This is a genomic window from Kribbella sindirgiensis, assembly GCF_004331435.1.
GTDB lineage: Bacteria > Actinomycetota > Actinomycetes > Propionibacteriales > Kribbellaceae > Kribbella > Kribbella sindirgiensis.
This window is the reverse complement of sequence record NZ_SJKA01000006.1, coordinates 173,014-283,072: the sequence shown is the minus strand read 5'-3', so window position 1 is coordinate 283,072 and position 110,059 is coordinate 173,014. Positions and strand designations below refer to the sequence as shown.

The 110,059-nt window shown below is 68.4% G+C and carries 121 protein-coding genes, 3 tRNA genes and 1 pseudogene (2 of these 125 running past the window's edge); 57 read left to right on the top strand and 68 right to left on the bottom strand.

Translation table 11 applies throughout. The features are described 5' to 3' along the window. Both E0H50_RS19205 and E0H50_RS19200 read left to right on the top strand, forming a co-directional pair. Positions 1-80: the 3' portion of an ABC transporter ATP-binding protein gene (locus E0H50_RS19205; RefSeq protein WP_131290250.1), read on the top strand. 1,798 nt of this gene lie to the left of the window's left edge; 80 of the gene's 1,878 nt are visible here — the last part of the coding sequence; the start codon falls outside the window, past its left edge; it ends in the stop codon at positions 78-80. A 76-nt stretch (positions 81-156) separates the two neighbouring features. Beyond that, a complete protein-coding gene (locus tag E0H50_RS19200; RefSeq protein WP_131290247.1) occupies positions 157-1,308 on the top strand; it encodes an AAA family ATPase in 1,152 nt (383 codons plus the stop codon). Here E0H50_RS19200 and E0H50_RS19195 read toward each other — a convergent pair. The 13 genes from E0H50_RS19195 to E0H50_RS19135 form a co-directional block, all read right to left on the bottom strand. After that, positions 1,305-2,141 carry a hypothetical protein gene (locus E0H50_RS19195; protein WP_202868215.1) on the bottom strand — a complete coding sequence of 279 codons (837 nt, stop codon included), beginning with the start codon at positions 2,139-2,141 and terminating at the stop codon, positions 1,305-1,307. The two genes, E0H50_RS19200 and E0H50_RS19195, sit on opposite strands and share 4 nt — an antisense overlap. Further along, positions 2,141-2,863: a CDP-alcohol phosphatidyltransferase family protein gene (locus E0H50_RS19190; protein ID WP_131290244.1), complete on the bottom strand. Its 723-nt coding sequence runs from the start codon at positions 2,861-2,863 to the stop codon at positions 2,141-2,143. Before E0H50_RS19190 ends, E0H50_RS19195 begins: the two co-directional genes overlap by 1 nt. 150 nt (positions 2,864-3,013) lie before the next feature. After that, positions 3,014-3,457, bottom strand: coding sequence for a nitroreductase family deazaflavin-dependent oxidoreductase (locus E0H50_RS19185; RefSeq protein WP_131290241.1), 444 nt, complete (start codon positions 3,455-3,457; stop codon positions 3,014-3,016). 47 nt (positions 3,458-3,504) lie between these two features. After that, positions 3,505-3,933 carry an SRPBCC domain-containing protein gene (locus E0H50_RS19180; RefSeq protein ID WP_131290237.1) on the bottom strand — a complete coding sequence of 143 codons (429 nt, stop codon included), beginning with the start codon at positions 3,931-3,933 and terminating at the stop codon, positions 3,505-3,507. Between the two features lie 17 nt (positions 3,934-3,950). Then, complete coding sequence (locus tag E0H50_RS19175; protein ID WP_238151070.1) at positions 3,951-4,412, bottom strand: hypothetical protein; 462 nt, start codon at positions 4,410-4,412, stop codon at positions 3,951-3,953. A gap of 11 nt (positions 4,413-4,423) precedes the next feature. After that, entirely contained in the window at positions 4,424-5,155 is a 732-nt protein-coding gene (locus E0H50_RS19170; protein WP_131290234.1) for a class F sortase, read from the bottom strand. 29 nt (positions 5,156-5,184) lie between these two features. Beyond that, positions 5,185-6,171, bottom strand: a complete 987-nt coding sequence (locus E0H50_RS19165; protein WP_131290231.1) for a hypothetical protein — start codon at positions 6,169-6,171, stop codon at positions 5,185-5,187. 188 nt (positions 6,172-6,359) lie between these two features. Beyond that, positions 6,360-7,382 carry a hypothetical protein gene (locus E0H50_RS19160; RefSeq protein ID WP_131290228.1) on the bottom strand — a complete coding sequence of 341 codons (1,023 nt, stop codon included), beginning with the start codon at positions 7,380-7,382 and terminating at the stop codon, positions 6,360-6,362. Positions 7,383-7,499: 117 nt separating this feature from the next. Next, positions 7,500-8,594 carry a PP2C family protein-serine/threonine phosphatase gene (locus E0H50_RS19155; RefSeq protein ID WP_131290225.1) on the bottom strand — a complete coding sequence of 365 codons (1,095 nt, stop codon included), beginning with the start codon at positions 8,592-8,594 and terminating at the stop codon, positions 7,500-7,502. 63 nt (positions 8,595-8,657) lie between these two features. Continuing rightward, on the bottom strand, positions 8,658-9,485 hold the full coding sequence (locus tag E0H50_RS19150) for an Fpg/Nei family DNA glycosylase (RefSeq protein ID WP_131290222.1): 828 nt from the start codon (positions 9,483-9,485) through the stop codon (positions 8,658-8,660). Positions 9,486-9,640: 155 nt separating this feature from the next. Next, positions 9,641-10,108 carry a ribose-5-phosphate isomerase gene (locus E0H50_RS19145; RefSeq protein WP_131290219.1) on the bottom strand — a complete coding sequence of 156 codons (468 nt, stop codon included), beginning with the start codon at positions 10,106-10,108 and terminating at the stop codon, positions 9,641-9,643. Between the two features lie 10 nt (positions 10,109-10,118). Then, on the bottom strand, positions 10,119-10,886 hold the full coding sequence (locus E0H50_RS19140; RefSeq protein ID WP_131290216.1) for a serine hydrolase family protein: 768 nt from the start codon (positions 10,884-10,886) through the stop codon (positions 10,119-10,121). Between the two features lie 81 nt (positions 10,887-10,967). Next, complete coding sequence (locus E0H50_RS19135) at positions 10,968-11,564, bottom strand: mycothiol-dependent nitroreductase Rv2466c family protein (protein ID WP_131290213.1); 597 nt, start codon at positions 11,562-11,564, stop codon at positions 10,968-10,970. A gap of 111 nt (positions 11,565-11,675) precedes the next feature. Between E0H50_RS19135 and pepN the strand changes: the two genes are divergently transcribed. Further along, positions 11,676-14,249 (top strand): aminopeptidase N, encoded by a 2,574-nt coding sequence (pepN, locus tag E0H50_RS19130; protein WP_131290209.1) that lies wholly within the window; start codon positions 11,676-11,678, stop codon positions 14,247-14,249. An 86-nt stretch (positions 14,250-14,335) separates the two neighbouring features. Next, the gene (locus tag E0H50_RS19125) at positions 14,336-14,866 is read left to right on the top strand and encodes a hypothetical protein (protein ID WP_238151069.1); all 531 of its coding nucleotides are present in this window, start codon (positions 14,336-14,338) and stop codon (positions 14,864-14,866) included. Here E0H50_RS19125 and E0H50_RS19120 read toward each other — a convergent pair. After that, entirely contained in the window at positions 14,863-15,996 is a 1,134-nt protein-coding gene (locus E0H50_RS19120; protein WP_131290206.1) for a serine hydrolase domain-containing protein, read from the bottom strand. The two genes, E0H50_RS19125 and E0H50_RS19120, sit on opposite strands and share 4 nt — an antisense overlap. A 246-nt stretch (positions 15,997-16,242) precedes the next feature. Between E0H50_RS19120 and E0H50_RS19115 the strand changes: the two genes are divergently transcribed. Continuing rightward, a complete protein-coding gene (locus E0H50_RS19115; RefSeq protein WP_131290203.1) occupies positions 16,243-16,932 on the top strand; it encodes a hypothetical protein in 690 nt (229 codons plus the stop codon). Here E0H50_RS19115 and E0H50_RS19110 read toward each other — a convergent pair. The 7 genes from E0H50_RS19110 to E0H50_RS19080 form a co-directional block, all read right to left on the bottom strand. Then, positions 16,914-17,495, bottom strand: a complete 582-nt coding sequence (locus tag E0H50_RS19110) for a GNAT family N-acetyltransferase (protein ID WP_131290200.1) — start codon at positions 17,493-17,495, stop codon at positions 16,914-16,916. The genes E0H50_RS19115 and E0H50_RS19110 overlap by 19 nt on opposite strands. 1 nt (position 17,496) lies before the next feature. Beyond that, on the bottom strand, positions 17,497-17,898 hold the full coding sequence (locus E0H50_RS19105; protein WP_238151068.1) for a DUF5130 family protein: 402 nt from the start codon (positions 17,896-17,898) through the stop codon (positions 17,497-17,499). Then, positions 17,885-18,181 carry an aa3-type cytochrome oxidase subunit CtaJ gene (gene ctaJ, locus E0H50_RS19100; RefSeq protein WP_131290194.1) on the bottom strand — a complete coding sequence of 99 codons (297 nt, stop codon included), beginning with the start codon at positions 18,179-18,181 and terminating at the stop codon, positions 17,885-17,887. Before ctaJ ends, E0H50_RS19105 begins: the two co-directional genes overlap by 14 nt. 67 nt (positions 18,182-18,248) lie before the next feature. Continuing rightward, a complete protein-coding gene (locus E0H50_RS19095; RefSeq protein WP_131290192.1) occupies positions 18,249-18,752 on the bottom strand; it encodes a hypothetical protein in 504 nt (167 codons plus the stop codon). A gap of 81 nt (positions 18,753-18,833) precedes the next feature. After that, the gene (locus tag E0H50_RS19090) at positions 18,834-19,433 is read right to left on the bottom strand and encodes a lytic polysaccharide monooxygenase auxiliary activity family 9 protein (protein ID WP_131290189.1); all 600 of its coding nucleotides are present in this window, start codon (positions 19,431-19,433) and stop codon (positions 18,834-18,836) included. Between the two features lie 117 nt (positions 19,434-19,550). Continuing rightward, a complete protein-coding gene (malQ, locus tag E0H50_RS19085; protein WP_131290187.1) occupies positions 19,551-21,668 on the bottom strand; it encodes a 4-alpha-glucanotransferase in 2,118 nt (705 codons plus the stop codon). Positions 21,669-21,721: 53 nt separating this feature from the next. Then, positions 21,722-22,735, bottom strand: coding sequence for a DUF2157 domain-containing protein (locus E0H50_RS19080; RefSeq protein WP_131290184.1), 1,014 nt, complete (start codon positions 22,733-22,735; stop codon positions 21,722-21,724). A gap of 101 nt (positions 22,736-22,836) precedes the next feature. Between E0H50_RS19080 and E0H50_RS19075 the strand changes: the two genes are divergently transcribed. Beyond that, positions 22,837-23,568 (top strand): mechanosensitive ion channel family protein, encoded by a 732-nt coding sequence (locus tag E0H50_RS19075; protein WP_238151067.1) that lies wholly within the window; start codon positions 22,837-22,839, stop codon positions 23,566-23,568. Positions 23,569-23,640: 72 nt separating this feature from the next. Here E0H50_RS19075 and E0H50_RS19070 read toward each other — a convergent pair whose 3' ends face one another. Continuing rightward, positions 23,641-23,895 carry a hypothetical protein gene (locus E0H50_RS19070; protein ID WP_131290178.1) on the bottom strand — a complete coding sequence of 85 codons (255 nt, stop codon included), beginning with the start codon at positions 23,893-23,895 and terminating at the stop codon, positions 23,641-23,643. Further along, complete coding sequence (locus E0H50_RS19065) at positions 23,892-24,164, bottom strand: hypothetical protein (RefSeq protein ID WP_131290175.1); 273 nt, start codon at positions 24,162-24,164, stop codon at positions 23,892-23,894. Before E0H50_RS19065 ends, E0H50_RS19070 begins: the two co-directional genes overlap by 4 nt. Positions 24,165-24,396: 232 nt before the next feature. On the opposite strand from E0H50_RS19065, the gene E0H50_RS19060 reads away from it, so the two are divergent. After that, positions 24,397-24,765 carry a LapA family protein gene (locus tag E0H50_RS19060; RefSeq protein ID WP_202868214.1) on the top strand — a complete coding sequence of 123 codons (369 nt, stop codon included), beginning with the start codon at positions 24,397-24,399 and terminating at the stop codon, positions 24,763-24,765. A 54-nt stretch (positions 24,766-24,819) separates the two neighbouring features. On the opposite strand, the gene E0H50_RS19055 is transcribed toward E0H50_RS19060, so the two are convergent. From E0H50_RS19055 to E0H50_RS19040, 4 genes are read right to left on the bottom strand one after another with little or no spacing between them, the layout of a single operon-like run. Beyond that, on the bottom strand, positions 24,820-25,251 hold the full coding sequence (locus tag E0H50_RS19055; RefSeq protein ID WP_130381255.1) for an OsmC family peroxiredoxin: 432 nt from the start codon (positions 25,249-25,251) through the stop codon (positions 24,820-24,822). Positions 25,252-25,274: 23 nt separating this feature from the next. After that, entirely contained in the window at positions 25,275-25,694 is a 420-nt protein-coding gene (locus E0H50_RS19050; protein WP_131290172.1) for a globin, read from the bottom strand. A gap of 15 nt (positions 25,695-25,709) precedes the next feature. Next, positions 25,710-26,126 (bottom strand): acyl-CoA thioesterase, encoded by a 417-nt coding sequence (locus tag E0H50_RS19045; RefSeq protein WP_238151066.1) that lies wholly within the window; start codon positions 26,124-26,126, stop codon positions 25,710-25,712. Then, positions 26,126-26,551, bottom strand: coding sequence for an acyl-CoA thioesterase (locus E0H50_RS19040; protein WP_238151065.1), 426 nt, complete (start codon positions 26,549-26,551; stop codon positions 26,126-26,128). The genes E0H50_RS19045 and E0H50_RS19040 overlap by 1 nt, the downstream gene beginning before the upstream one ends. Positions 26,552-26,641: 90 nt before the next feature. Here E0H50_RS19040 and E0H50_RS19035 point away from each other — a divergent pair, with 90 nt between their 5' ends. Together E0H50_RS19035 and E0H50_RS19030 are read left to right on the top strand one after the other, a co-directional pair. After that, the gene (locus E0H50_RS19035) at positions 26,642-27,397 is read left to right on the top strand and encodes an SDR family oxidoreductase (protein WP_131290166.1); all 756 of its coding nucleotides are present in this window, start codon (positions 26,642-26,644) and stop codon (positions 27,395-27,397) included. Positions 27,398-27,433: 36 nt separating this feature from the next. Further along, positions 27,434-27,889 (top strand): MaoC family dehydratase, encoded by a 456-nt coding sequence (locus tag E0H50_RS19030; protein WP_131290163.1) that lies wholly within the window; start codon positions 27,434-27,436, stop codon positions 27,887-27,889. Here the strand turns inward: E0H50_RS19030 and E0H50_RS19025 are convergent. Together E0H50_RS19025 and E0H50_RS19020 are read right to left on the bottom strand one after the other, a co-directional pair. Continuing rightward, on the bottom strand, positions 27,886-28,770 hold the full coding sequence (locus E0H50_RS19025; protein ID WP_131290161.1) for a GNAT family N-acetyltransferase: 885 nt from the start codon (positions 28,768-28,770) through the stop codon (positions 27,886-27,888). The genes E0H50_RS19030 and E0H50_RS19025 overlap by 4 nt on opposite strands. Positions 28,771-28,860: 90 nt before the next feature. Further along, a complete protein-coding gene (locus tag E0H50_RS19020) occupies positions 28,861-29,766 on the bottom strand; it encodes a GNAT family N-acetyltransferase (protein WP_131290158.1) in 906 nt (301 codons plus the stop codon). 202 nt (positions 29,767-29,968) lie between these two features. Here E0H50_RS19020 and E0H50_RS19015 point away from each other — a divergent pair, with 202 nt between their 5' ends. After that, positions 29,969-30,499, top strand: coding sequence for a hypothetical protein (locus E0H50_RS19015; protein ID WP_131290155.1), 531 nt, complete (start codon positions 29,969-29,971; stop codon positions 30,497-30,499). Here E0H50_RS19015 and E0H50_RS19010 read toward each other — a convergent pair. Next, complete coding sequence (locus E0H50_RS19010; protein ID WP_131290152.1) at positions 30,490-31,461, bottom strand: helix-turn-helix transcriptional regulator; 972 nt, start codon at positions 31,459-31,461, stop codon at positions 30,490-30,492. The two genes, E0H50_RS19015 and E0H50_RS19010, sit on opposite strands and share 10 nt — an antisense overlap. Here E0H50_RS19010 and E0H50_RS19005 point away from each other — a divergent pair. Further along, a pseudogene (locus tag E0H50_RS19005) lies at positions 31,414-32,061 on the top strand (TIGR03086 family metal-binding protein); the annotation flags it as partial. The gene E0H50_RS19010 and the pseudogene E0H50_RS19005 sit on opposite strands and share 48 nt — an antisense overlap. An 11-nt stretch (positions 32,062-32,072) precedes the next feature. Here the strand turns inward: E0H50_RS19005 and E0H50_RS19000 are convergent. Genes E0H50_RS19000 through E0H50_RS18990 form a run of 3 tightly spaced genes read right to left on the bottom strand, consistent with a single transcriptional unit; the run spans position 32,073 to position 35,209 of the window. Further along, positions 32,073-32,831, bottom strand: coding sequence for an SDR family oxidoreductase (locus E0H50_RS19000; RefSeq protein WP_131290149.1), 759 nt, complete (start codon positions 32,829-32,831; stop codon positions 32,073-32,075). Further along, positions 32,831-34,051 carry an acetyl-CoA C-acetyltransferase gene (locus tag E0H50_RS18995; protein ID WP_131290146.1) on the bottom strand — a complete coding sequence of 407 codons (1,221 nt, stop codon included), beginning with the start codon at positions 34,049-34,051 and terminating at the stop codon, positions 32,831-32,833. The genes E0H50_RS19000 and E0H50_RS18995 overlap by 1 nt, the downstream gene beginning before the upstream one ends. A gap of 12 nt (positions 34,052-34,063) precedes the next feature. Next, positions 34,064-35,209: an acyl-CoA dehydrogenase family protein gene (locus tag E0H50_RS18990; protein WP_131290143.1), complete on the bottom strand. Its 1,146-nt coding sequence runs from the start codon at positions 35,207-35,209 to the stop codon at positions 34,064-34,066. A 97-nt stretch (positions 35,210-35,306) separates the two neighbouring features. Here E0H50_RS18990 and E0H50_RS18985 point away from each other — a divergent pair, with 97 nt between their 5' ends. Beyond that, a complete protein-coding gene (locus E0H50_RS18985; protein WP_202868213.1) occupies positions 35,307-35,906 on the top strand; it encodes a TetR/AcrR family transcriptional regulator in 600 nt (199 codons plus the stop codon). Here E0H50_RS18985 and E0H50_RS18980 read toward each other — a convergent pair. Beyond that, entirely contained in the window at positions 35,899-36,525 is a 627-nt protein-coding gene (locus E0H50_RS18980) for a Crp/Fnr family transcriptional regulator (protein WP_131290137.1), read from the bottom strand. The genes E0H50_RS18985 and E0H50_RS18980 overlap by 8 nt on opposite strands. Positions 36,526-36,588: 63 nt before the next feature. Between E0H50_RS18980 and E0H50_RS18975 the strand changes: the two genes are divergently transcribed. Together E0H50_RS18975 and E0H50_RS18970 are read left to right on the top strand one after the other, a co-directional pair. Next, positions 36,589-37,314, top strand: coding sequence for a sulfite exporter TauE/SafE family protein (locus tag E0H50_RS18975; protein ID WP_165547208.1), 726 nt, complete (start codon positions 36,589-36,591; stop codon positions 37,312-37,314). 11 nt (positions 37,315-37,325) lie between these two features. Continuing rightward, the gene (locus E0H50_RS18970; RefSeq protein ID WP_131290131.1) at positions 37,326-38,900 is read left to right on the top strand and encodes an alpha-amylase family glycosyl hydrolase; all 1,575 of its coding nucleotides are present in this window, start codon (positions 37,326-37,328) and stop codon (positions 38,898-38,900) included. 27 nt (positions 38,901-38,927) lie between these two features. On the opposite strand, the gene E0H50_RS18965 is transcribed toward E0H50_RS18970, so the two are convergent. Next, positions 38,928-39,497 (bottom strand): YceI family protein, encoded by a 570-nt coding sequence (locus E0H50_RS18965; protein ID WP_131290129.1) that lies wholly within the window; start codon positions 39,495-39,497, stop codon positions 38,928-38,930. Between the two features lie 150 nt (positions 39,498-39,647). On the opposite strand from E0H50_RS18965, the gene E0H50_RS18960 reads away from it, so the two are divergent. Further along, the gene (locus E0H50_RS18960) at positions 39,648-40,106 is read left to right on the top strand and encodes a MarR family winged helix-turn-helix transcriptional regulator (protein WP_131290984.1); all 459 of its coding nucleotides are present in this window, start codon (positions 39,648-39,650) and stop codon (positions 40,104-40,106) included. A 10-nt stretch (positions 40,107-40,116) separates the two neighbouring features. Here E0H50_RS18960 and E0H50_RS18955 read toward each other — a convergent pair whose 3' ends face one another. Further along, entirely contained in the window at positions 40,117-41,481 is a 1,365-nt protein-coding gene (locus tag E0H50_RS18955; RefSeq protein ID WP_131290126.1) for an FAD-dependent oxidoreductase, read from the bottom strand. Between the two features lie 83 nt (positions 41,482-41,564). On the opposite strand from E0H50_RS18955, the gene E0H50_RS18950 reads away from it, so the two are divergent. From E0H50_RS18950 to E0H50_RS18940, 3 genes are read left to right on the top strand one after another with little or no spacing between them, the layout of a single operon-like run. Further along, a complete protein-coding gene (locus E0H50_RS18950) occupies positions 41,565-42,005 on the top strand; it encodes a MarR family winged helix-turn-helix transcriptional regulator (protein ID WP_131290124.1) in 441 nt (146 codons plus the stop codon). 41 nt (positions 42,006-42,046) lie between these two features. Next, a complete protein-coding gene (locus E0H50_RS18945; protein ID WP_131290121.1) occupies positions 42,047-42,919 on the top strand; it encodes an aminoglycoside phosphotransferase family protein in 873 nt (290 codons plus the stop codon). 30 nt (positions 42,920-42,949) lie between these two features. Then, positions 42,950-43,705: a hypothetical protein gene (locus E0H50_RS18940; RefSeq protein ID WP_131290118.1), complete on the top strand. Its 756-nt coding sequence runs from the start codon at positions 42,950-42,952 to the stop codon at positions 43,703-43,705. 1 nt (position 43,706) lies between these two features. Here the strand turns inward: E0H50_RS18940 and E0H50_RS18935 are convergent, their stop codons facing one another. The 4 genes from E0H50_RS18935 to ettA all read right to left on the bottom strand — a co-directional run bounded on the left by E0H50_RS18935 (position 43,707) and on the right by ettA (position 46,960). After that, positions 43,707-44,327, bottom strand: a complete 621-nt coding sequence (locus E0H50_RS18935; protein ID WP_131290114.1) for a dihydrofolate reductase family protein — start codon at positions 44,325-44,327, stop codon at positions 43,707-43,709. After that, positions 44,324-44,803: an SRPBCC domain-containing protein gene (locus E0H50_RS18930; protein WP_238151064.1), complete on the bottom strand. Its 480-nt coding sequence runs from the start codon at positions 44,801-44,803 to the stop codon at positions 44,324-44,326. The genes E0H50_RS18935 and E0H50_RS18930 overlap by 4 nt, the downstream gene beginning before the upstream one ends. Beyond that, positions 44,800-45,153, bottom strand: coding sequence for an ArsR/SmtB family transcription factor (locus E0H50_RS18925; protein WP_131290111.1), 354 nt, complete (start codon positions 45,151-45,153; stop codon positions 44,800-44,802). Before E0H50_RS18925 ends, E0H50_RS18930 begins: the two co-directional genes overlap by 4 nt. Before the next feature lie 124 nt (positions 45,154-45,277). Further along, positions 45,278-46,960 carry an energy-dependent translational throttle protein EttA gene (ettA, locus tag E0H50_RS18920; protein ID WP_131290108.1) on the bottom strand — a complete coding sequence of 561 codons (1,683 nt, stop codon included), beginning with the start codon at positions 46,958-46,960 and terminating at the stop codon, positions 45,278-45,280. Between the two features lie 147 nt (positions 46,961-47,107). Between ettA and E0H50_RS18915 the strand changes: the two genes are divergently transcribed. Both E0H50_RS18915 and E0H50_RS18910 read left to right on the top strand, forming a co-directional pair. Continuing rightward, positions 47,108-47,617 carry a single-stranded DNA-binding protein gene (locus tag E0H50_RS18915; RefSeq protein WP_165547206.1) on the top strand — a complete coding sequence of 170 codons (510 nt, stop codon included), beginning with the start codon at positions 47,108-47,110 and terminating at the stop codon, positions 47,615-47,617. A gap of 81 nt (positions 47,618-47,698) precedes the next feature. Continuing rightward, positions 47,699-48,316, top strand: coding sequence for an SRPBCC family protein (locus tag E0H50_RS18910; protein WP_165547205.1), 618 nt, complete (start codon positions 47,699-47,701; stop codon positions 48,314-48,316). Between the two features lie 59 nt (positions 48,317-48,375). Here E0H50_RS18910 and E0H50_RS18905 read toward each other — a convergent pair whose 3' ends face one another. After that, positions 48,376-50,055 carry a GTPase gene (locus E0H50_RS18905; protein ID WP_238151063.1) on the bottom strand — a complete coding sequence of 560 codons (1,680 nt, stop codon included), beginning with the start codon at positions 50,053-50,055 and terminating at the stop codon, positions 48,376-48,378. Continuing rightward, positions 50,052-52,160 (bottom strand): GTPase family protein, encoded by a 2,109-nt coding sequence (locus E0H50_RS43865; protein ID WP_238151062.1) that lies wholly within the window; start codon positions 52,158-52,160, stop codon positions 50,052-50,054. Before E0H50_RS43865 ends, E0H50_RS18905 begins: the two co-directional genes overlap by 4 nt. 228 nt (positions 52,161-52,388) lie before the next feature. Here E0H50_RS43865 and E0H50_RS43860 point away from each other — a divergent pair, with 228 nt between their 5' ends. Continuing rightward, positions 52,389-52,868 (top strand): hypothetical protein, encoded by a 480-nt coding sequence (locus E0H50_RS43860; protein ID WP_131290102.1) that lies wholly within the window; start codon positions 52,389-52,391, stop codon positions 52,866-52,868. Between the two features lie 567 nt (positions 52,869-53,435). On the opposite strand, the gene E0H50_RS18885 is transcribed toward E0H50_RS43860, so the two are convergent. Then, positions 53,436-54,926, bottom strand: coding sequence for a PrsW family intramembrane metalloprotease (locus E0H50_RS18885; RefSeq protein ID WP_131290097.1), 1,491 nt, complete (start codon positions 54,924-54,926; stop codon positions 53,436-53,438). A gap of 160 nt (positions 54,927-55,086) precedes the next feature. Between E0H50_RS18885 and E0H50_RS18880 the strand changes: the two genes are divergently transcribed. Both E0H50_RS18880 and E0H50_RS18875 read left to right on the top strand, forming a co-directional pair. After that, positions 55,087-55,163, top strand: a tRNA-Arg gene (locus tag E0H50_RS18880). 312 nt (positions 55,164-55,475) lie between these two features. Further along, the gene (locus E0H50_RS18875; protein WP_131290094.1) at positions 55,476-56,216 is read left to right on the top strand and encodes a uroporphyrinogen-III synthase; all 741 of its coding nucleotides are present in this window, start codon (positions 55,476-55,478) and stop codon (positions 56,214-56,216) included. A gap of 398 nt (positions 56,217-56,614) precedes the next feature. On the opposite strand, the gene E0H50_RS43455 is transcribed toward E0H50_RS18875, so the two are convergent. Further along, positions 56,615-56,938, bottom strand: a complete 324-nt coding sequence (locus tag E0H50_RS43455; protein ID WP_202868212.1) for a rhomboid family intramembrane serine protease — start codon at positions 56,936-56,938, stop codon at positions 56,615-56,617. Positions 56,939-57,147: 209 nt separating this feature from the next. Here E0H50_RS43455 and E0H50_RS18865 point away from each other — a divergent pair, with 209 nt between their 5' ends. From E0H50_RS18865 to E0H50_RS18845, 5 genes are all read left to right on the top strand, one after another. Beyond that, positions 57,148-57,780: an AAA family ATPase gene (locus tag E0H50_RS18865; protein ID WP_131290091.1), complete on the top strand. Its 633-nt coding sequence runs from the start codon at positions 57,148-57,150 to the stop codon at positions 57,778-57,780. A gap of 71 nt (positions 57,781-57,851) precedes the next feature. Continuing rightward, positions 57,852-58,688: a S1 family peptidase gene (locus E0H50_RS18860; RefSeq protein ID WP_131290088.1), complete on the top strand. Its 837-nt coding sequence runs from the start codon at positions 57,852-57,854 to the stop codon at positions 58,686-58,688. A 113-nt stretch (positions 58,689-58,801) separates the two neighbouring features. Further along, positions 58,802-59,935, top strand: coding sequence for a DNA polymerase III subunit beta (gene dnaN / locus E0H50_RS18855; RefSeq protein WP_131290086.1), 1,134 nt, complete (start codon positions 58,802-58,804; stop codon positions 59,933-59,935). 98 nt (positions 59,936-60,033) lie between these two features. Further along, positions 60,034-60,729, top strand: coding sequence for a YdcF family protein (locus E0H50_RS18850; protein WP_238151061.1), 696 nt, complete (start codon positions 60,034-60,036; stop codon positions 60,727-60,729). Between the two features lie 82 nt (positions 60,730-60,811). Next, the gene (locus E0H50_RS18845) at positions 60,812-61,876 is read left to right on the top strand and encodes an acyltransferase family protein (protein ID WP_131290080.1); all 1,065 of its coding nucleotides are present in this window, start codon (positions 60,812-60,814) and stop codon (positions 61,874-61,876) included. Here E0H50_RS18845 and E0H50_RS18840 read toward each other — a convergent pair. Next, positions 61,858-62,625, bottom strand: coding sequence for an alpha/beta fold hydrolase (locus tag E0H50_RS18840; protein ID WP_131290076.1), 768 nt, complete (start codon positions 62,623-62,625; stop codon positions 61,858-61,860). The genes E0H50_RS18845 and E0H50_RS18840 overlap by 19 nt on opposite strands. Before the next feature lie 171 nt (positions 62,626-62,796). On the opposite strand from E0H50_RS18840, the gene E0H50_RS18835 reads away from it, so the two are divergent. The 4 genes from E0H50_RS18835 to E0H50_RS18820 all read left to right on the top strand — a co-directional run bounded on the left by E0H50_RS18835 (position 62,797) and on the right by E0H50_RS18820 (position 65,968). Next, a complete protein-coding gene (locus E0H50_RS18835; protein ID WP_131290073.1) occupies positions 62,797-63,768 on the top strand; it encodes a LysR family transcriptional regulator in 972 nt (323 codons plus the stop codon). Positions 63,769-63,822: 54 nt separating this feature from the next. Then, positions 63,823-64,857, top strand: a complete 1,035-nt coding sequence (locus E0H50_RS18830; protein ID WP_238151060.1) for an NAD-dependent formate dehydrogenase — start codon at positions 63,823-63,825, stop codon at positions 64,855-64,857. An 84-nt stretch (positions 64,858-64,941) separates the two neighbouring features. Then, positions 64,942-65,121, top strand: coding sequence for a hypothetical protein (locus E0H50_RS18825; protein ID WP_131290071.1), 180 nt, complete (start codon positions 64,942-64,944; stop codon positions 65,119-65,121). 100 nt (positions 65,122-65,221) lie between these two features. Beyond that, entirely contained in the window at positions 65,222-65,968 is a 747-nt protein-coding gene (locus E0H50_RS18820; protein ID WP_131290068.1) for a GntR family transcriptional regulator, read from the top strand. Between the two features lie 184 nt (positions 65,969-66,152). Here E0H50_RS18820 and E0H50_RS18815 read toward each other — a convergent pair whose 3' ends face one another. Continuing rightward, positions 66,153-66,797 carry a TetR/AcrR family transcriptional regulator gene (locus E0H50_RS18815; RefSeq protein ID WP_131290065.1) on the bottom strand — a complete coding sequence of 215 codons (645 nt, stop codon included), beginning with the start codon at positions 66,795-66,797 and terminating at the stop codon, positions 66,153-66,155. 105 nt (positions 66,798-66,902) lie between these two features. Between E0H50_RS18815 and E0H50_RS18810 the strand changes: the two genes are divergently transcribed. Further along, positions 66,903-67,682 carry a glucose 1-dehydrogenase gene (locus E0H50_RS18810; protein ID WP_131290063.1) on the top strand — a complete coding sequence of 260 codons (780 nt, stop codon included), beginning with the start codon at positions 66,903-66,905 and terminating at the stop codon, positions 67,680-67,682. Then, a complete protein-coding gene (locus E0H50_RS18805) occupies positions 67,679-68,149 on the top strand; it encodes a nitroreductase/quinone reductase family protein (protein ID WP_131290060.1) in 471 nt (156 codons plus the stop codon). The genes E0H50_RS18810 and E0H50_RS18805 overlap by 4 nt, the downstream gene beginning before the upstream one ends. Before the next feature lie 64 nt (positions 68,150-68,213). Here the strand turns inward: E0H50_RS18805 and E0H50_RS18800 are convergent, their stop codons facing one another. The 5 genes from E0H50_RS18800 to E0H50_RS18780 all read right to left on the bottom strand — a co-directional run bounded on the left by E0H50_RS18800 (position 68,214) and on the right by E0H50_RS18780 (position 75,477). After that, positions 68,214-68,732, bottom strand: a complete 519-nt coding sequence (locus E0H50_RS18800) for a hypothetical protein (protein ID WP_131290057.1) — start codon at positions 68,730-68,732, stop codon at positions 68,214-68,216. Between the two features lies 1 nt (position 68,733). Then, a complete protein-coding gene (locus tag E0H50_RS18795) occupies positions 68,734-70,233 on the bottom strand; it encodes an Nramp family divalent metal transporter (RefSeq protein WP_131290054.1) in 1,500 nt (499 codons plus the stop codon). 74 nt (positions 70,234-70,307) lie between these two features. Next, positions 70,308-72,455 carry an acetate--CoA ligase family protein gene (locus E0H50_RS18790; protein ID WP_131290051.1) on the bottom strand — a complete coding sequence of 716 codons (2,148 nt, stop codon included), beginning with the start codon at positions 72,453-72,455 and terminating at the stop codon, positions 70,308-70,310. A 73-nt stretch (positions 72,456-72,528) separates the two neighbouring features. After that, positions 72,529-73,755 carry a formyl-CoA transferase gene (gene frc / locus E0H50_RS18785; protein ID WP_131290049.1) on the bottom strand — a complete coding sequence of 409 codons (1,227 nt, stop codon included), beginning with the start codon at positions 73,753-73,755 and terminating at the stop codon, positions 72,529-72,531. Between the two features lie 12 nt (positions 73,756-73,767). Beyond that, positions 73,768-75,477, bottom strand: a complete 1,710-nt coding sequence (locus E0H50_RS18780; protein ID WP_131290046.1) for a thiamine pyrophosphate-binding protein — start codon at positions 75,475-75,477, stop codon at positions 73,768-73,770. Between the two features lie 123 nt (positions 75,478-75,600). Between E0H50_RS18780 and E0H50_RS18775 the strand changes: the two genes are divergently transcribed. Further along, positions 75,601-75,858, top strand: coding sequence for a hypothetical protein (locus tag E0H50_RS18775; RefSeq protein ID WP_131290042.1), 258 nt, complete (start codon positions 75,601-75,603; stop codon positions 75,856-75,858). On the opposite strand, the gene E0H50_RS18770 is transcribed toward E0H50_RS18775, so the two are convergent. Together E0H50_RS18770 and E0H50_RS18765 are read right to left on the bottom strand one after the other, a co-directional pair. Continuing rightward, the gene (locus E0H50_RS18770; protein ID WP_131290039.1) at positions 75,810-76,376 is read right to left on the bottom strand and encodes a hypothetical protein; all 567 of its coding nucleotides are present in this window, start codon (positions 76,374-76,376) and stop codon (positions 75,810-75,812) included. The two genes, E0H50_RS18775 and E0H50_RS18770, sit on opposite strands and share 49 nt — an antisense overlap. Next, positions 76,373-77,713, bottom strand: coding sequence for an MFS transporter (locus E0H50_RS18765; RefSeq protein ID WP_131290036.1), 1,341 nt, complete (start codon positions 77,711-77,713; stop codon positions 76,373-76,375). The genes E0H50_RS18770 and E0H50_RS18765 overlap by 4 nt, the downstream gene beginning before the upstream one ends. 133 nt (positions 77,714-77,846) lie before the next feature. Between E0H50_RS18765 and sucC the strand changes: the two genes are divergently transcribed. After that, on the top strand, positions 77,847-78,992 hold the full coding sequence (sucC, locus tag E0H50_RS18760) for an ADP-forming succinate--CoA ligase subunit beta (protein WP_131290033.1): 1,146 nt from the start codon (positions 77,847-77,849) through the stop codon (positions 78,990-78,992). A gap of 14 nt (positions 78,993-79,006) precedes the next feature. After that, on the top strand, positions 79,007-79,906 hold the full coding sequence (gene sucD / locus E0H50_RS18755; protein ID WP_131290030.1) for a succinate--CoA ligase subunit alpha: 900 nt from the start codon (positions 79,007-79,009) through the stop codon (positions 79,904-79,906). Between the two features lie 59 nt (positions 79,907-79,965). Here the strand turns inward: sucD and E0H50_RS18750 are convergent, their stop codons facing one another. After that, positions 79,966-81,012: a LacI family DNA-binding transcriptional regulator gene (locus E0H50_RS18750; RefSeq protein WP_131290027.1), complete on the bottom strand. Its 1,047-nt coding sequence runs from the start codon at positions 81,010-81,012 to the stop codon at positions 79,966-79,968. 132 nt (positions 81,013-81,144) lie between these two features. Between E0H50_RS18750 and E0H50_RS18745 the strand changes: the two genes are divergently transcribed. From E0H50_RS18745 to E0H50_RS18735, 3 genes are read left to right on the top strand one after another with little or no spacing between them, the layout of a single operon-like run. Next, the gene (locus E0H50_RS18745) at positions 81,145-82,077 is read left to right on the top strand and encodes a carbohydrate ABC transporter permease (protein WP_238151059.1); all 933 of its coding nucleotides are present in this window, start codon (positions 81,145-81,147) and stop codon (positions 82,075-82,077) included. Further along, positions 82,074-82,937 (top strand): carbohydrate ABC transporter permease, encoded by an 864-nt coding sequence (locus E0H50_RS18740; protein ID WP_131290024.1) that lies wholly within the window; start codon positions 82,074-82,076, stop codon positions 82,935-82,937. Before E0H50_RS18745 ends, E0H50_RS18740 begins: the two co-directional genes overlap by 4 nt. Before the next feature lie 11 nt (positions 82,938-82,948). After that, the gene (locus E0H50_RS18735) at positions 82,949-84,301 is read left to right on the top strand and encodes an ABC transporter substrate-binding protein (RefSeq protein WP_131290021.1); all 1,353 of its coding nucleotides are present in this window, start codon (positions 82,949-82,951) and stop codon (positions 84,299-84,301) included. Between the two features lie 57 nt (positions 84,302-84,358). On the opposite strand, the gene E0H50_RS18730 is transcribed toward E0H50_RS18735, so the two are convergent. Continuing rightward, on the bottom strand, positions 84,359-85,330 hold the full coding sequence (locus tag E0H50_RS18730) for a 2-dehydropantoate 2-reductase (RefSeq protein ID WP_131290018.1): 972 nt from the start codon (positions 85,328-85,330) through the stop codon (positions 84,359-84,361). A gap of 208 nt (positions 85,331-85,538) precedes the next feature. Between E0H50_RS18730 and E0H50_RS44220 the strand changes: the two genes are divergently transcribed. The 4 genes from E0H50_RS44220 to E0H50_RS18715 all read left to right on the top strand — a co-directional run bounded on the left by E0H50_RS44220 (position 85,539) and on the right by E0H50_RS18715 (position 86,773). Then, positions 85,539-85,667 carry a dihydrofolate reductase family protein gene (locus E0H50_RS44220; protein WP_272948511.1) on the top strand — a complete coding sequence of 43 codons (129 nt, stop codon included), beginning with the start codon at positions 85,539-85,541 and terminating at the stop codon, positions 85,665-85,667. Positions 85,668-85,679: 12 nt separating this feature from the next. Next, positions 85,680-85,865, top strand: coding sequence for a zeta toxin family protein (locus tag E0H50_RS18725; protein WP_131290015.1), 186 nt, complete (start codon positions 85,680-85,682; stop codon positions 85,863-85,865). A 48-nt stretch (positions 85,866-85,913) separates the two neighbouring features. After that, positions 85,914-86,474, top strand: coding sequence for a hypothetical protein (locus tag E0H50_RS18720; RefSeq protein ID WP_131290012.1), 561 nt, complete (start codon positions 85,914-85,916; stop codon positions 86,472-86,474). A 95-nt stretch (positions 86,475-86,569) separates the two neighbouring features. Further along, on the top strand, positions 86,570-86,773 hold the full coding sequence (locus tag E0H50_RS18715) for a cold-shock protein (protein WP_130381366.1): 204 nt from the start codon (positions 86,570-86,572) through the stop codon (positions 86,771-86,773). Between the two features lie 22 nt (positions 86,774-86,795). On the opposite strand, the gene E0H50_RS18710 is transcribed toward E0H50_RS18715, so the two are convergent. After that, a complete protein-coding gene (locus tag E0H50_RS18710; RefSeq protein WP_238151058.1) occupies positions 86,796-87,275 on the bottom strand; it encodes a GNAT family N-acetyltransferase in 480 nt (159 codons plus the stop codon). Positions 87,276-87,352: 77 nt separating this feature from the next. Here E0H50_RS18710 and E0H50_RS18705 point away from each other — a divergent pair, with 77 nt between their 5' ends. The 5 genes from E0H50_RS18705 to E0H50_RS18685 all read left to right on the top strand — a co-directional run bounded on the left by E0H50_RS18705 (position 87,353) and on the right by E0H50_RS18685 (position 92,253). Further along, positions 87,353-88,258: a class I SAM-dependent methyltransferase gene (locus E0H50_RS18705; protein ID WP_131290009.1), complete on the top strand. Its 906-nt coding sequence runs from the start codon at positions 87,353-87,355 to the stop codon at positions 88,256-88,258. Between the two features lie 63 nt (positions 88,259-88,321). Beyond that, positions 88,322-88,942 (top strand): oligoribonuclease, encoded by a 621-nt coding sequence (gene orn, locus E0H50_RS18700; protein ID WP_131290006.1) that lies wholly within the window; start codon positions 88,322-88,324, stop codon positions 88,940-88,942. A gap of 79 nt (positions 88,943-89,021) precedes the next feature. Then, a tRNA-His gene (locus E0H50_RS18695) sits at positions 89,022-89,097 on the top strand. Positions 89,098-89,350: 253 nt separating this feature from the next. After that, complete coding sequence (locus E0H50_RS18690) at positions 89,351-90,865, top strand: long-chain-fatty-acid--CoA ligase (RefSeq protein ID WP_131290003.1); 1,515 nt, start codon at positions 89,351-89,353, stop codon at positions 90,863-90,865. A gap of 2 nt (positions 90,866-90,867) precedes the next feature. Continuing rightward, positions 90,868-92,253, top strand: a complete 1,386-nt coding sequence (locus E0H50_RS18685; RefSeq protein WP_131290000.1) for a WS/DGAT/MGAT family O-acyltransferase — start codon at positions 90,868-90,870, stop codon at positions 92,251-92,253. Here E0H50_RS18685 and E0H50_RS18680 read toward each other — a convergent pair. After that, positions 92,219-93,037, bottom strand: coding sequence for an esterase/lipase family protein (locus E0H50_RS18680; protein ID WP_131289997.1), 819 nt, complete (start codon positions 93,035-93,037; stop codon positions 92,219-92,221). The genes E0H50_RS18685 and E0H50_RS18680 overlap by 35 nt on opposite strands. Positions 93,038-93,073: 36 nt before the next feature. After that, positions 93,074-94,060, bottom strand: coding sequence for an alpha/beta fold hydrolase (locus E0H50_RS18675; protein ID WP_131289994.1), 987 nt, complete (start codon positions 94,058-94,060; stop codon positions 93,074-93,076). 300 nt (positions 94,061-94,360) lie between these two features. Here E0H50_RS18675 and E0H50_RS18670 point away from each other — a divergent pair, with 300 nt between their 5' ends. Together E0H50_RS18670 and E0H50_RS43015 are read left to right on the top strand one after the other, a co-directional pair. After that, positions 94,361-94,849 carry a SigE family RNA polymerase sigma factor gene (locus E0H50_RS18670; RefSeq protein WP_131289991.1) on the top strand — a complete coding sequence of 163 codons (489 nt, stop codon included), beginning with the start codon at positions 94,361-94,363 and terminating at the stop codon, positions 94,847-94,849. Between the two features lie 14 nt (positions 94,850-94,863). Beyond that, on the top strand, positions 94,864-95,631 hold the full coding sequence (locus tag E0H50_RS43015; protein ID WP_165547202.1) for a hypothetical protein: 768 nt from the start codon (positions 94,864-94,866) through the stop codon (positions 95,629-95,631). 37 nt (positions 95,632-95,668) lie between these two features. Here the strand turns inward: E0H50_RS43015 and E0H50_RS18660 are convergent, their stop codons facing one another. The 3 genes from E0H50_RS18660 to E0H50_RS18650 form a co-directional block, all read right to left on the bottom strand. Beyond that, positions 95,669-96,280 carry a MarC family protein gene (locus E0H50_RS18660; protein WP_238151057.1) on the bottom strand — a complete coding sequence of 204 codons (612 nt, stop codon included), beginning with the start codon at positions 96,278-96,280 and terminating at the stop codon, positions 95,669-95,671. 112 nt (positions 96,281-96,392) lie between these two features. Beyond that, positions 96,393-97,013, bottom strand: a complete 621-nt coding sequence (locus tag E0H50_RS18655; protein ID WP_131289985.1) for a response regulator — start codon at positions 97,011-97,013, stop codon at positions 96,393-96,395. Then, on the bottom strand, positions 97,010-98,182 hold the full coding sequence (locus tag E0H50_RS18650) for a sensor histidine kinase (protein WP_238151056.1): 1,173 nt from the start codon (positions 98,180-98,182) through the stop codon (positions 97,010-97,012). Before E0H50_RS18650 ends, E0H50_RS18655 begins: the two co-directional genes overlap by 4 nt. A 143-nt stretch (positions 98,183-98,325) precedes the next feature. Between E0H50_RS18650 and E0H50_RS18645 the strand changes: the two genes are divergently transcribed. Both E0H50_RS18645 and E0H50_RS18640 read left to right on the top strand, forming a co-directional pair. Next, positions 98,326-99,279 (top strand): SMP-30/gluconolactonase/LRE family protein, encoded by a 954-nt coding sequence (locus E0H50_RS18645; RefSeq protein WP_131289978.1) that lies wholly within the window; start codon positions 98,326-98,328, stop codon positions 99,277-99,279. A 110-nt stretch (positions 99,280-99,389) separates the two neighbouring features. After that, positions 99,390-100,493, top strand: coding sequence for an ankyrin repeat domain-containing protein (locus E0H50_RS18640; RefSeq protein WP_238151055.1), 1,104 nt, complete (start codon positions 99,390-99,392; stop codon positions 100,491-100,493). Here the strand turns inward: E0H50_RS18640 and E0H50_RS18635 are convergent. Further along, positions 100,490-102,211: an aminotransferase class V-fold PLP-dependent enzyme gene (locus E0H50_RS18635; protein ID WP_131289976.1), complete on the bottom strand. Its 1,722-nt coding sequence runs from the start codon at positions 102,209-102,211 to the stop codon at positions 100,490-100,492. The genes E0H50_RS18640 and E0H50_RS18635 overlap by 4 nt on opposite strands. A 92-nt stretch (positions 102,212-102,303) precedes the next feature. Between E0H50_RS18635 and tenA the strand changes: the two genes are divergently transcribed. The 4 genes from tenA (at position 102,304) to E0H50_RS18615 (ending at position 105,679) form a co-directional block, all read left to right on the top strand. Continuing rightward, a complete protein-coding gene (tenA, locus tag E0H50_RS18630; protein WP_131289973.1) occupies positions 102,304-102,966 on the top strand; it encodes a thiaminase II in 663 nt (220 codons plus the stop codon). Then, positions 102,963-104,510, top strand: coding sequence for a phytoene desaturase family protein (locus E0H50_RS18625; RefSeq protein ID WP_131289970.1), 1,548 nt, complete (start codon positions 102,963-102,965; stop codon positions 104,508-104,510). Before tenA ends, E0H50_RS18625 begins: the two co-directional genes overlap by 4 nt. Before the next feature lie 60 nt (positions 104,511-104,570). Continuing rightward, a tRNA-Lys gene (locus E0H50_RS18620) sits at positions 104,571-104,643 on the top strand. Between the two features lie 265 nt (positions 104,644-104,908). Next, positions 104,909-105,679, top strand: a complete 771-nt coding sequence (locus E0H50_RS18615) for a tyrosine-type recombinase/integrase (protein ID WP_131289967.1) — start codon at positions 104,909-104,911, stop codon at positions 105,677-105,679. Here the strand turns inward: E0H50_RS18615 and E0H50_RS18610 are convergent. From E0H50_RS18610 to E0H50_RS18585, 6 genes are all read right to left on the bottom strand, one after another. Further along, positions 105,573-106,019 (bottom strand): SIS domain-containing protein, encoded by a 447-nt coding sequence (locus tag E0H50_RS18610; RefSeq protein ID WP_238151054.1) that lies wholly within the window; start codon positions 106,017-106,019, stop codon positions 105,573-105,575. The genes E0H50_RS18615 and E0H50_RS18610 overlap by 107 nt on opposite strands. A 153-nt stretch (positions 106,020-106,172) precedes the next feature. Then, positions 106,173-106,967, bottom strand: coding sequence for an SDR family NAD(P)-dependent oxidoreductase (locus E0H50_RS18605; RefSeq protein WP_165547201.1), 795 nt, complete (start codon positions 106,965-106,967; stop codon positions 106,173-106,175). Further along, complete coding sequence (locus E0H50_RS18600) at positions 106,964-107,683, bottom strand: N-acetylmannosamine-6-phosphate 2-epimerase (protein ID WP_131289962.1); 720 nt, start codon at positions 107,681-107,683, stop codon at positions 106,964-106,966. The genes E0H50_RS18605 and E0H50_RS18600 overlap by 4 nt, the downstream gene beginning before the upstream one ends. Further along, positions 107,680-108,573, bottom strand: a complete 894-nt coding sequence (locus E0H50_RS18595; RefSeq protein ID WP_131289959.1) for an ROK family protein — start codon at positions 108,571-108,573, stop codon at positions 107,680-107,682. The genes E0H50_RS18600 and E0H50_RS18595 overlap by 4 nt, the downstream gene beginning before the upstream one ends. A 28-nt stretch (positions 108,574-108,601) precedes the next feature. Continuing rightward, a complete protein-coding gene (locus tag E0H50_RS18590; RefSeq protein WP_131289956.1) occupies positions 108,602-109,426 on the bottom strand; it encodes a carbohydrate ABC transporter permease in 825 nt (274 codons plus the stop codon). Further along, positions 109,423-110,059, bottom strand: partial view of a carbohydrate ABC transporter permease gene (locus E0H50_RS18585; protein WP_165547200.1) — the 3' portion only. 215 nt of this gene lie beyond the right edge of the window; only the last 637 of its 852 coding nucleotides appear in the window; its start codon lies off the right edge, out of view — the gene reads right to left on this strand; it ends in the stop codon at positions 109,423-109,425. The genes E0H50_RS18590 and E0H50_RS18585 overlap by 4 nt, the downstream gene beginning before the upstream one ends.

The following is a 110,059-nucleotide window of genomic DNA, read 5'->3' as shown; positions in this document are numbered from 1 at the left end:
GCGCCCCCGACCAACTCATCACCGTGGACGACGGCCACTACGCCGGCCTCCACCAGGCCTGGGAAGAATCCCTGGCCTGACAACCTGACAACCAGCGGGCGCGTGGGTTCTTCCACGCGCCCGCTGTCTGTCCGCGGGCGTCTGTAGCTTGGGCGTATGTTGACGGCGCTGGCGGTGGAGAACTACCGGTCGTTGCGGCGGGTTGTCATGCCGCTGGGCAGGTTGAACGTGGTGACCGGGGCGAACGGGACGGGCAAGTCGAGCCTGTACCGGGCGCTCCGGTTGCTTGCCGACGCGTCGCGAAACGGTGCTGTCGCCGCGCTGGCGCGGGAGGGTGGGCTGCAGTCGACGTTGTGGGCGGGGCCGGAGCATGTGCGGAAGGACCGGCCTACGCAAGGCACGCGGCGGACCGGGCCGGTCACGTTGCGGATGGGGTTCGCGGGTGACGACTACGGCTACCTGATGGATCTCGGGCTGCCGATCCCGAACGGTTCCGCGTTCGATCTCGATCCGGAGATCAAGCGGGAAGCCCTGTGGGCCGGGCCGTTCCTCCGGCCGGCGGCCTTGCTGGTCGAGCGCATCAACCACGAGGTCCGGATCCGTACGGCGAAGGGCGAGTGGCAGCGCGGCGGGCATCCGCTCCAGTCGTTCGACAGCATGTTGAGCGAGTTCGCCGACCCGGAGCGCGCACCCGAGCTGTTGCTGGTGCGGGAACGCCTGCGCGGATGGCGGTTCTACGACCACTTCCGGACCGACGCGACAGCGCCCGCCCGAAGTATCCAGGTCGGCACGAGGACCGCCGTACTCTCCGGGGACGGCGCGGATCTGGCCGCGGCCCTGCAGACGGTTCGGGAGCTAGGTCCTCGCGGGGCGCTGGACGAGGCGATCGAGCTCGCGTTCCCCGGCAGTCGCGTCCAGATCACCAACACCGCCGGGCGTTTCGAGATCGCCTTTCACCAGCACGGGTTGCTGCGCCCGCTCTCCGGCGCCGAGCTGTCCGACGGCACCCTGAGGTACCTGCTGTGGGTCGCCGCGCTGCTCACCCCGAGACCACCCGAACTCCTCGTCCTCAACGAACCCGAGACCAGCCTGCACCCAGATCTCCTACCGGCGCTGGCCAACCTGGTGGTCACCGCTGCGAAGGAGACCCAGGTCATCGTCGTCACCCACTCCCGCCCGTTCATCGCCTCGATGGAGGCCCTCTCCCCCGACCTCCAGACGATCGAACTCGTCAAGGAGCAGGGCGCGACCACCATCACCGGCCAAGGCCCACTGGACGAACCGCCGTGGAAGTGGCCGTCCCGCTAGGGCTTGACCGACTCGAAGCGGACGAGGATGACCGAGCCTGCCGCGGACAGCAGGAAGCCGGCGATGGCGGCCGGCCACCAGCCGGCGCGTACGGCGTCGTCGAGGACGAAGACGCCCGCGGCGGCCGGCGTGATGGTCTGCAACGCGATCATCGGTGTGGTGGCCAGCGTCACCGAGCCGCGCTGCAGCGCCAATGAGTAGAGGATGAACGCCAGCGCCCCGCTGATCGGCAGCGTGTACAGCGTGGGGCTCCGGATGAGTTCGCTCATCGACCCGTCCTGCAGCAGCCGGGCCGAGATCGCAACCCCGGCGTACCCGAGACCGGCGAGCAAGCCGAGCAGGGCGGTGGAGACGCCGTGCTGCGAACGACTGGCGACGGCGCCCAGTACGGCGATGGCGACCAGCCCCACGATGATGCCGATCGTGAGCCCCTGATGCTGTGCGTTCTCGCCCGCATCGCCCGCCGCGACCGCGAGCAGACCGAGCCCGACGCAGACGCCGATCACCGCGGACCACTCGAGCGCACTCAGCTTGTCCGACATCAACCGGGTGGCGAGCAGGGCCGTCACGACCAGACTGACCGCGATCCCCGCCTGCGCCAGGTACAACGGCAGCAGCCGGAGGGCGACGAAATGCAGTCCGAAGCCCGCCAGGTTCAGCGCCAGCGCCCCGAGGAACGCGGGCTGCTTGAGCAGCGCGACCACGAACCCGCCGAGCCGCCGCGGATCCAGCTCCGACTCGGTCGGCACCTTCCGCGAACCGACCGCCTGCAGGATCGCCCCGACACCGAACAGCACCGCGGCGCCGAGCGCCGCGCCGAGACCGAGAACCACTACGAAACGGCCTTACGACGCCAGGTGAGGTAGAGGCTGAGGCCGCCGTAGTACACCAGGTAGGCCAGCGAGATCGCGACCACGATCGCGTTCGGGTTCGGCATCTGCGCGAGGAGTACGGCGTACGACGCCAGCCAGATCGCGGTCGTCAGCAGGTTCAGGGAACGGAACGCCTTGGTCCGCGACGGGTAGACGTACTTCACCGGAATGAAGACGAGCACCGAGAACGCGACCAGGAGGACGCCGGTGGTGACCGGGCTGAGGCCGAGGATCACGACGTAGAACGCGACCACGTTCCAGTAGCTCGGGAAGCCGAGGAAGAAGTGGTCCTCGGTCTTCGCGTCGACCCGGCAGAACTGGTAGCTGGAAGCAAGCAGCGGCAGTGCGCCGAGGACCGCGCCCCAGGTCCCGGACGGGAGATAACCGCCGGTCCACAGCAGCACGATCGGCGCGAACGCGTACGTCAGGTAGTCGACGATGTTGTCCAGCATCGCGCCGTCGAACCACGGGATGGTCTCCTTCACCCGCAGCCGGCGTGCGAGCATCCCGTCGGTGCCGTCGATCACCAGGGCCGCCAGCCCGAGCCAGAGCGCCCGGACGGCGTCGCCGTCGATGGCGGCGATCACGATCAGCAGCGCGAGCACCGTTCCGCTCGCGGTATAGGCATGCAGTGCAAGTCCGGCCAGACGCAGCCGCGTCGACCCGACGAACGGTTCCCGCACCGCGTCGTGTGTGGTCAGGACAACTCCCAGAACTCAGGCGACGCAGCGCGTCGGGCCGGGTCGAGGTAGACCCAGCCGTCGCCAGCGTCTCACAAGCCTGGTCCCGCCCCGGTGACCGACCGTCATCCGGGGCGAGATCTTTGCAGGGACTTAGTTGACCGGGTCGAGCAGGAAGAGCGGGATCTTCCGGGTGGTCTTGGTCTGGTACTCGGCGTACGGCGGGTAGGCGGCTACCGCCCGCGGCCACCACTCGTCGTACTCCGCGCCCTCGATCTCGCGGGCCACGTACTCCTTGGTGGTCTCGCCGTCCTGCAGGGTGAGCTTCGGGTCGGCCTTGAGGTTGTAGTACCAGACCGGGTTCTTGGGCGCGCCGCCGAGCGAGGCGACCGCGGCGTACACGCCGTCGTGCTCGACCCGCATCAGCGGGACCTTCCGGATCTTGCCGGACTTGGCGCCGCGCATGGTCAGCAGCACCACCCTCATCCCCATGATGTCGACCGCGTCGGTCGTCCCTGCCGCGGTGACCTTCTCGACCTGGTCCCGCACCCAGCCGGCGGTGCTCGGCGCGTACTCGTCGTCAACGTTCGATGTCATGTCACCAATCATAATGGTGACACATCAACATCGATACCCCCGGCGTGTCAGAGCGTCGGAGCGAGATCGGTCAGCGCTGTGAGGGCGTTGCCCCAGGCCTGGGCCGACTGGTCGGGATCCTGCTCGGTGTCCAGGCGGTCGAAGCCGGATTCGACGACCAGCAGGCGGGTCCCCTCGCCTTCCGGAGTCAGGGTGAACTCGACCAGGTTCGCGTTGCCCGGCGCCGGTTCCACTCCGGGATCGACGGCGTACCGGAAGGCGAACCGCCGGCCGGGCTCGACCTTCTCCACAAACCCGAAGAACTCACCGTGCTCGTCCCACCGCATCACCAGCCGCCCACCCGGCCGCAGGTCGATCTCCGCGCCGCCGAACGCGTACCACCGGGAGAAGACCTCGGGCTGCGTCACCGCGGCCCACACGGTCTCCGGCCGAGCCTCGACGTACACCTCACGCTCAACGCTGTCCACGCTGTCCATGCCGACCATCCTCCCCCTCACACGGCGCAGGACCGCAGTTGCGTCGCGGTCGCGATCGTCGCCTCGATCCACCGGCGGCGCAGGAAGTGCGCCTTCAGCAGCCGGTGGACGCCGTCCAGCACGACCAGCCGGCCGCGGTACGCGACCAGGTTGATCGGGAAGTCGAGATCCGCGTCCATCACCCGCTGGTAGTGCGCGCGGAAGTTCATCGGCGTCTCCGCGACCTGATGCGGTGTGACCTTGAACCGCTCGCCCTCGAGCTGCCACAGCGGCAGGTCGAACATCCAGACCAGGTCCGCGATCTCGACCGGCTCGACCTTCAGATCGAGCTCCCACAGCTTCCCGAGTTGCCAGCGGTACGGCGGGAACACCTCCCGCAACGTCTCCGGCATCAGCGCGACCAGTTCCTCGAACGAGACCTCCGGCGCCGCCCGATCCGCAGCCGCGCCGAACGCGTCGCCCAGCCCATCGATCGTCACGACGGAGCAGGCTACGCCATCGGCAGGGCGACGACGACGACGTTGCTGAGGTAGATCTCGCCGTTCCAGTCCTCGCACGTCACCAGCACGAGCCGCCCGCGAACACTCTGGTCGAACAACTGGGCGGCACGCTTCGCCAGCGTGGCCTTCCGGTACGTCGTCACAGTGGCGACCCGGTACTGGACCTGACCGCGGGATGTCGACACCCGCACCGTCGATCCGGGAACGAGCTTGTCGAGATTGTCGAACGCGCCGCCGCCGTTGTGCACCGTATGGCCGGTGATGACCGCGGACCCGCGTTTGCTGCCCGGTTGCGCGCCGGCGGACCACCAGCCGACCTTCGAAGCATCGGACGGCGGGGTCAACGCGGCACGGACGGCATCGATCGCCAGGACGGGAGCGGTCACGCCCAGCTGCGGGATGCTGATACCCGTCGGCTTGCCGGCGCGCGCAGGCGCCGTACGGCTCGTCGACGACTTGGGGCTAGTCGACTTGGGGCTGGTCGACGGCTTGGGAACTGCTGCACCCCCGGGCTTGCCCAGGGCTGCCGTGGGTGTTGGAACCGCGGAGGCGGCCGGCAGGGTCGACGTGGGCGGACCGGCCGAGGACGGTGCCGCTCCTGCCCGCTCGTCGCCGCCGAACTGCAGGTACGCACCGGTCCCGAGGACGCCGACACCCACGAGCGCGACCACCCCACTCCACCGAAGTGGAGCAGGGCGGCCGCGTCGACGGGCAGAACTCATGTCACGACCTTACGAGACGCTCTGCTTCCTTACGAGATGCTGTGCTTCCCGCGGCGACGGAGCGCGGCGACCCCGGCACCGGCGAGCATCGCGCCGCCGGCCGCGAGCAACAGACCACCTGCGAGACCGAACGGGCTGTTGCTACCGGCAACCGAGTTGGCGTCCGGACCGCCGAAGCCGGCGTCGACCTCGGTCGGCACACCGACCGTCGGAGTGTCACTCGGTACGTCGGAGGCCGGCGTCGACTCGGTGGCCGGCGGAGGCGTCTCCGACGGGCTGGTCGACGTACCCGGCGAGGACGGCGTCTCCGACGGGCTCGCCGGGGGCGTGTCGGTCGTCGTCGGCGGCGTGTCCGTGGTGGTCGGCGGGGTGTCGGTGGTCGTCGGCGGCGTGTCCGTGGTGGTCGGCGGCGTCGTCGGCGGTGTGGTGGGCGGGGTGTGCGTCGTCGTCGGCTGCGTGGTCGGCGGGCTCGTCGGCGGCGTGGTCGGCGGCGTCGAGTCGCAGCCCTTCACCCAGAACACCTTGTGCTTCTTGTCGGCGCCGATCGAGCCGGGCGCGTTCACGGTGAGCTTCACGTGATAGCCCTGCTGCGGGTGCGGCTCCCCGGTGAACTTCAGGGTGTAGACCTCCCTGGCGTCCAGGTCGGTGCCGCCGCCGGCCGCGTCCTCGCCGATGAACGGGTTGAGGTTGCCGGAGACAACCTGCAGGCCGGCATCCGCCGTCGGCGCCTGGTCTTCGAAGGTCACCTTGGCCTTGTACGAGTCGTCCTTGTCGTAGTTGTAGAACTCGACGGTGAACGTGCAGCCCTGGTGCGGGTTGTTGTCGGGCGGACCGCTCTGGATGTCGGCGCCTTCGATCTTCACGGTGCCGTTGTTGCCGGGCGGGTTGTGGCCGCCGGTCTGGTCGGCGTTGGCCGAAGGCGCGACGAGCAGTGCCGTTGCGCCGAGAAGCAAGGAAAGTGCTCCGGCGCCGGCAAAGATGCCGGCGGCCCGGGAGCGAACGCCCGTCTGGGTCATGTCCGTCCTCGAACGAGTGCAGGGATAAACCTAGAGAAGTATTTCGGTTTCGTTACAGCAGTCAAGTTCGTTCGGTAACGATTGGGCGTGTGTCCTGCACAGTTGTCCACAGGCCCTCGTGGCGGGGCCTGTGGACAACATGCACGGTGGATCGTTGACCGTCCGCGTGCGGTTCGGTCGTTGCCGGGTCAGCCGGCGTGGCGGCCGCGGCGGCGGAGCGAGGCCATCGCGCCACCCGCGAGGAGCATGCCTCCGAGCGTCATCAGAATCCCGCCCGTCTGAGTGGTTCGGCCGTCGGTGGTTGCCGCGACCGCACTGGTCGGCGGACCGGGCAGACCGGCATCCACAGCAGTCGGTACGCCGGTACTCGTCGACGTCGTGGTCTGCGTCGGCACCGCCGTCGTCGAGCTCGCCACCGGCGTACTCGGCCGCCGCGTCGTCACCGGCACGCTGCTGGGCACCGTGCTGGACGGAGTGCCAGGCGGCACCGTGGTCGGCGGCGTACTCGCCGGCGTCGTAGGTGGCGTGGTCGGCGGTGTGGTCGGAGGCGTCGTTGGCGGCGTCGTCGGAGGTGTGGTCGGCGGCGTCGTCGGAGGTGTGGTCGGCGGCGTCGTGGGCGGCGTCGTCGGTGGCGTGGTCGTCGGTGGCGTGGTCGGCGGCGTCGTCGGGGGTGTGGTCGGGGGTGTGGTCGGGGGTGGGGCGTCGCAGCCCTTGACCCAGAAGACCTTGTGTTTGGTGTCGTTGCCGATCGAGCCGTCGGCGTGGATGGTGACCTTCACGTGGTAGCCCTGGACCGGATGCGGCTGCCCGGTGAACTTCAGCGTGTACACGACCCGCGCGTCCAGGTCGTTGCCACCACCCGCGGCATCCCCGCCGATGAACGGCGACAGATCCCCGGACACCACCTGCAACCCACCGTCGGTCGTCGGCGCCTGGTCCTGGAAGATCACCCGCGCGCTGTACGGCCCCTGCTCGTAGTTGTAGAACTCGACGGTGAACGAACACCCCTGATGCGGGTTGTTCTCCGGCGGCTTGTCGCCGACCTCGACCCCGTCGATCTTGATCGTCCCGTTGTTCCCCGGCGGCGCGGCGACCGCCGTGGGCACCGCCCCCGGCCGCACGAACATCGCGGCGGCACCGATCAGAACCGTGAGCGCTCCAGCCGCGGCCGCAATTCCGGCCGCCTGTGCGCGAACCCCCTTGACATGCATCCCCAGTCCCCTGTCTCGCCGGTGGTCATAGCCCGGGCTGACATCTCAGCGCCAGTATGGCCCTCTCGTTGCCCAAGTCAACGAATCGGCCACTTGACAACGAGAGACTTGGTTGCCTCAGGCATGCGCCAGGCGGTGGATGATGACGATCGCGGAGTCGTCACCCGACCCGCCGGCCGAGGCGACCAACGCGTCGGCCGCCCCGAGGAACGCCTGCCCCACCAACCGTTCCGCGAAGCCCGCGAGCCGGTCCGTGCCGCGGCCGATGTCCTGCCGCGGCGTCTCGACCATCCCGTCGCTGTACAGGAACAACGCGTCCCCGAGCTTCAGCAGCCCGTGGTTCACCTCGAACTCCGGCGCCTCCATCAGCCCGAGCAGCGGCCCGTCGGTGTCCCGCGTCTGCCACCGCCCCGACCACGCGTCGAACTGGATCGCCGGCGGATGCCCGGCCGTCCGGACGTCGAAGTCGCCGGTCCGCAGGTCCAGCACGACGTGCACCACGGTCGCGAAGTCGTCATCCCAGTCCTGGCGCCGCAGGTACCGGTTCGCCGACGGCAGGAACTCCTCCACCGGTACGACGCCGAGCAGACCGCCGAACGCACCGGACAGCAGCAGGGCGCGCGTGCCCGCGTCGATGCCCTTGCCGGAGACATCGACCAGCGCGACCTCGAGCAGGTCGTCGTGCATCGTCGACACCACGAAGTCGCCGGAGAACGTCGACCCGCCGGCGGACTGGATGGCGACCTCGACCCGCCAGCCGGTGGGCAACTGCGGAATCAGCCCCTGCGCGGTGAGCGTGTCCCGCAACTCCATCAGCATCGACTCGCTCCGGGTGCCGGCGACCCCCAGCCGGCTGCGCACCTTGGCGCTGGTGATCATGATCCAGCCGACGACCAGGAGCACCAGGACGAAGCCGATCCGGGGCAGCGTCATGCCCCGCGAGAGCACGACGTACGCACCGAACGCCGTCGTGATCCCGGTCAGTGCCACCAGTTCGCCGAACTGCAGCAGAACGCCGCCGACCACCAGCGGAACGATCAGGAAGGACGCCGGCACCAAGGTCATCCAGATGTCGCTCGCGACCGAGATCACCAGCTGCACCAGCACCAGCGCGACGAACGCCGCCCGGTGCGAACGCCGGGCACGACGACCCAGCGCCTCGACCCGGCGGCCGATGCGTCGTACCAGCGCAAGACCGCCGCTCTTCCTCATGGTGTGAAGAAGATAACGGTACCGATCGGTCCGCGCATCAATTCGCAACACAACTGATGGCTTTCAGCTCTTGCGAGTGAGCCCTGTTCGTTGGCATCTGGGACACCAGAACAAGTTACGACCCGCCAGGATCTTCGTCCGGATCACCGACTGACAGACGTAGCACCGTTGCCCTTGGCGCCGGTACACGTACACCTCACCACCATGGTCGTCCCGGCGCGGGTCACGACCCATCGCCTCCGGCGTGTGGTCGTCGGCGACGGTGTCGATCCGGCCGGTCTCCACGCCGTACTTCATCAGCGCGAGCAGGTCGTCCCACATGCCCTGCCACTCGCGCTTCTTCACCACGTTGCCCGGTGTCATCGGGTTCAGCTTGGCCCGGAACAGCACCTCGGCGCGGTACACGTTGCCGACGCCGCTGAGCACGTCCTGGTTCATCAGCAGCTGACCGATCGGCAGCTTGCTACGGTGGATGCGGTTCCATGCCAGGTCCGGATCCGCGTCATCGCGCAGCGGGTCCGGACCGAGCCGGCCGAGCAGCCGGTCACGCTCCTCATCGGTGATCACCTCGCACACGGTCGCGCCGCGCAGGTCGGCGTACGACGTGGCGTTCTGCAGCCGGAGCCGGACCTGGCCGACGGGCTCGGGCACCGGTGCGGGCGAGATGTCCATCTTGCCGATCAGCCCGAGATGGATGTGCAGCCACCCCGCCCCCTCGAAGTCGGCGAGGAAGTGCTTGCCGTGGGCCTCGGTCTGACGCAACAGATGCCCGTCGAGCAACGCAGCCCCCTCGGCAAACCGCCCCTGCGGACTGGAAGCCCGCACCGAACGCCCCCCGAACGCGTCCCAGACATCGTTCGCCAACCGATGCAGCGTATGACCTTCAGGCATAATTCCTCTGTGGGGACGACAGGTGGTTCCAAGGCACCCACGCCGGCCGTGGTCGGTACGGCGCGGAGTATGCGGGCTCGTGACGTGTCGCGGCCCCGTCGGCCCGTTGTGCGCCGGCCGGTGCTGCCGGAGACCGACGCGGACAAGCGGGACGATCAGGGCAGTGGCGGGAGCTCGCCGGTCGACTCGTAGGCGGACAGCATCTCGATCCGGCGGGTGTGCCGCTCCTCGCCGGAGTAGTCGGTCGCCAGGAACGTGTCGACGAAACCGGCGGCCTCGTCCTCGGAGTGCATCCGGGCGCCGACGCTGATCACGTTGGCGTTGTTGTGCTCGCGGCCGAGGCGTGCGGTGTCGGTGCTCCAGGCCAGCACTGCCCGGACGCCCTTCACCTTGTTCGCGGCGATCTGCTCGCCGTTGCCCGAGCCACCGATCACGATGCCCAGACTGCCCGGCTCGTCGACCACCGCCTGTCCGGTGCGCAGGCAGTACGGCGGGTAGTCGTCAACGGCGTCGTACGCGTGAGGACCGTGGTCCACGACGTCGTGCCCGGCAGCGGTCAGGTGCTGCACCAGGTGGTTCTTCAGTTCGAAGCCGGCATGGTCGGAGCCGATGTGCACTCGCATGGGCCGCAATCTACTTGTGAGCCGTCAGCACGCGTACGCCGCCCGGCACAGTCAGGCCCGCGATCAGCCGCGTCACAGCGGCATAGGCCTGCTCGTACGGCGTACCGCTCGGGTGCAGCGTGAACACCGCGACGATGCTCCGGTCGTCCGTCCCGACGGTCCCGGTCGTGTGCAGTGCGTCGTTGACCAGGTCCACCACGGACTGCGGCTTCGCCTTGTCGGACCGGTAGCCGCTGGACCCGTGGAACCCGGACCAGCCCTGCTTGATGCTGTAGCCGGTCTCGAAGACCGACGCGATCCCGAAGTACTGGTCGAAGCCGTCCGTGCCGTGGCGGGTCGCCTGGTGCAGCTGCCCCATCACGTACTCGCGCACAGGCAGCGGAGCATCCTCCAGCACGTAGCGGTAGATCCGCACGGTGTCGGCGGCCGTGAGCGCGACGTACCCCCAGAAGCCCGGGTGGCTGGCCGGGGGTCCGGCCGTGTGGGTCAGACCGAGCCGCTCGACCATGCGGTCGACGATGGCCGCACCGCCGAGCCGCTCCCAGTAGTAGCTCGCTGCGTCGTCGTCACTGCTCCGCAGCATGACGTCGAGCCGCTCGCGGTCCGCGGGCGGTACGTCGTACTCCGGGCCGCGATCCCAGAAGAAGTCCAGCGCGATCAGCAGCTTCACCACCGACGCCGACCGGAACTGCCGGTCGGCGTCCTGCTGGTGGACGAACTGCCCTGCCTCGCGGTCGAACACGGCGATGCCGGCGGTCAGGGTCTGGGGCAAGATCATCTGAAACCTACTCACGACTGGACGGATTCCTGAGTGAGTAACTTTCACCGTTCGGACGGGGACAGTTCAACCCCTGAACCGTCAGTCGAAGATCGGGCCGCGGTCCCGGGTGCGCTTGATCTCGAAGAAGCCCTCGGTGCCGGCCACCAGGCGGACGCCGTCCCAGAGCTTGCCGGCCGCCTCACCCTTGGGCGCGGGCGTCACCACCGGACCGAAGAACGCGGTGCCCTCCACCGCGATCACCGGCGTACCGACCTCCATGCCGACCTGGTCCATGCCGGCGTGGTGCGACTTCCGCAGCGCGTCGTCGTACCGGTCGGTGTCGGCCGCCTCGATCAGCGAGGCCGGCAGGCCGACCTCCTCGAGGGCCTCGACCAGTACGGCGTCGTCCTGGCCGCCGCGGCCCTCGTTGTGGATCCGGCGGCCCAGAGCGGTGTAGAGCGGCAGCAGGACCTCGTTGCCGTGCGCCTGCTCGGCGGCGATCAGCACCCGGACCCGGCCGAGCAGGCGCAGCCAGTCGGCGTCGTGCTCCCGGCGGTCTTCGTTCAGGACGGCGAGGCTCATCACGTGCCAGGTCGTCGTCACGTCGCGGACCTGCTCGACCTCGAGCATCCAGCGGGACGTCATCCAGGCCCAGGGGCAGGCCGGGTCGAACCAGAAATCTGCAGAGGCAGTCATATTCACCATCATACAAAGTTGAAGGAACGGTTATACCGACTCGGTATCCAATACCCAATGTCGGGGGTAATCCCTCGGCCAACCCGTCAGCCAGGTGCATAGGATGCCGACATGCCTGGAACCAACCTGACGCGCGACGAGGCGCGTTCCCGTGCGGGCGTGGTCAGTGACGTGAGTTACGCCATCGAGCTCGATCTGGCCAACGCCCCGAGTGGCGCCCCGACGTACCCGTCGGTGACCACCATCACGTTCGCGGCCACCGCCGGCGCGAGCACGTTCGCCGACCTGATCGCGGACACGGTCCGCGAGGTGACGCTGAACGGCGTCGCCCTCGACCCGGACGTGGTGTACGACGGCGCCCGCATCCAGCTCGACGGGCTGGCGGAGCGCAACGAGCTCACCGTGGCGGCGGACTGCCTGTACTCGCGGACCGGTGAAGGGCTGCACCGTTCGGTCGACCCGGCCGACAAGGAGACCTACCTCTACACCCAGTTCGAGGTGCCGGACGCCCGCCGGGTGTTCGCGACCTTCGAGCAGCCCGACCTCAAGGCCCCGTTCACCTTCACCGTGTCCGCGCCGGCCCGCTGGGTCGTCATCTCCAACGCCCCGACGCCCGAGCCCACGCCGTACCTGAGCGAGAACGGCGAGGAGCTGGCCCGCTGGGAGTTCCCGCCGACCGAGCGCATCTCGACGTACATCACCGCGGTCGTGGCCGGCCCGTACCACGTCGTGACGGACGTGTACGAGGGTCCGCACGGGACGTACCCGTTGTCGCTGCTGTGCCGTCCGTCGCTGAAGGAGGCGCTGGACGTCGAGGACCTGTTCGAGGTCACCAAGCAGGGCTTCGCGCTGTTCGAGGAGGCGTTCGGTACGCCGTACCCGTTCCACAAGTACGACCAGGCCTTCGTGCCGGAGTACAACATGGGCGCGATGGAGAACGCGGGCTGTGTGACGCTGCGGGACGAGTACCTGTTCCGCAGCCGTACGACGCACGCGGAGCTGGAGGCGCGCGCCAACACCGTCCTGCACGAGCTGGCGCACATGTGGTTCGGCGACCTGGTGACGATGACCTGGTGGGACGACCTGTGGCTGAACGAGTCGTTCGCCGAGTGGGCCAGCCACTGGGCCCAGGTGGTCGCGACGACGAAGTACTCCGACGCGTGGACCACGTTCTGCAACGCCCGCAAGAACTGGGCGTACCGGCAGGACCAGCTGCCGTCGACGCACCCGATCGCGGCCGACATGATCGACTTCCACGCGGTCGAGGTGAATTTCGACGGCATCACCTACGCCAAGGGCGCGTCGACGCTGCGGCAGCTGGTCGCGTTCGTCGGTGAGGAAACCTTCGTCACCGCGCTGAAGGAGTACTTCCACGACCACGCGTTCGGCAACACCGAGCTGACCGACCTGCTGAAGCCGCTGGAGAAGGCGTCCGGCCGCGACCTCGACGACTGGACCGAGCGGTGGCTGCGGACCGCCGGCGTGAACACGCTGCGCGCCGACTTCGCCGTCGACTCCACCGGCGCCTTCACCTCGTTCGCGATCGAGCAGACCGCGACCGAGAAGTTCCCGGTCCTGCGGCCGCACCGGCTCGCGGTCGGCCTGTACCGGCGTACCGATGAGGGTCTGGTCCGGACCGAGCGGTTCGAGGTGGACATCGACGGGCCGCGGACCGAGCTCCCCGAGCTGACCGGCGCGACCCAGCCGGACCTGGTGCTGCTGAACGACGACGACCTCACGTACGCGAAGATCCGGCTGGACGAGCGGTCGCGGGCCACGCTGGTGGAGTCGATCGACCAGCTCACCGAGTCGTTGCCGCGGGCACTCGCCTGGGGCTCGACGTGGGACATGACCAGGGATGCCGAGATGCCGGCCAGCCAGTACGTCGGCATCGTGCTGCGCGGCATCCGGGCCGAGACCGACCTGACCGGTGTCCGCTCCCTGCTCAACCAGGCGAGCAGCGCGATCAACCAGTACGCCGCCCCGCAGAACCGGCCCGCCCTGCGCGCGCAGTTCGAGGAGGAGCTGGCGAGTCTCGTGGCCGGCTCCGAGGCGGGCAGCGACCACCAGCTCGCGTTCGTTCGGGCCTACAGCTCGGCGGTGTTCTCGGACGGCGGTGCCGACCGGCTCGCCGGCTGGCTGGAGGGTCGCGACCTGCCGGAGGGCCTGGTCGTCGACACCGACCTGCGCTGGACGCTGATCGTGGCGCTGTCCCGGCTCGGCCGCATCGGTGCGGACGAGATCGACGACGAGCTCACCCGTGACACCACGATCACCGGTCAGGAGCGGGCCGCCCAGGCCCGTGCCGCCCGGCCGACCGTGGAGGCGAAGGAAGAGGCCTGGCGGATCGCCGTCGAGTCCGAGGACACTCCGAACGAGACCCAGTTCCGGACCATCCTCGGCTTCCAGCAGCCCGGCCAGGAGGACCTGCTGCGGCCGTACGTCGACAAGTACCTGAACGCGGCCAAGGACGTGTACACCCGGCTGGGCTCGTCCATGGGCGAGAACGTGCTGGTCTACCTGTCGCCACGGCACCTGGCCGACCAGGCGGCACTGGACGCGCTCACCGGCTGGCTGGCCGTGGAGTCGTCGTCCGTCGACGCTCCGACGCTCCGGTACGTCACCGAGGCCCAGGCCGACCTGACCCGCGCGATCGCGGCGCAGGCGCAGGACAACGTCGCCTAACCATCAACCGTTACGTCCGAAGAAGTGGTGAGACGTCTCGCCACTTCTTCGGACGTAAGGACCCGGCGTGCGGTAAGACTGGGGTGGTGCCCGCCTCTGACCCCGCCCTGGCCGGTGCGGCAGCTGTAGCGCTGACCGGACTCGCAGACGCGTACCGACCCCGCCCCGTCACCCCGCTGATGCCCTGGCGCTACGCAAACCGCCTTGTCAAGCCGTACGTCGTCACAGCGCGCGGCCGGCAATGGGACGACCAGATGGTCGAGCTCGCTCGAAGCACGGCCACTCGACAGCTCGAGTTCGACGACGCGATGGGGTCCGTCGGACTCGGCGTCGTCGTCCTGCACCTCGGCGACGACGGCATCTACCTGGTGGTGCAGAGCTGGGCGAAGGACTTCCAGTCCCGGCTCAGCATCTTCAGCGGAATGGACGTCGACGACCTCCGGCCGGCACCGATCGGCGCCGCCCCGTGCGTATGGGAGCTGGAGGTGCTCAGCCACGAGCGCACGGCGTACGTCAAGCACATCCTGTCCGGCGACGTCGACGTCGACTCCTGGCTCGACGACGCCCTGGACACCCGCCCCAAACCACAACACGACGGCATCCCCTCCGGCACCTAGTTCTGGCAGAGGGCGTTGTCGACAACTTGCTTGGCGGCCTTCTCCTGGCCGATCGCGGCAGGCATCGAGTCGTTCAGCTGGGTCGACATCGAGACGACGACACTGCGGCGGCCGCCGGGCGTGACGCCGGTGCGGGTCTTGTAGCCGATCTGGTCGCCGCTCGGAATCCACACCGTCCCGCCGCACGGCAGATCGCGGGAGAACAGACCCAGACCGTAGCGCGCGTTCGGCCAGAACTCGTCCGCGCTGCCGTCGGTCGGAACCGTCCGCATCATCTCCCGCAGCTGCGCAGGCCGCAGGAGCCGTCCGTCGAACATGGCCCGCACGATGGTGTCCAGCTCCTTCACCGTCGAGATGTACCCGCCGGACGCGTCCGCGTCGATCAGCTCGGTCGTATCGGTGTACTCGCCGGCCGTGAACCGGGTGTACCCGTGGGCGTGCGGCCCGGCGATCCGCGGGTCGGTGCCGGGGAAGTACGTGTGGCGCAGGCCCAGCGGACGGACGATCCTCCGGTCGACTTCGTCGTACCAGGTCCGTCCGGTGACCGCCTTGATCACCAGACCGGCGAGGTCGTAGCCGGTGTTGGAGTAACTCCAGCCCTTGCCCGGCTGGAACTCCGGCGGGTGGCTGAGGCCCGCACGGACGATCTCCTCCTCGGTGTGGATCGTGTACCGACGCTCGTAGTACTGCTGTGCGTTCTCGATGTTCGGGAAGTTGCCGTCGTAGATGCCGGCCGTGTGCTGCAGCAACTGCCGGACTGTGATCCGGCGGCCGTCGTACCCGTTGCCCTGGACGAGGCCCGGTAACCACGTCTCGACCGAGTCGTCGAGGCGCATGCGCTGCTCCGCGACGAGTTGCAGGACCACGGTCGCGACCAGGGCCTTGTTCGTACTGCCGATCCGGAACCGGCCGTCCGGCCGGGGCGAACGTCCACGGAGCTCACCGACGCCGCTCACCACCGTTCGCGTCCGGTACGGCGTTGTTTCCCGGGCGATCACTCCGGTCACTCCTACCGCGTGCACGGCGTCGGCGTCCCGCTGCAGCGTCGACCGCCCCGCGACGGCGGGCAACGGTACGACGGAGAGTGCGAGTGTCATGGTCAGCGCGAGGACAGTGGATAGGCGTTTCATGCCACGAGACTTCCAGCGCTGCCGTGCGACGACCATCGCCTCTGAACCCGGACAGTGGTAGCGCGAACGCTACCTGTGAGGGTCAAACGATTGTTCGTCGGCGGATTGTGAGGGCACGTGCGCGGTGCGCGATTCCCTTGTGGAGAAAGAGATTCTTGCCACCTGAGAGAGGCTCACTTCTCCGGTGGTTCGGTTTAAGCTGCACCGGATATATCCATCCAGGGTGTCTGGGGAGGGGCCCTTGCCGTGACACGCGTCGACCACCGCAAGCCACCCGCTCGCGCTGCCCGCAGACAGCAGCGGCCCGCGGCGAGGCGGAGCTCGCCCGAGGCGCGCCCGCGGAAGGCACAGCGTTCGCACAGTGCCGTCGGAGCGGCGATCGTCGCCAGTCTGGCGATTGTCGCGGTGTTCGCGTTCATCCTCACCCGGGGTACGCCGTCGGACTCGCCCGCCGATGGACTGCGGATGGGTTCGGGCACCGACAACGGCGCCGCCGCCGCACCGGCCGAGCCGACCGGGGGCACCACCGGAACCGCCTCGAAGGCGGACCGGAAGCCGCCGACGTCTGCTGCGGCACCGAGCCCGTCGGTGAAGGCTCAGGCGACCACACCGCCCGCGGTGAACACCGGTCCGACCTCGCCGAAGTTCAAGCAGAACCAGTGGATCGCGGTGCTGGACAAGTACCCGGCCGACGCGGGCCAGATGGCCAAGGACACCGCAGCCAAGATCACGCGGGCCGGCATCCCGGCGAAAGCCATGCTGGTCAACGGCCAGTACCCGGGCATCACCAACAGCTCCCTGGCACCGGTCACCGGCACCTGGCTGGTGTACCTCGGCCCGGGGACCTCTTCGGAGCAGCTCTCCGACCTGTGCCTGGACCCGCGCACGCAAGCGGCGTACCAGAGCGCCTGCGCGACCTACGAACCAGCAGGCTGAGGTACGGCGTCCGTCGCCAGGCGCGCGTGTAGATGCGAGTCGTGGCGCTGCCCGGTCGGCTCGACGTAGTAGTCCCGCATCACGCCCTCCAACTGGAACCCGGCGCGCAGTGCGACGTGACACGAGCCCTCGTTGACCAGTGAGTGGTCGAGCGAGATGCGGTGCAGCCTGAGCCCATCGGTCGCAAAGCCCCACCGCGCGGCCGCGTCCAGAGCGCGAGCGCCCAGCCGACGGCCACGGGCCAGTGGGCTGACCCAGTACGCCGCGACAGCCTGGTCTGGCACCCGGTGGACGTCCCGGAGCGTGACGCTGCCGATCACCTGATCGGTCGCCGTGTCCGCGACCGCGAAGACGGCGTTGCCACGCGCCCAGCCGTCGATGCGCGGCTCGAGCCAGCGGCGGGCCCGCTTGTCGGCGGGTGAGCTGATCACCGCCGTGCCCGCGGTCCACCGCAGGATCCCTGGGTCCTCCAGGGCCAGGGCGACCGCGGGTTCGTCGGACGCTACGAACGGGCGGAGTACGACGTCGCCCAGGTCGATGCGGTGTGGCTGCAGAGCGGCCACGTCAGAGCTTGTGCGCCTCGTCGTTGGCGTGCAGCATCGGCGGCTGGTGAGCGTGCGTACCGAGCTGCTGTACGCCGGTGACCAGGCCGCCGGTGAGGTCGCCGGTGGCGAACGACGTCTGCATCGTCAGCGCGGCCAGTCCCGCGGACGAGTCGGACAGCTGCCGCTTGGCCAGCTCACCGATGACGATCTCGAGACGCCGGCCGGCCGGGTCGACGTACACCAGAACCGTGCGGTCCGGGTCGTCCAGCTCGTTCAGCAGCTCGATGGCGAACGGGCGGGTCTCCGAGTCCGCACCGCCGACGTACACCGAGAAGTGCAGGCCGGAGGTCTCCTCGGCGTACCGGACGGCGCGCTCGATGTCGTAGAGCTGGTCCGGGGTGAATGCGTCACCAGCTGGCACTTGCGCCTCCGAGCGTGCGGGCGACGCCGGTGGCGGTCGCGGTGGCACCCGGCGCCTGTGTTGACGCAGTCAGTTCAGGCAGCTCGGGCAGGTTGGCCGGGTCCGGCTTGGTCGCCGTCGGTCCGTTGATCCAGACCGGCGGGGCCCACCAGGACAGGCCCGGGCGGTACCGCGGCCCGTTCGCGATCGACGACGCGAACACCAGCAGCGTCAGCACGGCGATGACCAGCACAGGAATCCCGACGAACACCAGCAACGAGTGCCCGGACAATTCGACAATCACGGCCAGAAGCCTAGTACCTCCTGCACGGGAGAGGTCCACGCCCCTCCCGCACAGGTCCCACAACAGCTCAGCAGCCGCCGCAGTTGTAGTAGGTGATGTCCCAGTGGTTGCCTTCGTCGGCGTAGATGTTGCCGGCGCCGGAGCGCCACTGGGCGGCGCCGTCGCCGCGGTCGGCGATCCGGGTGAAGGTGTTGTGGATGTAGTTGCCCACACACGTGTACTTCGAGATGTCGACCTTGTACCCGTTCCAGTGGCTGTAGGTACCGCTCGCGTGCCCGACCTCGGTACCACCGGTGATGTTGACCGCGCACCCGCTCGCGGTCTTCAGCGTGCGCACGCCGTACGCCGTGCTGTCGTTGATCTGCTCGAACGACGTACACGTGGAGTTGTAGCGGTCCGAGCAGCCACCGCTGGACGACCAGGTCAGGCCTGCGGCCCGGAAGATCGACGTGGCCTGCGAGTGCGTCAGCTTGGTCAGCGCGGACGCCTGCTCGACCGCCACCACACCGGGCAGCAGACCGACGACCACGGCGACGAGCGGTACGGCGACGCGACGGAGCAATGACTTCATGGGGACACTCCTTGAAATATGGGGCGGTTATTTCAAGGAGTGCACTGCCCAGGAAAGATATTGCCGAAACCTCAGGTTGAATCAGAAATTAACATCCGAACACTGGTAGAAGGCGTTCGCCGTGTCGGCGATCGTCCAGACCGCGAGGACCATGTGCCGTCCGGAGCGGCCGCTCGGGATCGTCCCCGGGTGCGACACATCGCTCGGCGGCCGCGCGCCGTTCATCGCGACGGTGAGGAACGGAGTCAGGTCGAGTGCGGACCGGGTCAGCGGCTGCGTCGGATCCCAGCCCTGCTTGGTCATGTAGTACTTGAAGTCGGTGGTCGAATGCGCCGCGGTCAGGTGCCACGAGAACGTGAACCCCTGGCCGCCTTGGAGTTGCGTGGCAGGCCAGGTCCCGCCGCGCTGGTCGTCGAGCTCGGCGAACTGGCCGAGTCCTGCCGAGCAGAGCTTCCCGTCCGCGGGACCACTCTGCGGGAATCCCTTGGGGCCTTCGACGCTCTGCGGCTCCCACTGGATCTGCCCGCAGTTCGTGACGACCCCGTCCTGACAGTTCTTGGCCCGGCTGACCGGTCCGGTGGCGTACCCGTGACCGTAAGCGAGCGGAACCGACGTACACACCGTCAAGGCGAATGCGCCGACGGCAATTCCGGCCATGCTGAGTTTCCGTTGTCGCGGCATGCGAACTCCTGCACTGTTGGGGCGGTGGACAGTGAAGGAAGGGCGCCTCTCCTGCTCAATAGAAAACAACCGTTCAAATCTATTGTCAACGGTTCGTGAGCAGGTGAATACGGAAAGCTAGATATTGAGCGAGCGGATCAGGCGCCGGAGACGCTGATTGTTGGGCAGGTCCTCGACCAGCACAGGCTCGCCCTCCGGCCCGCCGAGCGGCACCCGCCAGTTCGGGTACTCGTCCGTGGTGCCGGGCTGATTCTGCGTACGGCGTTCCCCGACGGCATCCGTCAGCGCGACACCGACGAGCTTGGCCGGCGTGTGGGCGACGTACCGGTGCATGGCCTCGACGATCCGTGCCACCTCGCCGTCCGTGTTGCTGAGCAGGTGGCGTTCGCGGAGCGCGTCGAGCCAGGCGTCACGGTCCGCCTCGTCGACAGCGAGCTCTTCCTCCACAGGGCGAGTCAACAGGCCAAGACGGTTCCGCAGCTCCACATGGTCGCCGGCGAGGTACCCGGCGGTGGGCGGCAGATCGTGGGTGGTGACAGTGGCCAGGCACAGCTCCCGCCACCGCTCCGGCGCCAGCGGCTTCCCGTCGGCATCTCTCTCGAACCACAGCACCGACGTACCAAGAATGCCGCGTTCTGTCAGGTAGTCGCGCACCCAGGGCTCCACGGTCCCCAGGTCCTCACCGATCACCGTCACCCCGGAGCGCTGCGCCTCCAGCACGAGAATGCCCACCAGCGCCTCGTGGTCGTACCGCACGTAGGTGCCCTCAGTAGGCCGCTCCGGCGACGTCACCCACCACAGCCGGAACATCCCGAGGATGTGGTCGATCCGCAGTCCCCCGCCGTGCCGCATCACCGCGCGTACCAGCTCCCGCCAAGCGGCGTACCCGGTCTCAGCGAGCGCATTGGGCCGCCACGGCGGCTGCGACCAGTCCTGCCCCTGCTGGTTGAAGGCATCCGGCGGTGCACCCACGTGGATGTTGGGTGCCAGCACGTTCTGCAGGGCCCACGCGTCCGCGCCATCCGGGTGCACTCCGACGGCGAGGTCGTGGACGACGCCCAGCGACATACCGGCCGCCTTGGCACGGGCCTGGGTCCGCGCGAGCTGCTCGTCGAGCTGCCACTGCAGCCAGCAGTGGAACTCCACCGCATCCGGGTTCTCGTTGCGGAAGGCAACAACCTCCGGTGTGGTCGGCTCCTGCAGCTCCTCGGGCCACTTGCTCCACTCCGGCCCGTGGACGTCGGCGATCGCGGCCCACGTGGCGAAGTCGATCAGCCCCTGGCTCTCCCGGTCGCAGTACGCGCCGTACTCCGCGATGCGCCCCACCGACGGCTGCACGCGGAACAGCACCTGCAAGGCCTCACGCTTCGCTGCCCACACCGTGTCCCGGTCGAGCGCCGTCGAGTCCTCGCTGAGCGCCCGCGCCTGCAGCGCCAGCGTCCGGACCAGGTCCCGCTCCGCCGGGGCGAGGTCGCCGTACTCGTCGATGTCCTCGATCCGCAGGTAGATCGGGTTCGCGAACCGCCGCGACGCCGGCAGGTACGGCGAAGGCTCCATGCGGCCCGCCAGCTCTGCAGCGTGCAGGGGGTTCACCAGTACGAAGCCGGCGCCCAGGTCATGCGCTGACCACGCGGCCAGGTCGGCCAGGTCATGCAGGTCGCCGATACCCCAGGAGCGCCGGGAGCGAACGGAGTACAGCTGCAGCACCCAGCCCCACGTCCGGTGCAGCTTCTCCGGTTCCAGCTTCCGCGGCGTCACGATCAGCGTGCTGACCGAGATCTCCGGGTTGGTACCGATCCGTGCGCACAGGCGGTGGTACCCGAGCGGCAGGTCTCCCGGCAGCTGGAACGTCGCCTCACCGACCTGTACGCCGTCGATCCACTCGGGCTCGACCAGGTGGTCCTGCTGCGGGATATCCCGTCGCTGACCGCCGTCCTCGAGGTCGACCCACACCTCGGCCGGCGAGCCATGTGGCAGGTGTACGGCGAACCACGGGGTCCACCCCTGCCGCATCACCACGGTCGCAGGCAACGTACGACGCCAGCGCGCCTGGTGGTGCTCCGCCAGCGCCAGGGCCGCCTTCTCCGGCGTCGACGCGTCCACACCCAGTGCCGCGAGTACGTCGGCCACTACCTCACTGGAGACGACCACATGCTCGCCTTGCCAGTTCCAGTACTCCGTCGCCACGCCATGGGCAACCGCTAGCTCGACAAGGGCCGGAGAAGGAGCAGTCACCCCAGCGAGTCTGCCGCATCAACCGCACCAACGGCCAAACGGCGCGCGTTGCGTTACTCGTTCGAGCGGCGACGGCTCAGCATGAGTACGGCGAGGAGGAGGACTGCGCTGGCTACGACGAGGCCGATGGCCACGCCGGCGAGGTTGTCGGTCAGTTGGTACAGGGCGGTCGGCCAGATGACCAGGAGGATCGAACAGGCCACCACGGCGTACGCCGAACGCCGTGTCCGCCCGTAGGCGACCAGCAACGCCGCAGGTCCTGCCGTACCGACTGCGAGCGCCATGATTTCGCCGCGCTCCTGCACCAGCCAGCAGATCGAGGAGCTGAACATCGCGGCTCCGGCCAGTGACCACGACGTCACCTGATCGCGGACCAGGCCGAGTATCGCGAACACGAAGGCCACCAGGATGAACCCGGTCCCGGCGATCCCCGCGCTGTTCGGGGCCGACCCGGTGTCCGGAGTGAGGACGTCCGCCGTGATCACCAACACACCCACGGCCAGGATCCCAAAAGTTGCCACGAGCAACGACGGTTCCTTGAGCCACCACACTCCCCCGGCGGCCAGCGCCAGCGCGACCACCACCCCGACGACCCGTCCGGTTTCCCCCTCGACCGCCACGTACGTCGCGAACCCGGCCACGCAACACCCCAGCGCCGCGAGCGCCGAACTCAGCTGTTCCCGCCGTCGCAGCAGCGCCAGGACCACAGCCGAGCCGAGCAGGACGACCGCGGCCGCCGTACCGGTGGTGATCCGCGCGGCACGGCCCATTTCGCCCCAGTTCGCCAAGGTCAGGAGCGCGACGGCACCGAGCAGCAGCGCGCCGCCGATGTAGCCGAGCACCTCGACCAGCGCGCTGGTGTGGGGCGCGGACGGCGACGGCTTCTCCTGGGCCGGCTCAGGACCGGCGGGCTCGGCAGATTCGGGCCGCGGGCGCGGCCGACCGGGGTCCGCGAGCGCCGCGTCGATCTCCGCATCGGCGGCGTCCCGGATCGAGTCGGCCTGGTACTGGCGCAGCACACCAGCGCTCACGAGCCTGGACAGCTCGTCGTCCAGCCGGCTCGACATGCTTTTCCGTCTCCTTGTCAGCCCTACTAACATCAGGCGGCGAGATGCCTATTCTGACCAGCTACCTTCAGTCCCTAGTCAGTCACCCCCTGTTTTCGCCGTTGTTCAGTCTGCCGGAGACGTTCCCGACGTTCTTCCGGACCGGTAGCGACGGCAAGCTGGAGGTGACCGATCAGATCGTGGTCGTGCCGGCCCGGATCGCCGGTCTGATCATCGGCTTCTTCGTGCTCCGCTGGCTGCTGCACAAGATCATCCGGCGGTTCGCCCGGCGGACCGGGAACGGCGCCGTGGCCGGCGTCCTGGCCAAGTCGAAGCTCGGCCAGGGGTTCGTGGAGAGCACGCTCGCCACCGAGCGCCGGACACAGCGCGCCGAGACGATCGCCTCGCTGCTCAGCAGCGTCGTCACGATCGTGCTCACCGCCGTCCTGGTCGTGATGGTGCTCGCCGAGCTCGGCTTCAACATCCTGCCGGTGATCGCGTCCGCGAGCATCATCGGTGTCGCGCTCGGCTTCGGCGCACAGACGCTGGTGAAGGACTTCCTGGCCGGCGTGTTCATGATCTTCGAGGACCAGTACGGCGTGGGCGACCTGATCGACATGGAGAAGGCGACCGGTGTCGTGGTCGCGGTCGGCCTGCGGATCACCACCCTGCGCGGCGAGGACGGCACCACCTGGTACGTCCGCAACGGCGAGGTGCTCCGGGTCGGCAACCTGACCACCCGCGACCCGGACAGCACCGCCTCCTCCGGCGTCGGCTCCGGCACCGAGAAGGAGGAAGAGGCCGCCGGCGACGAAAGTGCGGTGACCGGAAAGCAGGACGGAACCCGAGGCTGAGGCGATCCCTCGACCACCCCGCACCGTCTCTCGGGAACCGGGAACAGGCGGTTCGGCCTCGTCGTCGGGCGTCTAGCCGCGCTCGTCCGTGAGCCAGAGGTCCGGCGAGGCGATGTGGTCGGCCGCGAGGTACTCGGTGATCTCCAGGTCACCGAACTCGTACTGCACGAGCCCTCTCCAACCGGCTGGACCGTTGTCGCGAGCGACCAGCCAGCCTCGGCGCCAACCCGTCGCCGTCAGGACCTGGACGTGTCCGGGGAGCGCGAAGCTGCGCAGGGTCCAGTCTGCGTGGGCGTGCGAGATCGGGACTTGTCCCGTGCCGTTCATGACGGGAGTCCGCTGCGCAGGCGGAGCTCGTCGCGGATCACCGGCGGCACGGGGAGCCGGTACCGCTCCAGCGCCCGCGCGTAGGCAACGAGCGACAGCGCGAGCCGCGCCGTGTCGCGGCGGGACGGAGTGTCCGGACGCCGCTGTCCTCGGGCTTGCCGATCGGCGACGCGAGCTGACGTGATCTCGTCGAACAGGCAATGGAGATCGTGGTCAGCAGCGGAGCGCCTGGATGCGCCGCGTGCGGCTGGGAGGGATCGGATCGACATTGGGATATCCCCTCGTCGGCTGCGGGGGATCCCGACATGCCACCTGGAATGCCATCGCTCCGGAGTGTCTCCACTCTACCCGCTCGGCTCACGAGCGCGTGGACAGCGCGTTCGGGCTCGTGCCCGCCATGTCTTTCCGGTCCGGTCAGGCGTACTGTCGGAGTAGTTCCGGAATCGACGACACCCCGTTTTGAGGCTGCCAGCCACACCGGCCCTCACGTAGGGGATTGTCATGTCCGTACCTCATCGCACGCGCAACACGCGCAAGGCACCGGCGACGCCGGCGCCCGTCACGCCGATGCCGGCCGTCGACGAACCCTCGAAACCGCTGGCGCCCAAGGCTCCGCGGACGCGGATCAGTGCCGCGTGGTTCGGGGTCTGCGCCGCCGTGGTCGGTCTCGTCGTCCTGATCATCTTCATGCTGCAGAACACCAGCAGCGTGAAGGTCCACTTCCTCTGGATGGAGGGCTCCCTGCCGCTCGCGCTCGCCCTGTTCATCGCCGGTGTCGCTACGACCATCGTGGCCACGACGATCGGCGCAGCCCGGATGACTCAACTGCGCCGCGTCGTGCGCCGCCGGAGGACCGAGGTCTCGTCGTGACGCTCAACGCCAAGCCCCGGTGAGCTGCACAGCTCACCGGGGCATCGGGTGCGCTCAGGCGGTGAAGGTGACGTCCAGGGTGATCGTCGTTCCGGTCAGGGCCTGCGAGACCGGGCAGTTCTTCTTCGCGCCCTCGGCGAACTCGGCGAACTCGTCGGCGGTCAGACCCGGCACGTTGCCGTTCACGGACAGCTTGATGCCGGTGATGCCCTCACCCGGCTGGAAGGTCACGTCGGCCTGGGTGTCCAGCGACGCCGGCGGGTTACCGGCCTGCGCCAGCGCGTGCGACAGCGCCATCGAGAAGCACGCCGAGTGCGCCGCGCCGAGCAGCTCCTCCGGGCTGGTCCGGCCGCTGGCCTCCGGCTCGGTGCGCGCGGCCCAGGTCACGTCGAAGGAGCCGAGACCGGACGACTCCAGGTTGACCTGACCGCCGCCCTCCAGCAGCGAGCCTTCCCAGTGGGCCTTGGCGGTACGGGTAGCAGCCATGCTCGTGTTTCTCCTTAGAAGGTTCAGCGGCCGGACACGTCGATCGCGCCCGGGTACTGCGGTTCGTCGGTGTTCACCATGCTGTGCGCGGCCATCACCATGTAGCGCCAGATCTCCTCGTCCCGCTCCGGGGCCAGGGCGATCTCGTCGAGCGCGGCCCGCATGTGGCCGAGCCAGCGGTCCCGTGCACTCGGGGTGACGGCGAACGGGGCGTGCCGCATCCGCAGCCGGGGGTGCCCGCGCTGCTCGGAGTAGGTCTTGGGGCCGCCCCAGTACTGCTCGAGGAACATCCGGAAGCGCACCTCGGCCGGGCCGAGGTCCTCCTCCGGGTACATCGCCCGCAGCTCCGGGTCGGCGGCAACACCGCGGTAGAACGCTGCCACCAAGCGGTGGAAGGTGTCCGCCCCACCGACGGCGTCGTAGAAGCTCTGCTGCTCAGTCATGTCGGCTCTAGTCTCTCAAGGCGTCACAACGTGCTTGAGCAGGGCTGCCCGTTCGGTGTCTCCGAGGGCTCGTTTCGCGTGCGTCGTACCGTCCACGGCGACGATCACCGACTCCGCCTTGGCGTACACGTCCTCCGACTCGCCACTGCGGTCGACGATCCGCGAGCCGAGCGTGTACGACGACGTACCGACGGCGGCGATCCACACGTCCACGTCGTACGGCGGGTGCCGCAGCAGGATCGGCCGCAGGTAGTCGACCGTCTGGCTGACCAGCACGCACGGGTACTGCGCGAAGAAGTCGCCCGTGGCCTCCGTCACCTGCCCGAGGAACGCGATCCGGGCCTCCTGCAGGTAGTCGAAGTACCGCACGTTGTTCACGTGGTCGTACGAGTCGATGTCCGACCACCGGACCAGGACAGGGTGTGTGTACATCAGGCACCCACCAGCTTCTGCAGGGCCTCGCGCTCGACCGGGGTGATCCGGCGCAGGCGGTTGGCCGCGAAGTCGAACGGGACCAGCTTCGTCTTCGCCTCGACATAGGTACGGCGCTCCGGCTCGGCGTCGAGGATCTCGTAGTCGACCGTGAACGACGCCGCCCGGATCTCACTGATCCAGAGCTCGATCCGCACCGGTTCGGGGCGGAAGTGCAGCGGCGCGCGGTACTGCACCTCGTGCCGGGCCACCAGCAGACCGGTCTCGAGGTTGTCGGCGCCGAGTTCCTTCGCGGTCCGGAACAGGAAGTCGACGCGGGCGTCCTGGAGGTAGTCGACGTACCGGCCGTTGTTGACGTGACCGAGCGCGTCCATGTCGCCCCACCGCAACGGGCAGTGGTAGACGTGGCGGTTGTGATGATCCACACGACGATCATGTCATCCGGGGTACTTCCCGGGTGACTGACCGTGGGTAATGTCATCTTCTGCAGACCAGTGCATCGATTGGAGTGGTGGATGAGCACGCAGCGGGTGGCGATCGTGACCGGGGCGGCCCGGGGAATCGGCGCGGCCGTCGCGCAGCGGCTCGCCGCGGACGGGAACGCCGTCGCGGTCATCGACCTCGACGAGGGCGCCTGCGCGGGGACCGTGAAGGCGATCACCGAGGCCGGCGGTACGGCGATCGCGGTCGGTGCCGACGTCAGCAAGTCCGACCAGGTGGGCGCCGCCGTCGAGCGCGTGGTCGCGGAACTGGGCGCGCCGACGATCCTGGTCAACAACGCCGGCGTACTGCGGGACAACCTGCTGTTCAAGATGTCCGAGGACGACTGGGACACGGTCATGTCCGTGCACCTCAAGGGCAGCTTCCTGATGTCGAAGGCCTGCCAGGCGCACATGGTCGAGGCCAAGTACGGACGCCTCGTCTTCCTCTCGTCGACGTCGGCGCTCGGCAACCGCGGCCAGGCGAACTACGCCTCCGCGAAGGCCGGCCTGCAGGGTCTGGCGAAGACGCTCGCGATCGAGCTGGGCAAGTTCGGTGTCACCGCGAACGCGATCGCGCCGGGCTTCATCGAGACCGACATGACCGCGGCCACCGCGGCCCGGGTCGGTGTCGACTTCGAGGAGTTCAAGAAGGCCACCGCCGCCACCATCCCGGTGAACCGGACCGGCACGCCCGCGGACATCGCCGCCGCCGCGTCGTTCTTCTGCAGCGAGGAGGCCGGCTTCGTGTCCGGCCAGGTCCTGTACGTCGCCGGCGGACCCCGCAACTGACCCGCAACCCGACTGGGAACTGAGAGGGAAGCCGACATGCCGCAGACGTACGACGGCATCGACGAGGTGGTGCACGCAGTCGGCACCCCGCTCGGCGAGACCGAGTGGCTGGAGATCACCCAGGAGCAGGTGAACCAGTTCGCCGAGGCAACCGGTGACCACCAGTGGATCCATGTCGACGTCGACCGGGCCGCCAAGGGCCCGTACGGCGGGACGATCGCGCACGGCTACCTGACGCTGAGCCTGATCGCCCGCTTCGGCGAGGAGCTGTTCAAGGTCGAGGGCGTGACCGCGAAACTCAACTACGGCGTCAACAAGGTCCGCTTCCCCGCCCCGGTCCCGGTCGGCAGCCGCGTCCGCGCCGGCGCCTCGATCGCGAACGCCGTACAGACCCCGGCGGGCATCCAGGTCTCCCTCAACTGGGTGATCGAACTGGAGAACTCCACCAAGCCGGCCTGCGTCGCGGAAACCGTCGTACTGCTCGTTCCCTAGAGCGGGCAGATCAGGACCGCGTGGGTCGCGATCCGGTCGTACCCGAGCCAGTCGTTGACGGCGAGCATCGGGGCATTGCCGTCGTAGTTGGCCGTGTAGGCGGCCTCGATACCGGCTTCGGCGGCGCGGCGCAGGGCGGCGGCCTTGACCAGTTTGGCGAGACCGCGGCCGCGGTACTCCGGGAGCGTGGACGTCATCCTGGACCAGATCTTGGCGTCGTCACCGTGGCTGCGGGTGAACGCGATGACCTGACCTTGGTGCGTCGCGGCCACGCTCACCGCGCGCAACAGGTCCGGGGAGTTCCAGATGTCGGCGAGCCAGGCGTCGTACGGCTGGGAGGAGATTTTCGCGTCCCCCGGCTTGGTGCGCTGGGCAACCTCGTCCGCGGCGTGCAGCAACCTGGGGTCGATCTCGGTGAACGGCACCAGCTGCACCTCGCTCGGGACCTCGGGGAGGTCCGGCGCCTTGCGCGGGTCGATCCCCGCGTAGTGCACCTGGCGGGTCTGCCGGTACCCGAACCGTGCCGCCCACTCCACACTGCCCGGGTCGGCGAACACTCGCGCCGACGTGGCTCCCGCCTCCCGCAGGCTGGTGTGAACGGCCTCGAGCAACCGCGTGCCGATCCCTCGGCCGCGGTACTCCGGCCGGACCAGCAGCCGCAGCTCACCGTCCAGCGGGTCCGATCCACCGATCAGCCCGCACGACGCCCACCCCACGAGGCGGCCGTCATCCTCCGCCACGAACGACCCGCGCCCCGGACCGGCCGGTGCCGCCAGCCGCTGGGTCAGTGAACTGCGTGTGATCACCAGATACGGCACGAGCGCATCGTGCAGCGCCACCGCTGCGTCGACATCCCCCGGACCTGCTGCCCTGATCTCCATCCCAACTCCTTGGGAACTCCAACGACGAAGTCCCCGGAAGGTAACGTTCTTTCAGGTGCATACCGGTAGGAAACTGATGACAGCTCTGTCTCAGAGGGTTCTCAGCAGCCCCAGTTCGGTCTGCACCCGCCGGTACCCCAGCCAGTTGTTCACGGCAAGCATCGGCCCGTTCTCGTCGTCGTTCGACGTGTACGCCGCGGTGATCCCGGCCGCCGCCGCGCGCCGCAGCGCGACCGACTTCACCAGCTTCGCCAACCCCTTCCCGCGGTACCCCGGAATCGTGCCCGTCATGCCCGACCACATCCGGTCGGTATCGGTCTCGACCACGGTGAACGCCACCACCTCGTCGCCGGCCATCGCCGCGACACTGAGCGCCTTGTCCATGGCCGGACCGTTCCAGATCTCTTCCAGCCACTGGTCGTAGTCGACCGCGTCCAGCGGCGAGTCACTCGGCTCGTCCAGCGAGGCGATCGCGTCGGCGGTGTACGCCGTGTGCGGGTCGACGGTGTCGAGGGCGACGAGTTCGATCCCCTCAGGCGTCTCCGGGGGCTCGGGCAACGACGACGTCAGGTCGATGCCGGAGAAGTGCATCTGCCGCGTCCCGTCGTACCCGAGGTTGCGGGCGAACTCGAGACCGTCGGGCTGGACGAACGTCCGGACCCGGATCGCCCCGACCTCGGTGAGGTGCTGGTGCAGCCGATCGGCGAGCTCGCTGCCGATGCCCTGCTTGCGGTGCTCCGGGTGCACGTAGATGCTCAGGTGGGCCTGGCCCGGCTCGCTCGTCCAGACGTTCAGGCCGGCCGACGCCCAGGCGACGACCTCGCCGTCGCGTTCGGCGACCAGCGGCAGGAACCGCTCCCCCGGCGACTGGACGGTCAGCATGTGCCGCGTCGCCGCGGGCGACATGATCTTGTACGGCGCCACCAGCGCCCGCACTGCCGCCACCGCCTCGGCGTCGTCCGCCGTCGCCTGCCGTATCGCCGCCCGAGTCGTCATGGCCGGACCTTAGCCAGCACGCCGTACGCTCGCCACGTATTAAGAGACGTGATCGCGCGACTCCCGTGATTCGGCTGTGCACCGAACTCGTACTAGAGTGGCGCGGTGCTGTCGGACTGAATGCCCCGACCGCCGGAAGTGCCATCGTGGTTTCACGCGACGGGGTCACCGGCGGCGGGGCGTCCGCATCTAGGCTGGACGCATGCAGATCCCCGACGGCGCGGCCGCTGCCCGGACGCTCGCCGAGCTGATGGTCGCCGACGCCCCCCGCCCGGAGTACGCCGACGCCTTCCGCCCGTTCGCCCCGCTGATCGGCAGCTGGGACCTCGACGTCGCCTGGTACGACGAGAGCGGCGCGACCACCCGTACGACGAAGGGTGAGTGGCACTTCGCCTGGGCCCTCGACGGACGAGCGGTCGCGGACATCTGGATCACCCCGAGCCGAGCGGCGCGCGCCACCGACGGCGACGGCGAGTGGGGTCTGTCGGTGCGCATCTACGATCCGGAACTGCAGGCCTTCCGGTCGACCTGGATGGGCCCGAAGGCGGCGTTCGTGATGCCGTTCGTCGCGCACGCGACCGCGGACACGATCACCCTGGAGTCGCAGACCGCCAACACTCGTTGGGCGTTCACCGATATCACCGCGGGCGCCTTCCACTGGCGCAACGAGGACATCGATGCTGACGGCAACGTCATCCTGCGGCAGACGTTCGTCGCCACCCGTCAGGCGTAGGTCTCCACCGCCGCCTGAGCCAGCTGCAGCATCCGGGCCCTGATGTCAGCCGGCTCGAGCACCTCGACATCACCGGCGAACCCCAGCAGTACGCCGCAGGCGGCCTCCCGCACGCGGAAGTGCATGCGTAGGTGCGGCCACTCGTCGTCGCTCGGCACGTCGCGCGCCACCTCGCCCTTCGCCAGCATCGGTGTAGCGATCCGCCGTACGATCTCGACGCGCTCCGGGCGCACCCGGGCCAGTACGTCGACCCCGACCGGCATCTGCCGCTCGAGCCCGGACCGCAGCCGCTCCCACTCGGCCCGGACGTCCAACCCGTCGGGCCGATCCGCCGCCTCTTCGAGTACGTCGGCCTGCTCGACGCGAGACACCCGGTACATCCGGGCCGCCCCGCGATGCGCCGCCACCAGGTACCACCGCCCCGCCTGCTCGACGAGCCCCCACGGGTCCACAGTTCGTTGCTGAACGCCCTCACTCGCCGACGCGTACCGCAGCCGTACCCGTCGCCGCTTGACGACCGCCTGCCGCAGTACAGGCAGCGCACCGGTGTCCTCCGCCTCCGCGAACCACCGCCGCCGATCCACGACGATCGCACCCGACAACGCGTCCGCGTCCCCCTGCAGCTCCACCGGCAACGTCGCGGACAGCTTCCCCATCGCCGAGCGCAGCGCATCCTGCAGCCCGAGCTCCTCCGACAACGCCGCCCGCCCGGACCATGCGAACAACGCCTGCGCCTCGCGCGGCGTCAGCTCACTCACATCGGCGCGGTACCCGGGCAGCAACACACAGCCCCCGTTGCGCCCCCGCTCGGAGTACACCGGCACGCCGGCCGCCGACAACGCCTCCATGTCCCGCATGACGGTCCGCGTCGACACCTCCAGCCGCTCGGCCAGGTCCCGCGCACTCAACCGCTCATGCCGCTGCAGCAACAGGATGATCTGCAACAACCGGTCCGCTCGCATGTCACCAACAATATGGGACAGAAGATGTCGTATATACCCCGCGAAGCTGTCTCCATGACCAACGACCCACGCGCACTGTTCGTCCGCGCCCTCGACCAGACCCAGCAGCTCGTCAACACCACCGGACCCGACGACCTCGACCTACCGACCCCCTGCGACGAGTACGACGTCCGCACCCTGCTGGGCCACCTGCTCACAGTCTCCGCGCGGATCAACCTGGCACTGAACGGCGGCGACCCCCTGACCATCCCCGTCGTCACCACAGGAGTCGACGACGTACCGGCAGCCTGGAAGGAACGCCGCGTCGCCCTCGACACCACCCTGGCCGACGACTCGGTCCTCGGACGCATCTGCAAGCTCCCCTGGGGCACGCTGCCCGGCGCAGCTGCCATCGGTGCGTACACCGGTGAGCTCGCCACTCACGCCTGGGACCTGGCCACGGCAACCGGACGCCGCGACCAGCTGGACGAGGAGTTGGCGGCACAGGTGCTTCCGATGGTCCGCCAGTACGTCCCGGCCGAGCAGCGCGGCGGGCACGTGCCGTTCGGTCCCGTCGTACCGGTGCCCGGCGACGCGTCGCCGTACGACCAGCTCGCCGGTTGGCAGGGCCGTCAGCCCTGGGCGATCCCGCCGTTCAGCATCAGGCCGCCGTCGATCGTGACGGTCTGGCCGGTGATCCACGACGCCTCGTCGGACAGCAGGAACCACACCAGCGAGGCGACGTCCTCCGGCCGGCCCAACCGACGCAGCGGGTACGTCGACGCCACCTTGTCCTCACGCCCTTCGTAGAGCGCTCCGGCGAACTTGGTCTTCACCACCGCCGGAGCCACGGCGTTCACCCGGATCTCCGGAGCCAGCTCGACAGCGAGCTCCTGTGTGACCCGGGACAGCATCGCCTTGGTCGCGCCGTACCACCCGATCCCCGGCGACGGCCCCAGGCCGGCCACCGAGGACAGGTTCACCACCGCCCCGCCGTGGGCGCGCATCCACGCGTCCCGGCAGGCCTTCACCCAGGCGATCGTGGCCAGCACGTTGGTGTCCACCATCTTGGCCGCGACCGCCTGGTCGACGTCGAGCAACTTCCCGTAGATCGGGTTGATACCGGCGTTGTTGACCAGCAGATCCACAGACCCGTACGTCGCCACCGCTGCCGCCACGACCGCGCCCCGGTGCGTCGGGTCGGCCGCCTTGCCGGCCACGGCCAGTGCGTGCTTCCGGCCGCCCAAGGTCTTGACCGCCTCGTCGAGGGTCTCCTGGGTGCGGCCGGTGATGACGACGCGCGCGCCGTCGGCCACCAGGCGCTGCGCGATCGCCAGCCCGATCCCGCGGGAGGCTCCGGTGACGATCGCCGTCCGGCCGTCCAGGCCCATCAGCTGAGGCGCTCGAGGACGATCGCCATCCCCTGGCCGCCGCCGACGCACATGGTCTCGAGACCGAACTGCTTGTCCTCGAACTGCAGGCCGTTCACCAGCGTGGTCATGATCCGCGCGCCGGTCGAGCCGAACGGGTGGCCGAGCGCGATCGCGCCGCCGTGCACGTTCAGCTTGTCCTCGTCGATGCCGAGCTCACGCGCCGACCCGATCACCTGGACCGCGAACGCCTCGTTGATCTCGACCAGGTCGATGTCGTCGATGCTCATCCCGGCCCGCGCCAGCGCCTGCTTCGACGCCTCGACCGGACCGAGGCCCATGATCTCCGGCGACAGCCCGCTGACACCGGTCGACACGATCCGCGCCAGCGGCGTCAGACCGAGCTCACGCGCCTTGGTGTCGCTCATGATCACCACCGCGGCGGCGCCGTCGTTCAGCGGGCAGCAGTTGCCGGCCGTGACCGTGCCGTCGGGACGGAACACCGGCTTCAGCTGGCTGACCTTGTCCAGCGTCGTACCCGCACGCGGACCGTCGTCCTTGCTCACCACGGTCCCGTCCGGCAGCGTCACCGGCGTGATCTCCCGCTCGAAGAACCCGTTGTTGATCGCCTTCTCGGCCAGGTTCTGCGAGCGGACGCCGAACACGTCCTGGTCCGCGCGGCTGATACCCCGCAGCGTCGCCACGTTCTCGGCGGTCTGACCCATCGAGATGTAGATGTCCGGGATCAGCCCGTCCGCGCGCGGGTCGTGCCAGGTTTCGTTGGTCTCGGCGTACTTCTCGGTCCGCGCGACCGCGTCGGTGAAGACCTCGTTGAACGAGCTCGGGTCGCCGACCCCTGCGGAGCCGAAGTTCTTGTACCGCGAGACGCACTCGACGCCGGCGCTGACGAAGATGTCGCCCTCACCGGACTTGATCGCGTGGTACGCCATCCGCGCGGTCTGCGTCGACGACGCGCAGAACCGGTTGACCGTGGTCGCCGGCGTGTTGTCCCAGCCAAGCTGGACCGCCACCCGGCGCGCCATGTTGCCGCCGTGCTCGTCGTGCGGCTCCGCACAGCCGAGCGCCAGATCCTCGATCTGGTCCCCGGTCAGCCCGACCTTCTCGGTCGCCGCCTTGATCATCTGCACGGCGAGGTCGTCCGGCCGGATCGTGGTCAGCGACCCCTTGTACGCCCGGCCGATCGGCGAGCGGGCCGTGGACACGATGACTGCTTCAGGCATGTCAGTTCCCTTTCAGAGGCCCAGGTCGCGGCCGATGAGTTCCTTCATGATCTCGTTCGAGCCGGCCCAGATCTTGGTCACGCGGGCGTCGCGCCAGGCGCGGGCCACCCGGTACTCGTTCATGTAGCCGTACCCGCCGTGCAGCTGGACGCACGCGTCCAGTACCTCGTTCTGGACGTGGGCGCTCCACCACTTGGTCTTCGCGGCGTCCACCGCGGACAGCCGGTCCTCGTCGTGCGCGACCACGCCGTTGTCGACGTACGCCTGCGTGACCTCGACCTTGGTGACGAGCTCGGCGATCAGGAACTTGTTGTACTGGAACGAGCCGACGGACTGGCCGAAGGCCTTGCGCTGCTTCACGTACTCGATCGTCTCGTCGAGGATCTGGGTCGCGTGCGCGATGTTCGACACGGCGGCGCCGATCCGCTCCTGCGCCAGCCGCTCCATCATGTGGATGAAGCCGCGGTCGATCTCGCCGAGCACGTTGTCGTCACCGACGAACAGGTCCTCGAAGAACAGCTCCGACGTACCGGACTCGGTCTGGCCGACCTTGTCGAGCTTCCGGCCGCGAGCGAAGCCCTCCATCCCCTCCTCGACCACGAACAGCGTGATGCCCTTCGCGCCCTTGGACGGGTCGGTGCGGGCGGCGACGATGACCAGGTCGGCCATGTCGCCGTTGGTGATGAAGGTCTTCGACCCGTTCAGCACCCAGCCGCCGTCGGCCTTCTTCGCGGTCGTCTTCAGCGCGGCGAGGTCGGAGCCGCCCGACGGCTCGGTCATCCCGATCGCGGCGACGTACTCACCGGAGCAGAACTTGGGCAGCCAGCGCTGCTTCTGCTCCTCGGTGCCGAGGTCGACGAAGTACGGCGCGGCGCAGTCGTAATGGATGCCGAAGCAGCTCGACAGCGACGCGGAGACCTTCGACACCTCCTCGGCGAAGACCTGGTTGAAGCGGTAGTCGCCGACGCTCGAGCCGCCGTACTCCTCCGGCACGTCCAGCCCGAGGAAGCCCTGCTTGCCGGCCTCCAGCCAGGCGGCGCGGTCGATCGTCTTCTCTTCGAGGAACTGGTCCATCCGCGGCACCAGCGAGCGCTCGCAGTACTCCTTCGCGCTGGCTCGGAATGCGTGGTGGTCCTCGTTGAAGATGACGCGCTCCATGGGGCCTCCCCAAGGCATGAGACGAGTGGCGCTGTGTACGATTTTCCGCTTCGCTAAGCGCTTGCTTAGCTTCACGCGTTTGGTGCAAGGTGTCAACGTGTCCGCAGTCACCGATCCCCTGGTGTGGGAGCACGTTCAACCGGCCGCAGCTCGCCGGCTGCTCACCGGCGCCGTCGACGCGTTCGCGGAACGCGGTTACCAGGCCACGACGACCCGCGACATCGCCTCCCGCGCCGGGATGAGCCCGGCCGCCCTGTACGTGCACTACCCGTCCAAGGAACGCCTGCTCTTCGAGATCAGCCTGTACGGCCACAACGCGGCCCTCGACGTACTGCGTTCCGCCGACACCGGCCCGGCCCCCGCCGACCGGCTGCGCTCGCTGGTCGCTGCCTTCACTGCCTGGCACGCGCAGCACCACACGATCGCGCGCGTCGTCCAGTACGAACTGGCAGCACTGAGCCCCGAACATCTGGCCGAGGTCGCCACGATCCGCCGCGCCATCTCCGCCCAGATCGAGCAGGTGCTGGCAGACGGCGTACAGGACGGCTCCTTCGACGTCGCCGACCTGCCCGGCACCACCCTCGCCGTACTGTCGCTGTCCATCGACGTAGCCCGCTGGTACACCCCCCACCGCGGCGACCCAGCAGCCCTCGGCAAGCTGTACGCCGACCTCGCGCACCGCATGGTGCTCAGCTGAGCCGAATGATCCGTCCACGCATGCTGATCCGGCCGTCGTCGGTCAGCTGATGTAGCGCCCGGCTGACGGTCACCCGCGTGAGCCCTAGCTCGTCCGCCAATCCGGCCTGCCCATCCGGAAGCCGCACAGTCCCAGCAGGGTCGGACAGCGACCGCAGCCGTTGCAGGACCCGCCTCTGCGCACTGTCCGTCGCCGCGGTCAGGTAGTCGTCACGCGCTTGATTGGCCTGCGTCGCCAGATGCCGCGCCGCCTGCAGCGCGACCGACGCCTCGGTCTGCAGGAGCTCCCCGAAGACCTCACGTGGCAGGTTGCGCACGACGGCGTCCGCCAACACCGTCCAGGTGAACAGGTGGGAGTCTCCGGCGATCGCAGTGGCCTTGTCGATCACCACCGGCGCTTCGTCCGTGCGGATGTGGGCCTGACGGCCGGACTCGGCGTGCCGATAGGCCGCGACCCGCCCTGCGTGCACGACGAAGAGGCGGTCGACCGGCTCACCCTCGACAGCAAGTACGGTCCCCCGCGGGACCTGCCGGACGCGGCTCAGCTGTTCGAGCTTGCGACACATCTCAGGAGCGAGGGCTGCGAACAAAGGAACGTCAGCCAACCGGTAGTCGGTCACAGACCCATTGTGATGTATCAACTGATACGGACGTCCTGCCGCGCCTCTCCTACCGTCCTGTGCGTGCAGGAATCCCTCGCAGTGATCGCCGTTGTGCTCCTGGTCAGCGCCGGCCTGCAGTCGAGCACTGGCTTCGGCTTCGCCCTGCTGAGCGCTCCGGTGTTGTCCGCGCTCCTCGGACCAGTGCAGGCCGTCACCACCATCACCATCGTCGGTGCGGTGGTCGACAGCCTCACGCTCTTCGGCAATCGCAGTCGTCCGCGGCCGGCGCTGGCCGATCTGCGCGTCGTGTGTCTCTCCGCAGCCCCCGGCCTGGCCGTCGGAGCAGTACTGCTGGCACGGCTGCCCACAAGGGTGCTGCAGGTGGCCATCGCAGCCAGCGTCGTCCTGGCAATCATCAACCGCCTACGGCGCCGCCGGATCGTCGTCACCAACCTCTGGCTGGGTCCGGCGGCAGGATTCGCTTGGGGCGCCCTGACCGCAGCAACAACGGCAGGAGGTCCACCGCTGCTGCTCTACCTGATGCACCGTCACGACGACGCCAGGACGATCCGCGACACCATCGTTGCCGCCAACCTGATCCGACTGCCGCTCTCGCTCGCGCTGCTCGGCCTCACCGGCGCCTGGCACCCACCGCCCGGCGTCCCGATCCTCATCGCGGCAGGCGTCTGCGGTTGGGCCCTCGGCAAGCTCGTCTTCCGACTCCTCACCCCCGCCCGCTACGAGACGGCACTGCTCACCCTGCTCGCACTGACCGCCGCGGCCACGGTTGCCGCGGCCTTCCAATGAAACAGGTACTCATGACCGATCAACCGTGGTGGCAGACCGGCGCGATCTACCAGATCTACCCGCGATCGTTTGCCGACAGCAACAATGACGGCATCGGCGACCTGGCTGGAGTCACCGGCCGCCTGGGTTACCTCGCCGATCTCGGCGTCTCCGCGATCTGGCTCTCCCCGTTCTACCCGTCACCGATGGACGACTTCGGGTACGACGTGACCGACCACACCGGCGTCGATCCGCTGTTCGGGTCCGTCGCCGACGCCGAAGCTTTGATCGACGCGGCACATCGGCACGGCCTACGCGTACTCGTCGACTTCGTCCCGAACCACACCTCCCACCGGCACCCGTGGTTCGAGGCATCGCGCTCACGCCGTGATCACACCGACTGGTACTACTGGCGCTCCCCCGCGGCCGACGGCGGCCCACCGAACAATTGGCTGTCGCTCTTCGGCGGCTCAGCCTGGACGTTCGACGCCGACCGCGGTGAGTACTACTACCACGCGTACCTCCCCGAGCAACCGGACCTCAACTGGCGCAATCCAGCGGTCCGCACAGCGCAGTACGACGTACTTCGCACTTGGCTGCAGCGTGGTGTCGACGGGTTCCGCATCGACGCGTTCCGGCAACTGCTGAAGGATCCCCACTGGCGCGACAACCCGCCGAATCCCGACTGGCTGCCGGGCGACGATCCGTACCTCTCGCTGCTCCCGATCCACTCCACCGACCAGCCCGACATCGTGGAGGTCATCACCGAACTGCGAGCGGTGCTGGCTGAGCACGGCGACCCCGTGCTGATGTCCGAGACATACCTCCCGCTGGCCGAGCTGATGCGCTACCACGCCGGCATCGACCTGCCGTCCAACATGCACCTGCTGTCGGCACCGTGGACGCCGTCGGCCATCGCCGGCCTGGCCGAGGAGTACGAGAGTCTGCTGCCCCCGGGCGCCTGGCCGAACTGGACGACGGGCAATCACGACCGCAGCAGGATCGCCACCCGAGTCGGACCGACCCGGGCCCGGGTCGCGGCCATGCTGCTGCTCACCCTGCGCGGTACGCCGATCCTCTACTACGGCGAAGAACTCGGCATGTGCGACATCGCGATCCCCGACTCACAACTCCAGGATCCGCTGGCCCGCCGGCTACCGGACCAGGCGATGGGCCGGGACCCGCAACGTACGCCGATGCGCTGGGCACCCACGCCACACGCGGATTTCTGCCCGGACCACGTCACCCCCTGGCTACCGACCGAGCCCCATCCGCCATCCGCCGACGTCGCGTCGCAGGGGACCTCGCCCAACTCCATGCTGACGCTCTATCGCTCACTCCTACGGCTCAGGCAGACGTCGACCGCGCTCCGATCCGGGTCATACCGGACGGTGTCGGTCTCCGACGACGTCCTGGTCTTCGAACGCCGAGCCGCCGACAACGTCGTCCTGGTCGCCCTGAACTTCTCGAGCAGCAATCAGCCGATCACACTGCCCAGCACTGCCCGGATCGTGCTGTCCACCCATCCGCCGGCAGCCGCGTCGGTCAGCAGCCTGCGCCCGAACGAAGGAATCGTGATCACACACGCAGGACCCCGCACCTCGTGAGGTGCGGGGTCCTGCGGAGTGCTTGGATCAGGCCTGCAGTGCGGCCTGGACGTCGAGGTGGATGTCCACCTTGTCGCCGATCAGGAGCTTGCCGCCCTCGAGCGGCACGTTGAAGTCGATGCCCCACTCCTTGCGGCTGATCGACGCGGAGGCCTCGAAGCCGATGACGGTCTGGCCGTAGGCGTTCTGGTCGACACCGAGGAACTCGACCGCGAGCTCGATCGGCTTGGTGACGTTCTTGATGGTCAGCTCGCCGGCCAGGACGTAGTCGTCGCCCTCGGGCTTGATCGCGGTGCTGACGAAGGTCATCTTCGGGCTGTTCTCGGCGTCGAAGAAGTCGCCGGAGCGCAGGTGACCGTCGCGCTGCTCGCTGCGGGTGTGCACCGACGCCAGCTCGATCGCGACGCTGGTGGTGGACTCCTCGATCGAGTCCTTGACGACGATCTCGCCGCCGAACTCCTGGAAGGTGCCGCGGACCTTGGTCATCAGGTGCCGGACGGTGAAGCCGACCTCGCTGTGCGCGGTGTCGAGGGCGTACGTGCCGGCGACCAGGCCGGGGATGGTGCTGGTCGGGGTGCCGGTGGTGGTGTCGCTCATGGGGTCCTCTCGGGAAGGGAGTGCGTACTGGTCGGGGGCGACGCAGCCGTTATAGTTAAAACTTCAACCGATGGCTACGACAGTAGGCAGTAACGGTTTAAAAGTCAACTACATTCCCGCTACACTGTTCCCGTGACGATGGAGACTGAGATGGACCGGGGGACTCGGTGGCTCAACGCCGAGCAGCAGGTCGCGTGGCGTGCGTACCTGCTGGGCACCGCACGCCTGATGGCCAAACTCGACGACGACCTGCGCCAGTTCGGCCTCGGTATCAACGACTACGAGATCCTGGTCAGGCTCTCCGAGGCGCCCGACCGGCGGCTCCGGATGGCCGACCTGGCCGACCGTCTGCACCAGAGCCGATCCCGCCTGACGCACACCGTCGGCCGCCTCGAGGCGGCCGAACTGGTCCGCCGTACGTCGTGCACGAGCGACAAGCGCGGCGTCTGGGCCGAGCTGACCGACGCGGGCTTCAGCCTGCTCGAGCAGGCCGCGCCGTACCACGTCGAGGGCGTCCGGGAGAACCTGGTCGACCTCGCGAGCCCCGAGGACTTCGCCGCCGTCGGCCGCGTGTTCGACTCCGTCTCCGAACACATCGGCCAGCGCTAGTCAGCGTCAGTTAGGGCTGTGGCGCCGGGGTGATGTCCAGCGTCAGCTCGTCGCGATCGGCGCCGCGGAACGTCATCATCCGATCGCGCATCCGGCGCTTGGCCGGCGGCAGGTGATTGACCGCGCGCATCGCCGTACGCAGGCCGGCCAGCGCCAGCCGGCCGATCCCCGGCTGGTGCACCGGATCGGCAGACGTCATCTGCGCACGCGACTTGAGCACCGCGTCGAAGCCGTACTCGATCATCCGAGCCTCGTACGCATGCACGGCCGGGATCAGTTCTTGCTTGCCGTCACGGACATCGATCAGGTTCCGGCAGAGATTCACCGCATCGCGCAGCGCGGTGTTCGCACCGACGCCGCGACCGGGCGTCATGGTGTGGATCGCGTCACCGAGCAGCGTGACGTTGCTGCTCTCCCACGGGTCGATCGGGACCGAGGTCCAGATGTTCACCGGGAAGCAGGTCCCCGGATCGGTCAGCTCGAAGAGCCGGCGCAGGTTCGGATGCCAGCCGGGGGTGACGTCCAGCGCCGTCTTGATCAGTTCCGCGCCGCGGAGCTCCATGATGTTCGCGGGCAGCTTGTCCTTGGCCGCCGACAGTCCCCAGTTGATGTAGTCACGGGTGTTGTCGAACTGCAGGCCGGGCCAGCGCCGGATCAGCTCCTCGGTATTGCCGCCGATCCCGTCCTTGACGTTCCCGTCGTGGTCCCACTGGAACTCCATCACGTGCAGGATGCAGCCGAAACCACGCGGGGCGTTGACCAGCGTGATCCCCTCGAACACCTTCGGCGGCACGAGTTTCGCGCTCTCCGCGGTGATCGGCAGCTTGCCGGCGATCGCCACGATCCCGGTCTCCTCGGTCTTCGCCTGCGGCAGGTACTGGCGGCGTACCCGGGAACCTGATCCGTCGGCGGCGACCAGGAGATCACCGGTCGCGCTCGTGCCGTCGGCGAAGTACGCCGTCACGTGGTCACCGTGCTGTTCGAAGCGGGTGAACTCCTTGCCGAACTCCACGATGCCGTCGAGGCCGGTCAGCAGCACCTGCCGCAGGGTCATCCGGCTGATCGACTTCTCGCTCTCCACCGGGTCGGTCGACTCCGGCAGCTCCAGCGAGAGCAGTTCCTTCAGATCCTCGGTCAGCATGTTGAAGTACTTCGGGTCGCGCGCCTTGGTGGCCACGAACGTGTCGTACAGCTCGGTCGGCAGCAGTGCGTACAGCGCCCGGCTGCCGTCCGGGTCGATCCCGACCCGGTAACCGTGCAGACCGTCCGTCCGCAGCGCGTCGCGCTCGTACACAGACACCTCGATCCCGGCCCGCCGCAGCCCGTGCGCCAACGCGAGTCCGCCGGTCCCGCCGCCGATCACCAGCACCCTCATGATCTCTCATCCCTTCAAGTATCTTGGAAATCCGAGTATCTTGGAGATCCGAGAGAAATGCAAGCCCTATGCTGAGGCGGACCATGACCAGTACTCGTGAAGAGCTCGCCGGCGAGATCCAGCAGCGGCTGATCCGATTCATCGCCGAGGTGGTGCTGTACAACCACTCCGTGTCGGCGAGGGTCGGACTCGGTGCCAGCGACTCCCAGTTCATGACGCTGCTGCAGACGTACGGGCCGCTGACGCCACGCCAGCTCGCCGAACACACCGGCCTCACGTCGGGCACGGTCACCGGTGTCATCGACCGGCTCGAGTCACACGGCTTCGTCACCCGCCGGCCCGATCCCCGCGACCGGCGCAAGGTGGTCGTCACGCCGTCGATGGAGGCGATCCAGGACAAGCTCGTCCCGCTGTACGCCGAACAGGGCGAGCGGATGCACGCCGTACTGGCGACCCGCTCCGTCGAGGAGCTGAAGACGATCTCGGAGTTCCTCGCCGACTCGGTCGCTGAAGCCGGCAGCTAAAGCGTTTGAGCCTGCCGCCGGGCTCCGGGAGCCTTCTCGGTGTGACGGAATTTCACCAGGACGGCCGGGCCGGCATCGACGCAGCGCTGGTACGGCGATTGCTCGCACAGCAGTTCCCGCAGTGGGCCGACCTGCCGGTGACGCCGGTCAAGGTCGACGGCTGGGACAACCGCACGTACCAGCTCGGTTCCGGACTGACCGCACGGCTGCCGACGCACTCGAGCTACGTGCCCGCAGTCGACAAGGAACACCGGTGGCTGCCGGTTCTCGGCCCGCACCTGCCGGTCGAGATTCCCGAGGCGGTGGCCAAGGGTGCGCCCGGTGAGGGCTATCCGTATCCGTGGGCGATCCGGCGGTGGATCCCGGGCGAGACCGCGACGGTCGAGAGGATCACCGATCTGGACGACTTCGCGCGCTCGATCGCGGCGTTCATCCTGGCCCTGCAGGACGTCGACGCGACCGGTGGACCGCTCGCCGGTGCGCACAGCTTCCATCGCGGCGCGCCACCGGAGTACTACCACGACGAGACGCTCGAGGCCCTCGCCGTGCTGAAGGGCCGGATCGACACCGACCTCGCGCGTGAGGTCTGGGACACGGCGCTGGCGACGTCATGGGACCGGCCGCCCGTGTGGTTCCACGGCGACATCGCCAACGGCAACCTGCTGGTCCAGGACGGCCAACTGTCCGCCGTGATCGACTTCGGTACGTCGGGTGTCGGCGACCCGGCCTGCGACCTGGTCATCGCCTACACGTTCTTCTCCGGCTCGTCGCGCGCCGCGTTCCGGGATGCTGTCGATCAGGATCCGGGCACCTGGGCCCGCGCCCGCGGCTGGGCCCTCTGGAAGGCACTCATCACCGAAGATCTCCGAGTCGTTGACAACGTTTTGGCCGACTATCGAGCTCAGGCCGTTTAGCCGGCTGCTCACCGGCGCTACCGTCGGAAGATGTGGTGGTTGCTTGCCGCCTTGGGGGGCGGAGGGGTGGCACTCGCGGGCCGGTACCTCTGGGACCGGCGAGCCGCGCAACGCGGTGACGCCGAGGAGCTGGAAGAGATCCGCAAGCTTGCCGATGAGGACGTGACGCTGCTCGGCGAGGAGCTGCGGCGACTGGACACGCAGGTCGAAGGGCACCCGCTCGACCCGGACGCGCGGTCGGACTACCAGGTCGCACTCGACGCGTACGAGGCGGCACAGCGCGCCGTCAAGGGGATCCGAAAGGCCGACGGGATCAGCTCGGTCACCGACACCTTGGCGACCGGGCGCTACGCGATCACCTGCGTCCAGGCGCGTCTGAGGGGCGAGCCGGTGCCGGAGCGGCGCGTGCCGTGCTTCTTCAACCCGCAGCACGGGCCGTCGACGACCGACATCGTCTGGACCCAGCCGAAGGTCGGCACCCGGACCGTACCGGCGTGTGCGCAGGACGCCGCCCGCATCCGCTCCGGAGACGAGCCAGAGGTCCGCTATGTCCGGTACGGCAGCCGCGTGGTCCCGTACTGGGAGGCCGGCGCCGCAATCGCGCCGTACGGCATGGGGTACTTCACGGCCGGCGCGGGCGCGAGCTACATCGCGATCGCCAGTTTCCAGGCGCAGGGTGGCATGCCCGGCGGCTGGGGCGACACCGGCGGGCACGACTTCGGCGGCTTCGACGCAGGCGGTTTCGACGGCGGTGGATTCGAGGGCGGCGGTGGCGGCGACGGCTGACTCAGAGGTACGCCGTCACGCCTTCGTACTCCGCCACTGGCGCAGCGCCGACCGTCTCGTACTCAAGCAGTAGGAGACCGCTCGGAGTCACCTCCTGCGCCGTGAGCCGCAGTCCTGCCGCGTCACCGGGCTGCTCGAACAACCGCCTCCCGCTGCCGAGCACGGTCGGCGCGACAGCCAAGCGCACCAGGTCGACCGCTCCTGCCTTCAGCAATGCGTTGCCGAGTCGCGCGCTGCCGTGGATCTGCAGTTCACCGCCGTCCTGGCGTTTCAGCTCCTCGACGTCGTCGATGGTGCGGAGGACGGTCGTCGGATACCAGGTGCCCGCGGTGAGCGTGGTGCTCACGACGTACTTCGGAAGCGAGTTCATCCGCTGGGTGTACGGGTCGTCGGGGTCGGTGATTTCGGGCCAGTCCCGCGCGAAGGCGTCGTATGTGCGTCGTCCGAGCAGCAGCCCGTCGGCGCGCTCCAGCCACTCGGTGGTCCGCCGTACGAACAGCTCGTCGATGTACGGCACGAGCCAGCCGCCGCGGGTGAACCCGTCGCTCGTGTCCTCGCTCGGAGACCCCGGTCCCTGGCTGACGCCGTCGAGAGTGACGAACTCCGTCAGTACGATCCTCATCGCTCGACCAGTACGGCGAGCTGCTCGATGACGGTGCCCCAACCGTCCGCGAACCCGAGTTCCGCATGCCGTTTGCGACTCGTCGGATCGCCATGTCGGGCCACCATCCGGTACGCCGTACCGTCCGGGTGATCGACCAGGAACACGTCGGCCGTCACCGCGATCGGCTGCGGATCCGCCGGACGCCACGTGCTGTCGACCGCATTCGTGAACGCGATCCGCTCGAGCTCGTCGGCGACCAGAATCACCGCGTCGAGATGCGGCCCGAACTCCTGGCCGTCCTCGCTCAGCTGCGTGACCAACGCCCCGCCCGGCCGCACATCCAGCCGCTCGACACGGCAGACCGCCGGCGCCGGCACCCACCACTGCTCGAACCGCTTCGGATCGGTCCACGCCCGCCACACCGCGGCCCGCGGCGCGCGAATCACCCGCTCCACCAGCAGATCCAGCTCGGGGTCGAACAGTTCACGACTCACAATTCCTCCACTGCTTCCTCGGCCGCTTGCTCGGTTGTCACGAAACGCTCCAGCCGGTCGGTGCGGTCCTCCCAGATCCGCCGCTGCTCGGCGAGCCAGTCGTCCACCAGCTCCAGCCGCTCACGATTGAGCACACAGGTCCGCACCCGCCCGGTCTTCACCGTGCGGATCAGGCCGTTCGACTCGAGCGTGCGGACGTGCTTCATGAACGACGGCAACGTGATCGGAAACTCGGCCGCGAGCTCCCCCACACTCGTCGGCCCCCGCCCCAGCCGCCGGATCACCCGCCGCCGCGTCGGATCGGCCAGCGCCACGAACACGCCGTCGACCTCCGCCTCATACTGTGCCATGAGGCTAAGTATTGCCATGATTCAATAGTTAGCGCAAGGGCTAAGTGTCGGAAAGCACGAAGGACCCCGCCTCCGACGCGGAGACGGGGTCCTTCAGTCGCTCAGAAGCTCGGTCGCATACTGCTCAGTCGCGGGTGAGCTTGCGGTGCGTGACGCGGTGCGGCCGGGCCGCCTCCGGGCCGAGGCGCTCGATCTTGTTCGCCTCGTACGACGCGAAGTTGCCCTCGAACCAGAACCACTTGGCCTCGTTCTCGTCGGTGCCTTCCCAGGCCAGGATGTGGGTCGCCACGCGATCCAGGAACCACCGGTCGTGGGACACGACCACCGCACAGCCCGGGAACTCCAGCAAGGCGTCCTCGAGCGACTGCAGGGTCTCGACGTCCAGGTCGTTGGTCGGCTCGTCGAGGAGCAGCAGGTTGCCGCCCATCTTCAGCGTCAGCGCCAGGTTCAGCCGGTTCCGCTCACCGCCGGACAGGACGCCGGTCGGCTTCTGCTGGTCCGGACCCTTGAACCCGAACGAGGCGACGTACGCCCGGCTCGGCATCTCGAAGTTCGCGACCTTGATGAAGTCGAGCTCGTCGGACACCTGCTGCCAGACCGTCTTCTTGGGGTCCAGACCGCCGCGCGACTGGTCGACGTACGAGATCTTGACCGTGTCGCCCACCTTCAGCGAGCCGGCGTCCGGCTGCTCCTCGCCGACGATCATCCGGAACAGCGTCGACTTGCCGACGCCGTTCGGGCCGACGATACCGACGATGCCCGCCCGCGGCAGGGAGAAGCTCAGGCCGTCGATCAGCTTGCGGTCGCCGAAGCCCTTCTCCAGCTTGGAGACCTCGAGGACCGTGCTGCCCAGCCGCGGACCGGCCGGAATGTTGATCTCGTCGATGTCGAGCTTCTTGGCGCGCTCGGCCTCGGCCGCCAGCTCCTCGTACCGCTGCAGGCGGGCCTTGCTCTTGGACTGCCGGCCCTTCGCGTTCGACCGGACCCATTCGAGCTCGCGCTCCAGGATCTTCGCCCGCTTCGCATCCTTCGCACCCTCGACGACCAGCCGCTGCTTCTTGGTCTCCAGGTACTTCGAGTAGTTCCCCTCGTACCCGTACGTCCGGCCGCGGTCGAGCTCGAGGATCCACTCCGCGACGTTGTCCAGGAAGTACCGGTCGTGGGTGATCGCCATGACGGCGCCCGGGTACTTCTGCAGGTGCTGCTCGAGCCACAGGACCGACTCGGCGTCGAGGTGGTTGGTGGGCTCGTCGAGCAGCAGCAGGTCGGGCTGCTGCAGCAGGAGCTTGCACAGCGCGACCCGGCGGCGCTCACCACCGGACAGGTTGTCCACCAGCACGTCGGCCGGCGGGCAGCGCAGCGCGTCCATCGCCTGCTCCAGCTGGGCGTCGACGTCCCAGGCGTTGCGGTGGTCCAGCTCGGTCTGCAGGTCACCCATCTCGGCCAGCAGCGAGTCGTAGTCGGCGTCCGGGTCGGCCAGCTCGGCGGAGATCTCGTTGAAGCGGTCCAGCTTCTGCTTGGTGTCGCCGACCCCTTCCTCGACGTTCTCCAGCACGGTCTTGCCCTCGGTCAGCGGCGGCTCCTGCAGCAGGATCCCGACCGTCGCGTCCTCGGCCAGCCGGGCCTCGCCGTTGGAGGGCTGGTCGAGCCCCGCCATGATCTTGAACAGCGAGGACTTACCGGTGCCGTTCGGCCCGACCACGCCGATCTTCGCGCCGGTCAGGAAGTTCAGCGTGACGTTGTCGAGTACGACCTTGTCGCCGTGTGCCTTCCGGACGTTGCGAAGCGTGTAGATGAATTCCGCCATACCCCAGAGCCTATGTGCTGCACCCGGCCGTTTCCCAACCAGCCCTTCGCGGCTGTCCACAGGCTGGAGGTTCATCCGCCCGATCCGGCGCGGATCGGTGCACCTTCTCCGGTGACCGCACATCTCTCCGGACGGAAGGCGCCCACCATGAGTCTCGGCGACACCCATCTGACAGTTCTGGGCTGGATCGGCAGCGACCCCGATTTCAAGGAGATCGGCCAGACCCCGCACACCAGCTTCCGCCTCGGCTCGACCCCTCGCCAGTTCGACCGATCGCTCAACACCTTCGTCGACAAGCCCACCACGTGGTTCACGGTTCAGTGCTGGCGAGGCCTGGCACAGAACGCCTTCGAATCCATCCGCATCGGGCAGCCCGTGATCGTCACCGGCCGCCTGCGCACCCACGAGTGGACCGACAACTCCGGCGAACAGCACAGCCGCGTCATCCTCGAAGCCTTCTCCGTGGGCCACGACCTCAGCCGGGGTACGACGACCTTCACCAAGACCCCGCCCCACTCGGAATCGCTCACCGAATCCTCACCACAGCACGCAGAGCGCCGCCCGGCGGAGACGACCGCCTCGCCGTACCCCGCCGACGAGTTCTCCACCAGCACCCTGCCCCTCGCCCCGACCGCCCCGGCGGCGGAGGCGGCATGACTATCTCAATCTTGACTTATATAAGCCCTGACCGGCATTCTGAGAATCGTCTCAGCAGCCGAGCAGGAGAGGAAGCCCTTCGTGATCGACATCCTCGAGCACATCAACGCGGTCCAGCGCGAGGTCAGCCGGACCGGCGAAACCGTGACGGTGGTGATGCGCCGCACCTACCGGGCCGAGCCGGCGGAGGTGTGGGACGCCCTGACGGACCCGGAGCGGATGCGGCGCTGGTTCTTGCCCGTCAGCGGGGACCTCACGATCGGTGGCTCGTTCCAGCTGGAGGGCAACGCCGGCGGCGACATCCTGGAATGCGACCCGCCGAAGAGCTTCAAGGTGACCTTCGGCGGCCCGAACAGTCTGCTCGAGCTGCGGCTGCTCCCCGGCGCGGGCTCGTCCACCGAGCTCGAGCTCGAGCACTCGATGGGCGAGGCCCCGGCCCCCGGCGGCTCCGGCGCGCTGTGGGTCGGCCCAGGCTGGGACGGCGCCCTGCTCGGACTGGCGCTGTACGTCGCCGGCGAGCTGCCGGCCGACGCCGACCCGGTCAAGATGGCCGACTCCCCCGAGGTCATCGACTACAACGAGCAGTCCGTCCGGGCCTGGATCGAAGCCATCCGGGCGTCCGGCACCACCACCGAGGAGGATCTCCTCAGCGCCGCCAAGATCTCCCTGTCGCAGTACGCGCCAGACGCCGAGCTCTGACTGCGCGTCCTCTCAGCCGGGACACGCAGCCGTTGAGCGTCGCCCGCCCGCCGGTAGAACTACTGGCGGGCGGTGGCGACGCTGTCGCGGCACTTGGTGTAGGCCGCAAGCTCCTCGCGGGCCGGCTCGACCACGTGGCTGTCGGCGACGTTGACCAGTTCGGCCCGCAGCGCGGTCGCCACTTGCCGGGACCGCCGCAGTGCCCCGTTCGTGGCGGCCACCCGGCAGACGAAGGAGAGCGCGAGCCCCAGGACGCCGCCACCGACCAGCATGATCCAGGCGTAGGGGATGCCGTTCCACTCCGGCAGCGGCGGATCGTTCAGATCGGCGATCCGCGCCACCAGCAAGGCGATCAGCCACGCGGCGCCGCCGAGCGTCACCAGGAACAGCAGCCACTGCACCACCCGGGCGAAGCTCCACCACCCGGGGTTGCTGGACACGCCGAGGTCCGTCCGCGCGACGGCCTGGTCGAGCTCGTCGCCGAGCGACTCCTCGCGCCGCCGGATCGCCGAACGAACCGAGTCCGCCCACGGGCGCGACAGCCCTTCGGCAGCCTTGTTCGTGATCGTGCGCACCGCCGCGTCCATCCGCGCCCGCTGCACAGGCGTTGCTGCAGGCAACGAAGAGCGGGCGATCGCGACCTCGCTGGCCGCGGACTTGCGCAATGCCTTGCCCTGCTCGCGCGACACCTGGTCGCCGTGCAGCCGCCGCAACGGATCCGGACGGAACCGGCCCAGCCACTTGGTCAGCGGCCATCCCGTCGCAGCCCGGGCCCGCTGCAGGTACGAACGCCGGACGGCGTCCGACACGACCGACAACCCACTCGCGTCCGCGAGCGAGTCGACGAGTTCGGTGACATCGGCCTCGGCGATCTCCGGCGTCTTGGCGTTACCGCACTGACTCGCCATCCGGTCCGCGACCCGATCGACATCGGCCGCGAGCCGCACGCGCGCGGAGCGCTTGTTGCTGACCCGCTTGACCAGCAGCGAGCGGACCTCTTCCAGACCGTCGCCGCTGACCGCCGACGTGGCAACGACCGTCGGCGACTTGAGTCCGTCCGACTTGAGCAGCTTGTCCAGGTCGTCGAGGCAGCTCTTCCGCTGCTCCGGCGTCAGCTTGTCCATGTGGTTCAGCGCGAACACCATCACCCCGGAATGCGAGGCGAACGGCTTGATGTACCGGTTGTGCAGTGCCGCATCGGCGTACTTCTGCGGATCCACCACCCACACCAGCATGTCGACCAGCTCCACCAGCCGGTCGACGATCAAGCGGTGCTCCACCTCGGTCGAGTCGTGGTCGGGCAGGTCCAGCAGGACCAGTCCGTCCAGGTCCTCGGACCGGGCGTCCTCGAGCGAGCTGCGGTGCTGCACCTGGTGCCGGCGCGGGATGCCCAGCCAGGTCAGCACCTCACCGGCCGGTTCGTCACCCCAGACACAGGCGAGCGGCATCGAGCTGGTCGGCCGGCGCGTTCCGATCGCGGCGAGATCGAGCCCGGTCAGCGCGTTGAACAGCGACGACTTCCCCGAGCCCGTCGCGCCCGCGAGCGCGACCACCGTCAGGTCACCCGACATCCGCAGCCGCTGCCCGGCCCGGTCGACGATCTGCGTGGCCTCGGTCAGCACCACCGGATCGAGCCGGCCTTCACCGGCCTCCGCGGCCGCCTTGAGCGCGTCGATCTTCTTCAGGACATCGGTCTCGGCCCGGGTCGGGGTCTCGACCGTATCCACTGTTTCCGTCACGTGCAGTCCTCCACCGCGCGCGCGGCCTCCGTCAGTTGCCTGGCCGTCTCGGCGTCGACCGGATGCTGGTCAAGGACAGCCAGATAGCGGGCGAATTCGGCATCCATCAGGGCATGAACCTTACCGTCAAGATCCTCGCGTGCCCTATCGACCATGCCCTGAACTGCCTTGTCGCCGAAAACCGCCTCCAGCAGCCGCCTCCCGACGACCGCGCTGCCCGCTCCGGCACTGACCTGAGCACCCTTCGGGATGCCGGTCCCGCTGGCGAACACCACCACCATGAGCGAAAGGCCGAGCCCGTTGACGCCGTACTCCAGGATCCGTGCCGTCGACTTCTTGTCCGCGCCTTCCTTGCGGACCAGATCGAGGACGAAGGTCTGCCAGTCCCGCACCGTGCGGCTCGACGCCGCCGGGAACTCCGCCGACATCGCACCCAGCCACCCACCGTTGCCTTCGGCACCGTTCGCAGATCCACCGTCGGCGCTCGAAGCGGCCCCGGCGAGGTTCGCCTCGGAGGTGGCGAGCAGCTGGCGACCAGGGGCAGTCGCCTGCCACACCTTCTCGGCGCGCTCCGCGGCAGCAGCCGCGTGCTCGCGCAACAGCGACTCCAAGCCGGACTGGATGGCGTCGCTGACGTCGCGGGTCTCCGCCGGCTTGTTGCCGAGCGAGTTCTTCAACCGGTCCCGCAGCCGGCCCGCGTTGGACTGCAGACCCTTCAGCAGCTCGCCGGTCCCGACGAACTCCTGCCACCGCGCCAGCACCTCGCCGCGCAGCACCGTCCCGTCCTGGCACGCCTTCGCGATGTCCTTGACGCCCTGGTCGTACGCCGACTCGACCGACGTCCGCAGCTCGACAGCGGTCTCGGCCTGCGCCCGGACCGCGGCCGCGAACGGCGGCGCCTTCTTCACCATCGCACTGACCGCGCCCTGCAGGGTCCGGCGGACGACGGACGCCCGCGCCTCCGCGTCGGCGGCCAGGTCGACCAGCCAGTCCTTGATCGAGGCAACGGACGACTGCGGCAACATCCCGTTGCCGTCAACAACCGTCTCCTGGATCGAGAACAGCGGCGAGTCGCCGAGCCCGCGCTCGAGCAGCATCTGCGCGAGGTGCCCGGTGATGTCGTCGATCGTCTCGCTCGGCGCGCGGTCGAGCACGACCGCGACCGCCGTACTGCGATCCGACGCGCTCTGCAAGAACTCCCACGGCACCGCGTCGGAGTACCTGGCCGCCGTCGTCACGAACAGCCAGAGGTCGGCCGCCGCGAGCAGCTGGGTCGCGAGATCACGGTTGGCCTCGACGACGGAGTCGATGTCCGGCGCGTCCAGAATCGCCAGCCCGCGCGGCACGCTGTCGGCCGCGACCAGCCGCAGCTGTCCCGCGTCCTCCATCCCGCCCGGCTCGTCCGAACTCGTCCGCGCCATCCCCGGCAGCACCCGGTCCCCCACGAACCAGTCGGCATCCGCCGGATGATGAATCAACACCGGCGACCGCGTCGTAGGCCGCAGTACGCCAGGCTCGCTGACAACCTTGCCGATCACGGTATTGACCAGCGTCGACTTCCCGGCCCCGGTCGACCCACCGACCACCGCCAAAATCGGCGCCTCAAGCTGCACCAACCGAGGCAACAAGTAGTCATCCAGCTGATCCAGCATCGCCTTCTGCTGCTGCCGAGCCTCGTCAGCCCCCACAACCTCCAGCGGCAACTGACTCCCCGCCAGCACCCCCCGCAACTTCATCAAAGCAGTAATCAAAGCCATAGCAGCCTGCTCAGCCACCAACCGCTCAGCCAACTGCTCCGCAGTCAACTCCTCCGCAGAGTCCTCCGCCTCCCCCTCACCAGCATCGTCCGCGGCATCTCCCGCCGACCCCTCACCGGAGCCCTCCGCAGCTACTCCGTCCGCCCCGTCGCCAGCGACCTCCACCGACTCGTCCCCGGAGCCATCCACAGCAGCGTCAGCAGGCGACCCCTCGCCCGCATCATCAGCCGCCATACCCGCACCCGCAGCCTCAGCCCCGTCAGCCGCTCCAGTCGCCTCAGCGCTTCCAGCCGCCTCAGCCTCCTCCTCGGCCGCACCCGCCGAGTCGTTGCCCGCAGCATCATCCACGGCCGTACTCTCGCCAGCGCCTTCCGCGACCGGGCTCTCGTCGGCCGCATCCGACCCGGCAGCTTCATCCGCCAGCTCATCGGCCGCCGAGCCACCGCCCTCACCCGCGCTGACTGCCACAGCAGCTTCAGCGTCCGCGCTGGAGCTCCCATCCGTGGAATCAGTCACCGACTCGACCGAGGCATCCTCCGCACCTGCGGACTCCTCGTCTACGCCACCACCCTGCGCGTGTTCGGCCGCGTCGGCCACAACCTCATCCGCATCACCATCGGCACCCGCAGCGTCAGCGCCAGCCTCATCTGCAGCGCCAGCCTCATCTGCAGCGTCGACCTCAACTGCAGTCTCGCCGGCGGGCTCATCCACAACGACGGGTGCAGCGTCGTGAACCGACTCCCCGTCGCCAGCAGCCGTCGCGTCCGCGCCCGCTGGTTCGTCACCCTGAACCCCGGCCCGCCCGTCCTCCGCCTGCCCATCGCCCGCAGCGTCCGCAGCAGCCGATTCTCCGGCGCTCTCCGGCTGCTTGGGGAGCCCGACGATGATGTTCCCGAACTCGAGAGGAAAGCCGTCAGGAGACTCGTCAGGCTCATACACGACCCCAACAGCCGAACGCTCCCGCTCGTCCTTCGAAGCCACCTCGGCCCCCGACGTACCAGCCGACCCCTCAACCTCCCGGGCAGATCCAGCCTCAACCGCCGCCGACTCATCTGAAGCCTGCCCGTCCGTCCCGGGGCCGTCCTCGCCAGAGCGGTCCTCAACCGAGTCAGCGTCAGCTGAGCCGTCCTCAGCTGAGTCCGTCTGCGTATCCGAGTCAGCGTCGCCTGTTTGAGCCGCCGCCTCGGCGTCGCCTGGACCCGTGGCCGAGGTTTCCGCGTCTGCTGCCTTGGCGGCGTCCGACTGTGCGTCGCCAGCGGCGGTCGAGTCACCGGCGCCAGATTCCGCGCCTACAACAGCCGAGTCACCCGACGCCGGACCCGAGCCCGACCCCGTCTCCTCGACCGCCGGAGCTGAGGCCTGGCTGGTCGGCGCGGACTCATCAGGCGCGGACTTGCGCCGCCGGCGGCGCCAGAAGCCTCGGGGCTTGGGGGTTGACTGGGCGATGAGGTTCGCGAGCTCCTGGGCAGGCTGATCCTGGCCCGGAACCCGCGGTTCCGAACCTTCACCAGCTGCTGACCTGGTGTCAGCCACGGTGTCCGCCCACGAGCACAGAGTGCCCGGTCGGACAGCGCAGAAGCAAAGTCATCGTCATCCCCGTTTGGCGGCGTGGACGGGTGGCAGTCACTGCGGTGGTGGATACGGACCGTATCCTCCCGGCGGTCCTTGTTGACCAGGGGGTCCCGGTGGGTAACTGGGCTGACCGGCTGCGTGACCGGATTGCCCAGAGGGATACCCAGGCTGAGCGGGCGGATAACCGTCCTGAGGCCGTGGATACGCGCCTGGCCCAACGCCCGGGCCGGGCATTCCCCCGTCGGGTCCCAGGGGCATACCGGGCTGCCCGGGCGCACCGACGTACTGCGGGGCGGCCTGGGCGAATGCAGGCATCGGGGGGAACGGGACGCTCGGGCGCCGTTCGCGGAGCTCGTCGAGGAGTGCCTTCTCGGTCTCCAGCGCCTCGGGCCCGATCACCTGGCGGACGATCTTGTCTCGCAGATACGCCAGTTCGGTGGCGTTGTGCTGGAACGCCTTCGCGGCGACCTCCGCCTGGGAGCCGTACCGGCGCGCGTTCTGCCGCAGCGCCTTACGCCCGCGCAGCGTCGCGATCAGCGGTACGTCCTGCGGCACCAGCCACCCGAACCGCACGTAGTCGTACAGCCTGGACGCGATCATCTGCCCTTCCCGGGACCGCATCACCAGCGCGAAGACGACGAGGCAGATGAACAGCGGCACCATCAGGCACAGGTACGCGAGGATGAAGCCCCCGCCGCCGGCCCAGCTCGCGGACGCGTTCCAGGCCGCGTGCGCCAGAACCGCGGCCAGATAACCGACCACCGGTGCCAGATACCGTACGACGGTACTTCGGTGCCGGATCGCGACGCCGATACCGATCGCGGTGAACGACGTGAAGAGCGGATGCGCGAACGGCGAGATCACGCCGCGGATGATGAACAGCGCGAACGCACCGCGCAGACCGGCGTCGCTGCCGGCCTCCTCGGAGAGCGTGTTGAAGACGCGGCCGTAGTACAGGATGTTCTCGGTGAAGGCGAAGCCGACGCCCACCATCCCGGCGTACACGAGGCCGTCGATGATGCCGTCGAACTCCTTGCGCCGGACCAGCGCCAGCAGCAGGATCACGGAGCCCTTGGCGAACTCCTCCACCGGGGGCGCGACGAAGACGGCCGACCGGTCGCCGCCGACGCCGGTCTCGGCCAGCCGGTGCGACACCTCGGTGTTGATGAAGATCGCGGCCAGTGTGGCGATGAACGCGCCCCAGCAGAGCGCGAAGACGATGTACTTGGTCGGCTCGGGCTCGTACCGGTCCAGCCAGAGGTAGAGCGCGATCACCGGGATCACCGGGACGAACGCGAACACCAGGCCCCAGGTGAAGCCGCCGGCGCCGGTCGACTTGGCCACGATTCCGAAGATCACCAGGCCCGCGATCGCGAAGACCACCGCGATCACGATGCCGATCAGCACGCCGCGGTTCCGGCGCTGCCCGGGTACGGGATGTTTCCCGAGCACGTTGGGCTGCGGGTACGGTCCGCCGGGCGAGTACGCCGACCCCGCCGCGGGTTGCGGCGCGCCGGACTGGCCTGGTGAGGGGTAACTCATGCCCCGCAGCCTAGTTGGGGTCCAGATCCAGCGGCAGGACCACCCACTCAGCGTTACCGGGATGGAACGACAACCCTGTACTTCGTCCCGCCCCGAACCGCCACGATCAGGAACCCAGAGGCACGATCACCCGCCGATCTGAGAGACTCTTCCCTGCCACGCGCCCGTAGCTCAGCTGGATAGAGCGTCGGACTTCTAATCCGTTGGTCGCAGGTTCGAATCCTGCCGGGCGCGCCACATGTGACCAGGGCAGATACCGGAATCGGTGTCTGCCTCGGCCCGACTCTGGAACAAATTTTCGAACACGCGCCCTGGCCTCCCTCCCATGGGGAAGCGCCGGCGGTCATGCAGGTGGCAGCGCAACGCTCGGCTTCTCTGCGGCCTGGCTCGAAGAAGCGGACCAGCGAGCGGCTGGCAGCATCGCAACCAAGCTGCCCGTCCCCGATCCCCCACGGCACGCACCGCGCAAGTCCTGCGCGACCTGCGGGAAGCGATCGAGCAGGGAGACCGCACCGGCGACGCCGGCCGGTATCTGCCAGGATGGCGGCCATGGTGAGCTTCCACGCGCGGTATATGTCGGGTGAACCCGACGACGTATGGCGCGACCTGCGCGATCTTGGCCTGCGGGTCTTCGACACTCCATACCGCGAGGACGCCGAGGCCGTGGCGCGCGAGTTCGCCGGCCGTGCCCGCAGGAACGTCGAGACACTCGTCGAGCGGCTGCACGCGCAGGGCTTCCGTGCGGAGGTGAACGACGACGAGGGAACGCCGTGTCCCGCCCATGTTCCGCCGTCGCCGGGCGCGCCCGCGCTGGCCGACTGGCTGGAGGAGACGTTCGCGCCGTTCCCGATGACGGTGAGCGCGTGGATCCGGCACGTGGGCGACGTGTGGCTCGTCGGGGAATTGCCGGGTTGGCCGTCCAGCGTGCTCGCGGATCCGCTGGTGGTGCAACTGGAATGCGCAGAGCAGGGCGGCTCACGTTCCTACTACGAGGCTGAGCACGAGGCGTACCTGGAGGACACCGTGCGCCAGGACGCCGGCATCTCGTTTCAGCTCGACTATGCGCCCGACGAGCTCCACAAGGCGAACATCAGCGGCGACGCGCCCTACGGCATCGACGTGCCCGGCCTGGGAATTGACGGAAAGGTGGGGCCAACGATCTGGTTTGTCGACGATCTCAACACCGCGTTCGCGGCCGGCGGCTTTCCCGGCGCGCTGTGGGAAGAGGGCTACCAGGAGCCGCCCGCCGGACTGCGCGAGTCACTCGCCGCAGGGCTCCTGCGGCTCTGACCCAGCCGCCAGAAGACGGCTCGGCTCTCGCCGACGCTGTCAGGTCAAGCGGCAGTCATCCGCTATGGACCGATGACGTGCACTCGGGCCAGCCCGAGAGGCAAGAAGCGCGGCCCGGTCCGTGCACTGGCGAGCCATCCACTTCTGGCGGCTGTCGTACCTGCCGTGATCAGCGTGGCCGCCACAGCTCTCAGGCCTCACGCCGCCGGGAGCGGGCCGGTCCGCCTGCGGCGGTAGGAGTAGGTAGCCGAGGGCCATGCCGAGTAGGCAGGGTAGGCCGTGGTTGTCGTGGAGGGCGGTGCCGACCACGGCCAGGGCGGGCACGACGAACGCCGACATGCGCAGGTTCGACGGGAAGATGACGCCGTACCGGTGGGACGCGACCATGACCACCACCGTCAGGGCACCGAGTAGGCCGGCGCTGCACATCGAGTTGCCCGCTCCGACTGGTTGAGCCAGATGTAGCTCAGGAACTGGCCGAGCAGGCCGCAGCCGAAGTACAGGATCAGCCAGCGCACTCGGCCGAACACGCGCTCGGCGAGCGTGCCGAGCACGGCCAGCCAGATCAGGTTGACGATCAGGCCGGCTGTCCAGCCGTCCTGGAAGAACATGCCTGTGATCAGGCGGTACCACTCACCGTCGTCGATCCGGGCCGCGTCGCGCACCACGAGGTCGTACAGCGGTCGGTGGACGAGCTGGGCGACACCGCAGGCGAGCGTCACCAGGAACACCGCGGCGGTCAGTACCGGCCGGCGTGACCCGGTGATGAGCGCCGCGAGGTTGGGCGCGACGGTGCCAGGCGGTCATGGTGACGAATCTAGTGCGGTGGCGGTGCACGCTCTCAGGGAGTTCCTAGTGACTTCTCAGTCGGTTCTCGGGGCGATTCGCGGGCTCCGTTCGTCTTACCTGTACGCGTGGGAAGGACGGACGGATGCATGCAGGAGTCATCGAAGGAGTGCTGCGGGGCCGGGAGCTGCGGTACGCCGTCGACGCTGTCGTCGTACTGGCCGGCATCCCCGGTGCCGGGAAGAGCACGTTCCTGCGCCGGGTGTTCGCCGACAACAGCGCCGGCAACAACGCCGGCAAGAACACAGCGCGCGTGCTCGACTCCGCGCACATCCGCGACCGCTGGATGCCCGTTCTCGGAGCGATCCCGTACGCCGTTTGGCGACCGCTCGTCCATCTCGTGTACTACGTGACTCTCCTGAACGCGATGCGCCCAGGCCGCGGGCCCCTGGTGATCCACGACTGCGCGACCCGCCCCTGGGCACGCCAGCTGATCGGCTGGCGAGCCCGCCGAGCCGGCCTGCCGCTCCACCTCATCCTGCTCGACGTACCCGGAGACGTGGCCCGCTCGGGTCAGTGGGCGCGCGGGCGGGTCGTGCGGTCGACCAGCATGGAGACCCATTGCAGACGGTGGCCGGACGTGGTCGCGAGGGCCGCGACGGACCCTGGCGACGTGGTGCCGGGGGCGCTGTCGGCGGTCGTTCTGTCACGGTACGAAGCCGATCAGGTGGAGCAGATCGCGTTCGGTGACCAACACGTGAGTTCTGGTTGCAGCTGACCTCACACGGGAACATGTGTGGGTGTCCAGGGACCCCGCCCACTCGGTCCCGTGATGCCTCAGGAGGACCCGTGAGGATCGAACGTACGTCACGCGTGCGCCGTACCGCCCAACTTCTGGCTGTCGTCAGTGCGGTCGCAGCATCCCTGTACGCCGTACCTGCGCAAGCAACGTCTCCGGCTGCGCAACTGTCTGCGGCGCAGTCCGCTGTTGAGCAGTCCGCCGTACGAGGGGTCGCGTGGTACACCGACGCGGCCGCGGGCAAGGTTGTCGTGACTGCTGACAGCACCGTGTCGGCCAAAGACCTTGCGTCGCTGCAGCGCGACGGTGTGCAGGTCAAACGCACGAGCGGTGTCTTCAGACCGCTCCTGGCAGCCGGCGACGCGATCTACGGCGGACAGTACCGCTGCTCGCTCGGCTTCAACGTGCAGAAGGGCGGCACCTACTACTTCCTGACCGCCGGCCACTGCGGCAAGGTCGCCAAGACCTGGTACACCAACTCCAACCACAGCACCCTGATCGGCCCGACCGCGGGCTACAGCTTCCCTGGTAACGACTACGCGTTGGTGCAGTACACCAACACCTCGCTGAGCCACCCGGGCGGATTTACTGCGGCCAACGCCTTTGTCGGTGAGAACGTCACCCGCAAGGGCTCGACGACCGGCACCCACAGCGGCAAGGTGACAGCCCTCAACGTCACGGTGCGGTACTCAGGCGGCGGCAGGGTCGGCGGCCTGATCCAGACCACCGTCTGCGCCGAGCCGGGCGACTCCGGCGGCCCGCTGTACGACGGCTCCAAGGCGCTCGGCATCACGTCCGGTGGCAGCGGCGACTGCCGCAGCGGAGGTACGACGTTCTTCCAGCCCGTCACCGAAGCCGCCTCGGCGTACGGCGTGACTGTCTACTGAACCGTTTACCGACGTTCGATCCGGCCGCGCGTGGCGTGCGGCCGGATCGTTCGCGTTCAGAAACTGTCGGTGGCCGATGATTGAGTTGTTCCTCTCGATGGGGAGGAGCTGGGATGAAGGTTCGAGTCGGGCGTGAGGTGCTGGCCGAGGCTGTTGGATGGGTTGCGCGTGGGCTGCCGAGCCGGCCGAGTGTGCCGATTCTGGCCGGGATGGTGGTCGAGGCGGCGGACGGGCAGGTGACGTTGTCCGGGTTCGACTACGAGAGCTCCGGGCAGGTGAGCGTGCCGGCCGAGGTGGCCGACGAGGGGCGGGTGCTGGTGTCCGGGCGACTGCTGTCGGACATCTGCCGGAGCATGCCCCGCGACTCGGTGGATCTGAGCGGTGAGGCGGCTCGGGTTCAGGTCAGTAGCGGCGCGGCCCGGTTCGTCCTGCACACCCTGCCGCTCGACGAGTATCCGGCGTTGCCGGAGATGCCGGCGGTCAGTGGCGTGGTCGACGGGGACGTCTTCGCGCACGCGGTGGCGCAGGTGGTGAGCGCGGCCGGCCGGGACGACACGCTCCCGGTGTTCACCGGGATCCGGCTCGAGCTCCGCGGGTCGGAGATTTCGCTGCTCGCCACCGATCGGTACCGGCTGGCGGTCCGCACGTTCCCCTGGGAGCCGGTCGACGCCGGCGTCGAGGCGAACGTGCTGGTTCCCGCCAAACTGCTCGCGAACGTCGCCAAGGCGATGTCCGGGCACGAGCTGACGCTTGCGCTCGGTTCGACCCGCACTGGGGACGGGTTGATGGGGTTCGAGGGTGGTGGGCGGCGGGCGACGAGCCGGTTGATCGACGGCGAGTTCCCGAAGGTTCGCGGCCTGATCCCGGCCCCGAGTGCGATCACCAGCACCGTCACGGTGGAGACGGCCGCGCTGATCGAGGTGGTCAAGCGGGTCGCGCTGGTCGCGGAGCGGTCGGCGCCGGTGCGACTCACGTTCGCGGACGGTACGGCGACACTCGACGCGGGCAACGGCGAAGAGGCACAGGCGTCGGAGGCTGTCGAGGTCCAACTGACCGGCGACCCGGTGGTGACCGGCTTCAACGCCGGCTACCTCCTCGACGGACTCACGTCGCTGGGCACCCCGATCGCACACTTCGCCTTCACTCAACCCACCAAACCAGCCAATCTGACCGGCCTACGCTCCCCCGACGACGCGCCGTCGCCCAACTCCGCCTACATCCTGATGCCCATGCGCCTACCGACCTGATGTCAAACTGCCACCCTCGGCTCCGACCACAGGAAACGACAGCATCGAGATGGACGGCGACACGGACCTCCTCGACTACTACCGGGAGCAGGTCAGCTTTGGATGAGGATGTCGTCGCGCGGTACCTCGCGCGACGCGACCCGATCGATCAGCCGGTCGATCGGATCGTGCTGATGGGCTCGGCGGTGCTCGAGTCGGTGGAGGTCGCGGCGGAAGCGCATCGCGTGTACTCCGCCCCGATCCTCGTGAGCGGTGGGATCGGGCATTCGACGCAGTACCTCGACGACGCGGTACGGCGACGCGGACTCGACCTGGCCACGGGGCGGCCCGAGTCGCATGTGTTCCGGGACCTCCTGCTCAGGTACGGCGTACCGGCCAAAGAGGTCAGCGTCGAGGACCGGTCGACGAACTGCGGCGAGAACGCGGAGTTCACCCGGCGCCTGATCGCCGAACCGCGGACCCTGCTGCTCATCCAGGATCCGACCATGCAACGCCGTACCCATGCCTGTTTCGAGCGCTCCTTCGCCGATCTCCCCGGTACGACGCTGCTCAGCCATGCCCCGCTCATCCCGTGGATCGGCCCCGACCGGGTCAGCGCCGGCCCGGACACACCCGAGATCTGGACCCGAGACCGCTTCCGCTCCCTCATCCTCGGCGAGATCCACCGCCTCTCCCCCGACGTCTACGGCCCCCAAGGCCGCATCTTCATCGACCACATCGACGTTCCCGCCGAAGTACTTGCCGCCTACAACCGTCTCGTTGCCGCGTACCCCGCGTCCGGCCGTCATCCGTAGGTCGCAGCTCGAGATCGTGCTCAGGGCTGACGCTCAACGGACCGTCCGCCAGCACACTGGGACGCGATGCCGGGACGAAAGGATGGCTGTGGAACCCTCACGGGCCAGGCTGCACGAGGTTGATCTGTTGCGGATCGTCGCAGCGGTCTCGGTGATGGCGTACCACTACTTGTTCTCCGCGTCCGCCGGTGGGCTCAGCGAACTGCGCTTCCCGCAGGCGGACGTGGTTGCGCGGTACGGGTACCTCGGCGTCGACCTGTTCTTCACGATCAGCGGGTTCGTGGTCCTGCTCAGCGCGTGGGATCGCAGCCCGCGGTCGTTCGTGATCTCGCGGGCGGTCCGCCTCTATCCGGCGTACTGGATCGCCGTCACGCTCACCACGATCGTCTCCGTCGGCCTCAGCCAAGGACGGTTCCCGGTCGCACTTCCGCAGTACCTGGCGAACCTGACGATGTTCAACTCGCTGCCGAACATCGAGAACGTCGACGTCGTCTACTGGACGCTGTGGGCCGAGCTGCGGTTCTACGCGATGATCCTGGTCCTCACCTGGGCCGGACTCACCGCGCGGCGGGTCACGTACTTCTGCTGGGCCTGGCTGGCCGCGACCTTCGTCTTCCAGGCCGGGCTGTTGCCGCACGCAACCGATCTGATCCTGAACACCCAGTTCTCGCACTACTTCATCGCCGGTATGGCGCTCTGCCTGATCCATCGGTACGGCGCGACGCCGCAGACACTCGCCATCGTCGCCATCTCGCTCGGCAACGCGATCTACCGGGGAATCGGGTTCGCCGACCGGGTCGGGATCCGGTACCACACCGACCTGCACCGCTCGGTCGTCGTCGTGATCATCGTCGCGATCTTCGCGATCATGCTCGCCGTCGCGCTCAAGCTGACGTCGAGAATCGGCCGGCCGTGGTTCGCCGTCCTCGGCGCACTCACCTACCCGCTGTACCTGGTGCACGCGCACATCGGCTTCATCATCTTCGAGCGCCTCGGCGACCAGGTGAACCATGTCCTCCTGGTCGCCGCCACGATGCTCCTGATGACCGGCGTCGCGGCCGCCCTGCACTACGGCGTAGAGCGGCCGCTGGCGCCACGTCTCAAACGCCTACTCGACCGGCGCCCCGCTCACGCACTGAGGAAGTAGTCCGACAGCACCCGAGTGAGTGTCTCCGGCGGCAGCGTGTGGAACGTCCCGTCATGTCCTTCCACCGTGCCCTGCGGTATCGCAGCGACCGCCTCACGCACGGACCGCTGCAACCACTCCGGACTCGCATTGCTGTACAGCCCCAGAGTCGGTACGGCGACGGACGCCAGCAGCTCCACCGGTACGGCGCTGTCCCGCATCTGCAGCGCGTCGTACACCAGTGTGTGCGCCATAGCCTCCAGACCGGCCCACATCGGCGTCTGCTTGATCTGCTCGACCACCTCCCGTGGCTGACCGACTGCCTCGACCATGAACAGCTCAGCCGCACCAGCCGGGTTCCCGGCCGCGACGTACTCCTGCAGCCGCTCCAGGTATCGCTCCGGCGCCGGCGGGGCGCCCTCCACACGGAACGGCGGCTCCACGACCGCCTGCCTCTCGAACTGCAGACCTGCCTGCAGCAGCACCATCACCCCGGACGAGAACGCACACGCGAACTGCGCGTCCGTCGCCGACCGGATCGCGTACAGGTCCTCCCACTCGCGCTCCACGGCGTACGGCGTCGTGTCACCGGAGTCACCGCGACCACGCCGGTCGTACGTCACCACCATGAACGCCGACGACAGCGCCTCGGCGTACTCCGCGAAGTACGCGCGGCTCGTGAACGCGCCGGCGATCAGCACCAGACCGGGTCCGCTGCCGGTCACGTCGTACGCGAGCTCGGTGCCGTCCTTCGAAACCACCTTGTTCATCACACAGCTCCTTCTGGCAGAAGTACTTCTGCCAAACCGTCGAACGACGCCGGCACAGCAAGACACAGTGTGACCCAGTTCACATCCAGGTCAGGATCTACCGGGCTCTCGCATCCGTCTCTACAGTTGGATTATGTATACAGGCGACTGCACACCAGCTCGGGATCGTTGATGCTGCTCCGGCAGCTGGAGTACCTCGTCGCCCTCGCCCGCGAGAAGCACTTCGCCCGGGCGGCGGATGCCTGCTACGTCTCCCAGCCGTCCCTGTCCGCCGCGATCCGCAAGCTCGAGCAGGAGCTCGACGTACCGATCGTGCGCCGCGGCCGCCGCTTCGAGGGCCTGACGCCCGAAGGCGAGCGGGTGCTGCTCTGGGCGCAGCGGATCCTCGCCGAGCAGGACGCGCTCCGGCACGAGCTGTCGATGATGCGCGGCGGTCTGAACGGCACGCTCCGTCTCGGCGCGATCCCGACCGCGATGCCGGTCGTCTCACTGCTGACGACACCGTTCTGCGAGCGCCACCCCAACACCCGCGTCACGCTCGAGTCGTTGTCCTCGCGGGACATCACGCAGAAGCTGGCGGAGTTCGAACTGGACGTCGCGATGACGTACCTCGACGACGACACGCTCGGCCAGGTGCGCAAGACGCCGCTGTACGAGGAGCGCTACCTGCTGCTCACCCCGAAGCACAGTGAGCTCGCCGACCTGCCCGTGGCGACGTGGGCGCAGGTCGCCGAGCTGCCGCTCTGCCTGCTCTCCCCCGACATGCGCAACCGCCGCATCATGAACGGGTACTTCACCGACGACGGCGTGATCGCGACACCGTCGATCGAGAGCGACACGGTCTCCGGTCTCTACAGTCACCTGCACGGCAACCACTGGTCGACGGTGATCTCCCACGCGTGGCTGCACATGTTCGGCGTACCGGACGGGATGCGCGTCGTACCGCTCAAGCGTCCGGCGCACGGCCCGCGGGTCGGCCTGGTCATCGCCGCCCGGAGCCCCGAGCCCGTACTCGCCCGCGCACTGCTCGATGTAGCCCGGCAGGCCGGCGTCCAGAAAGCTCTCGACGCCCTGCTCGACGTGCACTTGATGGGTTCGGGCTATCTCGACATAGCGAGCAAGTCTTTGACCGTCGGTCCTTGACCCGGCGATGGTGGAAATCCCTTCAGAACAAGGAGATTCCCATCATGGCGAAGATTGTGTGCGTGCTGTACGACGACCCCGCCGCCGGCTACCCGTCGTCGTACGCGCGCGACGGCATCCCCTCGATCGAACGCTACCCGGACGGTCAGACGGCCCCGAGCCCGAAGTCGATCGACTTCACACCGGGCACACTGCTCGGAAGCGTGTCCGGCGAACTCGGACTGCGCGGCTTCCTCGAGAAACAAGGGCAGGATCGCGAAGGCGCCGAAGCTCAAGCTCGCCATCACCGCCGGGATCGGGTCCGACCACGTCGACCTGGACGCGGCGATCGGCGCCGGCATGACGGTTGCCGAGGTCACGTACTCCAACAGCATCAGCGTCGCGGAGCACGTGGTGATGATGATTCTCGGGCTGGTCCGCAACTACCTCCCGGCATACCAAACGGTATTGGATGGTGGCTGGAACATCGCGGACTGCGTCGCGCGCTCGTACGACCTGGAGGGGATGCACGTCGGCACCGTCGCGGCCGGCCGGATCGGGACCGCCGTACTGCGGCGGCTGGCGCCGTTCGACGTGAAGCTGCACTACACCGACCGGCACCGGCTGCCGGAGTCGGTGGAGCGGGAACTCGGGTTGACGTTCCACCCGAGCGCGGCGGAGATGGTCCCGCACTGCGACGTGGTCACGATCAACGCGCCGCTGCACCCGGAGACCGAAGGCCTGTTCGGCGACGCGCTGCTCGGCAGCATGAAGCGCGGCACGTACCTGATCAACACCGCCCGGGCGAAGATCGCGGACCGCGACGCCATCGTGCGGGCCCTGGAGAGCGGCCAGTTGGCCGGGTACGCCGGGGACGTCTGGTACCCGCAGCCAGCACCGGCAGACCACCCGTGGCGGACCATGCCCCACCACGGCATGACACCGCACATCTCCGGGTCGTCACTGTCCGCGCAGGCCCGGTACGCCGCGGGCACGCGGGAGATCCTCGAGTCCTGGTTGAGCGGTACGCCGATCCGCGACAACTACCTGATTGTCGACGGCGGGCGACTGGCCGGTGCCGGTGCGCATGCGTACTCCACCGCGGTGTAAGCGGGATCACGTGAGATCCGGGCATGACTCGTCAGTTCACCTGGTTGAATGTATACAGAAGCCAGAATTCAAGGAAGGGTTGAAATGATCTTCACGCGTAGGTTCGGTGCTCTGGCGGCGCGGCCGCAGTTCCCGGATGCCCCGGAGCTGCAGGAGCTGAGCACCCCGGTCGACCTCGACGCGGAGCTCGCCAAGCTGACGGCCCAGGACGCCCGCAGCACTCACGACGACGACCGCCGGGCAGCCGGCGAGTCCGCCGCCTGACCTCCGGTGCGAGATACCTCGCACCGGAGCTATATGTCCGGTCATGGCACTTGGTAGACTGTCTACCAAGTGCCATGACTGTAGGACCGGAAGGGACCTCATGACGACCATCAGCGCAGGCCCAGGGGCGGGTGCGGAACCGGCCGGTGTGCGGCACGTCAAGCGCCCGCAGCCGTTGCGGGAATCGGTGTACGAGGCCCTGACCGAGATGATCATCGACGGCACCCTCGAGCGCGGCCGGCACCTGGTCGAGGTCGAGCTCGCCGGGATCCTGGGCGTCTCGCGACAGCCGGTCCGCGAAGCCCTGCAGCGGCTGAACAACGAGGGCTGGGTCGATCTGCGGCCCGGGTTCGGCGCGATGGTGCATGTTCCCGCCGAGGACGAGGTCGACCAGTTGCTCGCGGCCCGTGCCGCCCTCGAGTCGGAGTCCGCGCGGCTCGCCGCCCGGCATGCGCCCAAGGACGATGTCGCCAAGTTGCGCGAGCTGTGCAAGGTCGGCACGACGTACCAGGAAGCCGGCGACATCGACGGCACCGTACGGACGAACGCCGAGCTCCACAGCCTGATCACCCAGATGTCCGGCAACCGTTTCCTCGTCGACTTCGCCGCCCAGGTCGACCGCCGCGTCCGCTGGTACTACACCCCCGTCGCCCCCGTCCGCGGCGCAGCCTCCTGGCGCGAACACAACCGCCTGGTCAAGGCCATCAGCGAAGGCGACGAAGACAAAGCCGCCCAGATCATGCGCGAACACACCGAACACACCCGCAAGGCCTACCACGACCTCCAGGCCGCCGAGCCGACCGAGCCAACAGACGCCGAGGCAACCCCCCGCCGCCGCAAGCGCTGAACGCACCGGCCACTCGGGGTCATCCGGCACTCCTGGCCTATATGGGTGAGCTGCGGTGGCGTGGAACAGGTTGTGGTGGGGTGAGACCTGATATTTCGTGTCCTCGGCGCCCAGATGGTGTCCGCACCCTCGGCGAGCGGCTGAGGAACGCGCTTGACGCCGACGGCCTCGCGGTCGGCGGGGCTCAGTCGTTGGTGGGCGCCCCTGGTTCAGTCGCGGCGTACCGGGCGGCGATGGTGCGGACGGCCTCGTCGACTACCTGGGCGACGCGTTCGGCGCTCACCTTCCAGCCCGGCACGAGGAGTGCCGGCCAGAAGACGTAGTTGGAGATCATGCCCAGGAACTGGGTGGCTGCGAGGTCCACATCCTCGACCCGCACCGTTCCCGCGTCGTGCTCAGCCACGAGGTAGCTGCGTACGGACTCGAAGTACGGCATCTTCCCCTGCGAGAACTGCGCATGAGCCAGCTCAGGGAACCGCGGCAGCTCGGCGATGACGATCCGGAACAGGTCGGTCATCTGAGGCCGACTCAACAGCTCGGCGTAACGGCGACCGATGACGCTGAGCCCGTCGACGACGTTGCCTGCCGGCGGCGGATCCTCCTCGGCAGCGGTCGACCAGGACTCGGTCACGATGGCGTCGAACAGAGCAGCCTTGGTCGGAAACTGCTTGAACAAGGTGGCCCGCGAAACGCCCGAGCTCTCTGCGATCCGCGCCAGCGACGTCCGGTCGTAGCCCAACTCGAGGAACAGTGCGGTCGCGGCCGCCACGATCAGCCCGCGCTTCTCCTGAGCGACGCGCTGGTGGTACGTCGGTACGACCTTGGTCATGCGCCGAGCATACGAGGTGAGTGGCTTGACTCACCACTCCCGCCGATCTAATGTCAGGGATGGTGAGTCGCTCGGCTCACCACTGGCCCACCGAAGGAACAGCTGATGCGCCGCTTCGACAACCAGACCGTGCTCGTGACCGGTGGGACCGGCGGCCAAGGCTCGAGCCACGTGCGCGCCTTTCACGCGGAGGGAGCGAACGTGGTGATCGGCGACATCGACGCGGAGCGGGGCGCCGCTCTCGCCGACGAGCTCGGGCCCCGCGCTCGCTTCACCCGCCTCGACGTCACCGACGAGAGCTCGTGGTCCGCCGCTGTGCTGGCCGCCGAGAGCGCCTTCGGCGCCTTGAACGTGCTCGTCAACAACGCGGGCGTCCAGAACCCGCCGGCGCCGATCGAGAACACGGACCAGGCCACGTGGTCGCGCATGCTAGACATCAACCTCACAGGCACCTTCCTCGGCATCAAGGTCGCCACCCCCGCGCTGCGCCGCGCAACAGGCGGAGCCATCGTCAACATCGCCTCGACCATGGCCCTGGGCGGCACGGCTCACTATGCGCCGTACGTCGCCAGCAAGTGGGCCGTACGAGGACTCACCCAAACGGCTGCACTCGAGCTCGGCCGCGACCGCATCCGGGTGAACACCATCCACCCCGGCGTGATCGCGACGTCCTTCATCCACGAACCAGCAGCTGGCGCGACCGCGGCCATCGCCGACTTCTACTCACCCGAGCCGTTCGCCATCCCCCGGCTCGGAGAACCGGCCGACGTCACCCAACTGCTCCTGTTCCTCACGTCATCAGACGCCTCGTTCATCACGGGCTCGGAGTACGTCATCGACGGTGGACTCCTCCTCGGCCCCGCCCTTCAGGCCGAGACCGCATGAGCACTCCAAACACGACCGGGTCGAACGACGCCGTACGCGACGCATCGCTGTCGCACCTACCCGATCCCATCCGGCGAGCCATCGAGATCACCCCCGCCGCGGGCACGCGAGAACGGATCATCGACATCACCACGCTGGGACGCCGTACCGGCCGACCACGCCGCATCGAGATCTTCTTCTACCGAGCCGCCGGCGCAACGTACCTGTGCAGCGGCGCGGGCGGCGCCGCGACCGACTGGCACGCCAACCTCCTCGCCAACCCCAACTTCACCTTTCACCTCAAGAACGGGATCCGCGCAGACCTGCCCGCACAGGCCACGCCGGTCACCGACCCAGCTGAACGTCAGGCCGTACTGGCGGAGATCGTCGCGGATCTCAACCAGCCCCACGACCCCGGCACCATACGGCCGACTCGGCTCGAAGATTGGGCCGACAGCCGCCTGATGCGCATCAGCTTCCACCACTGAGAACAACGGTGTCCTTGCGTGCAAGGAGTCGCCCGCAACCTGGTGTGGGTTGCGGGCGACTGAGTTAGGTTCTGCGGCCGGTGGCGGCTTTTCGGGCTGCCAGGGCGGTGGCGAGGTGGGTGTATTGCTCGACCACGCGGCGTGCGTACTGGTTGCGGTCGAGGATGTGCGGCCACCAGAAGCGGCCTAATTGTTCTTGCATCCACAGGAAGCCGATGGCGAATCCCATGCTCACCAGGGCACGGAAGGCGAGGAACTTCCACGGTTCCGGCGGCAGGCCGGGTGAGCCGGTGACCACCCAGGCGGTGACCACCGAGTGCACCAGGAGCGCCAGCGGGAACGCGATCACCCAGTAGACCGCCGCCGGCGCGAACACGCCCGCGGGGACTTTGCCGAGCGCGACCAACGCGGCGTACCCGGATCCGAACAGCATCAGTGGTACGCCGAGACCGAGCCCGGTGACGACTGCCCAGCCGGCGGGCTGGCCGACGAACGCGGCCAGCCCTCCGGCGATGAGCCCTGCTGCCGCGCCCACCGACGCGGCTGGGAGGCAGTACTCCGCCAACTGCTTGTAGGAAGCCATGTCAGCCCACAGCCACGCCGAAGCGGAACAGGCAGTAGAACAGCATCCCGAGGTAGAACACCGCTCCGAACCCGATGATCACGTTCCGCACCGGGCCGGGACGGATCGCCTTCGGCAGCAGCATGTTGTTGGTCAGGAGCAACACGATGCAGTACGCGCCCATCGCGAAGGTCGACAGGAACGCGAGCGTGTCCAGGATCCCCGCCGGGCCGTCGGCCGGTCCGAACAGCAGGATCAGGATCCCGAACAGGATCACGCCCCACAGGAACCCGGCGTACAGCCGCGACATCGAGAACCGTTTGGCGCCCGGCACGAAGTAGTACGTCATGTCCGCCTGACCGCGGGAGAACGAGTCGAACAGACCGAGGGTCGCGTTCAGCCCGATCAGTGCGATGAAAGCGAAGAACAACGTCCCGAGGATCGGTGAGCCGGCCGACGCGAACGCGTCCGACATCGCCTTCAGCGCCGCGTCCCGGTCACCGCCCTCGATCAGCGAGGCGACGTTCGGGTTCTCCCGCGCCGCCGACATGGCGAGCACGGTGAACGAGATCGTCACCAGCATCGTGATGCCCCAGAAGAGCAGCAGCGCGTCGAACGTGACCCACTTGCGCCAGCCCTTCCACTTCGCCATCTCGGCCGGGTCCTCGGTGTCGAACATGAACCCGCGCGACGGCATCGACTCCGCCTCACCCGCCGCCCGCAGCCCGCGGATCTTCGGGATGTGCGCGCCCATGCCGGCGCCGCTGTCCCGCAGTTGCAGCGTGTACCACATCTGCTGCATCCCGGACGGCCCGGCGAACGCGATCGAACCCACCACGACCGGGAACCAGGCCGACGTCATCGCGTCGTCCGGGAAGTACCCGAACGCGAACATCCCGGACACCGTCCGGCCGAGGTCGTCCCAGCTGCCGACCATCGCGGCGATCACCGACGTACCGACAACCAGCAAGCCGATCAGCAGACCGAGGAGCTTCTCGAGGAAGTTGTAGATCACCGACAGCAGGCTGAACAGCACACCGACGAACACCAGAGCCACGCAAGCGGTGACCTGCCAGGGGATGCCGGTGATCTCCTCGAACGCGGCCGCGCCGGCGGACAGATGGCCCGGCCACATGTAGATCAGGATCGCCGCCGCGTAGAAGAACCACATCAGCGGTTTGAAGATCCGGGCCGCGCCGAAGAAGATGCTCTCCCCGGTGGCCATCGCGTACCGCGCCATCTCCAGCAGCACGAACGCCTGCAGCGTGACACCGACCATGAACAACCAGCGGATGTCCGGCCCGAACACCAGGACGAGCCGGGGCCACATGTACGACTCCCCCATACCCACACCCAGCGCGACCAGGAACACGGTCGGGCCGAGGATGTGCAAGGAGGGCGGTGCGTCCGGAAGCTTCCGGATCGGCATCGGTTCGAGCCTGCCCGCTTTCCAGACCTTCTCGGTCGCAGAGGCCGCGGCCGGCTCTTCGGGTACTTCTGAGGTCTTGCTCGTGACGTCCAAGGCGGACTCCTTAGTTCGACGCCAACTAGCGGATCAACGTCCCCCGCGTGCTCCTGCCTCCAATCAACTGAAGATCAACTAATGCCGAGTGGCCCGGCGTTGCGGGCCCAGCGGTACTTGGCACCGAGGACCTGGACCGGGGTCTCGGTGGTGTACGGGTACGCGACCACACCGTGGTCGAACAGGTACTTGCTGGCTTCCTCGACCTCGACGTCACCGGACAGCGAGGCGACCACGGGCTTGTCGATGCCCTTGGCCCGGAACTCCTCGACCACCTCGGCGACCAGCTTCGCGAACACCATCGGCGGCGTCACGATCGTGTGCCAGTACCCCAGGATCAGCGCGTGGATCCGCTCGTCGGACAGCCCCAGCGCGATCGTGTTCCGGTACGTCGACGGCGGCTCGCCGCCGGTGATGTCGACCGGGTTTCCGGCCGCGCCGAACGGCGGGATGAACTTCCGGAACGCCTCGTCGAGGTCCGGCGGAATGTCCATCAGCGTCAGCCCGGCGTCCACGCAGGCGTCCGACAGCAGTACGCCGGAACCGCCCGCGCCGGTGATGATGACGACGTTCTCGCCCTTCGGCGTCGGCAGCAGCGGGATGCCGCGGGCGTACTGGAGCATCTCGTTCAGCCCCGGTGCCCGGACCACCCCGCTCTGCCGCAGGATGTCGTCGTACACCTTGTCGTTGCCGGCCAGGGCGCCGGTGTGCGAGCTGGCCGCTCGCGCGCCCAGGGACGTACGCCCGGCCTTCAGTACGACGACCGGCTTCTTCTTCGACACCCGGGCCGCCGTCTCGGCGAACGCCCGGCCGTCCTTCAAATCCTCAAGATGCATGGCGATCAGGTTGGTGTTGTCGTCGCTCTCGAAGAACGTCAGGAGGTCATCCTCGTCGATGTCGGCCTTGTTGCCTACCCCAACGATCGCGGAAACTCCCATCCGGCTGGACCGGCTGAAGCCGAGGATCGCCATCCCGATGCCTCCGCTCTGTGACGACAGGGCGACGGACCCGCGGACGTCGTACGGTGTGCAGAACGTCGCGCAGAGGCTCTCCGGCAGGTAGTAGTAGCCGTAGATGTTCGGTCCCAGAATGCGGACATTGTGTTTGCGGGCGATCGCGACGACCTCGTCCTGCAGTGCCTGCTCGCCGGTCTCGGCGAACCCGGACGGGATCAGGATCGCGCCGGCGACCCCCTTCTGACCGCACTGCTCGAGCGCCCCGCCGACGAACTTGGCCGGTACGGCGAACACCGCGACGTCGACGTCCCCCGGGACGTCCAGGATGCTGGGGAACGCCTTGCGCCCGAGGATCTCGTCGGCCTTCGGGTTGATCGGGTAGATGTCTCCGGCGTACCCGCCGTTGACCAGGTTCTTCATCACCGAGTTGCCGATCTTGCCGTCCTCGTTGGACGCCCCGATCACGGCCACCGCGCGCGGCTTCATGATCCGGGTCATCGCAGTCAGGATCTGCGCCTGGCTGTACCGCTCGACCGGTTTGCCGGCCTCGGCGTCGACGATGATCCGGAAGTCGACCGCGGTGGCGCCGTCCGGCCCGGCGAGCACCGGGTTCAGGTCGACTTCCGCGAACTCCGGGAAGTCCGTGACCAGGTCAGACACCCGCTGGATCAGATTGCCGACAATCTCCTTGTCGACCGGCCGGGCGCCGCGCACGCCCTCGAGCATCTCGTGGGCGTCGATCCCGTCGACCATCGCCCGGGCGTCGTCGCCGGACAGCGGCGCCAGCCGGAACGTGACGTCCTTCAGGACCTCGACGAGTACGCCGCCCAGCCCGAACGCGACGACCTTCCCGAAGGTCGGGTCGGTGACCGCCCCGACGATGACCTCCTGCACGTCACCGCCGGTGACCAGCATCTTCTGCACCTGGACGCCGACAATGTCCGCATCCGGTTTGTAGGCAGTCGCGTTGTCGACAATCTGTTTGTAGGCCGCCAGCACGGCGTCCTCGCTGTCGACGCCGACCACCACGCCGCCGGCGTCGGTCTTGTGCAGGATGTCCGGTGAGACGATCTTCAGCACGACCGGGAAACCGATCTCGGCCGCGAGGCCGGCGGCCCCTTCGGCAGTCGTGGCCAGCCCCTCGCCCGGCGTCGGGATGCCGTACGCGTCGGCGACCAGTTTGGCCTCCGGCGCGCTCAGTGAGGTGCGGCCGTCCGCCAGAGCCTGGTCGAGGATGGTCCGGACTGCTGCCTTGTCATAGGTCATGCGCTGCAACTCCTCTGTGATCGATGCTTGCGTCCGAAGAACCGGTGTCACGTCGCTCCGCTTCTTCGGACGTTCAGATGACGCCGGCGGCTTTCAGTTCCTGCAGCTCGTTGGTGTCGATACCGAGCGCGCCGTAGATGACGGAGTTGTGTTCGCCGAGGCCCGGTGAGGTCTCGACCTCGACCGGTGAGTCGGACAGCTTGATCGGGCAGCCGACGGTCTTGAACGTGCCGCGCTGCGGGTGCTCGACCTCGACCACCGCGCCGAGGTCGGCGAGCGTCTCGTCCGCGATCAGCTCGGCGGTGGACATGATCGGCCCGCACGGCACGTTCAGCGCGTTGAGCTTGTCCATCACCTCGAACTTGGTGTGCTGCTCGGTCCACTGCTCGATCAGCGCGAACATCTTGTCGAGCTTGTCGAGCCGAGCGACCGGCGTCGCCCAGTCCGGGTCCTCGGCCAGCTCCGGCTTCCCGATCAGCTGAGCGATGGGCGCCCACCCGGGCGGCTGCACGATCACGTAGATGTAGTCGTTGGGGCCACCGGGTGCGCAACGCAGCGCCCAGCCCGGCTGGCCGCCACCGGAGGCGTTCCCCGAGCGCGGGACCTCGCTCCCGAAGTTGTCGTTCGGGTACTCGCGCAGCGGGCCGTGCGTCAGCCGCTGCTGGTCGCGCAGCTTCACCCGGGTCAGGTTCAGGACCGCTTCCTGCATCGCCACGGTGACCCGCTGGCCCTTGCCGGTGTGCGTCCGTTGGAGCAGCGCGGCGAGGATGCCGGCGACCAGATGGATGCCGGTACCCGAGTCGCCGATCTGCGCGCCGGTCGCGGTGGGCGGCCCGTCCTCGAACCCCGTCGTACTCATCGCGCCGCCCATCGCCTGGGCGACCACCTCGTACGCCTTGAAGTTCTCGTACCGTCCCGGGCCGAAGCCCTTGATCGACGCGAACACGAGGCCGGGGTTGAGCTCCTGGAGGCGTTCCCAGGTGAAGCCCATCCGGTCGATCGCGCCGGGGGCGAAGTTCTCCACCAGGACGTCGGAGTTCTTCACCAGGTCGATGAAGATCTCCTTGCCCCGGTCGGACTTCATGTTCAGCGTGATGCTGCGCTTGTTGCAGTTGAGCATCGTGAAGTACAGGCTGTCGACGTCCGGCAGGTCGCGCAGCTGCTGGCGGGTGATGTCGCCGGTCGGCGCCTCGAGCTTGATCACATCGGCGCCGAGCCAGGCGAGGAGCTGGGTGCAGGACGGTCCGGACTGCACGTGGGTCATGTCGAGAACACGGACACCCTCGAGGGCCTTACTCATACTTGGTCCCCTTTACTTGTACATGGTCTGGTTCATGGTTCCGGGGGCGTAGGCGTCCGGGTCGACCCAGACGTTGATCAGCGACGGCAGCCCCGACTCGCGGGCCCGGAGCAGCGCCGGCCCGATGTCGGCGGGGTCGCGGACCTCCTCGCCGTACCCGCCGAGCATCCGGGCGAACTCGTCGTACTTCACGTCGCCGAGGGTGTTGCCGATCCGGCCGCGGTCCTTGCCGTACTTGGCTTCCTGGCCGTAGCGGATCTGGTTCATCGACGAGTTGTTGCCGACGACACCGACGAACGGGAGCTTGTAGCGCACCAACGTCTCGAAGTCCCAGCCGGTCAGCGAGAACGCGCCGTCGCCGAAGAGCGCGACCACTTCCTTGTCCGGCCGCGCGTACTTCGCTGCGAGCACGAACGGGATGCCGACGCCGAGCGTGCCGAGCGGGCCCGGGTCCATCCAGTGGCCGGGCGACTTCGGCTGTACGACGCCGCCGGAGAACGTCACGATGTCGCCGCCGTCGCCGATGTAGATCGAGTCCTCGGTGAGGAACTCGTTGATCTCGTGCGCGAGCCGCAGCGGGTGGATCGGGTTCGCGTCGGACAGCTGCCGCGGAAGCCGCTTCTGGTACGCCGCGTCCTCCTCGGCACGCAGCTCCGCGAACCAGCCCTTGCGGTCGGTCTTCTGCAGCCGGCCCGACGACGCCTGCGTGACGGCCGCCAGGATCGCGCCCGGGTCGCCGACCAGGCCGAGGTCGATGTCGCGGTTCTTGCCGACGGTGCGGTAGTCGAGGTCGATCTGGACGACGGTGGCGCTCTTCGGGAGCCGGCGCCCGTACCCCATCCGGAAATCGAACGGCGTGCCGACGATCAGGATCAGGTCGGCGTTGTTGAAGCCGTACCGCCGGGACAGGTGGAAGTGGTGCGGGTCGCCCGGCGGCAGCGTGCCGCGGGCCGAACCGTTCATGAACGCCGGGATGTCGAGCGTCCGGACGAAGTCGATCGCCGCGTCGCTGCCGCGGGACGTCCACACCTGGCTGCCGAGCAGTACGACGGGCTTCTCGGCCCGCGCGAGCAGGTCGGCCAGCGCCTCGACGCTCGCCGGGTCGCCGATGCTCTTCGTCGAGGCCCGGTAGTGGCCGGCCTCGGGGACGGTCGCGGACTCGACCGGCACGGAGTTGTCGAGAATGTCGCGCGGGATCTCCAGGAACGACGGGCCGGGCGCGCCGTTGTAGCACTCGCGGAACGCCATCGAGACCATGTCCGCGGCCCGCGCGGTGTGCGGAACGGTCGCGGCGAACTTGGTGATCGGCGTCATCATGTCGACGTGCGGCAGGTCCTGCAGGGACCCCATCTTGTGCTGGTTCAGCGCGCCCTGGCCGCCGATCAGCAGCATCGGGCTCTCGGCGCGGAACGCGTTGGCGACACCGGTGACCGCGTCCGTCGTACCGGGGCCGGCCGTGACGACTGCGCAACCGGGCTTGCCGGTGACCCGTGCGTACCCGTCCGCGGCGTGCGCCGCGACCTGCTCGTGCCGGACGTCGACCACCGCGATGCCCTCGTCCACGCAGCCGTCGTAGATGTCGATGATGTGACCGCCGCAGAGCGTGAAGATCACGTCGATCCCCTCGGCCTTCAAGGCCTTCGCGACGAGGTGACCACCGGAGATGGTCTCCGGCTCCTTGACCACCGCTGTGGGTTGGGTCTCCGACACTGTCTGCGCCATCTGCAGTCAACTCCTCGGAAGGGCCTTCGGTGGGCCTTGATGTAGATTGCATACCGTATGGTGTAGTCGTAGTCTTATCCCAGGGCGTAGCGGTTGTCCAGAGTTCGCACCCAGGAGGCTGTGATGACGATTTCCGAGGAACTCGACCGGACCCGCGCCGCACTCCTCGCCCTGGAGAAATCCCTTATGACGTTGAGGAATCGGATCGGCCCGCATCTCGACGTCCTGCGGCTGCTCGACGACCTGGAGCGGTGCACGGCGGACCTTCGGCGCCTCGAGCAGCAGGTCCGCGCCCCTCGCCGGCACGAACTCGTGACCATCCCGGACGGCGACTACGACCACGATTTCTGGGCGGACGCCGAACACGAAGGTTTGGGCTGAGACCCGAGGCACAGCTTCAGCAGGCTGCGCAGGCGTACGTCGGGATCGGCCGCGCGGGCGGTGATCGCCACCGCCTCGGCCGCCTGCTCCGTGGCGATGAACGAGCGATAGAACGGCTCGCTGCACTTCAGCGGCGAAAGCACCGGCAGCCACCACCGCGCCGTTCCCCCAGGACTGTCGTGAGAACCGAGCAGATGCAGGGCCGTTCGGTGTGCCGCAGTCAGGCGCCGGCGCTCGTCCGGCAGAAGCTCGCCGCTCGTCAGCGCCGTCGACACGCACAGCGCGACCAACCGAGCGGACGGCTCGAAGCCCACCCGGTTGGTATCGAGAAAGCGCGGCGCGAGCGGCAGCAGCTCGCGCCGACCGACCGAACTGCTGTGATCGTGCGCCACCCGGGCCACCGCGCTCAGCACCGGATGTACGCAGGCGGGACGATCCGTCCAGGGCTCTCGTGCCATCCGCGACACCAGCTCCATCACGCACGGATCCGGCCGCCGCACCTTCGCGTAGCCGTTCACTCGCCCGCCACCGGCGTACCGAGCTGAGGGCGGACGGGCAGCGCGGGGCGACCGGGTTGTTTGAGCAGGCGCACGCTCAGCGCCGTCAGTACGCCGAGTAGACCGGCGCCGAGGAACAGCGGCCGGTAACCGACGACGGCGATCACGGATGCGGCGACACCGATGCCGATCAGACCGCCGACCGCCTTCGCGGAGTACAGGATGGCCTGGTTCTGCAGCAGGCTGTTCTCGCCGAAGAACTCCAGGACGAGGTTGGCCATGATCGCGTAGAACGCACCACCGCCGAGGCCTGCGAACATCGCGCACACCACGAACGCCCAGCCGGGGCCGACGGCAACCAGACCGGCATGGGCGAAGCCCTCGATCATCAGTACGGCGGCCAGCACCCGGCGGCGACCGAACCGGTCCGACAGGTGACCTGCCAGCGACCGGCCGAGACCGTTGACAGCGGCAAGCATCCCGGCAGCGGTCGCCGCCACCGTGAGACCGAGGCCCGCACTCACGCCGTAGCTCACCACGAAGCCGATGCCGAGCAGCGACAACGCCGTACTGATTGCCAGCAGCAACCACATCAGCGGCAGCGCGCCGGTCCGCATCGCCTCCCCCGGACGGTACTGCCGGACCGCGGGCGCGTTGTGCGGGATGCTGCGGTTCAGTTTCCGGTCGATCGCCCACGCCTGAGCGTCGAGGTCCGCGGGCCACCAGTGCCGCGGCGGATCCTTCAGCAGACCACCGGCGACCAGGACGACCAGCACCGCCACCAGAGCGGTCAGATCGAACACGATCGCCTGATCCAGCCGCGTCAGCAGGAAGATGCTCGGTACGGCGCCGACCGCGAACCCGCCCGTGACGAAGCCGATGGTCGCCGTACGCCGTTCCGGGAACCAGCGCGCCGACGTCGTGATGCACGCGGCGTACACGAGACCCGCTCCGGTGCCGCCGAGGAGCGAGTAGCCGACGAGGACCGTGGCGTAGCTGTGGACATGGGCGAGCGTGACGAGGCCGATCGCGGCGAGCACCCCACCACCCACGACGAGTTGGGTCGGCGTTGCCCGCCGTACTCGATGGGCCCAGGCGGCTGGGATCGCGACCAGCGCTTGGCCGGCGACGAAGACTGCCAGCAGCCACAGGGTTTGGGCCGCGCCCCACCCGCGGTCCGAGGCCAGGCCGAGGGCCGCGGTGCCGAACGAGTACTGCAACGGACTGATCGCGACCATGCAGGCCCACGCCGCCCAGAGTTGCCAGCGGCGCGAGTGGCCGGTCAGCTCTCGTGCATCCTCGCCGATCCGGTAGCGCCGGCCGTAGACGTCACGCACATCCCGGGTCACGTGATTCATATCGCCTCCTGACTACTGCATACCGTATGAAGTCTGTGGTACTCCTCCACCAGCGGCATGTCCAGAGCTGAGCGGGTCTTGTGAGCAGATTGCATACCGCATACAGTCGTCACCACACATTCTTGGAGGCGACGTGGACCTCATGGAGTACCAAGCCAAGGAGCTGTTCGCCCGGCACGGCGTTCCGGTGACGCTGGGGCGGGTGATCGAGGACGCGGCCGACGCCGCGGACGCGGCCCGTGAGCTCGGCGGGCGCGTGGTGGTGAAGGCGCAGGTGAAGACCGGTGGGCGCGGCAAGGCCGGCGGCGTGCAGCTGGCCGCCACCCCGGACGAGGCGCAGGCGAAGGCGGCCGAGATCCTCGGGATGGACATCAAGGGGCACACCGTGCAGCGCGTACTGCTGGCGCCGGCCGCGGACATCGCCGAGGAGTACTACTTCTCGTTCCTGGTCGACCGGGCGAGCCGCGAGTACCTCTGTATCGCCAGCACCGAAGGCGGTGTGGAGATCGAAGAAGTCGCACAGACCAACCCGGACGCGATCGCGAAGGTGCGGATCGACCCGGCGACCGGCGTCGACGAGGCGAAAGCTGCGGAGATCGTGGCGGCCGCGGGGTTCCCGGCCGAGGCGGCGACCGTCGTACGGCGGTTGTGGGACGCGTTCATCGCGGAGGACGCCGCACTCGTCGAGGTGAATCCGCTGGTGAAGCTCGGCGACGGGTCACTGGAGGCGCTCGACGGCAAGGTCACGCTCGACGACAACGCGGCGTACCGGCACCCGGATCACGCGGGCTTCGACGACAAGGCGGCCGCCGACCCGCTCGAGGCCGAGGCGCACGCCAAGGGCCTGAACTACGTGAAACTGGACGGTGCGGTCGGCATCATCGGCAACGGCGCGGGGCTCGTCATGAGCACCCTGGACGTCGTGGCGTACGCCGGTCAGAGGTACGGCGTGAAACCGGCCAACTTCCTCGACATCGGTGGTGGCGCGAGTGCCGAAGTGATGGCGAACGGGCTCGGGATCATCCTGTCCGACCCGCAGGTGCGCAGCGTGTTCGTGAACGTCTTCGGCGGGATCACCGCCTGCGACGCGGTCTCGAACGGCATCGTGCAGGCGCTCGCCGTACTCGGCGATCGGGCCGACAAGCCGCTCGTCGTCCGTCTGGACGGCAACAACGTCGACGAGGGCCGCACCATCCTCGCCAAGGCCGGCCACCCGCTGGTCACCGTGGTCGACACGATGGACGGCGCCGCCGCCCGGGCCGCCGAGCTCGCCGCGTAGAAGGAGAACAAGAGATGGCGATCTTCCTGACCGAGAAGAGCCGGGTCGTCGTGCAGGGCATGACCGGATCCGAGGGACAGAAACACACCAGCCGGATGCTTGCCGCCGGCACCAATATCGTCGGCGGCGTGACACCCGGCAAGGGCGGGCAGTCGGTGGACTTCGCGCGGCGCTCGATCCCGGTCTACGGGTCGTGTGCGGACGCGGTGAAGGCAGCGGACGCCGATGTCTCGGTGGTGTTCGTACCACCACGGTTCACCAAAGGCGCGGTGCTCGAAGCGGTTGATGCGGGGATCCCGCTGGTGGTGGTGATCACCGAGGGCGTGCCGGTGCACGACACCGCTGCGTTCTTCGCACACGCACAGGCCGGCGGGACACGTGTCATCGGGCCGAACTGCCCGGGGATCATCAGCCCGGGACGCGCCAACGCGGGCATCATCCCGGCCGATATCGCCGGGGCGGGGCGGATCGGCCTGGTCAGCAAGTCGGGCACGCTGACCTACCAGATGATGTACGAGCTGCGGGACTTCGGGTTCTCGACCGCGATCGGGATCGGCGGCGACCCGATCATCGGGACCACGCACATCGACGCGCTGCAGGCGTTCCAGGATGACCCGGACACCGACGCGATCGTGATGATCGGTGAGATCGGTGGCGACGCCGAGGAGCGGGCGGCCGTGTTCATCAAGGAGAACGTGACCAAGCCGGTCGTCGGGTACGTCGCGGGCTTCACCGCACCGGAGGGCAAGACGATGGGCCACGCCGGCGCCATCGTCTCCGGCTCCTCCGGCACCGCGGCCGCGAAACAGGAGGCCCTGGAAGCAGCCGGCGTACGCGTCGGCAAGACTCCCACCGAAACCGCCCACCTCCTCCGCACCACCCTCGCGCCCGCCGTTCCGAATCTCGCTGGTTGACCCACGAGATGCAGGGTTTGCCACCCGTATTCAGGCCGCAAACCCTGCATCTCGTGGGCCTACCCACCAGATGCGGACGGGGGTGGGGGTGCGGTGCTGCTGCGGTGGACGAGTTTGGCGGCGACGGCGACCGGTTCGTGGTGGTGCTCACCGGCCTGGATCTCCTGGATCAGGGCGTCGACGCTCAGCCGGCCGACGTCGACGAAGTTCTGCCGGATCGTGGTCAGCGGCGGCCAGAAGTGGGCGGCCTCCTCCATGTCGTCGAAGCCGACGATGCTGACCTCGCCGGGCACCGCGCGACCCCGCTCGTGGAGCGCGCGCAGCAGGCCGAGCGCCATCTGATCGTTCGCGACGAACACGGCGGTGACCTCGGCCTTGGCAGCCAGCTGCCGGCCCGCTTCGTACCCCGAGCCCGCCGTCCAGTCGCCGTCGTACACCGGCGGCACCTCCCGGCCGTGATCGATCAGCGTCTGTTCCCAGGACTGCCGTCGGCGGTCCGCGGCGAACGACGTCGGCGGTCCGCCGAGGTGCCACACCGTCGCGTGGCCCAGGTTCAGGAGGTGCTCCGTCGCCAGCCGGGCGCCCTGCCGCTGGTCGGTGTCGACGATCGGGAAGTCGTAGTGCGCGCTCGAGTCGACCACCACGACCGGCAGGCCGTCCGGCAGCCGTACGCCGGCCTCGTCCAGCGTGTGCGCCTCGATCAGGATGATCACGCCGTCCACCGCCTGCTCGCCGAGGCGAGTGAAGGCGTTCGTCACCGCACTCTGCGAGACGTCCAGCACCGGAACCAGGTTGATCGCGTACCCGCTGATGGTCGCGGCCGTCGCGATCGCGTCGAGCGTGCGCGTCGTACCGAAGCTGTGCAGTTCGAAGACGATCACGCCGATGCTGCGGTACTCACCGTTCCGTAGCGCGCGGGCAGCGCTGTTCGGGCGGTAGCCGAGTTGGCTCATCGCGGCGCGAACGCGGTCCCGGGTGGCCGCGTCGACGTTGTTCCGCCCGTTCGCGACCCGCGAGACGGTCTGCCCGGACACCCCGGCCATCCGGGCCACGTCCGCCATCGACGGCCCGCGCCGCCGGCGGCCCGCTGAATCCTCCCCTGTCATCGCACCTCCTGGTTTGAGTCCGGAGTGTAGACATGTTGACGTAAACACGCTAGCGTCGCGCCGTCGATGTTGACGTCAACATCGCGTGTCGCGTCCCCACCTCGGGGCGGAGAGCGAGAGGAGGTCCCGGACGTGGCGGAGTCCGTGGCCCAACAGCAGCTAGCGCGAGCCGGTGCGACCGGCAAGCGCCGCCGGCGGGTGTTCAAGGACGGCAAGGGATGGTTGTTCGTCGGCCCGTTCCTGGCCGTCTTCGCGGTCACCTTCCTGGCCCCGATCGGGTATGCGATCTACCTCAGCCTGTATCGCAACCAGGCCTTCTTCGGCGGCACTGTCTTCGTTGGACTCGACAACTACACCCAGGCGCTGCAGGACCCGAAGTTCTGGGAGGCGTTCGGCCGGGTGGCGGTGTTCCTGGTCGTCCAGGTGCCGATCATGCTCGTCCTGGCGCTGCTCGCGGCGCTCGCGATCGACAGCGCGCGGCTGCACGCGGCCGGCTTCTTCCGGATCGTGATCTTCCTGCCGTACGCCGTACCGGGCGTCGTCGCCGTCCTGATGTGGGGCTACATCTACGGGGACAACTTCGGACTGGCCGCGAATCTCAACGACCTGCTCGGGACGACCGCCATCCAGCCGCTCAGCGGGACCTGGATGCTGCCGTCGATCGCCAACATCGTCACCTGGGAGTTCGTCGGCTACAACATGCTGATCTTCTACTCGGCGCTGCGCACGGTGCCGGGTGAGCTGTATGAGGCGGCCGCTATCGACGGCGCCGGGACGTTCCGGACGATCCTCGCGGTCAAACTCCCGGCGCTGCGCGGGGCGATCGTGATCGCGACGATCTTCTCGATCATCGGCAGCTTCCAACTGTTCAACGAGCCGAACATCCTGCGCACGCTCGCGCCGAACGTGATCACGACGTACTACACGCCCAACATGTACGCCTACAACCTGTCCTTCGCCGGCCAGCAGTTCAACTACTCGGCCACGGTCGCGATCGTGATGGGCATCATCACCGCGATCATCGCGTACGTCGTCCAGCTCCGCGGATCCCGGGAGTCGCTATGAGCACCGTCACCTCTCCCCTGCGCCCGAAGCGGTCGAAGCTGCTGACCGGCGTCATGGTGCTGTACCTGCTGTACACGATCGTCCCGCTCGCCTGGTTGTTGCTCAGCACAACCAAGACCCAGGACGACCTGCTCTCCACACCCGGACTGTGGTTCGGGAAGAGCTTCGCGTTCTTCACCAACATCAAGGACACGCTGACCTACAACGACGGCATCTTCCTGCGCTGGCTCGGCAACACGGTGCTGTACGTCGTCGTCGGCGCGGGCGGCGCGACGCTGCTCGCCACCGCGGCCGGCTACGGACTGGCGAAGTACAAGTTCACCGGTCGCCGGGCCGTCTTCGCCGTACTGCTCGGCGCCGTCGCGGTGCCGGGGACCGCCCTCGCCGTACCGACGTTCCTGATGTTCTCCAACCTCGGGCTGACGAACACCGTGTGGGCGATCATCATCCCCTCGCTGGTGAGCCCGTTCGGGCTGTACCTGATGTGGGTCTACGCGACCGACGCCGTACCGGGAGAGCTGCTCGAGGCTGCGCGGATCGACGGCGCCGGCGAGGTCCGCACGTTCTTCACCGTCGCGCTGCGACTGCTTGCCCCCGGCATCGTCACCACGCTGCTGTTCGCGATGGTGTCGACCTGGAACAACTACTTCCTGCCGCTGATCATGCTCAGCAAACCCAACCTCTACCCACTCACGGTCGGGCTCACCCAGTGGAGCAACCAAGCGACCGGCGTGGGCGCCCGCCCCATCTACAACCTGGTGGTCACCGGATCGTTGCTGACGATCGTTCCGCTGGTGGTCGCCTTCCTCCTTCTCCAGCGCTTCTGGCAGTCAGGCCTGAGCGCCGGCAGTGTGAAATGAAAGGGAACAGGATGAAGTCACATCGGTGGGGGATCCGGCGGCTGGTGGTCGCCGGAGCCGCTCTCACAGCCCTCGCGGTGCTGGCAGCCTGCGGTGGCGGGTCCAAGACCGACAGCGCGGGCGGCGGTACGACGACCGGCTCAGCCGACGCCGTCGACGCCGCGCTGAAGGCGGGCGGCGAGATCACTTACTGGAGCTGGACGCCGTCGGCGCAGGCCCAGGTCACCGCGTTCATGAAGCAGTACCCGAACGTCAAGGTGAACTACGTCAACGCGGGCACCGGCAACGACCACTACACGAAGCTGCAGAACGCGATCAAGGCCGGCTCCGGTGCGCCGGACGTGGCCCAGATCGAGTACCAGGCGCTCCCCCAGTTCGCCCTGCCCGGCTCGCTCGTCGACCTGAACCAGTACGGGTTCTCGCAGTACGAGTCGGCGTACACGGCCTCGACCTGGGCCGCCGTGCACGCGGGCAGCGGCCTGTTCGGGCTGCCGCAGGACTCGGGTCCGATGGCGCTGTTCTACAACAAGGAGGTCTTCGACAAGTACGGCATCACCGTGCCGAAGACCTGGGACGAGTACGTCGCGGCCGCCAAGAAGCTGCACGCGGCGAACCCGAAGGCCTACATCACCAACGACTCCGGTGACGCCGGCTTCACCACCAGCATGATCTGGCAGGCCGGCGGTCAGCCGTTCAAGACCGACGGCAAGAACGTCACGATCAACCTGCAGGACGACGGTTCCAAGAAGTGGACCGGGATGTGGAACCAGCTCGTCGAGGGCGGTCTCGTCTCGAACATCCCGGGCTGGACCGACGAGTGGTTCAAGGCGCTCGGCGACGGCACGATCGCGACCCTGCCGACCGGTGCGTGGATGCCCGGCGTGATGGAGTCCTCCGTGAAGGCGGGCGCGGGCAAGTGGGCAGTCGCCCCCATGCCGACGTACGACGGCCAGCCGGCCACCGCGGAGAACGGCGGCAGCACCGAGTCCGTGCTCAAGCAGAGCAAGAACCCGGCCCTCGCGGCGGCCTTCGTGCGCTGGCTGAACCACGATGAGGGCGTGAAGCCGTTCCTCGCCAGCGGCGGCTTCCCGGCGACCACGGCCGACCTCAAGGACCCGGCGTTCGTGGACAAGACGAGCGCGTACTTCGGCGGTCAGAAGATCAACCAGGTGCTCACCGCGGCGGCCGGCACGGTCGTGAAGGGCTGGAGCTACCTGCCGTACGAGCTGTACGCGAACAGCATCTACGGCGACACGGTCGGCAAGGCGTACCAGTCGAAGTCCGACCTGAACGCCGGCCTCACGTCCTGGCAGGACGCTCTGGTGAAGTACGGCAATGAGCAGGGGTTCCAGGTCAACGGCTGACAGTGGAACAGGTGGGTCCGGCGTCGCTGTTGGCCGGACCCACCCGGTCATGGGGCTTTACACGCCGACCTTGCTGGCCAGGAGATCGGCTACCGCGTGGACAGCGCGGAGGGTGGGTGCCTTGACGCCGGTGAGGTCGGCGAGTTCGACGACCGCGGCGAGGATGACGTCGAGTTCGAGCGGCTTGTCCTTCTCGAGGTCCTGCAGCATCGAGGTCTTGTGCTCGCCGACGCGTTCGGCGCCGTCGAGGCGCTTGTCCACGGAGATGTCCGGGTGACAGCCGAGCGCGGCGGCAATCTCCAGCGACTCCTCCATCATCAGCCGGACCATCTGCCGGGTGCCCTGATGCGTCGCGATCTCCACCATCGTCGCCCGGGCCAGCGCGCTGATCGGGTTGAACGCCGCGTTCCCGAGCAGTTTGATCCAGATGTCGTTGCGGATGTCGTTCTCGACCGGGCACTTCAGCCCGCCGGCGATCATCGCCGTACTGAACGCCGCGCAGCGCTCCGATTGCCCGCCGCCGGGTTCGCCGATCGAGAAGCGGGTTCCTTCCAGGTGCCGTACGACGCCTGGACCTTCGAGCTCGGTCGAGCAGTAGACGACGCAGCCGATCGCGCGGTCGAGGTCGAGCACCTGGGTGACGGCGCCGCCGGGGTCGACCGATTCGATCCGGCGTCCCTCGTACGGGCCTTTCAGACCGTGGAAGTACCACCAGGGGATGCCGTTCTGCGCCGCGACCACGACCGTGCGGTCGTGCAGCAGGGGCTCGACCAGTGGGCCGGCGTTCGCGTACGAGTTCGCCTTGAGCCCGAGAAAGACGTAGTCGACCGGGCCGATCGCGGCCGGATCGTCGGTGGCGGGCGTCCGGGCCGTGAAGTCACCGCGTGGGCTGAGCACCGTGACACCGTCGGACCGGATCGCTTCCAGATGCGCGCCGCGGGCCACCAGGTGGACCTCCGTCCCACCGCGGTGTAGCGCGGCGCCGACGTACGCACCGATCGCACCGGCGCCGAGAACCGCAACTCTCATAAGGGTCCCTGCCTTCCGGGAGGCTTGTATACGGCATACAGTAGGCTGGACGCTGAATGCGGTCAAGATCACACTTCGTGGCAAGCGCTCGCCAAAATAGGTCGGAGGGCACGCTGACGGACTACGTGCGGAGCGGGCCGCGGACGATCGCGGTGACCGGCAGCCTCAGCGTGATCCGAGCGGCGGATCTGCCGACGAGTACCGGCTGATGACGTTCCCGTCGATCGCCGGCAGCGGCGAGACGCTGTTCGGTCCGTCCGACACCCCCGTCCACTTCCAGCTCGCCTCGGTCACCCAGACCGGCGCGGCGTCGTTGGCGACGTACGTACGGCCCTAGCAAGATGGTCCGGTGACGTGGCCGGCGATGGTGTCGATCGGTGGGGCTCCGGGAGCCGGGAAGTCGACGATCGCGCGGGACCTCGCGCGGCGTACCGACCTGCCGCTGCACCCGGTGGACCTGTGGACCTACGCGCACTTGGAGCGCCTCCCACCGCTCCGACCGCTGGCTGAGGACCTGGCTGAAGGACCCGAGTAAGCCGCGGCCGCGTTCGTGGACGTCGCACGGCTGCGTCTGGAGCTGGTGGTGGCGGATGTACGCGAGCGCGGGCTGGGCGACGTACCTGCGGTGGTGGAAGGACCGCAGCTCTTCCCCTCGATGGCTGACTCGGTTCCGGCAGCGGTGTGGTTGCTGCCGGACGCTGAGCAGACCCGCCGCGCACGGGAGGAGCGGCTGGCCCGGGTGGACGATCCGAGCGGCCGTGCTTCGCTAGAACGTCTCCTGGCACGGGACGCTGTACTCGCCGAGCTTGTACGGCGTGAGGCCGCCGAGCGAGCACGTGCCGTCATTGAGGTCTCCGCTGAACCGGACTGGGCACGTGTCACTCGCGCAGTCGAGGACGCGTTGGGCGTGCTGCCAGGTCTGCGGGCCGGTGAGGAGTTGAGCCGGCAGCGGCGGTACGAGAACCTTGCGGCGTGTCGTCAGGGACGGTTGTGGCAGGCGGATGTCGGGCTGGCCGAGCTGCCGCCGTACCCGTTCGCGTGTGAGTGCGGGGCGTCCGGTTGTGCGGTGACCTGGGCGGGAACGCCGGATGAATACGACGTACGGCGTGGCGAGGGGTGGCTGACGGCTCATCCAGCGTGCTAGGGTTTCTGACCGTTGCAGTTTTGCAGTTCCACGTTCGTGTCGAAGCGCCCGCGGATTGTAATCCGCCGGGCGTTTTGTCGTATCAGGAGAAAAAAATGGCTTTGGGAACAGTGAAGTGGTTCAACGGCGAGAAGGGCTTCGGCTTCATCTCCCAGGAGGACGGCGGCGCCGACGTGTTCGTGCACTACTCGGCGATCCAGACGCAGGGCTTCCGCTCCCTGGACGAGAACCAGCGGGTCGAGTTCGAGATCGCCCAGGGCCCGAAGGGCCTGCAGGCGGAGAACGTCCGCCCGGTCTGATTCTGTAGACGGCAGACCCGGTTCACGCCGGGTCTGCCGTGTTCCACAGGTACTCCCCGTCGTCCAGTACGTCGGTGCGGGTGAGACCTGTCGCGGCTGCGACAGCGGCCGATGCGGTGTGGTCCGGATGTACGTGCGCGATGATCCGGCCGATTCTCTGAGCCCGCAGCCAGGTGACCAGTCCCTGGGCGGCCTCCTTCGCGAAACCGCGGCCCTGCCATGCGGTGCCGATCACCCACGCGATCTCCGCAGTACCGTCGATGACGGTCGCCTGTACGTAGCCGATGAGCGCGTCGTCGTACTTGATCACCCAGTTCAGCCACTGCTCGTCCGGACGTCCTGGACCGGCCAGTTGGCGGCGGTAGCGTGCCTCCAGAGCCGCTACGGTCGGCGGTTCGCCGCCCGTGAACGTGTAGAGGGCAGGGTCGGACAGGACCGCTGCCATCGGTTCGGCGTACTCGACCTCGAGCGGCAGCAGGGTCAGACGGTCCGTGGCGATCACCCGCGCAACGGTAACGCCCTTTGCCGGACCGGCAACACGAGGTGGGCTGCGTCACCCGCGAGGACCAGACTGTCGTCATGATCGAAATCGATTGGGCCGAAGAGGCGGGACGGCTGCGTGCCGCGGCCGAGGGCGAGGGCGCCTGGAACGCCGGCGTGGCTAACAGTCTGGTGCGGGACAGCGACAAGGTCGTCGCGGACGTCGGCTGCGGTGGCGGCGGGATGGCCAAGGCGCTCGCCGAGGCGTTGCCTGGCGCGACAGTGGTCGCGATCGACGCGGATCCCGACGTACTGGAGCAGGCGCGGGAACACACCGCGGGCCTGGTGCGGTGTGAACTGGCGTCGATGGACGGCGGAGCGGAACCGTTGCGCGCGGCAATCGACGCGCCGGCCGACCTGATCTGGGCGTCGGCCTCCGTTCACCACGCCGCCGACCAGCAGGCCGCCGTGGACGCGCTGGCCTCTCTGCTCGCACCTGGCGGACGGCTGGCGCTTGCCGAGGGCGGGCTGCCCGCACGGCACCTCCCCTGGGACCTCGGAGTCGGTGAGCCCGGCCTGGAACTGCGGCTCGACCTGGCGCAGGACCGGTGGTTCAAGGTCATGCGGGACTCGCTGCCGGGGTCGGTCCCGATGCCGTACGGGTGGACCGAGGCGCTGACCCGGGCCGGGCTGACCGGCGCGACCACACGGAGTGTGCTGACCGAGACACCGGCGCCGCTGCCTCCCGAGCGGCTCGAAGGCGTCGTCCACGCGTTCCGGATCCGGATCGAGCGGCTCACCGGGACCGGCCACGGACACGGGCATGGACACGGGCATGGGCACGGTCACGGACACGTGGTTGCCGACGAGGAGTGGCTGTCTCCGGAGGACCTGGACACCTGGCGGCAGCTGCTGGACCCGGAAGGGCCGCACTACCTCGGGCAGCGGACAGACCTCGCCGTACTGTCCGTCCGCAGCGTCCACCTGGGGCACTTGCCGCGTTGACAGTTCGATCAACAGGGCACGCCGTCACCGCACTGTCGGCCGCTCACCGTAAGGTGGGTGCCCATGAACGACCGGCTGGTGTGGATCGACTGCGAGATGACCGGCCTCGACCTGGCCAACGACGCCCTGATCGAGGTAGCGGTTCTGGTCACCGACTACGAACTGAACGTGCTCGGCGACGGAATCGACCTGGTGATCGCGCCACCCCCGGCCGCGCTCGACCAGATGGGCGACTTCGTCCGCGACATGCACACCGCGTCCGGGCTGCTCGAAGAGCTCGCCAACGGCATCCCGCTCGCCGACGCCGAAGAACAGGTGCTCGACTTCATCACGGGGTACGTCAAAGAGCCGCGCAAGGCCGCCCTCGCCGGGAACTCCGTCGGCACCGACCGGACCTTCCTCGTCCGCGACATGCCCCGCGTCGAATCCCACCTGCACTACCGCAACGTCGACGTCAGCTCCATCAAGGAACTCGTCCGGCGCTGGTACCCGCGCGTCTACTACGCGACCCCCGCCAAGACCGGCAACCACCGCGCCCTCGCCGACATCACCGAAAGCATCTCCGAACTGCGGTACTACCGCGAAACCGTGTTCGTCCCGCAACCCGGCCCCGACTCCAGCACCGCCCGGGCCGCCGCCAGCCTCGTCGCAGCACCCACCGAGGACAGCACAACCGGCGCCTGACCAGCGGATTCACCCTCGATTTCTGGTCCTGACAGTTCGTCGCTATGATTGCTCAGCCGTCGCGGTTCGGACGGCGATGGTGGGTGTAGCTCAGCTGGTAGAGCACCTGGTTGTGGTCCAGGTGGTCGCGGGTTCGAGTCCCGTCACTCACCCCATCGAGAAACCCCAGGTCGGGACCCGCAAGGGCTCCTGACCTGGGGTTTTCTTCGTCCACATCCACCGCTCGTCCCAAGCTTGCTCCACCGCTGCCGAGGCAACGCGACGATGCGACGGGACCACCGGCCCCCGGCGTGTGATGACGATGTGCCCTACTCAGCGCCGGCGCCGCGGAAGACGCTCGGAAGGTAGCCACCCGGCGTGGGCCCGGGACTCGCCGGCCCGCGACCGCCAGCCGAAGGAGGCAGCCCGATGAGCTTCAATCTCGCGACGATGCTGTACGAGTCCGCGCGCAGCCACCCGGACAAGGCCGCCGTCATCAACGGCAAGCACGCCCTCACCTACGCACAGGTCGACGCCGCGGCCGATCGGTTCGCGGCCGGGCTGCACAGCCATGGCATCGAACCCGGCGACTCCGTGGGTCTGCAACTGCCCAACCTGCCGCAGTTCGTGATCGCGTACTTCGGTGCGCTCAAGGCCGGCGCCGTCGTCGTACCGATGAACGTGCTGTACAAGGCCGACGAGGTCGCGTACATCCTGCGCGACGCCGAAGCGCGAATGCTGATCACGTGGGCCGGCGTACTCGAGCAGGCGACCGAAGGCGCCACGCAGGCCGGGGTGAAGGATGTCGTCACGGTCACGACGCCTGGCCTCCCCGAGCCAACCACCGGCACGTCGTTCGACGCCCTGCTCGCGACTGAACTGGACGCCACCGAGATGTACCAGTCGGATCCCGGGGACACGGCCGTGATCATCTACACCTCCGGCACGACCGGGCGGCCGAAAGGCGCCGAGCTGACCCACTTCCAGCTGTTCCTGAATGCGGACACTCCGGGGCGGCTGTTCGGCGTCCGTGACAGCGACGTCATCCTGGTCGTGCTGCCGTTGTTCCACATCTTCGCGTTGTCGAGCATCCTCGACGTCTGCGTGCGGTTCGCGGCAACGATGACGCTCGTACCGCGCTTCGACGCCGCAGCGGTGCTGGCCACCATCGAGCGGGACCACGTCACGGTTTTCGAGGGTGTGCCGACGATGTACATCGCCTTGCTCGCCCACCCCGACCTGGACAAGTACGACGTCTCCTCGCTCCGGGTCGGCATCTCCGGCGGCGCTCCGATCCCGGCGACCGTGCTCGACGACTTCGAGAAGCGCTTCGGGATCCTCATCCTGGAGGGCTACGGGCTGTCCGAGACCGCGTCGACCACCACGTTCAACGTCAGCGCCCAGGACCGCCGGGTCTACAGCGTCGGCCGGCCGATCTGGGGCGTGCAGGTGCAAGTCTGGGGAGACGACGGCGCCGTGCTGCCGGCCGGAGCCGAGAACATCGGTGAGCTGATGGTGCGCGGCGTAAACGTGATGCGCGGGTACCGCGGCAATCCGGAAGCGTCGGCGGAGGCCTTCACCCGCGGCTGGTTCCACACCGGAGACCTCGGCTACATGGACCAGGACGGCTACTTCTTCGTCGTCGACCGGAAGAAGGAACTGATCATCCGCGGCGGGTACAACGTGTATCCGCGAGAGGTCGAGGACGCGATCTACACGCATCCTGCGGTCGCGCAAGCGGCGGTCATCGGGGTCGCGGACGAGCGGCTCGGTCAGGAGGTCAAGGCCGTCGTCGCGCTGCACCCCGGCAAGGAGGTCGCGCCGGAAGAGCTGATCGACCACGTCAAGGCCCGGTTGGCGCCGTACAAGTACCCGCGGTCGGTCGAGATCCGTGCCCACCTGCCGGTCACGTCGGCGGGCAAGATCCTGAAGCGGGAGCTGTAGCCATGGACCGGATGACCCCGCTCGACGCACTCTTCCTCGAGGCCGAGGACGAAGAGGCCGGCGTCTCGATGGCAATCTCGTCCATCGCCGTGTTCGAAGGACCGGCCCCAGCCACCGAGGAGTTCGCCACTCTGCTCCAGGGCCGGCTGCCGTTGATTCCGCGATACCGCCAGAAGGCACGGCAGCTGCCGTTCGATCTCGGGCCGCCGGTCTGGTTCGACGACGAGCACTTCGACCTCGACTACCATCTGCGGCGTACAGCGCTGCCGGCGCCGGGCGGTGACGAGGAGCTCAGCGCGCTGACGGCGCGGATCATGGCCGCGCGGCTCGACCGCGACCGTCCGCTGTGGGAGTACTGGCTGGTCGAAGGCCTGCGGCACGGGCGCTGGGCGCTGATCTCGAAACTCCATCACTGCATGGTGGACGGCGTCTCCGGCACGGACCTGTACGGCGTGGTGCTCGACCCGACGCCCGATCCGCAGCCGCCGATCGCCGATGATTGGTCACCCCAACCAGAGCCGACGACGCCGGCGCTCACCGCCGCGGCGGTCGGGCAGCTGCTGCTGACCCCGATCCGCCAACTCAGGCTGGTGGCTTCCGGTCTGCGGCATCCGCGCACGCTGGCACGCTCCTCGTGGAGTGTCGGGCGCGGTCTCCTCGCGTTGTCCGAGGCGATCCGGCCAGTCTCGCGTTCCTCGCTCGGTGGTTCCTTGGCCATCGGCAGGCGGTTCGCGTTCGGGCGCGCGGACGTCGCGGAGGTGCGGGCGATCCGGCATGCGCTCGGCGGTACGTTCAACGACGTCGTACTGACCGCGGTGACCGGAGGTTTCCGGGAGCTCCTGCTGTCGCGCGGGGAGACGCCGAACAGGCTTTCGGTCCGCGCGCTCGTTCCGGTGAACATCCGCGCGCCGGGCGAGGAGAGCATCCGGGACAACCGGGTCTCGCTGATGTACGCCCGGCTGCCGGTGCACATCGAGGACCCGGTGGAGAGGCTGGCGGCCGTACGCGCGCAGCTCGACAACCTGAAGTCCGCGCACGAGGTGGACTCGGTCGCGCTCCTGACCGAACTGGCCAAGCACGAGCCGTTCCCGCTCCTCGCGCCGGTCTACCGGTTCGCGGCACGGTTCCCGCAACGTTCCGTGATCACAGTCGTCACGAACGTCCCGGGTCCGCGGCAGCCGCTGTACGCGCTCGGTCGCCGGCTCGTCGAGATCATCCCGTACGTGCCGATCGGTTCGACCGCCCGGATCGGGGTGTCGATCCTGAGCTACTGCGACTCGGTGGCCTTCGGTGTCACGGGTGACTTCGCCGAGGCGGATCTCGACGTACTCGTGGACGGAGTCCGGAAGAGCCTCACGAAGCTCGCTGGGGCGGCGTCGGCCGTCTGACCGACGCCGAGACATCGGCCGGGAAGTGCCGGGCCAGCGCCGGCGGCGGGACGAACGGCTCCCAGGTCCCCGGGGCCTGGGACAGCCGGTCGGCGGTCAGCCACAGCACAGCGGGGTTGTGCCCGTACCCGAGATGGCTGGCGTTCACCGCGATGTTCTCCCGCCGTGGGCCGGGCGTGTCGATGCAGGTACGCCAGGGCACGATCCCGTCACGGACCGAGTAGACCGACGTGGCCGGCATCGCCAGCGGTGGCCTGGTGTGCTCCGGCGGCGGCACGGACTCCGGGACGTGCAGCGGCGAGAGCAGCTGGAACACCCGGCGGGCCCGGTTGTCCGGTGGCAGGTCGTGGCGGAACGGGCTGCCCAGCGTGATCACGTACCGCACCAGGTGCGGCATCTCCCGGGCCAGCTCGCGCGCGTAGATGCCGCCGAGGCTCCAGCCGATCAGGCTGACCGTCTCACCGTGGCGCTCCGCGAGGTCACGTACCCGTGCGCGCATGCCGTCGAGGACAGTCGGAGTCGGACCGATGTTGCGGCCGAGGTCCCAGCCGTGCGCGCGGTAGCCCAGCCGGGCGAGGTACCAGCGCAGCGTCGCCGTCGACACGTCGGACGCCAGCAGTCCCGGCAGTACGACGACCGGATGCTCGTCACCGCGCGGCGCCGTGCGGAGCACCGAACGTGCGGTCGCCAGCTGGCCGAAGTCGACGAAACTACGGCTCGGCTCGGTCAGATAGAGGTGCAATGCGGGCCCGTGGGAGTTCGAGTCCGAAGCTGAGGTGGGCATAGACCCTCCCGGACATCAACGGATGCGCCGAGCGCATTACCGGCGGGTATTGCCTTCAGGATAGGCTGCCCCGCCCGATTCGCCGGAATCTCCGGCGCGTTGCGCGGCGGCAGCTCCGGGACCGTCCAGCCAACTGAAGATCCGCTCCGCCGTCGTGTCCGGCACCTCCAGTTGCGGTACGTGTCCGACGTTCGGCAACACGTCGACCGTCCACTCCGGACACCGGACCTGCGCGGCCCGCGCCAAACCCACCGGAACCAGTCTGTCGGCTTCGCCGTGCAGCAGGAGCACCGGCTGCCGCAAGTTGCGGATCGTCGACCAAGCGCGGCCAGACATGCCGTTGTGGGCCATCAGCGACCGCGCGGCGGTCAGGAAGGCGGCATCCAGCCCGGCTACCCGGGTGCGCCGCTCGACCAGCGCGACGGACGCGTCCACGAGGTCGCCGGGGACCCCCGTCGGATCCACGCAGCACAGCCGGAGCACCTGCCGAACCTGTGCCCGGGCCGTCGTACGACGCCTGCGTTGGACGAGCCAACGACCGAGGAGCGGTACGGCGAGTCCGGTGAAGGCCGCCGCGACCCGGAGCTCGGGACGCGAGACCCACCACGGACCGGCCGGCGGCAGCGCCGGGTCGATCAGCACCAGCCCGGCAACGCTGTCCGGGTCCCGGGCCGCGACCAGGATCGACGTCGCCGCGCCCATCGAGTTGCCGACCAGGATCACCGGCCGGCCGACCACCTGGCGCAGGAAGCGGCTGATCATCCGCGCGTTCGCCTGCAGGGTCGTGGATCGCCCGAGCGGATCGGTGAGACCGAATCCCACCAGGTCGACCGCCAGCACGCGGGTCCGTTCGGCCAGCAGCGGCGCGAGCAGACACCAGTTCAGGTGCGATCCGCCCAACCCATGCACCAGAACCACCGCCGGCCGCGCGTCATCGCCCCCGAAGTCGACGTAGTGCACCGGCCCGTCGAAGTCGACGTACCGACTCGAACCACCCCACCGCTCGATCCCCTCGCTGTCCACATCCCCACTCCACCCACTTCCCGTCCCCGCACCCAGTGCCGGACGGCCCAACTCAGCTGGGCGGATTGGTCCAAGTGGTGGGGTCGCTTCCCGCTGAACCGGCGTCGGGCGTGCGAGGATGCTGCGGTGAAGTTGAGCGGGAGCGCGTGGTTCGGGTACGGCGTCGTTGTCGTGGTGACGTTCGTCGTGGGGTTCTTGGCGTTCGCGGTATGGGTTCTTTCGAAGGTCTTCTGATTCGGGTGTGATCTGACGCGCCTGTCGATGCGTCTCTTGAAGCAGAGGCATCTACAGGAGGTGCGGATGGGTACGACTGAAGACTTCGAGGCGTTCGCGCGGGTTCAGATACCGCGGCTGTACCGGACTGCTTGGTTGCTCTGTGGGGACCGGCAGCATGCCGAGGACCTGGTGCAGGACACGCTGGCGAATCTGCTGAAGGCGTGGGGGCGGATCGACAGCCCGGGGGCTTATGCGCGGACTGCGCTGGCGCGGACGTTCATCTCGCAGCGGCGGCGCAAGAGTTGGAGCGAGCGCCCTACCGGGGAACTGCCTGAGGTTGCGGAGCGGGCGGGGGATGTTGAACTGCGGCTGGCTTTGCAGAGTGCTTTGGCGGAGCTGGCGCCGTTGGATCGGGCCGTGCTGGTGCTGCGGTTCTTCGAAGATCGCAGCGTCGAGCAGGTGGCGCTCGATCTAGGCAAGAAGACCAGTGCGATCACCACTCGCACCGCCCGCGCCCTGGACCGTCTGCGGGCGGTTCTCGGTGACGGCGCCGACCAGTTGATCGCGCTCTGACGCTGAGGAGAACCATGAACACCCAACTCACCGATTTGATGAATCGCGCCACCGAGAACCTCGAGCCGGTCACACCCGATCTGCTGGAACGCAGCGTCGCGCAGGGGTTGCGGCTGCGGCGTCGGCGTACGGCGATCGCGACCGCGTCCGGCGCTGGGGCCGTGTTGGCCACCGCAGGGCTGATTGCTGGCGGGATCCATCTGGCCGGCTCTCCCCAGGACGCTGGGGTCGCTGGTTCGCCCGTGCCGATCGCGAAGCCCTCGGCCTCGGCCAAGGCGACTCCGACCGCCAAGCCCGCTGGGGTGAACCCGAAGCAGACGCTAGCGACGCTGAAGGCACTCATTGCGGCGCCCGGCCGGACCTTCGCGAGCCCTGAGACGTGGGGCGGTGGCGGCTACGCCGGTGCGGCGTACGTCGTCAACGACGGTCACGGCGCCGCACGGGTCGACGTACTGCTCTCCGGCGGCGGCGAGGGGAACCCGTGCGTCCCCAAGCGCGCGGGGTGCAGCACCCTGCCGGACGGGTCGGTCCTGTACGTCTCCAAAGAGTCGCCGGAGTACAGCGACAGCCGGCAGGCGGAGTACAGGGTCGTCAGCAACTACGTGGTCCTGTTCCGTCCCGACGGCCGCAACATCAACCTCACCAGCTACAACGCCCCGGCGGAGAAGGGCAAGCAGCACACCCGGCCCACGCCCCTCCTCTCCGTCGAGGACCTCTCGGCCCTCGCGAAGAGCAAGGCCTGGAAGCTCCCGCCGGTCTCCTCCTTCAAGGGCACGAAGTAGAGGCGGAGTGAGCCCATCGCGTCCTGCGATGGGCTCACTACTTCGCCGCGAGTACGCCGTGGGTCACCAGTTCCACGCCGATCGCCAGCGTGAGGAAGCCGATGATGCGGCTGAGGGCGCCCAGGCCCGTGGGGCCGAGCTTGTCGACGAGCGGCGTACCGAAGCGCAGCAGCGCCGCGACAAGCGCGGCGATCACGACCGAGGCCACGATCACGCTCAGCCGGTTCGTGATTCCGGGATGCCGTGCGGTCAGGGCGATCACCACGCCGATCGCGCCCGGCCCGGCGATCAACGGCAGCGCCATCGGTGAGAACGACACGTCCGGCTTGGCCGCCCCGTGCGTCTTCTCGTCCTCGGTCAGGGTCTGCCGGGCGACGATCATCCCGAAGCCGGAGTGCGCGACCACCAGGCCGCCGGCGATCTGCAGCGCGGGCAGACCGATGCCCAGCCCCTCCAGCACGAGCGTGCCGAACAGCGCGAAGACGGTCAGGATCGCCAGCACGTAGACGCCAGTCATCACCGCCTGGCGTTTCATCGCGGCGCGGTCGACACCCTCTGTCAGACCTGCGAAGGTGGCCAGCGCGCCGATCGGGTTCATGATCGGCAACAATGCAGCCAACGCCGAAACCGCAACGTGTACGGGCTCCACGGTCGGGAGCGTACACGGCACAGAGAGGACCTGCCGTGCGCCACGAGGTGACCGCCGCCGACAGTCCGACCATCCTCAGCTGACTGGCCGGACCCAGCTGACCCGCCGGGGCTCAGCTGACCGGCCGGATGATGCGCTGTTCGATCGCGCGTGCCACGGCCGCCGCTCTGTTGTCCACCTCCAACTTCGAGTAGATGTGCGCCAGATGGGACTTGACCGTCGCCTCGCTGACATAGAGTTTCTTGGCCATGTCGCGGTTCGACTTGCCGGTGGCGAGCAGCCCGAGGAGCTCCACCTCGCGCTCGGTCAGCGTCGGACCGGACCGTCGTACCAACCTCGCGGCGACGGCCGGCGCGAGCACCGTCTCACCACGGGCGGTGCCGCGGATCGCGCGGAAGAGGTCCTCCGGCGGCGCGTCCTTCAGCAGGTAGCCGGAGGCCCCCGCATCGATCGCGCTCATGATGTCCGCCTCCGTGTCGTACGTCGTCAGCACCAGCACGTACGGCGGCTCGGCCAGGGCCCGCAGACGCGCGGTGACCTCGGCTCCGCCGGCGCCGGCGCCGAGGTTGAGATCCATCAGTACGACGTCCGGGTGCAGGGCCGCGACGAGCTGCTCCGCGCTGTGCGCGTCCGAGGCCTCGCCGACAACGGTCAGGTCTTCCTGCCCTTCGAGCAGCGCCCGGACTCCCGCACGCACGACGGGATGATCGTCGACCAGGGCAACCCGGATCATGGGCGCCCCGGATTCGCCCGCAGCGGGATCGATGCGGCCAGCGCCGTCCCGTCCCCCGGTTCACTCTCCAGCACCAGCGTTCCTCCCAGTTGTCTCAGCCGTTCTCGGATTCCGGCCAGTCCATGGCCGCGGTCGGAATCGATCTTGACATGAGATCGCGGAAGGCCTCGGCCGTTATCCACAACGTCGAGAACCACCGCATCCGGGTGGTAGGTGAGCGTCACGACAGCCGCTTTCGCCTGTGCATGTTCAAGGACATTGGCGAGGGCGCCTCGGGCTGTGCGAAGCAGTGCGGTCTCCACCTCCGAGTCGAGCGTGACCGGCGTACCGTGCACCTGGACGCGGACGCTGACATCGCTGTGGGCCGCCAAACGCTCACAGCTCTTGCGAAGTGCTTCCGGTAGACCAGCCGCGAGCTCAGCCGGTGCCAGGTCGCGGACGACTCTCCTGGCCTCGTCCAGTCCGTCGCGTGCCGTGGCCGCGGCCTGGGCTGCGTGCTCGCGTGCGGCAGCCGGTCTGTCGTCCCATTCGCGTTCTGCGGCCTGCAGCAGCAGGTTGATGCTCGACAGGCCCTGCGCCACGCTGTCGTGGATCTCGCGCGAGAGCCGCGCGCGCTCGGCTATGACGCCGGCCTGCTGCTGTGCGTCGGCCAGATCGCCCTGTGCTGCGTGCAGGTCGTCCAGCAGGGCCTGTCTGGCCAGTGCGTCCCGCTCCAGCGCCCGATAGGCGCCTACGGCAAGCACTGCGACGCAGACCGGGCCCAGCACGATCGTCGGGTCCAGCCGGTCGGTCATCCGGGTCCACTGCACCACGGTGACCACCACCATGCCCGCAACGACCAGACAGGCCGGCCGGAACGACAGGATGCGCAGGGCAACGAAAGACAGCGGCACCGCGCACCACGCGAACGACGGCGCCAGGAACACCAGCACGCACCACTCCACGACCAGCAACGCCAGCCAGACCCGACTGGGCAGCACACGGTAGGCGGCGTACGTCGCAAGCAGCACTACTGCACCGACCAGCACCCAGGGTCCACGGTCGTCGAGCCCGTGACCGGTGAGATACCGGATCGCCGACGCCAGCACGAGAACCACCAGTGCCGCGTGCAGTGCGGTCACCAGCCGGGTCGCGTGACTCAGGATCGACGGGGTGTGATCAGTAGACATGTTCAGTTGATCGTAGGCCGCTTGGACCCGGTTCCAAATCATCCGTTCGGCTATCGATTGGTGGCCGAACACCCGTCGTACGGAGCGCCCGGCGGACGGAGGCTGGAGGCAGCTCGCAATCCACCGACCGTTTAGGGGTCCAGATGTCTGTCCGTTCGCTGTCCGCCACCCTCGCGCTGTCCGCCACTCTGCTCGGTGCCGGCGCCTCGACGGCCTTCGCCGCCCGTCCGGCCACGTACGGGCTGCCCGGTGACGCCGGCGGCTCGAAGTTCGAGGGCATCGGGTACGACGCGCGTACCAAGAACTACTACGTGTCCGAAACCACCGGCGGCGAGATCCACCGCGGTCAGCTCCGCTCCGGCGACGCCGTCGAGTGGCTGAAGGGCGACGGCACCGACGGCCGCTGGACCGCCCGCGGCGTGAACGTCGACTCCCAGGGCCGGGTGTACGTCGCCGGCGGGCCGAACGGGATCGACCACCCGGGCGCGCCGGATCTGTGGGTCTACGACCGCGACGGGCGGCTGCTGGCCGCGCTGCGGACCGGCGTACCGAACGCGTTCCTGAACGACCTCGTGATCGGGCCGGACGGCGCGGCGTACTTCACCAACTCGAACGCTCCGCAGATCTTCCGCGTCTCCGAGCACCACGGCCGGTGGACCGTCACGACCTGGGCCGACGCGACCGGGACGATCGAGACGGCGACCGGCTTCAACCTCGGCGGGATCGTGCTGTCACCGGACCGCCGGGCGCTGGTCGTGGCCCAGGGCAACGTCGGCAAGCTGTGGCGGTTCGACCTGCGGACGGCGAAGGCCACCGCGATCGACACCGCCGGCGCGGACCTCGTCAACGCCGACGGCCTGGTCCAGCAGGGCAACAGCCTCTGGGTCGTGCGCAACTTCTCCAAGGTGCTGAGCACGCTGCGGCTCTCGGCTGACGGCCGGTCCGCGCGGCTGGTGTCGGCGACGCCGACCGACCCGGACCGGGTGCTCACGACCGCGAAGCTCGCCCAGGGACGGCTGCTGGTGGTCGACAGCAAGTTCGACGAGGCGACCGCGGTCCCGCCGTACCAGGTCATCACGCTCAACCCGCGCCGATGAAGCGTCGCCCGATCGCCGTGGTCGCCGTCCTGCTGATGGCGGTGACCACCGCGTGTTCCACTGAGACCACTACTCCTTCACCGACGAGCCCGCCCTCTAGGAGCGCCACTGTGCCGTCTGCTCTCGACAGTCAGCTGATCGCCGCCGCCTGGAAGAACGACGTGGCCGAGGCGAAGCGCCTGATCACCGCGGGCGCGAACGTCAACGCGGTCGACGACACCGTCCAGAGCGCGTTCCTGATCGCCGCGAGCGAGGGGTACGTCGAGCTCCTTGACCTGACCCTCGCTCACGGCGCCGACGTCCGCAGCCTCGACAGCTATGACGGTACGGCGCTGATACGGGCGGCCGAGCGCGGTCACGCCGCCGTGGTCGGCCGGCTGCTCAAGGCCGGCGTGGCGGTCAATCACGTCAACAACCTCGGCTGGACCGCTCTGCACGAGGCAGTCATCCTCGGCAAAGGCACCCCGGCGTACGTCGACACCGTCCGGCTCCTGATCGCCGGCGGGGCCGATCGCGCCAAGCCGGCTGTCCGCGACGGCGCCACACCGGTGCAGGCTGCGAAGGACCGCGGCCAGGCTGCGGTCAGCGCCGCGCTCAACACAGAGCTTCGGGACACCCACGCGGCGACCAAGGCGCTGCTGGCCGCCGCGGCATCGGGCGACGCCAACAAGGTCGCCGCAGCACTGGCTGCCGGCGCACCGATCGAGTCACGCGACGACCACCGCCGTACGGCGCTGTTGCTGGCCTCGCTCAACGACCGTGTCGAGGTGGCCAGGTTGCTCGTCGCGCTCGGTGCCGATCCAGACGCACAGGACGACCGGCAGGACTCCGCCTGGCTGGTCACCGGCGTCACCGGGAGCGTGCCGATGCTGGAGACGCTCCTGCCCGCGAACCCGGACCTCACCCTGCGGAACCGCTTCGGTGGCATCTCGGTCATCCCGGCCAGCGAGCGCGGGCACGTCGACTACGTCCGGCGGGTCGTCAAGACCAAGACCAGCGTCAACCACGTCAACAACCTCGGCTGGACCGCTCTGCTCGAGGCGATCATCCTCGGCAAGGGCACGCAGCAGTGGCAGGACATCGTCAAGATCCTCATCGACGCCGGCGCCAACCCCAACCTGGCCGACGCCGAGGGCGTCAGCCCGCTCCAGCACGCCGAGTCCCGCGGGTACGAAGAGATCGCCAAGACCCTCCGCACCGCCGGAGCTCGCTAGTCGCGGGCGAGGCAGCGGGAAGGGAGTTCGAACCAGCGGAGGTGGTCGAAGTCGGTGTTGACGTGGCCCTCGGGGTCGTCGCGGTGCTCCTGACAGGTGGACAGCAGGTCGCGGGCCTCGGCGAGGTAGTCGTCGAGGGCGGACTCGGGAGCCGTGTGGTCGTGACGCGGGTACCTGAGCTTGCCGTCGGCGTCGTACCCGACCTGGGAGAGCCGCATCGGCGGCTCGACCGGGCCGCGGTGGTGCCGCCACAGGCCGTTCGCCGGGTCGAAGCGGTAGTCGCCGAGCAACCGCCACCCCTCGCGCGCGACGAGCTTGACGGCCTCGACGATGTACGTGAAGACAGCGTCGGAGATGAAGTAGTTGAAGTTGACCCGCACCCAACCCGGCTTGATCCCCTCGCAGCCGTGCAGGATCTCCTCCTCGAACTCGTGCGACCGATCCAGGTCGATGCCGAGCAGGAGGTGGCCGTACGGGCCCGCGCACGAGCACCCGCCGCGGGACTGAATGCCGAAGAGGTCGTTCAGCAGCGCGACCACGAAGTTGTGATGCAGATACCGCCCGGAAGGAGCCTTGACCACGAACGACACGATCGACAGCCGCTCGGCGTCCAGGTTGCCGAGGATCTGCAGGTTCGGCTCGGCCTTCCACGCCTCGACTGCGCGCCGCAGGTACGCGTCCTCGTGCGCACGGATCACGTCGATACCGACGGCCTGCTTCAGCTGGAACGCCAGTCCGGCCCGGATCGACCCGATGATCGCCGGCGTCCCGCCTTCCTCGCGGTGCACCGGATCGTCCAGGTACCGGTGCTCGAGCGGGTTCACATACGCGACCGTGCCCCCGCCCGGTACGTCGGGCACCCGGTTGCGGAGCAGTTCGCGGCGCGCAACGAGTACGCCAGGCGTCCCCGGGCCGCCGATCAGCTTGTGCGGGCTGAGGAAGATCGCGTCCTTGTACGACAACGGGTCCTGGTCGCGTCCGCCGTACATCTCGATCTCGACGTACGGCGCGGCTGCGGCGCAGTCCCAGAACGACAACGCGCCGTACCGATGCAGGAGGGCCGAGACGCGCTGCGTGTTGCTGACGATGCCGGTGACGTTGCTCGCCGCCGAGAACGAGCCGATCTTCAGCGGGCGGTCGACGTACTCCCGCAGCCTCGCCTCGAGCTGGTCGATGTCGATATGACCGTCCGTGTCCTGGGAGATCACCACCACGTCGGCGATCGACTCGCGCCAGGGCAGCTCGTTCGAGTGGTGCTCGTACGGGCCGATGAAGACCACCGGTCGCTGCTCCGGCGGGATCTGGGCGGTCAGGTGGTACGTGTCGTCGAGCTCGGCCGGGATCCGCAGGCCCAGGATCCCGATCAGTTTGTCGATCGCCCCGGTCGCGCCCGAGCCGCAGAAGATCACCGCGGTCTCGTCGTCGCCGCCGACGCTGTTGTGAATGATCCGCCGGGCGTCCTCACGCAGCCGGGTCGTCTGCAGACCGGTGCCGCTCGACTCCGTGTGAGTGTTCGCGTACCGAGGGAGAACCTCCTCGCGGATGAAGTCCTCCAGGAAGGTCAGCGCACGCCCGGACGCCGTGTAGTCGGCGTACGTGACGCGGCGCGGACCGTACGGCCCAGGCATCACCTGGTCGTCACCGATCACCGACGCCCGGATCCGCCGTAGCAACGGCGACTCCGGCGGCATCTCCGCCTGCTCCCCCTGGATACCCATGTCTCAGCGTACGGCGCGGACGTGACCTGCGTCTCGGTGATCGCTGCGCGCCCTCTGGATAAGGTCGGTGCAGTCGACGGCGAGGAGTGGGGATGACGTTTTCCAGCGAGCTGTGGGACCGCGGGGCCGCCTCCGTGTACGACGAGATCGTCCGGCACCCGTTCATCACCGGACTCACCGACGGCACCCTCGACCACGACGCGTTCCGGTACTTCATCGTCCAGGACAGCCACTACCTGCGCGCGTACTCACGGGCACTCAGCCTGGTCGCCGGCCGCGCGCTCGACGAAGACGCGGTCAGCATGTTCGCGCTGCACGCCGCCAACGCGATCGCGGTCGAGCGGGAGCTGCACACGTCGCTTCTGGCGTCACTGGGGCTCACGGCGGAGGACGTGGACGCAGCCGGGTCCGGCCCGACCACCACGGCGTACATGTCCTATCTGACCGCTGTGTGCGCCACCGGCACCTACGCGGAGGCAGTTGCCGCAGTACTGCCCTGCTACTGGATCTACCGGGACGTGGGGCGCGAGCTGCTCAAGCGGTCGTCACCGGACCCGGCGTACCGGAAGTGGATCGAGACGTACGGCTCCGAGGAGTTCGACGCCGTCGTCGAGTCGGTGCTCGCCGTCACGGACGGGCTGGACGTGGGCGCCGCGGAGCGGGAACGTTGTCACCAGCACTTCGCTATGACGTGCCGCTACGAATGGATGTTCTGGGACGCCGCGTACCGCAAGCTGGATTGGCCGGTGGGATGAAGGACTTCTACGACGTCGTCATAGTCGGCGGTGGGCACAACGGCCTCGTCGCTGCCGCATACCTTGCCCAGTCCGGGCTCTCCACACTCATCCTCGAACAGCAGTCCCACACCGGCGGCGCAGCGGTCAGTGAGCGGGTGTTCCCGGGTGTAGACGCCCGGCTGTCGCGCTACTCGTACCTGGTCAGTCTGCTGCCCGACAAGATCGCCGCAGACCTCGGCCTCAACCTAGAGCTCCGGTCTCGCGCAGTAGCGTCGTACACCCCGGTACGGCGTTCTGGACGCGACGTCGGCCTGATGGTCGAGCGGCCGGAAGGCACCGTCACCAGGGACTCGTTCCGCGCGCTCACCGGAAGCGACGCGGAGTACGAGGCGTGGACCGACTTCTACGGCGCTGTCGGCTTACTGGCCGAGGCTGTCGCGCCCACACTGCTGGAGCCGCTCCAGACCGCGGCTGACCTCCGCTCCCGCGTGGACGGCGCGCTCTGGAACGAACTGGTCGAGCGGCCACTCGGTGAGACCATCGAGCGCCGCTTCGCCGACGACACCGTCCGTGGCGTCGTGGCGACGGACGGCGTCATCGGGACGTTCGCCGGGCTCCACGACGAGTCGCTGATCCAGAACAGGTGCTTCCTGTACCACCTGATCGGCAACGGCACCGGTGAGTGGCGGGTGCCTGTCGGCGGCATGGGCGCGGTCACCGACGCACTGGCCGCCGCTGCACGGCGTGCTGGCGCCGCACTGGTCACCAACGCCGCAGTCACCGCGGTCGAAGCAGACGGGACCCATGGATCGGTCACCTGGCTCGGCGGCGACGGTGAGCGATCCGTCGACTGCTCCTGGGTGCTGTCGAACGTTGCACCGTCGACGCTGGCTGCGCTGCGTGGTCAGACTGGCGTCGCGAAGCCGGAGGGGTCGCAGCTGAAGATCAACCTGCTGCTGCGTCACCTACCGGCGTTGAAGTCCGGTGACGACCCGGCGCGGGCGTTCGCCGGCACGTTCCACATCGACGAGGACTACAGCCAGCTCGAGGCGGCGTACCGATCCGCCGCGGGCGGCGAGCTCCCCGCCGTACCGCCCTCCGAGGTGTACTGCCACTCGCTGACCGACCCGTCGATCCTCTCCCCCGAGCTGATTGCCTCCGGCCACCACACCCTGACCGTCTTCGGCGTGCACTTCCCCGCCCGTTTATTTGCCTCCGACAACGACTCGGCCCGCGCTCTCGCCACCCGCCGCGTCCTGGCCGGCCTGGAGTCCTACCTGGCCGAACCGCTCGAGGACTGCATCGCCCGGGACGCCGACGGCAACCTGTGCATCGAGGCCAAGACGCCGTACGACATCGAGGAATCCGTCGGCATGCCCGGCGGCCACATCTTCCACGGCGACCTCCAATGGCCCTGGGCCACCGACCCCTCCGACGCCGGCCGCTGGGGCACCGAAACCGACGTCGCCAACCTCCTGATCTGCGGCTCCGGCGCCCGCCGCGGCGGCGCCGTCTCCGGCCTCGGCGGCCACAACGCCGCCATGACCATCCTCACCCGATAACCGATTTCGCAACTCCGGACTCCCCCTGCTACGATCCTCTTCGTTCGAAAGCAACACCAAGCGCCGCTAGCTCAATTGGCAGAGCAGCTGACTCTTAATCAGCGGGTTCGGGGTTCGAGTCCCTGGCGGCGCACAAAAGCCCAGGTCACGCAAGTGCCCTGGGTTTCTTCATGTCCGCCGCGCACCACTTACGCACCACTTTCCCGGATCGCCGCACCGAGCTGATCAGCCGGCGCTCACCACTTCGCCTCCCTCAGAGGGTCGAGCCGGCCAGCGCGGCCTCCATGTGATCGTGACTGTGCGTCACATCACATCGGTTCGCATCGTTGCCGACTTCTCTGATTCTCGGTGCCGACAAACGTTGAGCATCCAGCCGTCGTACCGGTTGGAGGACTGACATGGCGAGAGCACCACTGCCCATCGGAACCTGGGGCGCGATCTCGACCTGGGTCGTGCAGACAGACGCCAAGGGCAAGCCGATCAAGCACAAGTCACAGGCCAGGTTCCGCGATCACGACGGACACCTGCGCCCAGTCTCTGCGTATGGCAAGACCAAGACCGCAGCAGAGCGTGCCCTCCTCACCAAACTCCAGGACCGCGCCAAGACCAACCAGTCCGGCGAGCTCACCGCGATGCACAAGATCAACCATCTCCTCGACCTCTGGGAGAAAAGATTCGAAGGCCTGATCGCCGACGGGACACGCTCCCGCACCTCCCTGGACACCTACCGCCGCGTCCTCAAGAACCACGTCCGCCCCGCGCTCGGCGAGCTCCGCATCGGCGAAGCCACCACCCCACGCCTCGACACCGTCCTGACCAAGATCAAGGATCGCGCTGGCGCCCCCACCGCCAAGACCTGCCGCGCAGTCATCTCCGGCGCGATGAAACTCGCCGTCCGCTACGGCGCCATCTCCGTCAACCCCGTCCGCGAAGTCGACACCATCGAGGCGAAAACCAAGAACCCACCCCGAGCCCTCACCGCCGAGGAAGTCACCCTCCTCCGCAAGAGCCTCGCCGCCGACGACCGCGCCGTCCAGGCCGACCTGCCCGACCTGGTCACCTTCATGCTCGGCACCGGCGTCCGCATCGGCGAAGCCCTCGCCACCGTCTGGTCCGACGTGGACCTCGAAGCCGGCACCGTCGAAATTGGCTGTTGCCGTCGTTCGTGATGCCGACGATCGCCGCGCCGTTCCGTTTCGCCCACTCGGCCGTGTCGACGATCTCCTGGGTCGCGCCCGACTGGCTGACCGCGACCACCAGCGAGTTCGAGAGGTCCAGGTTCGCGCCGTACAGCGTGGCCACCGACGGAGCGGCCAGCGACGCCTGCCGGCCGGCGTGGATCTCGGTCAGGTAGCGGCCGTAGACCCCCGCGTTGTCGGACCATCCGCGCGCCACGAAGATCACGTTCCGGCGCCCAGCGGCCAGCCGGGTGATGTCGTGCCGCAGCGGCAGAACATGCTCGAAGGTCGCGGCGAGCGCGGCCGGCTGCTCGGCGATCTCGGCCGCCATCCGGGTTTCCTGGGCGGGGACAGACACCACTACGATCACTGGTCCTATCTGATCTTGAAAGCTCGGCAAAGTGCGGCTTGCAGGGGTGAGCATGATCAGTCACCTCCTCCGTCGGCGCGGGGGCTTCGCCACCGTGCGCTCATTCGCGGGGGCCTACCAGATCGACCAGCCGCCGTCGACGCGGAGCTCGGTTCCGGTGATGAATGCGGCGCCCTCGCCGGCAAGGAACTCGACCGCGGGAGCAACCTCGTCCGGCCGGCCGACGCGTCTGAGAGGAGTAGCTCCTGCCAGACGGTCGCGAACGTCTTCTGGCATGGGTATGGCGTCAACCGGGATCATGCCGGGCGTGACGCTGTTGACTGTGATGTTCCAGGGCCCGAGGGCGGTCGCGAGTTCACGGGTCAGCTGCAGCACTGCACCTTTCGCTGCGGAGTAGGCGACCTCGCGGATCGGTCCTCGATCGTCATTGGTTGTCCAGGGGAGTCGCTCGCCGTAGAAGTCGTTGTTCAGCCCGAGTGAGCCGTAGACCGATCCGATGTTGATGATCCTGCCGCCGCCGTGGTTGCGCATGACCGGTGCGACCAGCTGGGAGAGGAAGAAGTAGGCCTCGGCGTGGGTTGTCATGACAGTTCGCCAGTCGTCGACGTTGTAGTCGAGGAGAGGTGCCATCGCCGTGACTCCAGCATTGTTGACGAGTACGTCGACCTGCCCTGTGCTGTCGATCGCGGCCTGTACGACGCTGTCTCGTCCTCCGGGCGAAGTGATGTCTGCAGATACGGGGATGATCGAGCCTGGAGCGTGGTACAGCTCCTGACGTGCTTGGTCGAGGGGTGCAGATCTGCGCCCTGCGATCACGCAGGTATCGCCCGCGGTAACGAGTCTGTCGACGATGGCACGGCCGATACCAGTCCCGCCTCCCGTGACGATGATCGTTCTGGGTGAGGTCAACGCGATCCTTCCGGGTCGGAGCGGCGTGCGCCGTGGGCGAGCTGATCGGCGAAGGTCCGGGCGATGCGGGTGGGGTGGGTGATTGCGGTCCCGACGACAACCGCGTACGCACCGGCGTTGAGACAGGCCAGGGCATCGTCTGGGTTGCGGACGCGGCCCTCGGCGATGACGGGCACGCTGACGTGCGCGACGAGTTCGGCGAGCAGCTCGAGGTCTGGGCCGCGGCTGACCGGACGTGCGCCGGTGTAGCCGGCCAGTGTCGTTCCGACACAGTCGGCGCCGACGGAGATGCTGTAGAGGGCGTCGTCGAGGCTTCCGCAGTCGGCCATCACCAGGGCATCCGCTGCGTGGACGGCGGCGATGGTCGCCGCCAGGGGCTGTCCGTCCGGCCGGTCGCGGCGCGTGCCGTCCACCGCGACGATGTCCGCACCGGCGGTGACACAGTCCAGGGCGTCGGCGACGGTTGGCGTGATGAAGACCCCGTCAGATCCGCGCTTCACCAGTCCGATCAGGCAGACGTCGACTAGTGGGCGGATGGCTTTGAGATCTTCGATGCCCTGGGCCCGGATCCCCTGGGCGCCACCTTCGACAACGGCCTGTGCGACGGCGGCCATGATGGTCGGGGAGCGCATGGGCTCTCCTGGGTAGGCCTGGCACGAGACAACGAGTCGTCCTTTGAGCGACGCGAGTCGCGAGTCGTCGGTACGCGCGATCATGCGCTCATCCTCCTCATGGCATAGTGCGCTGCCCCGCGCAGCGCGGTCTCGGCACCCGCGGCGGAGATCTCGAGCCGTGTGGCCGAGACGGACGGAATCAGCGTCTCCTGGTACGCCGTACGCAGCGCCGACTCCCAGGGCTCCCCCGCTCGCGCGACACTGCCCGCCACAACGACGAGAGCCGGGTCGATGGCGTTGACGAGACCACCGGCCGCGGCGCCGAGCGCCGTGCCTCCTGCCACCAGAGCGGCATGGGCCAACGCGTCTGCTGGGCGATTCGTCAGCTCACGGGTCGTGCTCACGGCGGGATCGCCGCCACGCGAGTGGTACCAAGCGAGGATCCCGTGGCCGCTGGCGACTGCCTCCAGGTGGCCGGTGCGGCCGCACGGACACGGCATTCCAACCGCCTCAGGAGCGACGATGTGGCCGAGGTGTCCGCCGACGTGATGGGAGCCCAGGACTGGCTCACCGGCGAGGACCAGGCTGCCACCGACGCCTGTTCCGGCGATGAGAGCGAGCAGGTTGGCCGCTCCGAACTCGAGCGCTAGCCCGATGCCGAAGGCATTGCCGTCACCGAGCACCCAGGTCGGTAATCCCAGCTTCCCTGAGAGGAGCGTGGCCAGACGCGTGCCGCCCCAGCCGGGAATGCTGTTGGTCGCAGCGAGCACGGTCCCGTTGGCCGTGTCCACCACGCCGGCCGTCGAGATGGCGACGGCGATGTCTTCGCGATCTTGGAGAGACGCGAGCAACGAGCAGGTGGCCTCGACGACGCCGGGGGCTCCCTGGCCAGCGGGGGTGGGGCTTTGGCGCACGTCGGCGGCGAGTGTCCCGTCCTTGGCCACACGGGTAGCGGCGATCTTGGTTCCGCCGATGTCGGCGACAAGGATCATGATGTGCGCCTCGCGCTGTCGGATCCGGTCATCCCTTCACCGCCCCTGCCGAAAGGCCACTGACTAGATACCGCTGAGCGAAGATCGCGAACAAGACCGGCGGCAGGGTGGAGAGGACCGCGGTCGCCGATATATCGCCCCAGCGGATGCCCGTGCTGGTCACGAAGTTCGCGGCGCCGAGCGTGATCGGGGTCGCGTTCGACGACGACAGGACGAGCGCGAACAGATAGTCGTTCCACGAGAAGATGAAGACCAGGACCGCCACGGCGACGAGCGACGGCGCGAGGATCGGCATCAGCACCGAGCCGAGGATGCGGTAGGTGCTCGCGCCGTCGACCTTCGCGGCCTCTTCTACCTCGACGGGCACGTCGCGGAATCCCGCCGACAGCAAGATGATCGCTAGCGGCAGGTTGAGGAACGTGTTCGCGAGGATCAGCCCGGGCACGGTGTCGAGCAGCCCGAGGTTCGACATCAGCAGGAAGTACGGCACGGCGAAGAAGATCGCCGGGAGCAACCGCAGGCCGCTGGAGGCGTTCATGATGAACCGGCCGCCGAACCCCAGCCGGATGGCGGAGTAGGTGCTGGGAATCGCGATCAGCAGCACCAAGGCGACCGCGCCCAGCGCGATCAGCGCGGAGTTGAGGAAGAAGCGTGGGAAGTCGTAGCCGGCGGCGCCGAGCGCATTGGCGTAGTGGCTGGTGGTCGGCGTACCGACGACGGTGGCTCCGCGGGAGATGTCGCCGTCGGACTTGAAGCTGACGAAGAGGGCGTTGAACCAGGGCACGTTGACGACGATCGCGATCAGGCCGACCGCGACCGTTGTGCCCCACAGGCGCCGCTTGCGGCTGTTCATCGGGCCTTCCCGTCCGGGTTGGCGATCCGCCGTACGAACAGCGGGACGAACGGGAGCAGCACGAGCATGACGATGGTCGATGCGGCCGCAGCGAGCCCGAACTGCCCGGACTCGAACGCTGTCTTGTAGATGTAGATGCTCATCGTGGTCGTCTTGGTCCCGGGTCCGCCGGCGGTGAGGACATAGATGACGTCGAAGGTCCGCAACGCGTCGATCAGCCGGAGGAAGAGCGCCGCGAAGATGATCGGCTTCATGATCGGCGCAATGATCGAGCGCAGGATCCGGAGCCGTCCGGCCCCGTCGACCTGCGCCGCTTCGAGCACATCGGTCGGGAAGGACTGGAGACCGGCGTACATGATCAGGAACGCGAACGGCGTCCACTGCAGTATGTCGAGCAGAACCAGCAGTTGCACCACGGTGTTCGGCGCGAACAGCGAGACGTCCAGTCCGACAGTGCGCAGCACGGCCGGGACCAGTCCGATGTCACCGTTCAGCAGCAGCCGGAACATCACCCCGAGCAGGGCCGGCGCGACCATGATCGGCACCAGCAGCATGGTGAAGAAGACCTTCTTTCCGGGAAAGTCGCGGTTCACGAGCAAGGCCAGGCCGAACCCGAGCACCGTCTCGACCACC

Bases quoted from the DNA above. Each gene is read 5' to 3' on its own strand.
- E0H50_RS19155 (WP_131290225.1), bottom strand. From the start codon at position 8,594: ATGAGGAAGAGCGGCGGTCTTGCGCTGGTACGACGCATCGGCCGCCGG.
- E0H50_RS19030 (WP_131290163.1), top strand. From the start codon at position 27,434: ATGCCGCAGACGTACGACGGCATCGACGAGGTGGTGCACGCAGTCGGC.
- E0H50_RS19120 (WP_131290206.1), bottom strand. From the start codon at position 15,996: ATGAAACGCCTATCCACTGTCCTCGCGCTGACCATGACACTCGCACTC.
- E0H50_RS18790 (WP_131290051.1), bottom strand. From the start codon at position 72,455: ATGACCTATGACAAGGCAGCAGTCCGGACCATCCTCGACCAGGCTCTG.
- E0H50_RS19055 (WP_130381255.1), bottom strand. From the start codon at position 25,251: ATGGCTGCTACCCGTACCGCCAAGGCCCACTGGGAAGGCTCGCTGCTG.
- E0H50_RS18730 (WP_131290018.1), bottom strand. From the start codon at position 85,330: ATGAGAGTTGCGGTTCTCGGCGCCGGTGCGATCGGTGCGTACGTCGGC.
- E0H50_RS18715 (WP_130381366.1), top strand. From the start codon at position 86,570: ATGGCTTTGGGAACAGTGAAGTGGTTCAACGGCGAGAAGGGCTTCGGC.
- E0H50_RS19135 (WP_131290213.1), bottom strand. From the start codon at position 11,564: ATGACTGCCTCTGCAGATTTCTGGTTCGACCCGGCCTGCCCCTGGGCC.
- E0H50_RS18990 (WP_131290143.1), bottom strand. From the start codon at position 35,209: ATGGAGCGCGTCATCTTCAACGAGGACCACCACGCATTCCGAGCCAGC.
- E0H50_RS18670 (WP_131289991.1), top strand. From the start codon at position 94,361: ATGGGTACGACTGAAGACTTCGAGGCGTTCGCGCGGGTTCAGATACCG.
- pepN (WP_131290209.1), top strand. From the start codon at position 11,676: ATGCCTGGAACCAACCTGACGCGCGACGAGGCGCGTTCCCGTGCGGGC.
- E0H50_RS19180 (WP_131290237.1), bottom strand. From the start codon at position 3,933: ATGGACAGCGTGGACAGCGTTGAGCGTGAGGTGTACGTCGAGGCTCGG.
- E0H50_RS18680 (WP_131289997.1), bottom strand. From the start codon at position 93,037: ATGCCCACCTCAGCTTCGGACTCGAACTCCCACGGGCCCGCATTGCAC.
- E0H50_RS18705 (WP_131290009.1), top strand. From the start codon at position 87,353: ATGATCGAAATCGATTGGGCCGAAGAGGCGGGACGGCTGCGTGCCGCG.
- E0H50_RS18775 (WP_131290042.1), top strand. From the start codon at position 75,601: ATGACGATTTCCGAGGAACTCGACCGGACCCGCGCCGCACTCCTCGCC.
- E0H50_RS19095 (WP_131290192.1), bottom strand. From the start codon at position 18,752: ATGAAGTCATTGCTCCGTCGCGTCGCCGTACCGCTCGTCGCCGTGGTC.
- E0H50_RS18845 (WP_131290080.1), top strand. From the start codon at position 60,812: ATGGCTGTGGAACCCTCACGGGCCAGGCTGCACGAGGTTGATCTGTTG.
- E0H50_RS18595 (WP_131289959.1), bottom strand. From the start codon at position 108,573: ATGATCCTTGTCGCCGACATCGGCGGAACCAAGATCGCCGCTACCCGT.
- frc (WP_131290049.1), bottom strand. From the start codon at position 73,755: ATGAGTAAGGCCCTCGAGGGTGTCCGTGTTCTCGACATGACCCACGTG.
- E0H50_RS18965 (WP_131290129.1), bottom strand. From the start codon at position 39,497: ATGAGCGACACCACCACCGGCACCCCGACCAGCACCATCCCCGGCCTG.
- E0H50_RS18645 (WP_131289978.1), top strand. From the start codon at position 98,326: ATGTCTGTCCGTTCGCTGTCCGCCACCCTCGCGCTGTCCGCCACTCTG.
- E0H50_RS18615 (WP_131289967.1), top strand. From the start codon at position 104,909: ATGGCGAGAGCACCACTGCCCATCGGAACCTGGGGCGCGATCTCGACC.
- E0H50_RS18955 (WP_131290126.1), bottom strand. From the start codon at position 41,481: ATGAGGGTGCTGGTGATCGGCGGCGGGACCGGCGGACTCGCGTTGGCG.
- E0H50_RS18840 (WP_131290076.1), bottom strand. From the start codon at position 62,625: ATGAACAAGGTGGTTTCGAAGGACGGCACCGAGCTCGCGTACGACGTG.
- E0H50_RS18825 (WP_131290071.1), top strand. From the start codon at position 64,942: ATGATCTTCACGCGTAGGTTCGGTGCTCTGGCGGCGCGGCCGCAGTTC.
- E0H50_RS18935 (WP_131290114.1), bottom strand. From the start codon at position 44,327: ATGAGGATCGTACTGACGGAGTTCGTCACTCTCGACGGCGTCAGCCAG.
- E0H50_RS19015 (WP_131290155.1), top strand. From the start codon at position 29,969: ATGCAGATCCCCGACGGCGCGGCCGCTGCCCGGACGCTCGCCGAGCTG.
- E0H50_RS18995 (WP_131290146.1), bottom strand. From the start codon at position 34,051: ATGCCTGAAGCAGTCATCGTGTCCACGGCCCGCTCGCCGATCGGCCGG.
- E0H50_RS18750 (WP_131290027.1), bottom strand. From the start codon at position 81,012: ATGACAGGGGAGGATTCAGCGGGCCGCCGGCGGCGCGGGCCGTCGATG.
- E0H50_RS18635 (WP_131289976.1), bottom strand. From the start codon at position 102,211: ATGGGTATCCAGGGGGAGCAGGCGGAGATGCCGCCGGAGTCGCCGTTG.
- ettA (WP_131290108.1), bottom strand. From the start codon at position 46,960: ATGGCGGAATTCATCTACACGCTTCGCAACGTCCGGAAGGCACACGGC.
- E0H50_RS18805 (WP_131290060.1), top strand. From the start codon at position 67,679: ATGAGCACTCCAAACACGACCGGGTCGAACGACGCCGTACGCGACGCA.
- E0H50_RS18960 (WP_131290984.1), top strand. From the start codon at position 39,648: ATGGACCGGGGGACTCGGTGGCTCAACGCCGAGCAGCAGGTCGCGTGG.
- E0H50_RS19000 (WP_131290149.1), bottom strand. From the start codon at position 32,831: ATGGGCCTGGACGGCCGGACGGCGATCGTCACCGGAGCCTCCCGCGGG.
- E0H50_RS18655 (WP_131289985.1), bottom strand. From the start codon at position 97,013: ATGATCCGGGTTGCCCTGGTCGACGATCATCCCGTCGTGCGTGCGGGA.
- E0H50_RS18650 (WP_238151056.1), bottom strand. From the start codon at position 98,182: ATGTCTACTGATCACACCCCGTCGATCCTGAGTCACGCGACCCGGCTG.
- E0H50_RS18610 (WP_238151054.1), bottom strand. From the start codon at position 106,019: ATGGCGGCCGAGATCGCCGAGCAGCCGGCCGCGCTCGCCGCGACCTTC.
- E0H50_RS19065 (WP_131290175.1), bottom strand. From the start codon at position 24,164: ATGTCGATCCGATCCCTCCCAGCCGCACGCGGCGCATCCAGGCGCTCC.
- E0H50_RS18690 (WP_131290003.1), top strand. From the start codon at position 89,351: ATGAGCTTCAATCTCGCGACGATGCTGTACGAGTCCGCGCGCAGCCAC.
- E0H50_RS19060 (WP_202868214.1), top strand. From the start codon at position 24,397: ATGTCCGTACCTCATCGCACGCGCAACACGCGCAAGGCACCGGCGACG.
- E0H50_RS18925 (WP_131290111.1), bottom strand. From the start codon at position 45,153: ATGGCACAGTATGAGGCGGAGGTCGACGGCGTGTTCGTGGCGCTGGCC.
- E0H50_RS18810 (WP_131290063.1), top strand. From the start codon at position 66,903: ATGCGCCGCTTCGACAACCAGACCGTGCTCGTGACCGGTGGGACCGGC.
- E0H50_RS19165 (WP_131290231.1), bottom strand. From the start codon at position 6,171: ATGACCCAGACGGGCGTTCGCTCCCGGGCCGCCGGCATCTTTGCCGGC.
- E0H50_RS18865 (WP_131290091.1), top strand. From the start codon at position 57,148: ATGCATGCAGGAGTCATCGAAGGAGTGCTGCGGGGCCGGGAGCTGCGG.
- orn (WP_131290006.1), top strand. From the start codon at position 88,322: ATGAACGACCGGCTGGTGTGGATCGACTGCGAGATGACCGGCCTCGAC.
- E0H50_RS18940 (WP_131290118.1), top strand. From the start codon at position 42,950: ATGTGGTGGTTGCTTGCCGCCTTGGGGGGCGGAGGGGTGGCACTCGCG.
- sucD (WP_131290030.1), top strand. From the start codon at position 79,007: ATGGCGATCTTCCTGACCGAGAAGAGCCGGGTCGTCGTGCAGGGCATG.
- E0H50_RS18950 (WP_131290124.1), top strand. From the start codon at position 41,565: ATGACCAGTACTCGTGAAGAGCTCGCCGGCGAGATCCAGCAGCGGCTG.
- E0H50_RS19170 (WP_131290234.1), bottom strand. From the start codon at position 5,155: ATGAGTTCTGCCCGTCGACGCGGCCGCCCTGCTCCACTTCGGTGGAGT.
- E0H50_RS18685 (WP_131290000.1), top strand. From the start codon at position 90,868: ATGGACCGGATGACCCCGCTCGACGCACTCTTCCTCGAGGCCGAGGAC.
- E0H50_RS18820 (WP_131290068.1), top strand. From the start codon at position 65,222: ATGACGACCATCAGCGCAGGCCCAGGGGCGGGTGCGGAACCGGCCGGT.
- E0H50_RS18735 (WP_131290021.1), top strand. From the start codon at position 82,949: ATGAAGTCACATCGGTGGGGGATCCGGCGGCTGGTGGTCGCCGGAGCC.
- E0H50_RS18915 (WP_165547206.1), top strand. From the start codon at position 47,108: ATGAGTCTCGGCGACACCCATCTGACAGTTCTGGGCTGGATCGGCAGC.
- dnaN (WP_131290086.1), top strand. From the start codon at position 58,802: ATGAAGGTTCGAGTCGGGCGTGAGGTGCTGGCCGAGGCTGTTGGATGG.
- E0H50_RS43015 (WP_165547202.1), top strand. From the start codon at position 94,864: ATGAACACCCAACTCACCGATTTGATGAATCGCGCCACCGAGAACCTC.
- E0H50_RS18740 (WP_131290024.1), top strand. From the start codon at position 82,074: ATGAGCACCGTCACCTCTCCCCTGCGCCCGAAGCGGTCGAAGCTGCTG.
- E0H50_RS19050 (WP_131290172.1), bottom strand. From the start codon at position 25,694: ATGACTGAGCAGCAGAGCTTCTACGACGCCGTCGGTGGGGCGGACACC.
- E0H50_RS18875 (WP_131290094.1), top strand. From the start codon at position 55,476: ATGGTGAGCTTCCACGCGCGGTATATGTCGGGTGAACCCGACGACGTA.
- E0H50_RS18765 (WP_131290036.1), bottom strand. From the start codon at position 77,713: ATGAATCACGTGACCCGGGATGTGCGTGACGTCTACGGCCGGCGCTAC.
- E0H50_RS18815 (WP_131290065.1), bottom strand. From the start codon at position 66,797: ATGACCAAGGTCGTACCGACGTACCACCAGCGCGTCGCTCAGGAGAAG.
- E0H50_RS18970 (WP_131290131.1), top strand. From the start codon at position 37,326: ATGACCGATCAACCGTGGTGGCAGACCGGCGCGATCTACCAGATCTAC.
- E0H50_RS19145 (WP_131290219.1), bottom strand. From the start codon at position 10,108: ATGCGAGTGCACATCGGCTCCGACCATGCCGGCTTCGAACTGAAGAAC.
- E0H50_RS19035 (WP_131290166.1), top strand. From the start codon at position 26,642: ATGAGCACGCAGCGGGTGGCGATCGTGACCGGGGCGGCCCGGGGAATC.
- E0H50_RS18835 (WP_131290073.1), top strand. From the start codon at position 62,797: ATGCTGCTCCGGCAGCTGGAGTACCTCGTCGCCCTCGCCCGCGAGAAG.
- E0H50_RS19185 (WP_131290241.1), bottom strand. From the start codon at position 3,457: ATGACATCGAACGTTGACGACGAGTACGCGCCGAGCACCGCCGGCTGG.
- E0H50_RS18800 (WP_131290057.1), bottom strand. From the start codon at position 68,732: ATGGCTTCCTACAAGCAGTTGGCGGAGTACTGCCTCCCAGCCGCGTCG.
- E0H50_RS19020 (WP_131290158.1), bottom strand. From the start codon at position 29,766: ATGACGACTCGGGCGGCGATACGGCAGGCGACGGCGGACGACGCCGAG.
- E0H50_RS18885 (WP_131290097.1), bottom strand. From the start codon at position 54,926: ATGAGTTACCCCTCACCAGGCCAGTCCGGCGCGCCGCAACCCGCGGCG.
- E0H50_RS19150 (WP_131290222.1), bottom strand. From the start codon at position 9,485: ATGCCTGAAGGTCATACGCTGCATCGGTTGGCGAACGATGTCTGGGAC.
- E0H50_RS18600 (WP_131289962.1), bottom strand. From the start codon at position 107,683: ATGATCGCGCGTACCGACGACTCGCGACTCGCGTCGCTCAAAGGACGA.
- E0H50_RS19160 (WP_131290228.1), bottom strand. From the start codon at position 7,382: ATGCATGTCAAGGGGGTTCGCGCACAGGCGGCCGGAATTGCGGCCGCG.
- E0H50_RS19140 (WP_131290216.1), bottom strand. From the start codon at position 10,886: ATGATCTTGCCCCAGACCCTGACCGCCGGCATCGCCGTGTTCGACCGC.
- E0H50_RS18780 (WP_131290046.1), bottom strand. From the start codon at position 75,477: ATGGCGCAGACAGTGTCGGAGACCCAACCCACAGCGGTGGTCAAGGAG.
- E0H50_RS19200 (WP_131290247.1), top strand. From the start codon at position 157: ATGTTGACGGCGCTGGCGGTGGAGAACTACCGGTCGTTGCGGCGGGTT.
- E0H50_RS19070 (WP_131290178.1), bottom strand. From the start codon at position 23,895: ATGAACGGCACGGGACAAGTCCCGATCTCGCACGCCCACGCAGACTGG.
- E0H50_RS19045 (WP_238151066.1), bottom strand. From the start codon at position 26,126: ATGTACACACACCCTGTCCTGGTCCGGTGGTCGGACATCGACTCGTAC.
- E0H50_RS18590 (WP_131289956.1), bottom strand. From the start codon at position 109,426: ATGAACAGCCGCAAGCGGCGCCTGTGGGGCACAACGGTCGCGGTCGGC.
- E0H50_RS19025 (WP_131290161.1), bottom strand. From the start codon at position 28,770: ATGGAGATCAGGGCAGCAGGTCCGGGGGATGTCGACGCAGCGGTGGCG.
- E0H50_RS18625 (WP_131289970.1), top strand. From the start codon at position 102,963: ATGAAGGACTTCTACGACGTCGTCATAGTCGGCGGTGGGCACAACGGC.
- E0H50_RS44220 (WP_272948511.1), top strand. From the start codon at position 85,539: ATGACGTTCCCGTCGATCGCCGGCAGCGGCGAGACGCTGTTCGGTCCG.
- E0H50_RS19090 (WP_131290189.1), bottom strand. From the start codon at position 19,433: ATGCCGCGACAACGGAAACTCAGCATGGCCGGAATTGCCGTCGGCGCA.
- tenA (WP_131289973.1), top strand. From the start codon at position 102,304: ATGACGTTTTCCAGCGAGCTGTGGGACCGCGGGGCCGCCTCCGTGTAC.
- E0H50_RS19080 (WP_131290184.1), bottom strand. From the start codon at position 22,735: ATGTCGAGCCGGCTGGACGACGAGCTGTCCAGGCTCGTGAGCGCTGGT.
- E0H50_RS19010 (WP_131290152.1), bottom strand. From the start codon at position 31,461: ATGCGAGCGGACCGGTTGTTGCAGATCATCCTGTTGCTGCAGCGGCAT.